This is a genomic window from Arthrobacter sp. Leaf337 (assembly GCF_001423745.1).
Classification (GTDB): Bacteria; Actinomycetota; Actinomycetes; order Actinomycetales; family Micrococcaceae; genus Arthrobacter.
Map to the genome: position 1 here is coordinate 1 of NZ_LMPC01000028.1, position 112,295 is coordinate 112,295.

The following is a 112,295-nucleotide window of genomic DNA, read 5'->3' on the forward strand; positions in this document are numbered from 1 at the left end:
AAGTGAGACACGCCGCACCAATGCCTTAAGTGTGGTGAGACAGAAACCGCCAATGCATCATCTGTAGTGAGATTGCCTCAACTTAGATGAGACAGGACAGCAACGCAAAGTTGGAAGTGAGACACGCCGCACCAATGCCTTAAGTGTGGTGAGACAGAAACCGCCAATGCATCATCTGTAGTGAGATTGCCTCAACTTAGATGAGACAGGACAGCAACGCAAAGTTGGAGTGATCCGCACCTCTGCCTGTCCGTCCATGTGCCATGGACTGCAAAAATCATTAAGTTTACAGAATCTCCATTATCGGCGATCAAACGGTGAGGGTAGAAGTAGCCGAGAGATACCAGATGTCCGTTGTCAGTTGAGTTGGCAGTTTTGTCAGAAGACGCGGCAGCTTACGGGCGGGCGGCGATTGTGTCAGTTAATGTGGCAGCGTGACTTTGCTTCCGAGCAGCGGCTCGGGTCGAAGACTCACTGCGCGAGCAGGCCCGCCGCGGGACTGAGTGGCCTGAGAACCGGACAGCCACAAACCATGCAACTACTCAGGATGCAGCTACGTACCTACGGAACCGCCAAATCGAATGACAATCAAAACGCAGGACCGCTGTCAGTAGAACTGGCATTTTCCCACGTCAGCACTGCCAGATTCACTGACAACGGACACCAGACAGGAAGGAACTGGACGCTTCATCACTGCGGGGGTTGCCTCGCCAGCATGACCTACTACTGACGCCCGGAATCTACAGCGCCGTTAGGCCGCCGTCCACGGTAAAGATACCTCCGGTGGCGTAGGCGGAGTCATCACTGGCGAGAAACACCATGATTCCTTCGACGTCCGCTGCCGTCCCTGGGCGGCCCAGCAGGGTGGAATTCACCAGTCCTGCACGGCTGACGGGGTCATCCGCTATCCTCTGCACCAATGGAGTTTCCGTGTAGCCCGGAACCACCGTGTTCACGCGGATCCCGGCGTGGGCGTAATCCGCCGCCACCACCCGCGCCAATCCGTGGACTCCTGCTTTGGAGCTGGTGTAGGCGGTAAATGTCTGGCCACACCCCACAACGGCCGTTGGGCTACCGGTGCAGATGATGGAGCCCCCGCCGGTTTCCAATGCCCGGACAGCGTATTTGAGAGTGAGGAATGCGCCGCGCTGATTGATACTGACAGTCTTTTCCCAGACTGAAAGGTCAAGGTCACCCACTTTGGCATCCTGGCCAAAGAGTTGGACGCCCGCGTTTGCCACGACTATATCGAGGCGGCCGTCCCCGGCGATGGTTGCATAGGCGGCAGCCACACTTTCCTCGTCCGAGATGTCCATAGTGAGGGCCCGCGCGCCCTCAGTGCCGGTGGCCGTAGCGGCCTTTTCGACGGCATCGGCATTTATGTCGGCGAAGTAGACGGTGGCCCCTTCGGAAATGAACCGCTGGGCAACGGCAAGGCCTATCCCGGAACCTGCCCCGGTGACCAGGGCAGTTTTACCTTTAAGACGCAGCCCCATCGGGTCTCCTTTCGCTAATGTGGCGCCGACCATCGAGTTTGATGACTAGTTTGTATCGTGGTCAGCTGCTCGCCCGGGAAATGCACATGGCCGGCCGAGCAAGCCCCGAGCGTCAGCTGGCCATCCGTTTAATAAACACGCCCCTTCGGCGGTTCGCTATCCGTATAGTTGCCCGCGGCCCTATTACCACAGCTGCAATTCGTCTCGATCTCTAGGCGTACTTGAACGGTTGATTGGTTTTCAGGGACGGTTATGACCAGCGTTCGTTCGTTTTGGGCTGAATTTGTGCTCATTATGGTTCCTGTCTTTGACTTACTCTGGCCAGAGGTCGCTTGGTCAGGTGGATTTTTTCGGGGGAATGACGACAGACTTGATGGAGTAGGGGTCTTCAGATCCAGTTAGCAGCGCTGCTTCGACCTCCTCGAGACTGAAGCGGTGCGTAACCATGGAGTCCAAGTCCACCTTGCCCGAGGCCACTAGCTCTATAGCGGTGGGCCATGTGTTGGTGTAGCGGAAAATTCCCGTCAGTTCTATCTCTCGGTTTTGTATAAGGGAAACTGGCAGCTCCACCTTTTCCGAGCCCATGCCCACAAGTATTGCTTTTCCACCCGGCTTTACCGCCTGAAGACCGGTACTGATGGCCGGCGGGGCACCGGAGGCGTCCACGAAAACGTCGAAAAGCGCACCACGTTGGGACGGATTATCGCTTTGGGGGTCCAGGACCTGGGTTGCACCCGCTTTGAGCACGAACTCGCGCCGGTGGGCTGCAGGGTCGGAGACGGTGATCTCTGTGGCTCCGAATATCCTGGCAACTTGCGCTACCAGGATGCCTATGGGCCCGGCTCCGGCAATAAGGACTGTGCTGCCAGGGGTAACGGCCGCCTTGCGGCAGGTGGCGATGGCAACGGAAAGCGGCTCCATCAGCGCCGCGGCTTCGTCACTCACGTGGTCGGGCACGGTGTATGCGTAATCAGATTCGATCGCTGCGTATTCTGCAAACGCACCGTGAACAGGGGGTGCTGCGAAGAACTCGATGTCCGGGCAGAGGTTGTAGCGACCGCTTTTGCAGTATTCGCAGGATCGGCACGACTTTTGCGGTTCAATGGAAACTCGCTCGCCAATCCGGTGTGTGGGCACGTTTCCTCCTACAGCGACAATCGTCCCCGCCGCTTCATGGCCTAGGATCAGCGGCTCGTGCACACGCATGTCGCCAATGTGGCCATCCTTGAAGAAATGCGTATCAGACCCACAGACGCCTACGGCAGAAACCTGAACCAGAACTTGGTTTTCCGTCAATGCAGGGACAGGAACATCCTGTACGTGGACCGTACCCGGTTTTAACAGGAGGCTCGCTCGCATGGTGGCTTGGGAGCTCGGTAAAAGGGTCTGAGGCAATTTAGCTACTTTCCTTGCTGAAATAGGAACCGAATCAGCCGACGCGGCAGCACAGCCGTGCTTACCCGTATGCGGAGTTCTGTTCTCGCCGCTGACGTGGGCTGCTGATCGGCGAAGGTGCCGGATGGGTCGAGTCATGGGTGGTGCCCTTTGAAGAAGAGGAAGAGCGGTTTTTGGAATAATCAGATTCGCCAGAGCGTGCATGGATCTCGGCGACGACCACACGGACGTTCTGAGACTTCAGCCGGCGGATGTCTTCAGATGCCGTCTGGGAGTCAACGATTACGACGTCGAATGCGGTTAAGGGCGCAAGCGAGTAGAGGGCGCGTTTCTCGAACTTAGTGTGGTCAACCAGGAGAATCCGTTTGGCTGAAGCATTGAACATCGCGCGCTTGATGTCCACTGTTGCCTCGCTTTGAAAGAAGCAGGTGTCGTCCGTTATCGCTGCAGTGGACATGATGAAGACGTCCGCCCTCAACTTGTTGATTGCCTCGATGGTCGTGCCGCCCATGAACGAACTGCACCAGTTGTAGTAGCTGCCGCCCAGAGCTACGAGGGAGAGGCCCCGGATGCCCTTGAGCTCGTTCATTAGCGTCAACACGTTGGTGATAACCGTCAAGGGCGTCCGTGACGAGATGTGGTAGGCCAACTCGTGCACCGTAGTGGAATCGTCGAGGAAAATTGCCTGCCCCGGTTCGATGAACTCAAGGGCAGCGCGCGCTAACGCCCGTTTTTCCGCGCGCTGTTGTCCGCTACGGAAAACATCGCTGGATTCGACGAGGCTGGATGACAATGCAGTGGCCACTCCCCTCGATTTTCGGAGGAGACCGCGAGCTTCGAGTTCATCCAGGTCGCGATGAACAGTCATTTGACTTGTTCCGAAACGCTGGGCCAGTTCATCGATGCGCACTGCCCCTTCGGCCATTACCGCCTCGGATATCGCTCTTTGTCTTTCTCCCTGACGGGAAAGACGTGATGTCTTGGCGTCTGCCTCAGATTCCATTCGAGCTCCTGAACTTATGGAGACGTACCGGCGATGCCCGGGACGGCCCCTCTACGCCGTCCTCGTAATTTTTGCGGGACGTGCTGCTTCTCCAATGATGCTTGACAGTGCATCGACGTCGTGTGCGAACCGGCCCAGGAACAAGCCGTCCACACCCGGTCCGAGTTGCGTCATTAGACCTGGCCCTGCGCTTCCTCCGTAGATGACGGACCAGTCATCAAACTGGTTTTGAATGCTAAGCCACTCGCGAATGAGCGCGCATACGCCGGTGATGTGCTCAGCTGACGCGGGATTGGAGGCGCCGATAGCCCAGACGGGCTCGTACGCAACAACGACCGCGCCGGTTGACTTTCCAGTTTCCAGTGAGAGGGCCGAGCGGAGTTGCCCGATGCAGGCGGCCGCGGCCGCCTCAACCGGCGCCTCTTCAATTTCCCCCACGCAAAGCACGGGGATTAGGCCGTTCTGCAGGGCAGCATGTGCTTTAGCGGCCACAACTGTGTCATCTTCACCGAAAATACGGCGCCGTTCCGCGTGCCCTACTTCCACATAACGGCAGCCGGTTTCCCGAAGAGCTGCGCCGCTTACCTCGCCTGTATAGGCACCTTTGTTCTGCCAGTGGAGATTCTGCGCGCCGATAAGCACGGGTGTATCGGCGAAAATTTGATTGGCCGGCACCAGGGCCTGGAAGCTGGGGAGCACAAAGAGCTTCACGTCGCCCTCCTGTAGGGCAGGGTGGCGTTTGGCCATGTCGGCTACCTCCCTGCACCACTGGAGTGTTTCATTATGACCGAAGTACAGTTTTAGGCTGACTCCAAGGAGGGCCGGTTTCGGTTCACCTTTCACGTGAACACCGTGCGCGTTGTCTGGCGAGAGTCATGCATTGCGGTCTGCCTCGTAATCGCTCATCAGTTGTACTTTTTCAGCCGAGGGTGAGTTCTCGTCGAACCGATACGTGAGCCACTCACGGGCCAGGCGCCGGGCAAGTTCCAGCCCTACGACCCGCTGTCCGAATGTGAGTACCTGGGCATTGTTACTGAGAACGGATCGTTCGACCGAATAGCTGTCGTGCGCCGTGACGGCACGAATCCCCTCGACCTTATTGGCGGCGATAGCTACCCCAAGGCCAGTGCCGCAAACCAGCAGGGCACGATCAGCGGTTCCGGCAGCTATCATTTCGGCGGCTGCCAGAGCAATGGTCGGGTAAGCGGTCTGGCCGTTCTCGTTGACGCCCACATCCTGAACCGATTCGACGCGCTCGTCCTTTTCGAGGTCCGCCTTCAACGCCTCTTTGTATGCGTATCCCGCATCGTCGCTGCCGATTACGATTCGAAACTTTTCATTCATTGCCTTCTCCTTTTGAATCCAGGGCGTGCTCAACCGCCCTGATGATCATGGCCATTGAAACGGCACCCGGGTCAGGACTTCCCATGCTTTTTTCTACATGGGGGCGTGCTCGACCAATTTTGGGAACTAGTGATGCCGTTGATTTAGCGGCGTGGTCAGCGGCATCTGCCGCTGCGTGCCACGTTTCGTCCAAGGACCGTCCGGAATCAAGCCCTTCAGTGAAGGCTTGGCCGAACGGAATCAGAACATCAATAAGGGTTTTGTCTCCAAGCTCAGCTTTACCGAAGTCCATGACCCGTCTTCCCGCCTGGGTGATACCCAGGGATATACGGGCGGCAGTCGGCGCGTCCTCATCGCCCAGAGATTCACCAATTGAATTGAGAATCATTCCCCATAGGGCCCCTGAGGTTCCACCCGCTCGGTCGGCCCACGCGTCACCGGCAAGGGTCAGCAAGGTGCCTGCTCCGGCACCATCAGCAAGGGCTTTTCGCCCTGCATCGGCTGCGGCCCTGACGCCGCGTTGCATGCCAATCCCGTGGTCTCCGTCTCCTGCGATGGCGTCCAGGGCACCGAGGTCGGCCACATTGTCGTCAATCACGGACTGGGCTGCATCTAGGAGGGATTGAACTGTTCCTGCTGCCTGCCGGGAAGCCGAGGAAGCGCTCGGGAGCTCTTTCTTTACTTCCTGATTTAGTTCATCAGCGGCGTAGCGAGGACCGGTATCAGTGACCGCGCCTCTGCGAAAGGCCGGAGTGCTCGCCGGGGCCGTCCAGTATTTTTCGAGTTCATAATCAAGCCAAAAGAGGCTCAGCGATACACCCGCCATTTCAAAGCTCGTCACGAGCTCGCCGATTTCGGGCTCCACGGGAGTCAGTCCAGCGAAGTCCAGAAGCTGTGCGATTTTTCTGTATACGACGAAAAGCTCTTCGGACTTCACGGCCCCGAGGCCATTGAGTATGAGCCCCACACGGTTCCCGTTCATTTCCTCCGGCGCTTCGGAGAGCAGAGAGCGAACCAAGAGCTCCGCAACTTCGTCGGCTGTCGGAAGATTCTGTTCGCTAATGCCCGGCTCACCGTGGATTCCCATGCCAACTGCCATTCTTCCCGCTGGCACAGTGAAAAGGGGAGTTGTTGAACCGGGTAGGGTGCATCCGGAAAACGCAACACCAAGCGATCTGGTGTTGCTGTTTGCGAGCGTCGCTATGCGGAAGACATCATCTAGGTTCAGTCCAGCATCGGCGGCGGCGCCGGCGACTTTGAAGACCGCGAGATCCCCGGCGATTCCTCGCCTTTTCGCCGTTTCGGCTGCAGATGCGCTGGCGATGTCGTCAGTCACCGCCACCATGCGGGTAGGAATTCCTTCTGCGTTCAGGCGGTCTTGGGCCTGGGTGAAGTTGAGGACGTCCCCGGCGTAGTTGCCGTAGGTCAGGAGGACTCCACCGCCGGCATGGGCTGCCTTCGCCACAGAATAGATCTGCTGAGCAGAGGGCGAGGCGAAGATGTTTCCCATTGCTGCACCATGAGCCAGCCCCGGCCCGACAAGGCCTGCAAAGGCGGGATAGTGACCGGACCCGCCGCCGGCTACCACAGCGACGTTTCCCGGGGCGGTGCCGTTGCTGCGAACCACGCCGCCAGGCACCTGGCGGATCCACTTGGGATAAGCCGCCGTGAGTCCCTCGGTTAGCTGCTCGGCGAAGTCGAGCGGATTGTTGAACAGATAAGCCATGAGTTCCTAGTGTCCTTGAGCAGGAGGGTGTAAATGTTTGAGCTGTCGGGCCGGCACCAAGTTATTGAGCTGCTGCCGGCCCGACGGCCATATCTACTCTGAAAGGGTGAATGCGGACGTGTACTTAGCCACGTTGTCCTTGGTGATCAGCGTGCAGTCAAACGCCTGCTTCTCCTCCGCGGCGTCGGTCTTACCCGTCTTGATGAATTGATCGGCCATTTGTACTGCCTTTTTGGAGAACTCGGCGACCGGCTGGAGGACTGTGTAGGTCAGGGACCCTGCTTTGACGGCCTCCGCAGCGTCAGGAGCGCCATCAAAACCGCCCACCGTGACTGTCTCCAGCTTTCCTGCTTCCTTGAGTGCGGCGATAGCGCCCAGTGCCATCTGGTCATTGCCGGCTAGGACACCCTGGAGGTCGGGATGGGCCTGCAGCATGGACTGCATCTTGTCGTGCCCTTCCTTCTGGTCCCAGTTGGCAACCTGCGCATCCAGGAGCTTCAGGTCTGGGTACTGGGAGAGGACGGTAGCGAACCCGTTGGAACGGGTTGCCGCGTTGTTATCAGACGGTGCGCCTTTCAGTTCAACGTAGCTTCCCTTGCCACCCATTGCCTTAACGAACTCCTGCGCGCCCAGGGCCGCTCCCTGAGCGTTATTTGAGACCAGCTGAGCTTTTGCCAGACCCTGTTCGTTAATTTCCGCGTTTACGAGGAACACCGGAATGTCAGCTGCGACAGCCTTTTGGACGGCTCCGATGGAACCGTCGGCGTTCGCGGGATCGATGATGATGGCAGCGGATTTATTCGTGATCGCTGCGTCAACGAGGTCACTTTCGGCCTTCGTGTCTCCCTTGTGGGATGTGACGTCAACCTTGTATCCCAGCTTCTCGCCCTCGGTCTTTGCTGCGTCGCCCTCCGTAGCCCAGTAAGGATTTGCGGGGTTGTTGACGATTACAGTGAGGAGATTGCTGCTACTCGCGCCTGCCGATTCCGAGGTACTTCCTGTTCCTGTTGACGCTCCACAGCTGGTTACAGCGAACAAGGTAGCGCATGCAGTAAGTAGGGCTGCAGCTTTGCGGTTCATGTGATCTTCCTTCTAAAGGTGTGTGATTGTTAGCGGGATAGTCTTAGGACACCGGCTGATTCGGGGTCCCCTGGAGCATCTTCTCCGGGGGCGCCGGCGCCGCTACGGTTTTAACCTCTTTGACCTTTTTGGACCGGTACTCGAGGCGGTTAAGCATGACGGCGACCACGATTACAGCGCCCTTGAAAACCATCTGCCAGTATTCGGACACGCCGATGATCACCAGGCCGTCGGAGAGGAAACCAATAACGAACGCACCCAGGAGGACTCCACGAATGTTGCCTCGGCCACCGGAAAGCGCAGCACCACCAATGACGACAGCTGCAATCGCGGTCAATTCAAAGGAGTTGCCTGTTGTGGGATTCGCCGATGTAAGTTCTGAGGCGATGATGACACCGGCAATCGCTGCGCATACACCGGAGATCACGTAGATGCTTACCTTGACCTTTTTCACGGGAATGCCGGACAGCTCTGCCGCACGTTCGTTTCCGCCGGAGGCGTAGAGCCACCTTCCGAAGGCAGTGCGGGTCAGTACCAGGCTCCCGATTAGGGCTATGACTACCATCACGAGCACACCCGTTGGAATGCCGAATATGCGGTTGAATCCGACCCAGTCGAAGCCGGTGTTACCAAGCTCGGGGTTGCCGCGGAGGTTGGAGTATGTGAGTCCGCCAGTGATCAGCAGCGCAGCGCCCCGGACCACATACAGTGTTCCCAGCGTCGCCACAAAGGGCGCAACCCCAAACCGTGATACGAGGGTTCCGTTGATCCAGCCGACGAAGGCGCCGACCCCGACTGCGACTAGCACAGCAACCCATACGGGCGGGTAAAGGGTGACACCCAGTGCCGGAATCGGCACCCCCTGCATGAGGAAACCTGCAACAACCCCAGCAAGTCCTACAGTGGAACCTACCGAAAGGTCGATTCCGCCGTTGAGGATAACCATGAGCATGCCGACGGCGAGAATCGCGAAGACCGCAACGTGTGCGGACATGGTCAGGAGGTTGTTGACGCTTAGGTAGTTTGGCGACAGCAGGGAAAAGATCACTGTGATGACGATCAGGGCGATGAAGGCGCGCCCTTCAAGGAGGAGCCGGGGGATGTCAAGGCCACCGGAGAGCCATCCTGGGCGTGCTCCTGGCAGCGTGCGTGCAGAACTCATGTCTAGTGTCCGTTCATGTTTGATGCTGTGGCGGATTCACCAGACGCCGCCATAATTTGCTCTTTGGTTGTAGTTGCTGCGTCGAACTCGGCTGAGATTCTGCCTTTGCTCATGACAATCACCCGATGGGCGATGCTTAGGCATTCCCCTACTTCAGATGTGGAGTAGAGGACTGCCAGGCCTTTCTCCGCCAATTCCGACAGCAGACCGAATACTTCTGCCTTAGCTCCGACGTCAATGCCGCGACTTGGCTCGTCCAAGAGGATCACTTTGGGATTGGTAGCAAGCATTTTCGCGATGACGACCTTTTGTTGGTTGCCGCCGCTGAGGGAACCGATGGCCGCCCCGGGTCCTGCCGTTTTGACTCGCACATCCCGTATTCCTTGCGAAACCAGAGTGTCCTCTGCCGTCCCGGAGAGCAGCCCGCGCTTGATAAAGGAGCCAAGGCTGGCAAGGGAAAGATTCCGGCCCACCGACATGGTCTGGACCAAGCCGTCCCGCTGCCGGTCCTCCGGTACCAGGCTCAACCCCTGCTGAATTCGCTCTGCGATGGAAAGGCCGTTCAGGTCTTTGCCTTGGACCTTTACCTGTCCTCGAAGGAGCGGCACTCGTCCCGCAGCAGCTTCAAGCATTTCGGTTCGTCCGGCTCCCATAAGGCCGTAGATACAAACAATCTCCCCTGAATGCACAGTCAGGGAGACGCCATCGACGGAGAGACGGCCTGGGTTGGATGGATCAGCTACCTGAATCTCATTGATTTCCAGAGCAACATCAGAGAATGCGATGCTCGCAGGCGGTTGTCCGAGGTCAAAGTTTCGCCCCACCATGTTGCCAACGATCCAGTCCAGGTCCACATTGTGGGTCTCTTCGTGGGCGACAATTGTCCCGTCTCGAAGGACTGTGGCGAAGTCCGAAATTTCGATCGCTTCTTCAAGATGATGTGAGATGTATACGATCGACACACCTGTAGCGGTGAGATCGCGCATGACCTTGAAAAGGACTTCAACCTCACTGGCGCTCAGCGCCGAGGTGGGCTCGTCCATGATAAGGATCCGCGCGTTGACAGAAAGTGCCCGGGCGATTTCTACGATTTGTTGTTGTCCGAGCCGAAGATCTGCCACGAGAGTGTCCGGGTCAATCGGCTCCTCGAGCCGGGCCATGAGTTCCTGGACGTTTTTTCTTTCCGCCGCGTAATCGACGCCTCCGGCAGGGCCGGTGATCTCCCGGCCCATGTAGATGTTGTCTCGCACGCTCAAGTTAGGGCACAGGCTTAGCTCTTGATGAATGATCGATATGCCTTGATCGCGGGCTTCCACCGTGTTGGCAAATCGAACGGGTTTTCCGCGCAGTTCAAGGTGGCCTGACGTTGGAGCTTCGATGCCGGAGAGGATTTTCATCAAGGTGGATTTCCCGGCACCATTTTCGCCGAAGAGGGCAGTAACCTTCCCCTCTGCAACTTCAAAGTCCACACCCTTCAGGGCATGCGTTCCGCCGTAGCGCTTTTCGACATTTACGGCCCGGAGGATAACGCCGGCGTTCACCCGGTCACCTCGAACTTGACCGGGGTGATGATATAGGCGGCCGGATTGATCGGCTGAAATGCGCCGGTTACCGAGACGGTCTTTCCCTCGAGATTAGACTTGTCCACGCTGTCCAGGACGACTTTCTTGACTTGGTTATTCAGCTCAGCGCCAACATTCTGGTATTCAATCTGGTTCTTGAACTGCGCAAAGTCGACCTTTCCGGTGGCGTCCCGGATGGCTGTTCCGTTGATCGCCGGGCCCATTTGGACGAGGACCTTGATATCCGCCGGGACCCCTTCAACCTGGACAGGAAGGAGTCCGTTGGCATCCATCTGGCCCGCGATACCCGTCAGATTCACTGAGTAGACCGCCGGGGATGACCCCGTCACCACCCCGTACTGCTCAGCCGCGCCTGCTGGATCCGCTTTTAGGGCGTTGCTCACGACAGCCAGGTCCTCGGCCCTATCAGAAATTTCCGGGGCAATTTCAGATTCGAATTTTTCTTGTGCAAATGACTGGGGGCTGAAGGTGCCAGATGCTGCGCCCGAGGCATCTGAGCCCGTAACGATTTTGGTGCTGGCGAACATCAGGACCAAAAGGATCAATGCTGCTGCGCCGACGACGAGTCGGACGGGCTTCTGGGTTAGGGAGTTACGTGTGCTCATACGTGGAGTCTTTGCTTTGTCGGCGTCAGGGGGAGGGTACTAGTCATACTCATTGGAGAATTTGGGACGTTACGTCATTGGGCCGGATCTGCAACTTGCGCCCGGTGCCCTTGCGGAACTTTTCCAGAGCCTCGTCGTAATCATCCAGAGTGAACGAGTGGCTGATCATGGGGGCGCTCTTGATGGCTCCAGCTTCGAACATCTCAACAGCACGGCCGAACGTGTTCAACACCGCCATCGTTCCCACAATGTTGATCTCGTCCCGATACACACGGAAAGGTGAGTATCCCGCTTTCGCTTCTACTGGAGCGACCCCGAAATGCTGGAAAGTTCCTCCTGCTTTCACACGCGGCAGGCCGTCTTCAATGGCGCGAATAACTCCGGTGCAGTCAATCACCACGTCCCACTGGTCCCGGTCGGCGTCATCAGCGCTCGAGAGAACGTTCTCGATGCCCACTTCGCGGGCTGCCTGGAGGCGGCTTTCGTTCAGGTCGACAATAGTTACGCTTGCGGCCCCGGCCCTTGGGGCAAGCTGTGCCATCAGCAGTCCCATGGTGCCTGCACCGTATACGAGGTAGTGCTCACCCATTTTGCGCGGCAGGATGTCATAGCCACGAATTGCACAAGCGAGCGGCTCGATCAAGGCTGCCTGGTACAGATCCGTCTCGGGCTTGAGCTTGAAAACGTTACTCACTGGAGCCTTGAGGTACTGGGATGCCGCACCGTCGCTGGCGACTACCCCGAGCCCATTCCAGTTCCGGCACAGGTTCCCGCGCCCTGTGAGGCAGTATTCACACTCACCGCAGGTTGTGCTCGGGTTCACCGCAACATGGTCTCCGATTTCGAGACTGGTGACAGCTTCGCCGACTGCGGTGACAATACCGGACGCTTCATGCCCTGGAATGAGTGGAAAGACCGTCCCTTCAAACTCTCCGTCCAGGACATGAGTGTCCGTACCGCAAATACCCACGGCGGCAACTTCGATAACTACTTCCTTGGGTCCGGGCACTGGGTCCGGAACTTCTCGGAGCCCAAGTTGTCCCGGGCCTTCGAAGACTATTGCTCGCATCTGCTTTGACGCTCCTGTTCCATAAGAACGCACCGCCTCTGCTCTGATTCGGTGCCGTTGTTGAGTCACCCGTTACTGACGTGTCGAGCGAACCGAGATGTTCAGCGTGTTAGAAGCATGTGATCTTGGTGCTGAACCGTGTTATAAATAAAACATAGCTGTGAGACATCTCACTGTCAAACATTGCTGGTTGCACAGGGAAACGACCCGCATTGCGGCGGTGGAGAAGGCGCAAACCAAGCCAGTGGCTGACTTGCTTGGCGCTGATGCGCTCATAGGGCGCGACCCTACAGAATGGCGCTGAAGTCGTCGTCCATGACGGGAAGCGATGGATTCTGCCAACATCATTCGCCGCTGTGGCGTCTCGTCCTGAGACATCTCACCCAATGCACATGAAACAACTTCGCGCTGTATGAGCGCTTTTAGAAAGGATTCATCTTGTCCCAGCTGAACAACTTAGAGATCGCGAAATCCACCGTAGGCTGCACCGACCTTTCTTGGAGCAGCCAGGATGAGCGCGCGGTGGACACTGTCCGTGTGTTGGCTGCAGATGCCGTTGAAAAGGTGGGGAACGGCCACCCGGGAACGGCGATGAGCCTGGCTCCGGCCGCGTATCTTCTCTTCCAGAAACTGATGCGGCACGATCCGCGGGATCCGGAGTGGCTGGGCCGTGACCGGTTCGTCCTGTCCCCGGGGCACACCTCCCTGACGCTGTATATCCAGCTGTTCCTTTCCGGGTACGGCCTGGAGCTGGAGGACCTCCAGGCGTTGAGGACGTGGGGTTCGCTGACTCCGGGGCACCCGGAGTACAAGCACACCGCAGGTGTTGAGATCACGACCGGCCCGCTGGGCCAGGGCCTGGCGTCCTCGGTCGGCTTCGCTTACTCCCAGCGCCGGATGCGCGGCCTGTTCGACGCCGACGCTCCCGCGGGCGAGTCCCCGTTCGACCACACCATCTGGGTCATTGCCTCCGACGGCGACCTCCAGGAAGGCGTGACGTCCGAAGCTTCGTCGCTGGCCGGCCACCAGGAACTCGGCAACCTTGTGGTTGTTTACGATGAGAACCACATCTCCATCGAAGATGACACCGACGTTGCGTTCACCGAGGATGTCCTCAAGCGGTACGAGGCCTACGGCTGGCACGTCCAGCGCGTGGACTGGACCAAGACCGGCGAATACAAGGAAGACGTCCAGGAACTGTACGCGGCCCTGGTCGCGGCGAAGGCCGAGACCACCAAGCCCTCGATCGTGTCGCTGCGCACCATCATCGGCTACCCGGCGCCGAAGAAGCAGAACACCGGCAAGATCCACGGTTCGGCCCTGGGCGCCGAAGAAGTATCGGCGCTGAAGGACGTCCTGGGCTTTGACCCGGCGAAGACCTTCGAGGTCGACGAGGAGGTCCTGGCGCACGCCCGTGCCGTCGTTGACCGCGGTGCCGCTGCCCGCAGCGAATGGCAGGACTCCTTCGAGGCATGGCAGGCCGCCAACCCGGAAGCCGCCGCGCTGCTCGAGCGTGTCGAGGCCCGCAAGCTCCCCGTCGAGCTCGACTCCGCCCTGCCGGTGTTCGAAGCAGGCAAGGATGTTTCCACCCGTGCCGCGTCCGGCAAAGTCCTGAACGCGATCGGCCCGGTCATGCCGGAACTGTGGGGCGGTTCGGCCGACCTCGCCGAGTCCAACAACACCACCATCGAGGGTTCGCCCTCGTTCATTCCCGCGTCCCGGTCCACCGGTGCTTGGAAGGGCAACCCGTACGGCCGCGTGCTGCACTTCGGCATCCGTGAACACGCCGCGGCGTCCATCGTGAACGGCATCGCCCTGCACGGGAAGACCCGGGCGTTCTCCGGCACGTTCCTGATCTTCTCCGATTACCAGCGCCCGGCCATCCGCCTTGGCGCACTGATGGGTGTCCCGTCCCTGTACGTCTGGACGCACGACTCCATCGGCCTCGGCGAAGACGGCCCCACCCACCAGCCGGTGGAGCAGCTGGCCTCCCTGCGTGCCATTCCGGGCCTGGACGTTGTCCGCCCCGGTGACGCGAACGAGGTCGCCGCTGCCTGGAAGGTCATGCTGGAAAACCACGAGAACCCGGCCGGAATCGTGCTGACCCGCCAGAACATCCCCACCTACGCCCGCGGCGAGGGCGACGCCGAGGGCGACACCTTCGGTTCGACCGCAGGTGTGGCGAAGGGCGGCTACGTCCTGGCCGAGGCCTCCAAGGACGGCAAGACCGCCGACGCCCAGGTCATCCTGATCGGCACCGGTTCCGAGGTCCAGCTGGCCGTGAATGCCCGCGAAGCGCTCCAGGCCGAAGGCATCCCCACCCGTGTGGTGTCGATGCCGTGCGTGGAGTGGTTCAACAAGCAGGACGCCGCCTACCGCGACGCCGTCCTGCCGCCGGCTGTGAAGGCACGCGTCTCCGTCGAAGCCGGCCTGGCTTTGGGCTGGCGCGAATTCGTCGGCGACGCCGGCCGCACCATCAGCCTCGAGCACTTCGGCGCCTCCGCTGACTACAAGCGCCTCTTCCAGGAGTTCGGCATCACCGCAGAAGCAGTCGCCGCCGCCGCCAAGGACTCCCTCGCAGGCCTGAAGGCCTAACCACCAAATTTTCAGGAGATAAAAATCATGACTACTCCCACCCAGCAGCTCTCCGACGCCGGAGTCTCCATCTGGCTCGATGACCTCTCCCGCGGACGCCTGGACACGGGCACGCTCGCGAAACTGATCGAGGAAAAGAACGTCGTCGGTGTGACCACCAACCCGTCCATCTTCCACGCCGCCATCACCGCAGGCACCGACTACGACGCCACCATCGCCGCCCAGGCTGCCGCCGGCGCCTCGGTTGAAGACACGATCTTCGAAATCACCACCACCGACGTCGCCGACGCCTGCGACCTGTTCGCGCCGGTAGCAGCAGCAACCAAGGGTGTTGACGGCCGGGTGTCCATCGAGGTTGATCCCCGCCTCGCCTGGGACACCGCCGGCACCATCGCCGAAGCGAAGCACCTGTACAAGAAGGTCGCCAAGGACAACGTCCTGATCAAGATCCCGGCAACCCTCGAAGGCCTCGAAGCCATCACGGCCACCCTGGCCGAGGGCATCAGCGTCAATGTGACCCTGATCTTTTCCCTGGAGCGCTACCGCGCCGTGATCAACGCCTTCCAGTCCGGCCTGGAGCAGGCCAAGGGCAACGGCCACGACCTCTCCAAGATCCACTCCGTGGCATCGTTCTTCGTCTCCCGGGTCGATGCCGAAATCGACAAGCGCCTCGACGCTATCGGCACCGACGAAGCCAAGGCGCTCAAGGGCAAGGCCGGCCTGGCCAACGCCCGCCTTGCCTACCAGGTCTACGAAGAGCTCTTCTCCACCGAACGCTGGGCACTGCTGGCCGAGGCCGGCGCACTGCCCCAGCGCCCGCTGTGGGCCTCCACCGGCGTGAAGGACCCGGCCTACCCTGACACCCTCTACGTCACCGAACTCGTCGCACCGGGCGTGGTGAACACCATGCCCGAGAAGACCCTCGACGCCGTCTTCGACCACGGCGTCATCACCGGGGACACCGTCACCGGCACCTACGCGGAAGCAAACAACACCCTCGACGCACTCGAAAAACTCGGCATCGCCTACAACGACGTCGTAGCAATCCTCGAATCCGAAGGCCTGGACAAGTTCGTGGCCAGCTGGAAGGAACTGCTCTCGGACGTCGAAGGTGCCCTCGCCTCAGCACGGAAAGCCTCCTAACCCACAAGTGGCCCGTGGGTGGGGGCCTTAGCCTCCGCCCACGGGGCCTGGCTACCTACGGAAAGGTAGAGAACCATGCCCGTTTCACCCCTGAAGTGCTGCATCAACCCCAGTATCCTCTCTGCCGACTTCGTCAACCTCGAAGCCGAACTTGCCCGTATCAGCAACGCCGATGCGGTGCACGTGGATGTGATGGACAACCACTTCGTGCCGAACCTGACCATTGGCTTGCCGGTCGTGACCCGTATCCAGAAAGTCAGCCCCGCGCCGCTGGATGCCCACCTGATGATCCGCAATGCCGATCACTGGGCGCCCCAGTTCGCCGACGCTGGCCTGGACTCGGTGACCTTTCATGTTGAGGCGTCCGACGCCCCCATCAAACTCGCCAGGGAACTTCGCGCGCGAGGATCAAAAGCAGGCATGGCTCTGCGTCCGGTAACGCCCGTGGAGCCGTACTTGGACATGCTGCCGGAACTGGACATGCTGTTGATCATGACGGTGGAGCCGGGCTTTGGCGGCCAGGCATTCTTGGACGTCATACTTCCCAAAATCCGACGGGCCCGTCGCGCGATCGATGGCTCGGGGGTGAACGTAGCCATCCAAGTTGATGGCGGCATCACCGAAGAGACCATCATCCGCGCCGCCGAGGCCGGCGCCAATGTTTTTGTGGCAGGTTCGGCTGTGTACGGCAAGCCTTCACCTGCCGACGCCATCGAGTCACTGCGAGCCAATGCCCAGCTAGCCTTCGCCCCCACAACAGTCCCATCCGCCGACTTCGGAGACTTGCCACACGACTCGTCCAGATGAGACAGTTTTACCCGCGCAGGAGCGCGCCTCCGGCGCGGCGCCAGTGCTTCTAGCCACTGATGTAACCAACGGTCCGATGTATCGCATGGTTAGTTGGCTGACAGCCGCCGTCATGATCGATTCGTAGCAGTCGTCTGCGGCGCTTTCACATCCTGGAGAGCCGGATGTGAATGCCAGACTAAGCAACACCCCGTTTGAATCAACAACTCATACGCAGCATTCTCAGTGCAGGGCATTGCACGGGCAGCAGCCGTCTTACCGGAGGACAGTAGTGAGCACACGCGTGGCAGTAATCGGATCCATCAACGCCGATCTTTCGGTCAACGTAGAACGCCACCCGCTACCTGGAGAAACTGTCCTGGGCAGCGGAGGGGAGCTCTCACCAGGCGGAAAAGGCGGCAACCAAGCACTGGCTTCAGCTCGCCAAGGCGCAGAAACCATCATGATCGGGGCAATCGGCACGGACCCCTACGCAGACGTAGCGACCCGCCTTCTTCGAGAAGCTGGCGTTGACCTCACCTACGTAACCACAAATCCCGGGCCAACAGGCCTGGCTATCGTTGCAGTTGATCCGGGCGGGGAAAACAACATCATCGTCGTTCCCGGAGCCAACGCCACCCTAACCCCCCAACACATCGCCGCCGCCGACGAAGCCCTCGCTACCTGCGCGGTGGCAGTCGTACAGGGAGAAATTCCTGTCGAAACCATCGAAACTGCATCACGGATCCTCGAGCCGCTCGGTGTCCGGCAGATCCTCAATCTGGCGCCGGTGCTGAATCTCTCATCGGAAGTCCTGCGGCGATCCGACCCCTTGGTCGTCAACGAACACGAAGCAGCGCAAATACTCCTGGAAACCCAAAATCGGGTCATCACCCCTGCCACGACAGAAGCAGAGTACGGGCAAAAGCTCGCAACCGCCCTAGTCGAAAGCGGCATCACATCAGTGGTCGTCACTTTGGGATCCGCAGGGGCAGCACTGGCCACAACTGAATACGCTATCCACATCAACTCACCCAAAGTTGAAGCCATCGACACCACCGGAGCGGGAGATGCATTCGTTGGCGCGCTGGCCGCATCCCTCGCTGCAGGCGACAACCTACAAATAGCCTGCCAACGGGCAGTACGCGTCGCCGCGCACTCCGTGACAGGCCACGGAGCGCAAACGTCCTACCCCTCAACCACCGAAACGCTCCCCCGCTGATTCACCCGCGGATGCAGCCACCCTGATCCCGTCGAAGGGCATTGCCGCACTACTGGTCGCGCCCGGGTTCGAAAAAAACCATGAGTATGACGTGCCGCAATGCGGAAAAGCGATGTTCCCCTTTTGGCACTTTGCGTACTGGCAAGCGTGCATGCTCGATTGCGACTACTCGGATCCGGCATAGCGGCTATTCGTCGGGTTTGGAGCACACCCCAACCTGACACACCGGCGCGCGATAGGTTGACGGAAGGACCGCGTCATGTGTCTGGTCGGGGCAATCGTGCTGATCGCGGGGCGCCGGCCAGGGGGTAAGAGCAGGCTGGGTCGCGGCCGATAACGTAAACCCCGGTGGCCGGAGCCACCACTTTCGGCGCGAATTGTCGGTCTTTCATGAGGAACCTCACTGATACGGCAACCAGCTGAAACTCCGTCAGCTGCCGTTTCCAGCGGTCATGATCGCTCGCGCTGTGCTCTCAGCGACTGGCAGCTGCGGTAGGAGAACCGCTTGAAGCGCGTGGTAGATGTCTGGCTTCCCGGACCACATTGTGTAGCTTGGGCGGTTGTTGGGGTCGAGAAGGGGGTGCCAGCTGCCGTGTTCGGTGTCGATGAAATGCATTTGGGCGAAGTTGGCCCATTGCTGCAGGTGGTTTGCGTAGCGTGGGGCGCCCGTCAGCCGTGTCCAGGTCGCTGCCGCGCAGATCGCTTCCGCTGTTACCCAGTGCGGCCGGTCACGAATGACGGGCCGGCCATTCCAGTCCACCGTGTACACGAAGCCCGCTTTGCTGTCTGCAGCCCAGCCGTGCGTCACGGCTGTTTCGTAGAGACTTGCGGCTGCTTCGCGCAGCCAGGCCGGCGGCTGCTCGAATGTTGACTCCAGTTGCAGCAGGAGGCGGCTCCATTCAAACAGGTGACCGGGCGTCATTCCGTAGGGGTGGAATTCGTGGCGGGGATTGTCTGCGTTGAACTCGGGCATCGGTGCCCAGTCCGGTCCGTAGTGTTCGTTAAGCCACCACTTCACAGACCGTGCCCGGGTGTTGATGAAAGTCTCGGCGATGCGCAGCCCGAGTTCCCGCCACTCGGTGTTTCGGGTGTACCCGTAGAGTGCGAGCAGTGCTTCAAGGCCGTGCATGTTGGCGTTGGCGCCCCAGTAGGGTTCCGGTTCGGCGAACTCCCGGTCCCAGGATTCGAAGAGGGCCCCGGCTTCACTCGACCAGAAGCGGGCCTGGAGCACGTCGGAGACGTGCTCCAGCAGTGACTCGCCGCCTAGAATGCCGGCGGTGGCGGCGCTGGATGCAGCCAGTGCGACAAAGCATGTGTCATATGCTCGCTTCCGTTGCGCGGCCGGTGTCCCGTCAAGGGAGTTCACATAGCCGCCAAAGGCTTCGTCCCGGAATGTGCCGAAAAGGCTGGCAACACCGTGGGTCGCGTAGCGTTCGACGTCCGGCATGCCGAGCAGGGAGGCAATGCTGAAGCAGTAGGTCATTCGGGCAGTGACAAAGCAAGCGGGTGATCGGTTCTTTTCCACGGCTCCGAAGCGGTCAAGGAATCCGAAGCCGCCAGGAACGGCTGACGGCTTGGCGAAGTCAATCAGGCGCGCCAGTTCGCGATGGCTGGTGACGGTCGTTGAGTGGGGATGGATGAGCAAGGGTCACCTCTCTGTGCTGGATCAAGCCGCTTGATGGAAGGGTCGTATCGGCCAGCGGATCATGCAACCCACCTCCCGGGCCCAACAAAACGCGATTGCCGCCACCTTGGCGGCCCAGCCGTCGGGTTTGCGGACGGGCCGGTCAGGGCAGCGAGACGGCCCAGTTAGCCAAGCGACATAAGGCTTGGCTCAGGGGAAGTCAGCGCCGGGCTGGACTGGCACGACTGCCGTTCGATCAGTTTGACGGGAAGAACGTTTTTGCGTCGGAACCTCTTGGTAGGGGCGGAAACCCGGGCAAGGATGCGTTCGGCCGCTACGCGTCCAACATGGCGGGGGTCCTGGTCGATGACGGTCACTGAAGGGCGGAGAACATCCGCCATCGTGAAGTCGCCATAACTGATGAGGGCAATATCGGTTCGGTTCATTGTCTGAAGGGCTGGAAAAACGCCGATCGAAAAGCGGGCGTTGGACGAGAAGATTGCGGTTGGGGGCTCGGGCAAGGCGAGCAACGTTTTGCAGGCCGAAGCGGCACAGTCCGCATCGTGGGAACCGAGCATGACCAGGTCCTTGTCGACCTTCAGGCCTGCGCCGTCAAGGGCAGCCAGGTATCCCTCCAGGCGAAGCTTTGTGGTGGGCACCTCGGTGGAATCTCCGACGATGGCGATCCGCGTGTGCCCGTGTGAGATGAGGTGCTGGGTGGCTTCGCAGGCTCCCCCGAAGTCGTCCTCCACGAAGTAGTCGGCGTTGAACTTCGAAGGCGTCCGGTCAATGAAAACGATGGGGAAGCTGTCCTGCCAACGCGCGAGGTAGGACTGATCTGCGGAGATCGGGGCGATAATGAGGCCGCCGATCTGGTGGCGGACAGTTGTTTCGATGATGCTCCGCTCCAGGGATGGATCATCCCCGAGGCTGGTCACAACTATTGCCATGTCCTGTTCACGTGCAGCCAGTTCGATTTCCTTCGTGACGGCCGCGAAGAAGGGATCCGCGACGTCGGGAACTGCGATGCCTATGACGGCTGACTTGCCTTCGCGGAAGGTCCGCGCCAGCATGTTCGGCACGTACCTGAGTTCCCGCATGGCCGACTGCACGCGTTCGCGGGTGTCTTCGGTGACATGTGGGTCGTCGTTGAAAACCCTGGAAACCGTTTTGGCGCTCACACCGGCGCGCGTGGCCACGTCCTGCATGGTAGTCACTGTTCGGCTCCTTCATCGTCCGCTTCGAACCGCCGCGTCACCCTACTGCCATGACGCGGGAAACATCTTCGCGAGCACCCCGATCATGTCACCGGTGACAACCGCCTGCGCCTCCATCCTGCCCCATGGCTGAAGGAACTTCAAGCAACCTATGTCATCGATGACATAGGTTTTCACTTTTTTCTTGACATCGATGACATGAGGAATCTAGATTGCTGTCAGGCAGGTCACAACGAGCCCTCCGCCAAGCAGGACGGAGCGCAGATTCCAGACTTTCCAGTTGATTGAGACAGCGCTTCAATGGTGTAGCAGCACAGCTTCTTCACCGTGGCATGACCATCGGAGGAGACAGTGATGACTACCGCTGAAGATCAGACGCATGCCCCGCACCAAAGGGGAGAACGACTGAACTGCACGCTGGAGGAGCTGGTGGAGCGCGCCCGGTCCCTGGCTGCCGGAGGAAACCGCTTCGTGCTGGGAATTACCGGGGCGCCCGGGGCAGGCAAATCCACGGCGGCACTGGCCATCGTCAAGGCACTGGGTGACCAGGCAGCACTGGTGGGCATGGACGCGTTCCATTTGGCCAACGGGGTCCTCGCCCGCCATGGTTCACGTGGCCGCAAGGGCGCACCGGACACCTTTGATTCCTGGGGTTACGCCCATTTGCTTCGGCGGCTGAAGTCCAACCGAGAGCCGGTGGTTTATGCCCCGGCATTCGACCGCAGCCTCGAGGAATCCATTGGCTGCGCCGTCCCGGTGGGCTGTGACGTTCCTCTGGTCATCACCGAAGGAAACTACCTTCTGCTGGATGCCGAGGGCTGGCGGGAGGGCAGGGAAGTCATAGACCAGGTCTGGTACCTGGACACAGGAAACGACGAGCGGCAGCGGCGACTCATACGGCGCCACGAAGCCTTCGGGAAGCCTGCCGCGGAGGCGGAGGCGTGGGCGCTGGGCAGCGACCAACGCAATGCCGACATTGTCGAAAGCACCCTGGAGCGGGCCGACCTGATCATCAACCTGACCGGCATCCACCGGCCGCAACCCAGCGCATGAGTGTGAAAAGAGGAAGGCAAGAGTGACAGCACAAAGAAGTGTCTCCGGCCAGCTGGCCGGGACTGAGACGACCGACCACCATCTGACAGGTACCAGATCATGACTACCATTCCGGTTCTTGAAGCACGCGGCCTGACCCGCAGTTTCGGCAACGTCCGGGCCCTCGACGGGGCCGACTTTGACGTCAACGCCGGTGAGGTCGTTGCCCTGATCGGCGACAACGGCGCTGGAAAATCGACGTTGGTGAAGGCACTTTCGGGCAATCTCGCCCTAGACTCAGGCCAGATCCTCTTTGCCGGCGGCGAAGTCGAACTCACATCCCCCAGTCACGCCAACAGCCTGGGCATCGAAACCGTCTATCAGGACCTTGCCCTGGCACCACACTTGAACGCGGCCCAGAACATGTTCCTCGGCCGCGAGATCCCCAAGCCTGGCCTTCAGGGCCGGCTCGGGTTCATGGACAACAAGGCCATGCGGCTGAAGTCCCGGGAGGCGTTTGACGAACTGGGCGCCACGGTGCGCAGCCTCTCGGACCCGGTCGGCAGCATGTCAGGCGGCCAGAAGCAGGCCATTGCCATTGCACGCGCCGTAGCCTGGGCCAAAGGCGTCATTTTCCTGGACGAACCGACGGCCGCCCTGGGCGTCGTGCAAACCAGGAACGTGCTCGACACCATCCGCCGTGTCCGCGACAAGGGTGTGGGCGTCGTCTTCATCAGCCACTCCATGCCACACGTCATCGACGTCGCCGATCGGGTCCAAGTCCTCCGCTTGGGGCGCCGAGTGGCCACCTACGAGGCAAAGAGAACGTCTGTGGAAGAACTAGTCGGCGCCATGACCGGCGCCCTTGATGGAGCACAATCATGACCACCACCGAAGTCACCCCCCGTTCAGCAGGGACCGCCAGCGCCCTCACACGCACCCATTCCCTTCGGCAGGTACTGCAGGTTCAGTCATTCCAGATCCTGCTCGTCCTGCTCGTCATCTTCCTGATCTTCGCAGCCATGGCACCGGAGGTGTTCCCGACCTGGGGCAATGTCCGCCAGATCATCCAGAATGTCTCCATCCTCGGCGTCCTGGGCATTGGCATGACGTTTGTCATCGTCACCTCGGGCATCGACCTGTCAGTCGGTTCCAACCTCGTCTTCTCCGGCGTCGTAGCTGCCAAAGTCATGCAGTCCATGGGCGATACAGGATGGGGAACGGCCTTCGTTGGCATCATCGTTTCCGTCAGCTGCGGACTCGGATGGGGCCTTCTCAACGGCGTCCTCATCGCAAAGGCTAAGGTGCCGCCCCTGATCGTCACGCTGGGCACCCTCGGCGGAGCGCTCGGGCTCGCCCAGGTCATCACCGGAGGCGTGGATATCCGGGAAGTTCCCGCGGTTCTGCAGGACACCATCGGCTACGGCAACGTCCCCGGGACCACGCTGCCGACCATTTCCCTCATCGCGATGGTGCTCATCGTGATCTTCGGAATCGTGCTGCACAGGACCCGGTTCGGCCTCTACACGTTCGCCATCGGCTCCAACGAAGAGTCGGCCCGCCGGGTGGGCGTGAAAGTGGACCGCCAACTGATTTCCATCTATGCACTCTCCGGGGCCCTGGCCGGCGTGGCGGGAATCCTCTCACTGGCCCAGTACGGCACTACGGCCATCGCCGGCCAATCCGCAACCAACCTGAACGTGATCGCCGCCGTCGTGATCGGCGGAACCTCACTTTTCGGCGGCGTCGGCACCATCTTCGGCACCGTCGTCGGACTCTTCATCCCCGCAGTCCTGCAAAACGGCTTCGTGATCGTCGGCGTCCAGCCGTTCTGGCAGCAGGTCGCCGTAGGCGCAGTCCTCGTCGCCGCCGTCTACGTCGACCAGCGACGCCGGGCCGCCGCGGCACGCGGCCATTCAGCCAAGGATGACGGCAGGACGAGGCTTTTCGGGCGCCGGTCCAACTGACGTACCGGTCCGACGGATTCACCTACACCCCCAACAGATCAAAGCAACTAGAGGAGCTAGACAATGAAGTTGACCCCTAAGATCACCCTGCTTGCCGCGGGCGTGCTCGCCGTATCGTCCCTTTCGGCCTGCGCCGGCGGCAACGCCTCCACGGGGACTTCCGGTTCGGCGCAGCCCAAGCTGGCGTTCATCCAGGGTGTCGCCGGCGATGAGTTCTACGTCAGCATGCAGTGCGGCATCGATGCTGCTGCCAAGTCGGCGGGGGCAACCATCAACACCCAGGGGCCGGCCAAATTCGACCCTACGCTGCAAAAGCCCATCGTTGATTCCGTTGTGGCCTCGAAGCCGGACGCCATTCTCATCGCACCCACGGACGTGGCGGCAATGCAGGCGCCACTGAAGGCAGCTGCCGCGGCCGGGATCAAGGTCGTGCTGGTTGACACGACGGTACAGGACCCGTCCTTCGCCGCGTCCTCAATCGCTTCGGACAACAAAGGCGGGGGCCTGGAAGCCTTCAAGGCAATCAAGAACCTCAACCCCAACGGCGGCAAAGTACTCGTGATCTCCACCGATCCCGGAGTCTCGACAGCCGATGCCCGAGTCGCAGGTTTCGAGGAGGGCGCGAAAGCTGACCCGGCATTCCAGTACCTGGGCGTGCAGTACAGCCACAACGACCCCGCCGAAGCAGCCAAGCTCGTTTCCGCCGCCTTGGCCAAAGACCCCGACATCGTGGGCGTCTTTGCTGCCAACACGTTCGCCGCCGAGGGAACAGCCACCGGCATCCGCCAAGCCGGCAAGCAGGACCAGGTGAAGATCGTTGGATTCGACGCCGGACCGGCACAGGTTCAGCAACTCAAGGACGGCGTCGTGCAGGCACTGATCGCCCAGGAACCGGCTTCCATCGGCACCCAGGGCGTGGAGCAGGCCCTCAAGGCGATCAAGGGCGAATCCACGCAGAAGGACATCCAGACCGGGTTCAAGCAGATCACCGCCGACAACATCAGCGGCGAGGGTGCGCAGTACGTCTACAAGTCCTCCTGCTAGCAGCCGGACGGCCGGTGCTGTTGCCCGCACTCCAAACGGGCAACAGCACCGCCCAACCCCCACTGAAGGAAAGAATGACATGACGTCCCTGAACGAGGCAGCCCTTCCAGGACTTGCCCGCAGACTGCCGGTTCCTACATACGACCGCTCGGCAGTCAAGACCGGCATCGTCCATTTCGGAGTCGGAGGATTCCACCGCTCCCACGAAGCCATGTTCATCGACAGGCTCCTGAACCGCGGCGCCTCGCAGGACTGGGGAATCTGCGGCGTGGGCGTCCTGCCCTCGGACGCACAGATGCGCGACACCCTCACACACCAGGACGGCCTCTACACCCTGGTGCTGAGGGCCCCCGACGGCACCGAAACCCCCCGCGTCATCGGTTCCATCACCCAATACCTGTTTGCCCCCAATGACCCCGGCGCGGTCATAGCCAAACTCGCTGATCCTGACACCCGCATCGTCTCCCTGACCGTTACAGAGGGTGGCTACAGCATCAATGACAGCACCGGGGAATTCGAGCCCCTGGCCCCGGACGTCGTCCACGACCTGCAGCCCGAGGCCGTCCCATGCTCGGTGTTCGGCCTCATCACCGCAGCCCTGGCCCGGCGGTGGGAGAAAGGCGCTCCCCCGTTCACCGTCATGTCCTGCGACAACATCCAGGGAAACGGCGAGACCGCCCGCAAAGCCCTGGTGTCCTTCGCCCGGCTCAAGGACGCAAACCTCGCCGACTGGATCAGCGAGAACGTCGCCTTTCCAAACTCCATGGTCGACCGCATCACCCCTGTAACAACGGACGCCGACCGTGAAGCCGTCTGCACCAACTACCAACTGACGGACGCGTGGCCAGTCGTGGCCGAACCTTTCGAACAGTGGGTCCTGGAAGACACCTTCACCAACGGCCGCCCGCCCCTGCAAGACGTGGGCGTGCAAATCGTCAACGACGTTGAACCCTACGAACTGATGAAGCTTCGGCTGCTCAACGCCAGCCACCAGGTCATGAGCTACCTCGGCTACCTCGCCGGCTACCGGTACGTCCACGAGGTCTGCTCCGATCCACACTTCGCCGAATTCATCCTCGGCTACATGGCAGAGGAAGCGACGCCAACGCTGCAGCCCGTACCCGGCATTGATCTGGACGCCTACCGGACAGAACTGCTCCGGCGCTTCTCCAACCCGGCCATCCAAGACACTCTCGCACGCCAAATGGTCGATGCCTCCGAACGGATTCCCAAGTTCCTTCTGCCCGTCATCCGTGAACAGCTCCAACTCGGTGGGCCCATCGACCGTGCGGTCCTCGTCATCGCCGCCTGGTCACGGTTCCTGGAAGCCGCCGATGAAAAGGGCGCGCCAATCGAAATCACCGATCGGCGGCTTCACCAGCTGCAGATGGCTGTCCATGCCGACCAGGCCGAACCGGGCGCATTCCTGAACCTGGCCGAAGTCTTCGGAGACCTGGGACAGAACGCACGCTTCACCGCCGCCTACCGACAGGCCCGCGCAGCCCTGCAATGCTCCGGCGCGCTCATCGCCGTCCAAGACCTCACCGACCGATCCGTATCAACAAGGAGAACTTCGTGAACCACCCGTCAACTACCAGCACCAGCCCCGAAGCACGTTCAGCAGCGATCGACTTCAACGGCCGCACCATCCTCGTCACGGGAGCAAGCGGCGGCATCGGGGCCGCGACGGTCAGGCAGCTGACCTCCGCCGGGGCAAAGGTCATCGCCAGCGCACGGACGCTCGACTCGGTCGCCGACCTCTGCGACGAAACAGGCGCCCAACCCCTGGCCTTCGACCTCACCGACGAGGAAGGCATCAGGGACGCCATCGAAGGCCTGGACCTGTGGGGCGTCGTGAACTGCGGCGGCTTCGGCGGCGAAATTGCTACCCCGCAGGACACCGATATCGACGTCTTCGATAAGGTCATCAGCATCAATGCCCGCGGCGCCCTCCTGGTCATCAAGTACGCCGTGCCTTCCATAATCCGACAGGGCAACGGGGGCGCCATCGTCAACGTCTCCAGCCAGGCCAGCCTCGTCGCCCTCCCCGGGCACATCTCCTACGGTTCCTCCAAAGCCGCCCTGGATAACATCACGCGTGTTTCCGCGCTGGAACTGGGCAAGCACAACATCCGCGTCAACAGCGTGAACCCCACCGTAGTCATGACCCCGATGTCCGCCTGGTACTGGGGAAGGCCCGATATTGAGGGCCCCTTCCTCGACCAGATGCCCCTGGGACGATGGGCAACCGTCGAGGAAATCGCCGCACCCATCGTCTTCCTGCTCAGTGACGCCGCCTCAATGATCACCGGCGTCTCCCTGCCCATCGACGGCGGATACTCCAACCGCTGACCCGCTTCGGCCGCTAACGCAAAGCCGCGACCTCGAACGGAAAACACTCACATGACAGAAGAAACCACTTCCGAAGCGATTATCGTCTGCGGAGTACCCGCCAGTGGCAAGACAACATTCGCCCAGGGACTCGCCCGCGAACTCCGCTGGACCTACCTCGACCTCGACACCCTGACCAATCCGTTGTTCGAATACATGGGCGGCGAGTTCCTGGTCGACGTACCAACGTCGGAACCCCCCACGCGCGCAAGCGTGAACGACATCCGCTACACCTGCCTCTTCGACACCACGCGGGAAAATCTCGGTCTGGGCAACAGCGTCGTAGTTGTCGCCCCGTTCACGTCCGAGCGCACCTTCCCGGCGGCCTGGGCGCGGCTTGTTGAACGCCTGGCAATTCCGGCCTCCCGCGTTCACCTCGCCTGGATGGACACCCCGGCGGACGAAGTTGTGGTCCGCATGCAGCTCCGCGGTGCCGCACGCGACCTCGAAAAGGTCAAAGAACCGGAACGCTTCCTCTCCCCCGACGTGACACGTCCTCCCGGTGTCCACCACACCCGAATTGATGGGCTGCTCGCCCCGCACGACCAGATCAACCACTTCCTGCAGGACTTCACCGTTCGCGAAGCCGTGCACTAGCCGCCCGTCGAAGCCGACCTACCTCTAACACCAGCAGAGAGTGATGCCTTAGCAAAGGCCACCCTGTCAGCCGGCGTGTCCGAACACCAGCGCTGCGGCCCGTCCTGTCGGGCCAGCCAGTGACCCACAAGACCATAACCACCAAATAGGAGAACCCAGTGAACGAACTTACGACCCTTGAACGCCGCGGTATGGCCGCGATCTCGACGCCGGGCGGAAAGATGCTCATCGTCGCTGCCGATCAGCGCAATGGCATGAAGGCCGTCATGAACGACGCCCCGGAAGGACCCGGCTCGATCACCGCCCAGCAGCTCTCCGACGCGAAGTCAGACCTTGTCCGCTACCTGGGCAACGCTGCCCCGGCAATTCTGCTCGATCCCGAAGTCGCACTCCCCCGCGTAGCAGACGAGGGAATTCTCTCCCGCGACACCGCGCTCGTCGTCGGCCTCGACGCTTCCGGCTTCGAGACAGTCGAGGGCCTGCGCTACACGAAGTACGTCCCCGGCATGACGCCGCGCAAAGTGCGCGAACTGGGCGGCGACGTCGCCAAAATGCTCTGGTACATGCGGCCCGACCTCCAGGACGCTACCTCGCGGGTCGCTGACGAGATCCGTGAACTCGTCACTGAATGCTCCGCCGAAGGCCTCCTTCTCATCGTCGAGGTCCTGGTCTACCGGCTCGATGGCGAAAGCGAGCAGGACTACGCCGCAGCCTTCCCCCGACTGGTGGCCGACGCGGCAAAACTGTCCGTAGAATGCGGCGCTAAGGTCCTCAAGCTCCAGTACCCGGGATCAGCCGAAGCCAGCGCATCCGTCACCGAAGCCGCCCAGGGCGTGCCGTGGGCCGTCCTCTCCGCCGGCGTTGACCACGAAACCTTCATCAAGCAGGTCGAGATCGCCGTCGCGAACGGGGCAGGCGGCGCCATGGCCGGCCGTTCACTGTGGAAGGACAGCCTGGCACTTTCGGCCGAGGTCCGGGAGCAGCTGCTAACCACACGGGCGCTGCCCCGCCTGCACGAACTCGAAGCCGTAGTGGACGGCACCCTCGTCAGCTCCTAAAGACCGATAGGTGCCGGCAGCTGCCTAAAAATAGAACAGCAGCTGCCGGCACCGGATTGCTTCCCAAAAATACGCCGACATGACCGCTATACACCTCAGCGAAGCTGAACTACACCCCAACCTGACGTCAGGTACCCCTGCCGATAATGGTCAGAGTAGGGTCCGCCTGACGGTTTCCAGACACGTCTCTTGGCAAGTCTTAGGCTTCAGCCTGACAGCTTATAGGCGGGATTGGCTTGGATCGCGTGACCACGCTTTCCCTTGTCACATAGAAACGAACGTCTGATCCGCGCATCTAAGCTGCCACATCGTCAGGAGCAATAGGGAAGAAACGGGAGTCGCCTACCGGCAGGCATAGCTTTTACGGAGGCTCACGGGCGGATCAAAAGTAGTTTCAGGCTCCAAACTGTTGCATAGAGGCAGACTTTGGACTCCACCGGGGTAGGAGCGCTGATAGGCGTGATTACGTCGGCCTACGGCCTAGAAGGGGCTGGGGTTCTCCTCGATTGGCGAAGCTCCGGTCAAATAGCGGTTGACCGGAGCTTCGGTTCATTATGCGCAGCCGAACCTTCGGTTTCGCTGGGAAAGCGGAGTCACTGCGAGGAAGCCCGGGAGGCTTGGGCCCTGCGCCAAACTTCGGCAAAGGCTGTAGCCGGATTTGGTGAAGCTGACACCCAGAAAGATCGGTTGAGCTCAGATGTTCGCTCGGGGCTATCGCTATTCCCCGCCGATTTCACGCTTGTCGACCTTCTGGAAACACTGAGAAGTGGTGACGACTGGCGCGGTTGGTTAGTGCACGAAGGCAGGAACGAAGGAGTCGCTGAAGGGCTCGAACCAGTCCTTGAGTTCCATGGGGGCGAGGCCGAGCTGCATGTTCAGTTCGACGTCGCCTTCGAAGCCGTCCATCGCGTTCTGGTAGAGCATTTCACTGTCGGTGTCTTCGAGCATGCGTTCCTCCAGCCGGCCCCGCCAGCCGTCTGCCAGGTCAAGGCCGTAGAGGTCCTGGATGACTTCCACCTGGTCCAGGAGGCACCGGACCGCCAGTTCCTGGGCCACGCAGGACGGATGGGTCCAGCCGCGGATCAGCGCACCGGCCATGTCGGTGGCGATGACCAGGAAGCGTTGGGCAAACCGGATATCGTATTTCTCGGCGTGCCTGGGTGGCAGCCCGGACAGCACCAAGCTGCCGGCAATGTCCTGCCGGGTGATGTGGACGAGGCTTCGCAGCTCGGCGATGTCCTCGAACAGCTGGTCAATCAGGACCGCCGACGCCTCCCAGAGCGCACCGGCAAGAAGCTTTGCCTGGACCAGGCTTTCGTCCCGCTGCTCCGGGGTCACCGACTCCATCCATTCCAGCTCCCAAGTCTCCAGAACGGCCCTTTCATCGGCGCTGAGATCTTCAGGACGCGGTTCGTACCCCAACTCCTCGCGACTGATACCGGTCAGCTCCTCACCGACGTGGATCAGGTACTCGACATAGTTCTCGTGCTCCGGACTCATGCGCCCGATGCTACAGGTCCACGCGAACGGCTGCTCCGGAGATTAGAACAGGGGTCGGCCGGGAAACCGCCGATCCGTCCAATTGCGCAGACAATGTCTACACAATTGGACGTGCTCATAAGAGGCGGCAGGGTCGACGAAGATGAAAGGTTCAGGGCGACACTCCCGGCTGAGCGGACACGCCGGTACTTTTCCGTGGACAACGGTGCGGGAGTTATTCGCGGGTCCTTAGCCGCGCCCGTCGTTGCCGGTGGACATGCTGTGCGCTACCGGCGGCAAGGCTCAGTTCGTCTCCCCGGTGTGTCGGCCCCGCACCCTACGATGGATCACCCCGGGGGAAAGGAACAGGTGATCTCAGGTGAACGAACAAGGCAGTGGCAAGACGACTCGGGTCCAAATCGCGGGACTGTGGATCGCGGCCTCCAGCCTGGCCCTGGCGCTACTTCGCACTGTTTTAGACGTGCTCGAACTGCTCGGACAATGAGCAGAGGCGTCGTCCGTGGGGCGGGGGCTGCCGCCGGGGGTTGATCCCGGTTCCCGTTCGTCCAGGTTTCCTGCTACTCCTACTCGGAGGCCGCTGTCGTTTGCCCGCAATTGTCCAGACAATGTCTGAACAATTGCGGGAGGTATCCACGGAGCTTCCAATTCCCTACCGCTGGGCTTCCCGACCCCACCGGTTTCCCGGGCAAAATCCCATCCGCAGCCCCGCAATCTGGCGGAACGAAAATCCGAAAGAGCCCGGGCACTCGGAGGCATCATCGCCAATTGTCCAAAGTTCTTTGGACAATTGGCGGACTCGTGAGGCATCCACCTCTGCGTCGTGCCCGACACGCGCAGCGCGTGCGCACCCGAACCGGACGGGCAGTGCCACCATCAATATATGAGCGCTCCCACTGTGGATGCAGCGATCAACGACCTCTTGGACTGGGCATGGCACGCAGTGTACGAACTGCTTGCGGGCAGGGGCCTGCTCGGCGAAGGCCTGGACGTCGGAGAATACACCGGGATGTCGTCCTGGGTGGAGGGCCCGACCAGGTACACGGTGGTGCACTCCATCGCAGTCGCCATCCTTTTCATCGACACCGATCCGGTCGACGCCATCACCTTCCACCGGGACCTTCTGGGCTCCGAGGATCCGAAAGCATTCTTCGAGACCGTGACGACCGCACGCCAGGGACTTTGATATCCCGCAACCCACGCACGAATCCCGTGCCGGTCAGGAAGAAGAACAGCCATGAACGACCTCTCGACGCTGAGCTTCTCCCTGACCTATGCGGGCACTCTCGGGGTGGCCCTGCTGATATTCCTCGGACAGGCCGTCGTCTTCGCCACCCTCCTGCTCCTCGCCGGGTCCCTCTGCCTCCTAGCCTGGACCGGCCGCATCATCACGGGACGACGTCGGACGTAGGAACACTCAACCCGCCGGCCAAACGAAAGTCGTGCCGCTCCTCACCCCCCCGGTTCAGCGTGTCTGCCCGGCTTTCCGTGGGCAATGTTCGTACTGTCAAGGCATGCCACGGGGACGATCGGGAATTGAGGCGGGAGCCATTCATCCCCTTGCCGGTCAGCTGTCGATCGACGACGTCCTCAGGGACAGGTACGACCTGACTCCCCAGCTCCCGCTGTATTGGACCCAGTACGAGACCACTCCCCAGGATCCCCATCCCGACGTGACGGCGAAGTGATCAGTCGGCCTCAGCTCCTGCGATCCGATAACGCCCGGAGACGGAAGGGTACTCACCTCGCCAAGCTTGGGTGCGACCGAGCAATTGTGTACTCGATCGTGACCGGTAATTTGTATACGGCCCCCGCCACCGCGGTGTACCTTCGATGCAGGAAACCTACTTCCCGACCCTAACCGTATGAATGAACCCCTCCCGGCTTTGTGCGCGGCCGGGCGGTTATGCTGCTGTTGCCTCGCGGCAGCCCTCCATGCACCTGAGGAAAGAGCCTGCCATGGCCACCTCGCATTTTCAGCAGTTCCTGAACGACGCTACCTCCCCAGCTCCGGACACGGACGTCCCGCTGGGGCCCGACTGCCTCTACGGGCTGTACACGAGCTGGTGCCTGCTCCACGGTATGGCGCCCAAAACCAGCGCATCCTTCCGGGTCGGCATGCGTCTCTGCCGGATCAATGTCCACCACAGCCGGCTGAGCATGAAAGGACGGGCAGCCGCGGACTACATCCTCGCCAGCTACCCGTACACAGGCTGATCATCATGTCACTGGACCTTTCAGCCTTGCGCCCGGATGGCGGCGACCTGCCCCCGCACGTGCTGCCGGTAAGGTGCACCGCCTGCAACACCGACCGCGACCTCACCATTACCGCGGTGACACACCCTCCGGAGCAACCGGCCGACGTCGTCATGGTGTCCCACACATGCAGCCGGTGCGGGCACTTCAGTGAGCATCCCGCCTGGGTGGCTGAACTGTCCATCGTCCTGGCCCGCCTGGGACAAACAGACGACGTGCTCATCCTCAGCGGCCACTACATGCACTGCGGGCAACCGATGGAACGGACGCACACGGAACTCCACCGGCTGGCTGCACCCATGTCCACCGAAGACACAGCCGAAGACGATCTGGAGATCTATCTCCCCACCCGGGTCCTCAGATGTGCCTGCGGATTCCAAATGGAACTGCCCGAATGACGGTCCTCGACCGGGCGGACGAATCGGATCACTATGAGGCGGGGTTCCGGCTCGCCTGCGGCCCCCTGGAACCTGTTCGGTGAAGCGCGGGTCTCGCTTTGGCGCACTCTGATCCCGGAATGTGCGTGGGCAACCCGAGGGCACGGAACGTATGTTCCGTGCCCTTCTTCGGCCCACCGCCCGGTCAGAGACTCGGGCCCCGGCGGCCTTGGTCGGGTGTGGCGCTGGGGCTACGGCGTTCTGCCCGTCGCTTTGCTTCCTGCGCGGCCTTTTCTTCCTGTGCCGCCCGGATCTCATCGCCGGCGTTTGGTGCAGCGGTGCGGGCTGCTTCGCGTTCCTGCCGCGCCTTTGCCAGACGTTCCTTCGGCGACTCCTGGGCTTGCCCGGCCGTGGTTTCCTCGGCCTGCCTGCGGGCGGCTATATCGTTCAGTGCCTCGCTGACAGCGTGCGGAGCCTGCTCAGGGGCTGGCGCACCCTGACGGGCTTCGCGGTTTTCACGGACCCGCCGGACCATGGCAGCGACACGTTCGGCCCGTTCCTGCTCCGGGGTCAGGGGCACGTCCTGGGAGCGTTCCTCCCGCAGCCGGTCCACGACATGTTCTGCCGGGGTAGGTTCGGTGGCCACCGTTGCTCCGACGTCGGCGGCGTCTGCCATGAGTGCCGCGTCGTCGGCGGATAGGGGTTCCTTCGCGGTTTGTGCGGAGTATTTGTGCATGGCGGTGACACGGGCGGCCAGCGCGGCACCGGTTCCCTTTTCGGTGTACTCGGCGGGCAGGACCGTCGCCTCGGTCTCCGGGATCCGGTAGGTGTCGCGGAAGGTTTTGACCTCCACGGCAAGGTCCCGCCATTGCTGCTGTTTGACGGTGTCGGAGGGCACGGGTCCGAGGGCTGCGGCCCAGGTCGGCGGGGCGGCGGCCAGTTGGGAGCCGAGTCGGTTGACTTCCTGGGCCATGACCTCGCGGCGTCCTTCGAGTTCCTTGCGCCACAGGGCCGGTGTGTCCCGGTGGGTGATGACATCAGCCGGTGCCATCCATGCCGCCAGACCATCCGGGGCCGGGGCCGTGGCCACGGGTTCGGGCAGGCGCCGACGGAGGATCTGTTCTGCTTCGATCCGGCGGAGGATCTGATCAGCTGCACGTACCCGGGGTGCGTTCTCGTCGCGGCGGTAGTTGGTGACGGCTCCGCGTTCGTAGGCTTCATCAGCAGGGACCGGTTCAGGCATCAGTTCACGCAACGCTTTCTCCTTCTCCAGGGCCCCGGCGAGCCAGCGGGCCTTGGCGGTCGCCGGGGCATCGTTGATTGTGGCATCGGTGCGCAGCTGTTCCTTGGCGCGGGCAATCCGTATGTCCAGGTCATCGTCCGTGAGGTGGCCGTGGAGCCGGGACTGCCAGGGGGTTTCCTTGGTTTCCTTCCGCCACTGTCGGGCGAGGTCCTTCGCACTGGGCGCGGCGGTGGCGGGGTTCTGTCCGGCGTTGGCCTGGGCGCGCATCAGTTCACTGACGGCCCGGCGCTGGAGGCGTCTCAGCGCTTCGTCGCTGACCGCTTCCAGTGGCCGGCGCACGGGTGCTTGGGCTCGGGTGCGCCAGTAGTCCAGCTTGTCTTCTACCCGCCAGGCCAGCACCGCTCCGATGTCCTGGGATTCCTCGAACGGGTCCTTTGCGGCGTCGGTCAGGAGGTTGGCGATGTTGAAGCCTTCGTTCTCGGCCTTGCGGAGGTGTGTGGCGATGGCACCCCAGGCGTCGGAGGCGATGAACGGCTGCGCTTGACCTTCGCCCAGGATGTTGCGGGCGGTGTTGGCCATGCGAAGTTCGTTGGCCTGGTCATCGATGTCTTTGTAGACGGTGACCATGTCCGGGAGCGCACGGGCTGCTGCCCGGGCGGCGTCGATCTGTTCGTGCGCGGTGAGGTTCCCGTCGTGGTTCCCTGCGACGGTGCGCAGCACGTCGGCAAGGGTTTCGCCTTCCTGGACTACCCCGTAGAGGTTGTTGGATTCCCGCCCGCGGGACGCGGCGACGTAGGCCAGGGAGCGGGAGAGACCCGAGCCGATCAGGGCGTGTGTGGTGTCGCAGGTCAGGCCCTGGGTGCGGTGGATGGTGGCGGCATAGCCGAGCATCGTGTTCTCCCGCACGTACTGCGCGGGCAGGGTGATCGTTCCGGCGTGACCGTCATGTTTGGCGGTCAGGGACCCGTCTGCGTGGACCTCGACGACGGTCCAGACGTCGTTGTTTTTCACGAAGTCTTTGCCGCGGTTCACGCTCAGGCGGCGGTTGTTCTGCCGGGTGACAATGACGTCCCCGGCCCGTGCGGCGAGTCCGTCACGCAACGCCGCGGCCGGGCCGTCGGCCAGGGCGCCGGTGCCGAGCCGATAGGCCTGGGCGCGGGCGTTGAGTTCGGTGACGGTCGCGTTATCGAACGCCATCATCACCGAGTGCTTACCGGCCGCGGTGTCTTTCTCCCATGCGGTGTAGACGTGGGATGTCATTGTTTCGGCGTCCCCGCCGACCACGCGGCGGTTGGCCCGGTAGAACTCCCACGGGTCATCTTCGCCAACGGCCGGGGGTTCGCGCAGCGCCAGCGTCGCGGCGGCTTCGGCGTCGTTGGGGGTCCCGTCCTCGTTCCGGAAACGGTGCAGGTCCTCCAGGTGCACAGCGCCGACGGTGTTCTTCAGATACCTCAGTGCGCCACCGGAACCGACAGCGGAAAGCTGGTTATCATCGCCCAGCGCGCGGACGACAGCGCCGTGCTGTTCAGCGATCGTGACGGCTGCCGCGAACAGCTGTGTGCCAACCATGCCGGCCTCATCAAGGAAGATCACGTCCCCCGGCAGGGGGATGACACGGTTCGGATTTTGCGTCTGGTGGCCGAGCACAAAGGAGTCAATGGTGGTGGCGTTGGCCCCGAGTTCCTTGCCCATGACTGCCGCTGCGGCGGCGGTGGGGGCAAGGCCTATGACGTTCCCGCTGGCGTGCCGGACCGTGTCAGCGGCAAGCTTCAACGCGGTGGTCTTACCGGCACCGGCGGGTCCGACACCGACCACCAGGAGCTTGTCGCTGCACGCGAACTCCCGGGCCATGCTCAGTTGGCCGGCATCGAAAGTCTTCTCCTGCGCCCCTGCAGCGAAGTCAAAGGACTCCTGCGTGGCGGCGGGGATGACGCTGCGCTGCGCTGCGGTCAGTAACCGGTCTTCACTGTGGAGGACACCGGAGGAGGTGTAGAGGGTGGAGTGGACTTTGCCGTACCGGCTGGCACCGTTCTTCAGCCGCAGCCCCTCAATCTCGGAGGCCGGGTTGGTAGCGGTGATGCGCAGGGAGAACTGGTCGATGGCGCGGGCCTTGACCTGTTCAATGAGGTCCTTGGGGATGGGCAGCTCACCGAACTTCGACCCCAGCCGGCGGCGCGTCTCGGCGTCGATGTGGTGTTCTCCCCATACGCCGCGGCTGCGCTCAAGTGTGTGGATGACACCGGCTGCCTCGATTTCAGGGTCCACTTCATCGGCGTGGGTCACCAACGGTTTGCCTACCCGTTCGGCGGCGTCACGGGCGTCGTGGCGGTGGGCCTGGGCCTTCTCGATCGCTGCGGGACCGACGACCATGCCGGGGACCTGGGAGAACTCTTCGGTCCATTCGGTCACCAGGTCCGAGAGTCTCCGTGCGGCCTTCTTCTCGGGCCGGGTGTCGAGGGTGGCCTGCTGGGCCAGGGCGATCATCTGCTTGGTGTTCGGGGCGTAGCCGTGGTCCTCGGTGAACTGCTGGACCAGGTTGTCCAGGGCCGGCTTGATGTCCCCTGAGCGCGAGGATCCCGCTTCGATGGCGGCGACGTCTACCCCCGCGATCTCGATCACGGGCCGGTCCCCGGCGACTTTGCGTTCGGTCACTCCGACGCCCAGGCGAGTGCAGACTTTCTCCATGACGGTCCGGTTGTAATGCTCGGATGCGGCGACGTTGAACTGGTAGAGCAGGCGTCCGTCGAGGCTGGACCACTTCCCGTCAGCACCCATGACCTTGTTGGAGACCACGACGTGATCGTGCAGCTGCGGGTCCCCGCAGCGGGAGTCGTAGTGCCGGAACGTTGTGTAGACGAGACCGCCCTTGACGTCCTCCTGGCGGACACCGTTGCGGCCGCGACGGGTGAACGTGGCTTCCTTTTCCAGGAAACCCATCGTCTCTTCAATGGCTTCGTGATGCGCAGCTTCGATCTGCTTCCGTGCATCATCCCCACCAACAGCCCAGAGGACAGAAACCGACTTAGCGGGTGCGAAGACCAGGTCATAGCCTGCGACGGTCTGTGATGCCGGCTTGGTCTGGGCGGTGATGAACCTGCCCAGTTCCTCCTTGTCCGAGGGGTTACGTCCGTTGAGCTCGCGGAAGTACAGGGCGCCTTCCTTGGTACGGATCAGACGACGGGCATCCGCGTCCGGCTCCTTATGGTTCATCCGCCGGTAGTCCCCTGTCGCGGTGTTGATGCGCGCCTGGAGCTCGTTATCCTTCTGCGTCGGCTTGCGGTAACGCTGCCCCAGGGCGACCTTCGCAGACGGGTCAGCGGCAAGCTTGGCAGCGGCGTCCGGGTGCAGCCCTTCACCGAACAGGGCCGCCATCTGGGCCTCTGATACCTCACCGGAAACGCCCAGGAGTGCAGCTCCGCCGCCGCCCCACTGACCCGGAGGGTTCCCGTCCACGGTGTAGTAATCGCCCAGGGAACGGTCCTTCGTGCGCAGCTCGTCACCGCTGGCGACTTCACGCGTGTAGTACGTGTATCCGTCGCCGGCACTGAGCTTGTGCACGGTCATCATCGCCCCAGCCTACCCGTCAAGGCACCTCACTCGTCGATGATGCATGAGGTGTGACAGATATTGTGTCTTTTGGATTTGTGGAATCGGTGACGGGAGGGACGAGCAAAACTCGATGAAACGAAGCGAAAAGGCGCAGGATCAGGCCATCAAGTCTTTGATGCGGTTCTGCACATGAGAATGGGCGGTGGGTAACACGCTTTTCCGTTATCCACGGTGCGTTCGATTGTGTGGAACCGCTAACGGAATGGTTTATCCACAGGTGGGCAGCGGAGAGACCGGATCTATCTCGGAGCTGTCCAGGTGTGGGGAAACATTCCACGGCCAGCCCGAGCATCGCGAGGTCCGATCCTGTAGGTTTGTCCGGGAGTGGACGAACCCGCTGGCTACATTCCGCGCGAGAGTGTGGGAAGGCCAGCGGCCATACCGGATGTGGGCCCGACCCGGCGCTAGCCGTTAGGTCCGGGCCACGGAAAAACCCAAGGGGAGGGACCCAAGAAGATGGCAGCACCACGGAAGTCCGCGCAGCAGTTGGCCGCACGGGAGAAGGCCCGGGCCAAAGCCCAGGAGCTCACCGCCCGCCACGAGAAACTGATCGACCTCGCCGCCGAGTTCTTCGAACAGCAGGAACAGGCCGACCAGGTACGCGCCGAGGCGCAAGCCAAGGCTGACGCCATTCTGGCGAAGGCAGAAGAGGACGCCGCAGCGGCCACGCGCGGCGCCGCCGGCACAGTGGCCGCCATGCTGGCAGCCGGCGAAGCGAAGTCCGCAGTCGCTGCCCGTCTGGGACTCTCCGGCGTGGAAGTAAAGAAGATGCTCGACCTCCACGCGGCCGAGCGCAGCGAGGCAACACCCGCAACCACCGGCGAAGAACAGGGCGAAGATCAGGCCGCTGCCGCGCACGCCGCCTAGGCACTCACCCAGCGGTCACAAGAATGGTCCCCGGCAACAATGCCGGGGACCATTCCCGTCTTTGGGGAAGCTGGCTAGAACAGCGTGGGCGCCTCCGGGTCTGCCCCGCTGATCAGGGCGCGAATGCGTTCCTCACGATCCCAGCCGTGAACGCGGACCTCGTCCCGCAGGAGGCGGGAGCGGTCTGCGAAGAGAGCGCGGGAGAACCCGCGCCAGCGGAACATGGAACCGTTGGCATCCCTTCCTTTGACGAGTCGGTCCGCCATGTTCTCCCGGTTCGTTCCCGGGTCCAGGTGCGTGTCAGTACCCGCAGTGACACGCACGCAGATCGGCACGTCGCATCGGTGCATCAAGGCCCCGAAGGATTCCATGGGAACGCCGTGAACCAGGTGGAACGCGAACCGGTGAGGACGGACTGCCTGCGTGCGTCCGTCGGCGTTCAGAGTGAACCGCCCGTACCCGTCATCAGATACGGCCGCGCCCCACAGCCAGCAGTCATCCGGGCGTGGCCCCTTGATGACCTTGGACCAGAACCGATCCTCCGGCGCAGGAGTCATCGCTCCGTCACCACCCGCGCCAACGGAGCTCGAGCTTGTTCGCCGCGAAAAAGAACCCGGCCATGAACAGGAAGCCCGGAATCGCCTGCAGAACGCCCTGGCCAATCCAGAAAACGACCGCGGCCAGCAGCGCGATCACGCCGGCAGCCTTGCAGAGGAAGATCAGGACGCCCTGGCCCGCCTGGATGGGATGGGTGAGTGCGTGGATGACCCAGCCCACCAGGGCCACAGCTGCGAAAGCTGCCAGGAAGAAAAATATGAACATGATCCCCTCCTATTGCTGCTCTGCGGTTCGTCTCCCGGGAAAGCCGGCGCCCGCCGTCATTGAGTGTCCTCTGCGGGAGTGTCGCCTTCTGTGATCAGGCCGGACGCGATGCGCTCAGCGGTCTTCGCGTAGGCGGCATTAATGTAGGCCGTCAGGTCGTCCTGCCGAACCCGCCAGATGCCCCTCCCGCCGAACTGAGCGGCCCTCAGTTCACCGCTTTTCACCAGCGCATAGACCAATGGTTTGCCGAGATTCAGGATTTCCTGGACCTCGTCCAGAGTGAGCATCCTCGGGAACGGCACGGCAGTGGGCGCGGTTGTTTTGTTCACTTCGCCACGTTACGTTTCCTCGTTTCGGTGCTGCATTTCATTCATGGTTCTCTGTCCGCGGCGCAATTCGCCGGCCTTCACCGGCGGCCACGGCTTGCCGCCGTTGTACTTGCGCTGCAGACGCTTCACCTCGCGCATGGTCGCCCGGACAATGAAGTCCGACACGCTCGCGTCGCCCTCCTGCAAACCCGCCGCCTTGAACGCGGCCCGGACCTGTCCGGCCTGGTCCTCGGTGTAGTACGGCGTGAACGCAGGAAATCTTTCCGGCTTCTTCGCCATCAGGAACCCAGCCTGTTGATGGACGGCACGGTCTGCCGCCGGCCACGGTTGTTATCGAGGGCGGGGATCTCGGCCATGGTCTCTCCTCTTCTGGTCGCAGGACCAGGGCGGTATGGGCGTGTGGGCCTGAGTGTGCCGGCAGCTCACCAGTATGCCGGTTCGCCGTTGGGGCCGGGTCGGTTGATCCGCCCCGTCGGGTTGGCTTCTTTGCCGAACCAGGGATCGTCTTCGGCGAACTGGGGGGCGGGTTCGCTGATGGGCCGGTAGGTGTCATCCCCGACGTCGCCGGTGTCGTTCTTACTGTTGTCCTGGCGGGCGTTGGGGGTGCGGCTGACCGCCACGTTTTGGAATCGCATGGACAGGCCGATCTCTTCGACTTCGAGTTCGATCACGGTCCGCTTCTCCCCCGTCTTCGTCTCGTAGGTCCGGGACTTCAGCAGCCCAGAGGCAATGACGCGCATGCCCTTGGTGAGGGATTCCGCGACGTGCTCCGCGGCGTCCCGCCAGACGCTGGCGGACAGGAACAGGGTTTCGCCGTCCGCCCATTCGTTCTTCTGCCGGTCGAAGGTCCTGGGTGTGGAGGCGATGGTGAAGTTCGCGACCGCGGATCCACCCTGGGTGAAACGCAGTTCGGGATCGTTGGTGAGGTTGCCGATTACGGTGATGCTGGTTTCGCCTGACATTGGATTCGTTCCTTCTCTGCTGGTTTCGTTCGGTGCGGCAAAGCGTTGCGTGCGGTGGGGCCGGGGGCGGCGCTGTCAGTCTTCGAGGTCCTCGAGGGCCGCCAAGCGCTGGGACAGCTGATCGGCGTAGATCTCCTTGAGCAGTACACGGTTTTCCATGAAGTACTCCCCGTCCTCGGGGGTGTCCCCCGACAGGAGGGAGGAGGCTGCGTGGAAGCGGGCTTCCGGTCCTTCGGCGGGGTTCTCAAGCCGGTGCAGGCTGTAGGCGATGGCCCGCAATTCGGGATCCTGGTCGAACCGGGCGGGCACGTCGTGCCGGGTAAGGACGGTGGTGATGGTGATGGTGCTGGCGGTCATGATGCTGCCTCGATTCGGGTGGGGGTGTGGTTCATGAGGGCCTGGACGAGCTTGTCGCGGCGGAGGCCGGACCAGTGGTCCTGGTCATCGGCGTTGTTCTGCACCACGGGCGCCTGGGAGTAGCCGAGCTCTTCGGTGATGTATTCCAGTGCGGCCGGCACTTCGGTGATGTCCACGGCGGTGTAGCTGATGCCTTTGGAGTCGAAGTACGCCTTGGTCTTATCGCACTGGGGGCAGTCGGGTTTGGTGTAGACCGTGTACTCGGTGGTGGAAGTCATTTCAGCACCTGGTTTCGTATCTCGATTAGTTTCGTTCGTCTGGCTGACTTGCTACATCTATTCTACCAATCATTCAACTGAATGAATAGACGTTTAGCCGCTAATTCTAGGCGTTTTTTGATTAATACTTTTACCGGATCGTGGTGGGCCCGTCAGCAGAGTGGCGTAAGCCGCCCCGTGCCTGGTCCTCGGAATAGAGCCGCCGTAGAAGCTGCCGCCCGCCGCCGCGAGCATCCGTGCCGGCCTCGTCTGATCGTTCACAGGTCATCGTCCATGGCTGATCTTTTGCGGCCGCCGGCCGCTTCTAATCTTTGAAGTTAATGGCGCCGCCCTGGAGGTGCATGTGTGTAGCGTGGCCGGGGTAAGTAGTCCGTGACAGCGAAAGGGATTTCAATGGCCCAGGGTGATATCGAGACGTACTACGAGGACGGCGCGTGGAAGAACAAGCGCGAAGGCACAGACCGCCCATTTTAGACCGGCGGCACCAAGGATGAAGCGGTCGCTGAAGGGCGGGAAGCTGCGAAGCGGGACAAGGTTGAGCACGTCATCAAGAACCAGGACGGGCAGATCGCCGGCAAGAACAGCTACGGAAACGATCCTCGCAACGTTCCGGGCTAGTTGTGGCTGAGGCTCTGCCGGCGGGACTTTCCCCGCCGGTGCCCTTGGTGCTGGCCAAGGTGGTGCCCCGGATCCCGGCCGCCGGCGCGCTACCGGGGGGCTGTCTCTATGAGCCCAAGTGGGATGGCTTCCGTCTCGGAATTTCTGTGGACGCCGGCGCAGCGTCATTGTGGTCCAGGCAGGAAACTGATTTGGCCCGCTTTTTCCCTGAACTCGTAGCCGCTGCAGAAGACCAGCTCCCATCCGGGGTCGTCCTGGACGGCGAGGCAATCATCTGGTCAAAAGGCCGGCTGGACTTTGATGCACTCCAGCGCCGGATGACGACATCGAAGACGCAGCTGGCCTCCCTGGTACGGGAGCTCCCGGCGTCGTTCGCGGCATTTGATCTGCTCGCAGTCGCCGGTCGCGACATTCGCGGCGTTCCGCTCTCTGGCAGGAGGGAACTGCTGGAGGCGCTGGCCGCGGATTGGCGCCCTCCATTGAACCTCTCCCCGGCGACGAGGGATCGGGAGCTGGCGACTCGCTGGTTTGAGGAGATGCCGGCGACGGGTATCGAGGGTCTGGTCATCAAAGGGACGGCGCAGACCTATGACGGTGGGCAGAGAATTTGGTCAAAGGTCAAACACAGAAACGTCTTGGACGTAGTGTGCGGCGCCGTGATCGGAAGCAGGACAGAGCCCACAGCGATCGTCGCGGGCCTGGTCTTTGACAATCAGCTCCGGATCGTTGGCCGGTCCTCGGTCCTCTCGTCAAAGGTGGGGCGTGAGGTGGCCCGCTACCTGAGGCCACCCGTATCGACTCATCCGTGGCCGGAAGAGATCAGTCAGGGCGCTCTGGACAGGTTCAGTAAGGACAAAGGACCTGTCCGGCTGACGCGGGTGGAACCTCTGGTGGTGGAGGTTTCGGCGGATGTTGCCTGGTCCGGCCAGTCTTTTCGCCACGCACTCAGGTTCTTACGGGTCCGTCCCGAGCTGGATCCGGGCGGGGTTGACCTGCCATCGACGCTCAAGGAAGGGCGTTAAAAGCGGCCGGGCCGGCGTGAGCCGGCCCTGCCTGGGGTTTCCCTCTGCAAAGGAAATCTGTGGGTTCAGCTTAGCTGAACTGTTTCTGGTGCTGCCGCTGGCCCGGGACTCCACATCACTTTGAGGCGTGCGGTGGGGTCGGCAGTGGTTCTCCACGGGGCGAGCTGTTGGAAGACCCGTTCAGGTGCCGCCAAGTCGCGCTCCGTCACTGAGCCGATACGTCGCACGGTAACCGTCCCTGGTTGCCACGGTTGCTGTTTGGGATTTGCGGTCGATTCTTGTTTTGCCGTTCCGGCCGAAGAGGTCCGCATGTGCGGCGACTTCCCCCGGCGTTAGGTTGGGCAGCGGCGGCCGGCTGTCTTCGAGCACACGAGCGAGTGCTCTCGTGAACCGCCCGGCGGGCGTCTGACCGGGGTGGTCATTGCCCCGGTTCGGTGCCTCGTCCTCCTCGTTGACGGGGCGGAGGGTGAGTCCGATGAAAATGGTCAGCCCGGAGAGGATGAGTCCGATGCTGACGAAGAAGAAGTCGACAGACCAGCCTTGCGATAACGGCAGTAGCACGGCGAGGAGGAGAATTTTCGCGTGTGTACCGGTCGGACGGAGTTTCGGCAGGGGGCCGGTGAAGTAGAGCCGGCACACCGCGAAAGTGATCAGGGCCAGCGTCGCCATCAGGCCCCAGCCTGCTAGCAGCAACACCAAGAGGGCCACACTTTCAGCCGGGTTGGTGATGATCCCCAGGATGCCGCCTGCTGCTCCAGCGTAGGCAAGGTATCGGAAGGTGGTCGTGCCGGCAGTGATCAGGTTCAGTCGGGCTTTCATGGTGGTCATCCTAAGTTTGAGGGCGGACATTGTTGGTAGGTGGCGGTGGTGCAGCGCGGCACCCGGTCGCCCGGGATGGGCCGCGAATGGCGGTCCGCCGCTGGTGAGTGGCTGCTGTGGTTCGCCGTGGGCGGCGGACCGCCCGGTTCTGGGAGGTTCCTGGCCCTATCGTGGTGAGTGAGCTGGGACTTTGCCGGGCGGTGGGGGTTCCGCCCGGCAAAGGTGTTTCAGATCAGGCGGCTTCGGTCTTTTGGTCGCTGTCGATGATGATCTGTTCGACTTCGCTTGCTGTGTATCCCCATGTGACCAGCTGGTTTAGGTAGTCCCGGTGGGTCTGGCTGGGTGAGCGCCACGAGTCCTTTTGGATGGTCTTTTCGTACCCGGCGCAGATCAGGGCGATCAGTGCGAACTCGGGGCGTGCGGTGGTCTTCGCGACGTGGTCCCTCAACGGGTTCCATGCCCACTGATTGGACTCTTCGAACTTCGCTCCTACCATTTCAGCGGCGACCTTGCCCTCGTATCCGCTGGCGGTTTCGGGGTGGTGGGTGATGGCGTGGACGGTGAAGTACTGCCAGCCCTTGGGGGCCTGCTTCCTGGCCAGCAGATTTTTGACCCATTCGCGCCGGACCGTGGTGGCTGACTGCATCAGTTTGTTGTTCTCGATCAGGGTCTTTCGTTCGGCTTTCTGTTCCTCGGTCATGGGGCCTTTTGGGGCCGATGACGTGCCGTAGCCGCTGTAATAGCGCAGGGTGTAGCCGAGTTCCTGCCAGCCGGTGACCACGGCGACGGCGGAGTGCTCGCCCCTGTAGTCCGTCTCGATGTAGACGGCATTTCCGTCTTCGTCGGTGGCCGCTTCCCCGTCTGCCCTTTTCAGCGATGTGACTCTGAGCGTTTCGCTGTCCTCTCCGTAGCCGCAGTCGGGAACAACGGTGGTTCCTGCCGCTTCCAGTTCGGCGGTCAGTGCGGCCAGTGCGGCGGCGCGGTCCCGCTTGTCGCGGAGCTGTTGGGTGACGTGCAGGAGCATGTCAGCTTCGTCCCGGATCACTGATTCCAGTTCGTCGGTCGCGTCCGCGTCGTCCTCGAACTCGGCCAGAATCAGGGCTTCCTCGACGGTGTAGCCCTTGCCTAGGGCGGCGGTTCCGGTGTTGGTGGACTTGGCTTTGAGGGCGCTTTCGACGGTGGTTTTGGTTCTGCCGGTCTTCTTGGCGATCGCGGCGGCGGATACGCCGATCAGGGACAGTTGGTGGTAGGCGTCGGCTTCGTCGGCTTCGGTCAGTTCGGTGCGCTGGATGTTCTCCACTACCTGTGTCACGATGCGTTCGGCTTCTTCGGGGCTGTTGATGATCATCACCGGGATGGTCTCGCGTGCGGCTTCGACGGCGGCGCGGGTGCGGCGCTGGCCCATCAGGACGTGCACGGTTCCGTCGTCTTTGCGGTGGGCGATCACAGGTTCCATGACGCCGTGTTCTTTGATGCTGGCAATGAATTCAACGGTCAGTGCGGCATCCTTGCGAACGTTGATATCAACGGTCAGTGTTGCCGGGTCGAGCATTTCAAGCGTGGGTGTTGCGTTCATGGTGTTGCTCCTTTTGCAGAGGATTGGGGTGGGTGGGGCGGCCAGGTGACCGGCCAGCTCCCTTCTCCCCGACGCTTCTATGTCTGTCAAGCGGCTGGAAAAGGGTGCGGGCGCGGACCAGTGGTGGGGCAGTTCAGGTGACCGGCCAGCTTCCCCTCTCCCCCGTTGTTTTGGCTGCTGGCGAAGCTTGCGGAGCTGTGGCCGACGGAGGCCTGTCTACCCGCAGGGCAAGGTGCGGGAAATTCCCGGAGGAAATCAGCGACGTAGGAGCGCCGCAGGGACATTTCGTGCGCCGCAGGCCCCGACAGAGGAGGGGCTAGACGGGCCGGAGCGGACACGTACAATCCGTCAGGACAGCAGCCAAAACAAGAAGAACGCTTCTACAGCCCGAGCGAAGCGAGGCCCTTTTCAGCGTTTAAAAGGGCTGAGGCCGGCCCCGTGGGGCCGGCCTCAGTTTTCCCTCAGCAAAAGGAAAATTAGGGCTGCAGCGTCATCGCTGCAGGAAACTTACAGGTCCAGCGGGGATTTCTCCCAGGAGATATCAACGATGGGGGCGCTCGGCTGCGGCATGGTCAACATCGAGAGCTCGAGGATGTCCTGGGCATGGGTGGCATCGGCAGGTGCTGCGTCTTCGTCCGTCAGGATGTACTCGTGGCTCATGTGCTGCCCCCAGGCTCTTAGTGGTCGTGTTCCTTTCCCACTTTAGCCCGGCGTCTGGCCGTTGCCCGCCGCTGGTGCTGCGCCCGCGGCAGCGTGATCGGCGGCCGGAGGAGCGCATGCGGGGGAGGCCGCCCGGCGCACCCAACGGGGCCGGACCGTTTCCCGGTCCGGCCCGACGCTTTTTAGTGGTGCCGCTTATAGGCGGTTGCCTGGTTCTTCGCGACCGGGGCGATGGTTCCCCGGCTCACCAGCTGGCCCATCAGTTCCGCGAGCCGGTAACCCGGTGTATCAGCCAAAGCAAGCCCAAAGTGGTCTCCGGCTACTGACGACTGGCCTTTGAGGTACGTCAGCCATCCGATCAGGGTCAGCAGGGGCGCCCGGTAGCCTTCGGGGGCGGCGTCGATGAGGTTCCGGGCGGTTTCCTGCGCCCGGTCCACGCGGTTCCAGTCCGGGGCGATCCCCTCCCCCACGAGCAGATTCCCGCTTTCCTCGGCGTCGGTCCGATCCGGGTCGATGACGTTGCAGAACATCACGTCGCGCAGGTCCGGGCGCTGGAAGCAGGCCAGCAGCTCCGCCGCTGTCTGCGGGTCCGTCCAGCTGTCCCGGGTCAGGGCCTCTGCCCACAGTTCCCGGCCCGGGTCCAGTTCCGCGCCGAGCACGCCCGGGAGCGCGTGGCGGATCTGTTCCTCCCTGTCTGCCGGGCCTGCGAACGGTGCGTAGCTGGTGCCGGGGTTCTTTTGGTAGCTGCTGCCACGGAACACCAGTTCCGCGTTCAGCTGCCCGTCGGTGATGGATTCCAACGGTTCGGGCGGGCAGCACCCGGCGTCGCTGTCGCACAGGAGGTTTTGCCAGTGCGACGGGGTGACCAGCCACGCGTCCTGCAGCGGGGTACCCGCGCTGTCCAGGGCCTCAATGACGGCCTCGACGTGGTCGTGGAAGGGGCGGGGCTGACCGGGCGCCGGGGTGCTGGCCGTGTAGATGGCCAGCAGCACCGCCGTGGCCTGAGTGTCCAGTGCGAGGTATTCCACCATGGAGCGGGCGAACGCGACGGGTTCGGCTGACGCGGGGGCGTCGACGCGCAGTGTCGCGCCCAGTGTCCTGCCCCGCATGGTCAAAAACACGAAGGATTCCTGCGGTACGAACCCGAGGGTGTGCGGGATGAAACCGAGGATGTCGGCGGGGCTGGAGATGCGGATTGCGTCGTTCATGTTCAAAGTCCTTTGCTGAGGATGATGGTGGGTGGGGCGGCTCGTGGTGACCGGCCAGCTTCCCTTCTCCCCCGTTGTTTTGGCTGCTGGCGAAGCTTGCGGAGCTGTGGCCGACGGAGGCCTGTCTACCCTTGGGCAAGGGGCGGGAAATTCCCGGAGGAAATAAGCGACGAAGGAGCGCCGCAGGGACATTTCGTGCGCCGCAGGCCCCGACGAAGGAGGGGCTAGACGGGCCGGAGCGGACACGTACAATCCGACAGGACAGCAGCCAAAAGGTCGTAGACAGACTGGGCCAGAGACGGCGGAGCCCTGCGGAGCCGGCACTGGACCCACAGCCGGCCGCGCCAGCGGACGCCCTTTTCCTGGTGAGCCCTGCGAACCCTTCATCAGCACCCCGGGTCTTCTTTCGGCGTCCCCGACTCCGGCGGCCGCGCGCCCTGGTCGCCGGCACTGAGTGTGCGATTGGCGGTCCGCCGCCGCCGACCCACAGCGTAGGCCGGCCACGACGGCGGACCGCCAGCGGTGACCGCCCCGGCAACGGGACGGCCACCTGAAGGGGCTAGTCTGCGAGGAGTTCGGCCAGTTCGGCTGCATCGGACACCAGCACCGCCGCGCCTTCTTTCAGGAGCCGGTGGCATCCTGCGGAGTTGGCGCTGTGCACGCTCCCGGGGACGGCCGCGACGTGCCGGGCAATGGTTTCGGCGTGGTGGGCGGTGTTCAGCGCCCCTGAACGCCACCGGGCTTCCACGACACAGGTCACCCCTGCGAGGGCGGCGATGATGCGGTTTCTCTGCAGGAACCTGTGCCGGGTCGGGGCGGAACCGGGCGGGAGCTCTGAGAGGGTCAGGCCGTTACCGCGGAGCGCGGCCGCGAGGTCAGCGTTACCGGACGGGTAGTCACGGTCAAGGCCTCCGGCCAGCACCGCGAGGGTCGCCGGTCCTTCTCCCTGGCTTCCGGCCAACGCGGCCCGGTGCGCGTGCGCATCGATGCCGTAGGCAAGGCCTGAGATCACGCAGATTCCACGTTGGGCCAACCCGTATGCCATATCCCCTGTAACGGAGGCGCCGTAGCTGGTCGAGTCCCGGGAACCGGTAAGGGCCACACACTTCGAAGGCGCCGGGATGCCGTTGTCGATGCTGCCCCGGTACCACAGCCCGTACGGGGCGTCGGGCAGATCGTCCAAGCCTTCAGGCCAGCGTTCATCCCCCGGGATCAGGAACCCGCCGCCCAGGCGTTCGATGGTTGCCAGGTCCTTCTCCGGGTCGACCTCCGGAACCCGCGGCGCCCACCGTCTCAACGCTTCTGAGAGTTCTTCGACCGTGGCCTCCGGAATGGCGTGTACGGTCTGCGCGCCGGTGGCAAGCCTCAACGCGGCGTACGCACCGAGCCTGCCCACGAGGGCCCGACCGACACGGTCGCCGGGTTCGAAGAGTCGGGTCAGGGCTGCGCGTGCAATGCGATCGTTCATGGTTTTTCTCGTCCTTTGCTGAGGATCCGGCGGGTGGGGCGGCCTTGGTGACCGGCCAGCTTTCCCTCTCCCCCGGTCGTTTTTGCCTGCTGGCGGAGCAGCGCGTAGCTGTGCCCGACGGAGCCGGGGCAACCCGAAGGGCAAGCAGTGGAGGGGTTGTGGGAGGAAATAAGCGAAGCGCCGACACAAGGCGTCGGTTGCGCGGCCGTCCGCAGGACGGTTGAGCCGGTGGAGCGGGCACGTACGATCCGGAGGACAGCAGCAAAAAACAGAAAACGCCTTAACAGCCCGAGCGCAGCGAGGTCCGAGGGCCTAACCCTGGCGCCACCCGGGCGAGGCTGGGGCACGATGGCGTCCGTCACCCGATGTTCAGGAGCGCCTATGTTGTGGTGCTCTCGCGTGCAGCGGGGGCTTGCTGGCGGCGGTAAAGCCTTGCGCGGCTCCGGCCGACGAGGCAGGCGGCGTCTTCCGCGGTACGTCCCTTCGCGCGCCGAGTCCCCGCAAGCCGGGCAGGAGTTTCTTTCTTCAGGAGGAAGGACTGGTCAGTGCGGGCGCGTCAGCCCCCGCACGAAGGGTGCTTTCGTCAAAGCGGTCCGTTCAGGGCGTTCAACAACGTGCGCATTCATCTGGGTGTCCCATTACCCCGTGCAAATCATCGAGGAAAACGGCCAAGGGACGAACCCCGTCACCTGGCGGGACGGGTGACCATACCCGCGTACGGTCGTGTGAAGGTCAGCGTGGCATTCAGGGACTTCCGCGGCCGCCCCGTTTGCCACTGCCACATCCTGTATCACGAGGACCTCGGCATGATGGGTGCCATCGAGGTCCTGTGAGACGTCTCATCGACGGACCTGATCAGAAGTCGGGTTAAGCGGTGCCCGGGCCGGTCGATCAAGCGAAGCCTGTACTGTCTCGAGTGCGGCCCAGACAGAGTCCGAAAGAATCTGGTCGTGCCATCACCTGCACCGGTTGCGTGAAGCCGGGGCAGGTCAGCCAGGAACAGGTACCACCATGACAAAAGAGACCACGACTGCCCGGAACAGCTCGGGTGCGGCTGCCGTTCAGGACAAGCCCGGGGCGATGCCGCTTGGTGCCCGTCGGCTGTTCATGATCGGCGGACTGTGCGTGCCCGTCGGTCTGGTGGCGGGACCGTATCTTCTGGGCGCCCAGCTGCTCGCCGTCGCCGGAGTCATCCTGGTCGCCGTGGCCCTTTCCTACCGAGTCGGGTGGCGGTGGTTCTCGCGCTTGTCCTGGGCGGCCGGCGTTGCGGGTGCACTCTGGCTGGTCTGCACGGCTGGTTACTGGGGGTCCATTATTGCCGCGGCGGATTCGTCCGTGCCGCCTCCCGGATTCGCTCCGGTGTTGTTCACCGCCGGAGTGGTGTCGTTTGTGGTCATGGCCGGCGCCGCCGTCACTGCCATGGCGTTGCGGATGGTGCTTTCCCGTCGCAGTCCCGTCCCGGTGGTCTGACGCCGAGGCCCGATCAGCCTGCCCGGAGCGGCTCCTGCCCGTGTCCCCCTGGGTGGGTGCCCAGGGGGACAGGGGCGTTTGAGCTACGGCGTGGGGTTGTTGCGCCTGTTGCGCAGGAGCAGCCCTGCACCGATGGCGGCGGCCAGGATGGCCGCTGCGATCCCGAGAACGAGCGGGGCGTTGTCGTTGTTGGGCGGCGGAACCTGGGTTGGTGCGGGAGCCGTGGCCGCGGTGGGGGCGGCCGACGGCGAGGCGGTCGACGGCGTGGCGGTGGGCGCCGCCGAAGACGTGGGGGCTCCGGCGCCGGCCGCGGTCTGGACGGTGAAGCTGTATTTTCCTTCGATGGGGTGTCCGTCAGATGACACGGTCCGCCACAGGACGGTGTAGGTTCCGGCCGTTCCCGGGTCGAGGGTGGTGGTGAGTGTCGGGCCGTAAACGGTGACTTTGCCGTCGCTGACGGTTTTCCCGGCGCCGTCGGTGACGGTGATGGTGCTGAAATTCAGGTTCTCGGAGTTCGCCGGCGGTTCCGAAAGTGTCAGGGTCACTGTTTCCGGGGCCGTAGTTGCAACGGAGCCCTGGGTCGGGCTCGTGGATGAGAGTGCGTCGTGCGCCAGGGCCGGCGAGGCTGTTGAGGCCGCGGGGATCATGATCACGGCGACGGCTGCCAGCCGGAGGCGTGTCTTGAGGGTCAGTCGTGCATTCATTGTCGGTTCTGTTCTTCCGTGGGAGACATGGGTCATCGCTGCTGATCTGCACCACGGCACAATGCGTAATTCTGGCGCGTTCGCTGAACGGACGTGCCGGGATCCGTAGGTCGTCACCGGCGGTGACGACAGGGTTGGGTCGAAGAGAAGTCGCTGTGCCGTTAGATGCAGGCGGCGGAAGGTGGTCCCCGCAAGGGGGGACGACGCAGAACCCTCCATCGGCGCAGCGTGACGGTCCGGGGAGCAGGCAGGGGCTGACGCGGCAGGAACAGAATCCGCACCACGGGAATGCCCGTCAGCGGGCGTAGCCATGCTGCCAGGGCCCAGAGCGCTGCTTCGCTTCTGGCCAGCAGGACCGCGGTGGCCAGTGTTGCGAACACGTGCAGCGTCAGCATGGGCGGATCAAGGTCCGCCGGCAAGTGCCGGTGCAGTTCCTGTCCGGCAGAGGCCGCCGGGACGCGGACGACCGTTTCATGGACGTGGAGCGCCGGGGCGTTCGACGGCGGGGCCGTGGCTCCCGAGAGGATGGAGAAGGCTTCGTGGAGCAGTGTTTGCCCGGCAGCCAGAACTGCGGCCAGGGAGAATGCCGTCATTTCCCATTTGGTCACGACGACCACACCGAGCGCAGTCAGGGCCGTCAAGGCGGCCATCACCGGTGCCGGTGGGAGCTGCCCGCCGGCCAGGATATGGGCTCCCGCGGCGAGTGAGATGACCGCGGCCGCCACGACGGCTGTGCGGAGCAGCCGGAACGGCGCACGCTGTTGTGTCATGGCACGCCGCTCCTCTCCGATGGGTACCTATTGACCACGGGGGCGCCCTCGCCGGGCTCACCCTGGGTCTGTTGCTGTTACTTGGCGGCGTCGGTCAGTTTCTGCCGGAAGTCTGCCTCGGTGCTCAGGACCAGCTTCTCACCGTTGAGGAAGAAGGTGGGCGTTCCGGTCACGCCAAGGGCCCTGCCATCGGCGACGTCCTTCCGGATCCGGTCAATGGTTTTCTCATCCGCCACGGCCGCGTCGTACTTGGCCAGGTCCAGCCCCAGTTCCTGCGCGAAGGTCCTGAACAGCGGCGCCTGGGAGTCCTGCTTTTCGCCCCACTGGGGTTGGGTTTCGAACATCTTGGCGTACATCTGCTCGTACTGGCCCTGCTGCGCGGCAGCTTCCACGGCCAGGGCCGAGGTGCCGGAGTTCCGGTGTCCCGGGAGCGGGAAGTACCGGTTCACGAACGTGATCCGGTCTCCGTACTCTTTCTTGAGTTCCTCGACGAGGGGATAGGCGGCGCGGCAGGACTCACATTCGAAGTCCAGGAACTCGACGAGCTGGGCTTTCTCCGTGGCGGGTGTGGTGACGCGGTGGCTGTCCTCGCGGACCAGTTCCGCGGCCGCCGCCGGTGGCGCCGGGGCCGGCGCGGGTTTCGTGGTGGTGAAGACGGCATACCAGATCACTCCGGCGGCGACGATGACGCCGAGCAGGATCCAGATGACGAGGCGGGCCTTCTTGGCCGGGTCTTTCGGAGCGGGAGCGGGTTTCGTGGGTGTCTGTGTCATTAGTGCGGGATGCTTTCCTGGTCGCGGTGGGCGGCGGGTTCGATTTGGAAGGTGGAGTGTTCGACGCTGACGTCGAAGTGTTCGGCCACGCAGCGCTGCAGCTCGGCGAGGATGGTGGCTGCATGACCGTCGGTCATGCAGCTGTCTTCGACGGTGACGTGGGCCGAGAGGACCGGGGTTCCGGAAGCTACGAGGGAGGCGTGCAGGTCATGGACGTCAATGACGTGGGGCAGCGCCAGGATGTGTTCGCGGACTTCTGCCATGTCCAGTCCCTGGGGTGCGTTTTCCATCAGGCCCGAGGCGCAAGGGGCTTAGTCCCGTCGGGCCGCCTGACGAGACCGGGACATCGACCTGTCGGCGGCCGAAGCGATCCGGGTCATCGCGGTGCAGCTGTGTCCGGGGAGCGATCCCGTCCGGCCGGAAGCATGCTCCTTGCGGAGGTGGCCGGTGAGGAGCGGGCGGCGGGGCGGCGGTCAGTCGCCGGTCCCTGCCCGAGGGGACAGGATGGTGCCCATGACGAGGAGCGCGACTCCAGTAGTGACGAACACGTCGGCGAGGTTGAAGGTTGGAAACCAGCCGCTGTGGAGGTAGTCGACGACGCCGTGCCCATCGAGCCTGTCGATGAAATTCCCGGTGGCGCCACCCAGCAGCAGGGCCGATCCTGCCCGCGACAGGCCGGTCATGGACGGGGCGGTGGAGACGGTGTACCAGGTCAGGGCCGCGATGATCAGCCCGGTGGCGGCGATGACGATCCAGGGTGCCAGGTCCGCGCCGAGGCTGAACGCGACACCGAGGTTGTAGAGCAGCCGGATGTTGATCGGGCCCAGGTCGGTCGTCGCGCCGGTGGAGAGCAGGGCCTCGGCCATGGCCTTGACGACCAGGTCGGATGCGGCCAGGACGGCCGCCCAGAGCAGCAGCACCATCCTGAACCGTCGTGCCCTCCGGGCAGGTACGCCCGGCCGGACGGTGGCTTCGGCCCTCACGCGGTCGGTTCCAGCGCGGGTACAGGAGCGGTAGCGTCCAACGCTGTCCTGCTGCGGAGCCGGCCTGCCCGAACGCCATTTGCGATCACGACGATTTCGGCCAGTTCGTGGATCAGCACTACGGCGGCCAGGCCGAGCATGCCGAGCAGGGCCAGTGGGATCAGCACAGCGATCAGCAGCAGGGACAGGCCAACGTTCTGGAGCATGATCTGCCGGGTCCTGCGCGCGTGGTCCAGCACCTGGGGCAGGTGCTTCAGGTCCTCTCCCATCAGGGCGATGTCGGCGGTTTCGATCGCGACGTCGGTGCCCATGGCCCCCATGGCGATACCGGTGTCGGCGGTCGCGAGTGCCGGGGCGTCGTTCACGCCGTCCCCGACCATGGCGGTTGGCTGCCGGGCCTTGAGCGTGCGGATGATCTCCGCTTTGTCCTCGGGACGAAGGTCGGCGTGGATTTCACTGATGCCCGCGGCCTTACCCAGCGCGGTGGCCGTGATGAGGTTGTCGCCGGTGAGCATGGCCGTGGTGTAACCGGAAGCGCTCAGCCGGGCGATGACCTCGCGAGCTTCGGGGCGCAGCTCGTCACGGACCGCGATCGCCCCGATGACCAGGCCGTCGTCCTCGATCAGGACAGCGGTGGCGCCGGCATGCTGCATCCGCTCGACCACGGCGGCCAGCGGACCGGCGTTGATCCAGCCCGGCCGGCCAAGGCGGACGGTCCTGCCCTCGAGCCGACCTTCCAGACCGGCGCCGGGGATGGTGTCAACATCGGTGACGACCGCCCGGTCCGTGGCCGCGGCGAGGATGGCGCGGGCGAGCGGATGTTCACTGCGGGCCTCCAGTCCGGCAGCGAGGGCCAGGACGTGTTCCCGGGTGGCTGCGCCGGTCGCAGCAACGTCGATCACGGCGGGCTTGTTGCGGGTGAGCGTTCCGGTCTTGTCCAGTGCGATGGTGCGGATTTTGCCGAGAGTCTCCAGGGCGCCGCCGCCCTTGATGAGCACGCCGATGCGGCTGGCCGCGCCCACGGAGGCTACGACCGTCACGGGCACGGAGATGGCCAGTGCGCAGGGCGAGGCGGCGACCAGGACCACGAGGGCCCGTTCGAACCACAGCAGCGGCTCCCCCACGATGAAGCCGAAGATAATGATCATGACAGCGGCGATCAGGATACCCGGGACGAGCTTGCTGGCGATGGAGTCGGCCAGGCGCTGGCCCGGTCCCTTGCGGGACTGCTCGGCCTCCACGATGTGCACGATCCTGGCCAGTGAGTTGTTCTCCGCCGTGCTGGTCACTTCAACCTCAAGCGGGCCGGTTCCGTTGATCGACCCGGCAAAGACCTCGCTTCCCGGCCCGGCCTCGACCGGCACGGATTCGCCGGTGAGCGCCGAGGTGTCCAGGGACGTGCGGCCGGTGATGATCCTGCCGTCAGTCGCCAGGCGCTCCCCCGGCCGGACAACCATCCGGTCTCCGCGGGTGAGTTCTGCTGGGGGGACGGTGGTTTCTATGCCCCCGCGCAGGACGGTCGCCTCGGCCGGGACAAGGTCCAGCAGGGCACGCAACCCCCGGCGGGTTTTAGCCATCGAGTACTCCTCGAGGCCTTCGGAGATGGCGTAAAGGAAGGCCAGCATGGCGGCCTCCTCGTACTGCCCGAGGGCGACCGCACCGGCTGCGGCGATCGTCATCAGCGTCCCGACCCCGATCTTGCCTTTTACCAGGCGCCGGAGGGTGGAGGGAACGAACGTCCAGGCGGCGACCAGCAGCGCGCCAATCTCCAGGGAAAGTGTCAGCCACTGCGGCCCTCCGGTCAGCGAAGCGACCCATGCGACCAGGAGCAGGACACCGGACACCGCTGCCGCCCGGACCTCGCTGACCTGCCAGAACCCAACGGTCTCCTCCGCCTCTTCGGACACTCCGGTCCCGGTCTTTTCGTCGCCGCAGCCGCAGGCGTCGCTCATCGTTCGCTCACTTTCATCATGGGCGCACCCGTACTGCCGGTGCCGTAGTTCGGGCACAGGCTGACCGCATTGCCGGTGGCAGCAAGCAGTACCTCGGCCTGGGCGAGCATGTCCATCAGCTCCGGACGGGACAGCGAGTAGTACACACTGCGGCCCTGCACCCGCCCCTCCACCAGGCCGCAGTCACGCAGGCACGCCACATGGGCAGATACGGTCGACTGGGCCAGACCCAGCTCGCCGGTGAGGTCACCAACACGCACCTCGCCGCCGGCCATCCGTTTCACAATGCTCAGCCGGGTCGGGTCACTGAGGGAATGGAACAGCGCCGCCGCGGGATCGAGCTGCCCGCAGGGATCGATGGGAACCACGGATTCAATCGTCATAAAACGATGATAGCGGCATTCGATGATGTCATTGTCGGACGCCGTAAGGCCGGACGTCCATAAGCCTGCCTCATCCGATAAAAGGCAAGCCGGTGCACATCGGACTTGAAAGGCGTCCGACAAGGGATCCCCACACCCGTGACTTTCGGCGTGCAGGCCGCTTCCTGGCACTAACCCACGAGCAAGCCGGCCGAGATATCGCGTCGCCCTAACCAGGGCAGGTACATCCGAAGCCCCTCTCACCACTCTCTACCGTGGAGAATATGCCGAGGCGCTCCGGGCCGGCAGTAGCGGTCAACACACTTCGGGAGCTGCCCCTGACCGAGGCGCAGTTCTGCAGGAGAGCTCGCCCGCAAACCGACGACGTTCCAATTTGCCCCTCTTCGACGCATCCCCGGATGCCGGTGGGGGTTGTCTTCAGGAGGACGGACGTGTCATCGCCTGCCCGGCAACCCTCGCACGAAGGGTGCTTTCCCTAAAGCGGTCCGTTCAACGCGTTCAACAACATGCACATCCACCGGGGTGTCGACTACACCGGCGTCCTCGAGCGCGCCGGCCACGGCTGTCCCAACCCCCTCGGTGGAGGCTCCGGGAGCGAGGCCGGCGAGGAGCACGCGAAGCCCGGAAGGCTTCTGGATGACCTGCCACCCCGCGCTCCCGGCTTCATCGAGGACGTGGTGGAACACGATCGGATGGACATTGACCGTGCCTGCCTTCCCGGGCAGCTGCAGGACATCTTCGATGCGCCCTTCGATGTCCTCCAGGACGGTGAAGGAGCGCCGGCAGGGGCAGCCCCGTCCGCCCAGGCTGACAGTGTCGGACATTTCGTAGCGGATCAGCGGAAGGGTGCGGGAGAACAGGACCGTGACGAGGAGCTTTGCCCCGGTGGTTCCCGGAGGCACGGGGTTTCCGGCCTGGTCCACGGGTTCAACGATGAGCAGGTCTTCGTAGACGTGGCGGTTCCGGTAGGTGCAGGGGGAGGCGATCCCGGCCGTTTCGGTGGCGGCGTAAACATCAAAGGGAGCGCTCCCCCACGCCTCCTCCAGCTCGGCGGCGGTGTGCGGGCTGAGCACTTCGGAGGCGGACATCACGCCCTCCGGTGAAATGCGCAGCCTCCCGGCGCGCTGCTCTGCCGCGAGGGGTTTCAGCGCTGAGGCATATCCGACGAGGATCCTGGGCTGGAACCGGTTGAGCGCGGCGACCGTCTCCTCCAGGGGTGCGGTGACGTCCAGGCGGAGCGTGGGGACGAGTCCGGAGCGCAGCGAGGCACCGACGACGGCGGACTGGTGTGTGGGCACGCGGGAACTCACCAATGCCATTTTCAGCGGCTTGGTGAGCCCGGCGGAGATCCCGGCCCAGTCGTTGGCGCGGGCATAGGAAGCCAGGACGGTCGCCCATTCGGAACGGTTCCAGACGAAGGTTCCGCGCCGGCCCGTGGTGCCGGCGGTCGCCGCAGCCCACCACCTGCCCTTCCACGGCACTCCCGGGTCTCCCCCGCTCTGCGTCAGGGATCGCAGGTGGTTCTCCAGATCCGCCAGCCTCAGGTCCGGTGTGGTGATGGCTTCGTCGAAGTGCTCCATGAGGTCCGCTTTCGTCACGGACGGCAGCTGGTGCAGGGGGGCGTCGTGCAGGCCGGCGTGATGGCGCCGGTAGAACTCCGAGCCGGCGTAGGTTGCGCGGCGCAGCTCCCGCAGGGCGTGGTCCTGGTGGGCAGTGATTTGGGCTGCGTCCCAGTGGTCCCGTCTCCGCCAGGCGGCCCGCAGGAACAGCACACGGGTGATGAGGCGGAGGTCCATGGCCGCGGCCGCCTAGCGGTTACCGGCCGGGGCCAGCGGCCGGTCAGCATGCGCGGTGGTGGCCTCGGGTGTTTCCGGCCGGGGCAGCCGGAGCCTCTTGAGCAGCAGGGCGTTGACGGCGACCAGGAAGCTGGACCCGGACATCGAGAGGGCCGCGATCTCGGGGCTGAGGACAAGGCCGGCGAAGGCGAAGACCCCTGCCGCGATGGGCAGGGCTATCGCGTTGTACCCTACTGCCCAGCCCAGGTTCTGGCGCATCTTGCGCAGGGTGCCTTTGCCGATCCGCAGGGCGATGGGCACATCCAGCGGGTCCGAGCGCATCAGGACGAGGTCGGCTGTTTCGATGGCCACGTCGGTGCCGGCGCCGATCGCGATGCCGAGGTCGGCCTGGGCCAGGGCCGGGGCGTCGTTGACGCCGTCGCCGACCATGGCGACTTTCTTCCCCGTCCGTTGAAGTTCGGCGATCTTCGCTGATTTGTCGCCGGGAAGCACCTCGGCGATGACGGTGTCGATGCCCAGCTGGCCGGCGATCCTCCGGGCGGTCGCTTCGTTGTCCCCGGTGAGCATGACGACCTCGATCCCGGCCTCGTGCAGGGCCGCGACGGCGGCGGCCGCAGTTTCCCTCGCGGCGTCCGCCAGCGCGATCACCGCCGCGGCCCTGCCGTCGACGGCGACGAGCACGGCGGTCCGTCCGGTGGCGGCAAGTTCATCGCGCACCGCGGCCAGCGGGCCCAAGTCGATGCCTTCGTTGGCCATGAGTCTGCGGTTGCCGACCAGCACCCGGTGCCCGTCCACGGTCGCGCCGGCGCCGTGACCGGGAACATTGAGGAAATCCGAGGCTGCCAGGACGGGTGCACCCTGTTCCCGGGCATGCCGGACCACGGCCGCAGCCAGCGGGTGTTCGGATTCCTGCTCCACCGCCCCGACCAGGGCCAGGAGTTCGCTTTCGTCTATTCCCTCGACGACGACGTCGGTCACTTCCGGTTCGCCCTTGGTCAGGGTTCCGGTCTTGTCCATCACGACGGTGTCGATCCGGGCGGAAACTTCAAGGGCGGTGGCGTTCTTGAACAGGACGCCGCGTTTGGCGCCGAGGCCGGTGCCCACCATGATGGCCGTCGGGGTGGCAAGCCCCAGCGCGTCGGGGCAGGTGATCACCACAACGGTGATCGCGAACAGCAGGGCCGTCTCGACGCCGGCGCCGAGGGCGAGCCAAACGGCGAACGTCAGGGTTCCGCCGATCAGGGCGACCAGGACCAGCCAGAACGCGGCCCGGTCGGCCAGCCGCTGGCCCGGTGCCTTGGAGTTCTGGGCCTCCTGGACGAGAGCCACAATCTGGGCCAGGGCGGTGTCGGCGCCGACCTTGGTGGCCCGGACCCGCATCGTGCCGGTGGTGTTGATGGACGCGCCGATGACTTCCGAGCCGGTGCTCTTGGTCACCGGAAGGCTTTCGCCCGTGACCATGGACTCGTCGACCTCTGACTGGCCGTCCTCGACCTCCCCGTCAACGGGGATTTTCGATCCCGGCCGGATCAGCAGCAGGTCCCCGGTCTGGACTTCGGAGGTGGGGATCTCGACCGTGTCGCCGTCACGGATGACGACCGCGACCGGCGGGGCAAGCTCGAGCAGCGTGCGGATGGCCTCGTTCGCCCCGCCGCGTGCGCGCATCTCGAACCAGTGGCCCAGCAGCACGAAGGAGGTCAGGACGGTGGCGGCTTCGTAGAACACTTCACCGCCGCCGGTGAAGGTGACCCAGACGCTGTAAAGCCACCCGGTGCCCACGGCGATCGCGACCAGGACCATCATGTCCAGGGTATGGGCCTTCAGCGCCCGGTAGGCGCCGTCGAAGAAGATCCAGGCCGAGTAGAAGATGACCGGCAGGGACAGGATCAGGGCCATGACATCGTCACGAAGCCCGAACGGGGCCGGCGCGGTGAAGCCGAGCATGTCCCGGCCCATCGGCGACCACAGCGTCACGCCCACCGACAGGATCGCCGCGACCAGGAACCGGTTGCGCATGTCCCTGACCATGTCATCCATCGACATTCCGCCGTGGTGTCCGCCGTGACCCATCATGTCCTGCGGGGTCCGGGTCGGCCCGGGGTGCGGACCCGGCCCGTGGCCGGCATGGCTGTCCGCCGGCGGCCGGGCATGGCCTGGGTGGGGTTCCGCGGTTTCCGGCGCATGACGCGCGTGCATGCCCTGGTGATCAGGCTCCGTGGGGTGCACATGGTCCATTGTGTGTGCGGCACCGGGGTGGACGTGTCCGGACGGCGGATGGGCGGCTTCGGACTTGCCGGCGGTGTCATGCTCCGTCCCGGGTGTGGGTCCTGTTTCGTCCATCGGGTAGCAGATGTGGTCGGGGACCGATTCGCCCCGGCAGTGGTATCCGCAGTCCCGGATCCACCCGGAGATCTGCTCCAAGGAGGTCACGGACGGGTCATAGCTCACGGTCGCGGTCTGGGCGACCGGGTTCGCGTCGACGGCGACGACTCCGGGCCGCTGCAGCAGGACATGTTCCACGACCACTTTGGAGGTGGCCCAGTTCAGGCCGCGGACCTCCACGACGGTGCGTTTCAGAAGCGTGCTCACTGCTCCTCCTTCGGCGCCGCTGCTGCCGGACGGGCCGTCCGGATCAGCAGGCAAGCTGGTGTTGGCCACTGGCGGTTGGTGATCGTGTGCGGGCTGGGGTGCGGCAGGCAAGGTGTGTCCTTTGGCAATGAGGGATCAGGGGAGGGCTGCGGGTTCGGTCCACCCGCTGCCGGACCTTCACTGCGTATGGGCCGTGGCCCGGGACGTCGTTTTCCGGTTAAGGCGAACATATACCCCCTAGGGGTATACGTCAATGCCCCTGCTCCGACATGACGACGGATGGCTCTCGGCGTCCCTGGCGCCCTATCAGGATGTATCCCAGGCGCCCATTGCTGCCTCCCGACGGCGCTCAGGGGCACGTCTGCCCTTGCGGTTCACTATCAACCCGCCAGGCCTGCCGCATCAGAGAGTCCTTCGTCCACCTGCCTTGGCCTCGCCGGCCGTGGGTCAGGTGGCCGCTTTCCCCGGGGAAACTGCGGGACCTAAACCAGATGAGGCACGAGGCTCGCCTAAGGGGTCAAGCAGGGCCCTCGGATCCTTGGAACCATGGCAGGAAACCATACGAGGAGAGGGGTAGCAGGATGGTGCTAATAACTCTTGCGGCTTATACCCCCAGGGGGTATCCTTGGAGGTGTTGTCAGTGACGTGGTTTGTCCGGCCCCAGGCCGCTACAGCCGTTCAACCACAACAGCTCTTTTATCCCACGCTTCGAAGGAAAACTGACATGTGCGGAACAACCGAAACACGAACCCAACTCCCCCTGGCCTCCACCGCGGAGCACGGCTGCAGCTGCTGCGCCCCCGCGGCCGAAACGCAGGCTGCGGCTCCGGCCGCCGGAACGTCGGAGGCTCAGGTGCCCGGTACGCAGTACGCCTTGGAAGGGCTGACCTGCGGGCACTGCGTCCAGACCGTCGAAAAGGCCGTGTCCGGTGTATCCGGAGTCCGCTCAGCGGCCGTGGACCTGGTCCCGGGCGGAACGTCGCGGCTCAGTGTCACCGGCACCGCCGACCAGGAGTCGCTGGCTGAGGCCGTGCGCTCCTCCGGCTACGCCCTGACCGGCGCGAAGTAGCGTCTCCACGCCCCCTTGGCCCCGGCGAAGGACCTCCCTACCGGGTGTTCAGCGATTTCCCGGTGTTCAGTGGCCTCCGGTGTGCTCGCTGGTGTGGCCCGGGGTGGGTACCGGCCCCGGGGGCACGTCGGCTCCGGTGCCACTGATTGCCGGGCCGATGACAAACGCTGACAGGGAAAACATGGCGGCGAAGACCAGTAGTCCCAGCGCCGGTGCGATCCAGCTGCCGAACCGGCGGTAGAGGCGGACCAGCATCGGAATGGATGCCAGAAGCCCGAGTGCCCCGAACAATGCGGTGCCGCCGGATCCGGCCACCAGCGCGGTTCCGGCGAGCAGCCCGATGTGGTGCAGGACGTGTGGAAGGAATCCCATGATCAGGCCCACTGCCCCGACCACCGTGTGCCACAGCGCGTGGAGCCTCCCGCGGACGGTCCGCACTGGAGCCGTCCCGCCGTCGGGGCCGCGGCGCGGACGCACGTGGGAGGAGTGGTCACCGGTCAGGGCCCGCTGCTTACGCTGGAGGGGGTCCCCTTGCGAATCAACGGATCCCTCACTCCTCGCCTACGGCCCGGGACCGGTTCCGGACCACGAGCACCGGGCAGGGGGCGTGATGGAGAACCTGGGTGGACACGGAGCCGAGCACCAATCCGGTAAATCCGCCGAGACCACGGGACCCCACGACCAGCAGGTCAGCGTTCCCGGCCGCCCGCAGGAGTACGGCGGCCGCGTTTCCCTGGACAACGTCCCCGGTCACCGTAACGCCCCCGGTGTCCACGCGTTTCAGGGCCTCGTTCTGGAGCTGGCGTGCGGCCTGAGGGAAGACGTCCGGGTCCCAGACCAGGCCTTCCATGCCGACCGTGACGGGCGGGAACTCCCACGCGGTCACGGCCCTGACCTGGCCGTTACGCAGTCGGGCCTCCGTAATTGCCCATTCCAGGGCGAGACGCGACGGGGCAGAACCGTCCACCCCGGCCACGATCCTGAAGACACCGTCGCCGGCCATGAGCCCGCCTTCCGCACGTCCTGCATCTGTTGCCCCCAGTGTGGTCCCCGCAGGGTTTGGCCCGCAAGGTTCCGAGCATCCCGGCCCTCACCTGCCCCGGTCGGCGGCAGAAACAAAGTCCCTTACAGGATCGTTGTACCGGTACGTGCCCTGCCACAGGGCCGGTAACCTTAAAACAGAAAGCCCGCACCAGAAGGGAGGACCGTCATGACCGCACCGGCACACGCCCCTGCGATCACGTTCCTTCGCCGTGCGGGCCTGTTTACCGCGATCCTGGCCCTGATCGCCGGGATCTTCGGTATGCATGTCATGACCGCCACCCATGCCATGCACTCCCCCGCCATGGCGGCAGCAACCGCCGGCGCCCATCACGACTCCTCCCCTGCCGGCCACGCGGTAGAAGCTCCTGCCGGACCATCCTCCGCCCCGGAGACGCCCGCAGCACAAGACGAAGCCGGTGCCCGGACCGTGCAGTGCACGGACTCGGGCAACTGCACCAGCATCCAGTCCATGACAGCGGCCTGCACCCCGTCAGCGAAAACCGGCTCCCTGGCCGCCCCGCTGCCCGGCACCGGAATCATCGTCCGGAACACCAACGCGGCGGTGCCGAGCGCGATCGGCCCGCGGTGGTCCTATCTTCCCGGCAGTCCCTCACCCGGCGAGCTCTGCATCAGCCGAACGTAAAACGGGGCTCTGCGCTGTGACCTGACCGGCGCCCGCCCCTTCCTGGCTCTCCCCTGAACCAGGCGCATCACTGATGCACACACTCCCTTGGCGCCCACGCGCCCACTGATGTCTTGAAGGACTTAAACAGCCATGATGAACACGAAATTTCTGCCCCTTTCCGCGACCGCCATCGCCGGTGCCCTGGCCCTTGCCGGCTGCTCAACCAGTTCCCCCGCACCGTCTGCCACGCCCAGCAGCCCTGCGTCCTCCGCAAGCTCAATGCCGGGCATGGGGCCCGGGATGATGTCCAGCAGTGCACCGGCCGCTGCTACCGAACACAATGAGGCCGACACCATGTTCGCCCAGGGAATGATTCCGCACCACGAACAGGCCGTGGAGATGAGCGAGATGATGCTTCAGAAGAAGGACATCCCCGCCTCGGTCACCGACCTGGCCACACGGATCAAGGCAGCCCAGGCACCGGAGATCGAAACGATGACCGGCTGGCTCAAGACCTGGAACGAATCCGCGACCATGGGTGCCGGCCACACCATGGACGGCATGATGGGCGCGGGCGACATGAAGCGGCTCGAGGCCGCCCAGGGCACCGAAGCGGCCAAGCTCTTCCTGACGCAGATGGTTGTCCACCACCAGGGCGCCGTCAGGATGGCCCAGACCGAAATGTCCCAGGGTAAGAACGCCGACGCGATTAAACTCAGCAAGGACATCGTGACGGCCCAGGAAGCCGAAATCAAGGAAATGCAGGAGCTGCTGGCCACCCTCTGACCGCTGCCCTAAGCGCCGGCCCCTCGCGGGCCGGCGCCAACCCCCTGACCTTCCACTCCCATCTGATTCCTTGGAGCCCCCATGCCCAATCCCTCCCGTTCCCGGGGCCGTGCGACAGCCATCCTGGCAGCTGGCGTCGGCCTCATCTTTGCCTTGTCCGCATGCAGCCCGTCCTCCGGCGCGGCCGGACCCGCCCCCGCAGGCAGCAGCGCCGCTAGCTCCCTGCCGGACGCCCACGTGCACGGGCTGAGCGTCAGCACAACCGGCCAGGTGCTCCTGGCTACCCACGATGGCCTGTTCGACGTCACGAAGCAGCCCGCTGCCAAGATCGGGGCCACCAACGACCTGATGGGTTTCACCGGCGGCACCGATCACGGCGTCCTCTACGCTTCCGGACACCCCGGGGAAGGCTCCGACATGGCCAACCCGCTCGGGCTGATCAGATCCACCGACGCCGGTAAGACCTGGAAAAAGCTCTCCCGTCAGGGTGAATCCGACTTCCATGCGCTCACCGCGACCAAATCCGGAATCGTCGGTTTCGACGGCGCACTGCGCACCAGCCCGGACGGGAAAAGCTGGACCACGGTGGCTGCGGATTTCGTCCCGGCCGTCCTAGCCGGGAACCCCACCAGCGACACGGTCCTGGCAACCACCCCACAAGGGATCCGCCGCTCAACGGACGGCGGTAAGACCTGGACCTCGGTGGACTCCGGACCAGTGGCCCAGTTCGCCGCTTTCGCCAGCCCCGCCGAGGCGGTCGGAATCGAACCCGACGGGACAGTCCACATCTCGGCAGACGCCGGCGCGACCTGGACCCGAAAGGGCAAAATCCAGGACACGGTCCAGGCCGTGGCGGCAGTGAAGGGTCCGGAGGCAAGCCCCACCATCTGGGCCGCCACTGCCAGCGGGATCGTCGTCTCCACCGACGGAGGAGTCACGTTCGGGCCCGCCGACGCCTCCTGACCGCACCACGCGTGGCGCGTACATGGTCCTGCCCATCATGTGCTCCGTCGTCCGTCCAAGGTTCTGCGGAGTCGCGGCGGTTCGTCTCGATAGGGCCTTCCAGGGCCGGCAGACCTTGCCCCTTCAAGCCGGCGAATACACCGCCAGGGTCCTCCTCCAGCGCATTCTGTTGTTCCTGACGGGCCCCGTCATCGTGCCGGGGCCCGTCAGCCCCTAGGAAGGGGCCCTTGGTCCCTTCCTAGGGGCTGACGGCGTGAGCATCGCGGGTTTAGGGTGGGCATGACGGCCGGGCAGGCCGGCCGCCCCATCACCGCGCGACAGGAGCTGCGTCATGACCCACCACATCGCTGCCATGCTCGACGTTCACCCCCAGGCGGCAGAAAGCGCCGAGAAAACAAAGCTGGCCGAATGCATCGCCGCGTGCTTTGAGTGCGCCCAGACCTGCACAGCCTGCGCTGACGCGTGCCTTGCCGAAGACATGGTCGCCGAACTTGCCTCGTGCATCCGCACGGATCTGGACTGCGCGGACATCTGCGCCGCCACCGGAGCCGTCATGACCCGCCAAACAGCGTCCAACGCGGGCATCAGCCGCGCAATTCTGGAGGCCTGCCGTACCGCCTGCGCCGCCTGCGCCGAGGAGTGCGAGAAGCACTCCGGTATGCACGAGCACTGCAGAATCTGCGCCGAAGCCTGCCGCCGGTGCGAAGCGGCCTGCGCTTCGCTCCTGGCTGCGCTGGCCTAAATATCAGCCGGCCATCCGCCGGCCCGTGCGGTTGCGTTGAAACCGGCCCGGGTGGACCGGGACCTCGGACTCTACCTGCCGGCTGACGCCGGGCCAAGACTCGGAGTATCCCTCTGAAGCGAAAGGCGCCGGTCATGATGTGGGGTTACGGACAAAGCATGGGTTGGATGTGGCTCTGGACTCTTCTGCTGTTCCTCGGGATCGCGCTGCTGGTGCTGCTGGCGGTGAGGGTCTTTACCGGCGGTGTCCGTAGTGGATACGGACCTCCAGGCCCCCAGGGGCCAGGAGCACCGCCGCCGGCAGGTGGCAGCCGGGCCCGTCAGATCCTCGACGAGCGCTTCGCGAGAGGAGAACTTACTGCGGACCAGTACCGCGAAAGTCTCAAAGTGCTCGGTGAGGGCCCGTAGTGCAGCCCATCAGCCGCCGCCAGGCGGTACTGCTGGGTGGGCTCGGCCTCGCGGGGACAATGGCCGGAAGTGCCGGGCTGATCTGGACCCTGACGTCGCGGGAGACTCCCGTTACCGGAAGCGAGCTGGCCCAGCCTCGGGAGGAACGGAGCGCAAAGGGCCAGCTGCAGGTACGGCTCGAGGCTGCACCCGGACAGATACTGCTGGCAGGCCGGCAGACCGCAGCCCTGGGTTACAACGGCGGGATCCCCGGCCCGACGCTGCGCGTACGCCCCGGCGACGTCCTGAAAATTGGCCTCGTCAACAAGCTGACCCAGGCCACCAACCTGCACGTGCACGGCCTCCACGTGTCCCCCGAAGGCAACGGGGACAACATCTTCATCGCGGTGGACCCCGGCGGCACCTTCGACTACGAATACAAACTGCCCGAGGACCACCCCCCGGGCGTGTACTGGTATCACCCCCACCACCACGGCATGGTCGCCGACCAGATCTTCGCCGGGCTCTTCGGAGCAATCATCGTCGAAGACCCTGAACCGATCGAGGCAAGTGCGGAACGGGTACTGGTCATTTCAGACACCACCCTGGACGGCCTGGGGAACATCCCGGAAGCCCCGGCGATGGAACGGATGATGGGCCGGGAAGGTGAACTGATCCTCGTCAACGGCCAAAGCAACCCGCAATTCAGCGCACGCCCAGGACAACGCGAACGGTGGCGCATCATTAACACCTGCGTGTCCCGCTACCTCCGGCTGCGACTCGACGGACAGCAGCTGCAGCTCCTGGGTATGGACTCCGGCCGCTTCCCGACACCCAAGACAGTCGACGAGCTGCTCCTCACGCCCGGAAACCGGGCGGACCTCCTCGTGACCACCACCACCGGGGAATCCGTGCTGCGCGCGCTCTACCAGAACCGGGGAAGCATGCCGGGAATGATGGGACCGGGGTCCGGAACACGCAACCCTGCACACCAGCCGGACGGCGCCGCGCTGGCCACCCTCCGGGTAGCCGGCGAACCGGTCGCAGCACTGACGGCCGTGCCGTCCCAACTGGGGCTGGGAGACCTGCGGTCCGACACCGTCGCCGCCAGCCGCCAGATTCTCCTGGCCGCCGGAATGGGCATGGGCATGGGCATGGGCATGATGCGCTTTACCATCGACGGCAGGGAATTCAACGAGGCCAGAACAGACACAACGGTAGCTGCCGGGACTGTGGAGGAATGGACGCTGACCAACACCAGCCCCATGGACCACCCGTTCCACCTGCACGTCTGGCCGATGCAAATCATCGAACAAAACGGTCAAGGCACGAACACCGCCATCTGGCAGGACGTGGTCAACGTCCCCGCAAACGGGCGTGTGAAAGTCAGGGTGGCATTCAAGGACTTCCGCGGACGATCCGCCTACCACTGCCACATCCTGGACCACGAAGACCTCGGCATGATGGGTGCCATCGAAGTCCGGTAAGAACGTAAAGACCGTTAGGCATTCCCGCCTTCCTGGTACGTGATCAAGACGACCGCAGACGCAACGTATTGGACCAATACTGGGCGGCCGGACTGCGAAGACGCAGCTGGAATGCCCGACGGCACTGAAGTCACAGCATGGGTACCCGAGTCAATAGACCAGAGTCTGCTGCCCTCCTCTTCCAGCAGACTCAAGGTACCGGCGAGTGATTCATCGAGCATTTTCTGGAGGGCCATCATCGCTTCGGAGATGGAATGGAAGCCATCGGTGGCGACAACGAGGGATTGCGTTTTGGTCATGACAAGAGACTTTCCGTAGACCCACGCGAACTCAGCGCGTGGCGTGCCTGATCTGAAAAGGGGGCTTGAAGCCGTGGATGCGGGCTCATCGGGCCGGAATAGGGTGGCTTCCAGTGCGCTGCGTTTACGTCCGGCTGATCGAAAGTTGAACGAGCGAGAGGCCAACGGGCACGGCATCTTGAACTCCGGTGATCCGACCCTGCACATTGCCATCGCGGACGAGCCCACCAGAGGTCACGGGCAGAATTAGCACGTCCGGGGCTGCGCTGCGGACAAGAGCTCCGTCCCGGGGATCGTAAATATCGTGCGCGCACCCTTCGTCACCGGCAGGTAAGGACTCCGCTGGCTCGACGTCGACATTTGAGGTGTCTACCCCGGGAGCAGCCAGCCCCTCGCCGCTCAGATGATCAGGAGCTGAGGTATCAAGAGCGTGTTCGTTGGGAGAGATGGTCGGCACTGGCTATTACGTGCGATTGACTTCCGGTGTCTGCTCCTGCGCCTGCGTACATCCCGGCCAGACAGGTCAATGCAGAGCAGGCAACCAGGAGAACCATCGTGATCACAGCGGCGACGACTGGCAGCGACAGCCCTGATTGACGCATGTTGGCGCCCCCAGCAAGTCCGCCCACGTGCGCCCTCTCTGCTCAATTGACGACATCATACTGGACTGCCGCCGTGCATCGATTCTCCCCCAACAACTGAGACCTGCCGCGTTAGCCCTCACCCCATGGCCGCTACCGCCCCGCAACTGCTGCCACCGGCGGGTGTTCACGTGTTTGGGCGCGGACGACCGGCTGCGGCCGGGGCCAAGAATAACCGTCATGCCGGGGCCGGCTTGGGTTGACATAGTCAGGGCACTGCGGTCGTCGTGGTCGTTCAGTCGATGAGACGCCTCATATCCCAAGGGTTGTGAGACATCGACAAGTGCAACAGGGAGATACAGGCGGCTGTCAGATGTAGCTGCAGATCTGTTCTTTATCGCAGTTAATGGGGTCTGCTGCATCGATCGTCCTGAAATGTTCCGCGACACTGGCTCGTAGCGCAGTTAATTCCGCGATTGTCTTGTCCAGATCGATGAGTTGCTGGCCGAGTATGTCTCTTACTCGGGTGCATGGGGTTGTGCCGCTATCCCGGATGTGGAGAATTTCTTGGATCTGCGCCAGAGTCAGTCCGGCGCTTTGGCAACGGCGGATGAACTCCAACCGGCTGATCGTGTCGGGACCATACTCGCGATAACCATTGGCGGAACGCGCAGCTGGCGGGAGCAGGCCTCGATCCTCATAGAATCTGATCGTCTTGCTTGTTAGGCCGACAGCAGAAGCGGCCTCTCCAATTCGCATCTGGGTCCTTAATCTCACTCCCAAAATTTCTATATCCTTCCACGCTACTGGAAGGTTGTGACCGATTGGCAGGATCCACTCACGAGCTGCGGCCCGGAATTGACCTTCCCGTGCAGGGGAAGGTGCAGACTGAGGACAGCACGCAACAAGGACGATTCGGGTGTTCACGCAAAAGTAGCTGGAGGACCAATGGCTGATGCAGCACCGCAGGATTTTGATTTGGCCGTAATTGGTTCGGGTGGCGGAGCCTTTGCCGCCGCGATCCGTGCCACCAATCTTGGCAAGCGGGTCGTGATGATCGAGCGGTCAACAGTGGGCGGGACCTGTGTGAACACCGGCTGCGTGCCCTCAAAGGCCCTGTTGGCCGCCGCTGAAGCCCGGCACGTTGCGTTGGACGGGACTGGACGATTCTCGGGGATCAGCACCTCGGCCGGCCCTGTGGACATGGGCGCGCTCATGGAAAGCAAGAGGGCCCTGGTTGAAGGTATGCGCTCGGATAAGTACGTGGATTTGGCCGCTGATTACGGGTGGGACCTGCGCCATGGCACTGCCGGGTTCGCCGGCACCCCGGAAGAACCGGCTTTGGAAATCACCGGAGCTGACGGCGCCCGCGACTCCCTGACCGCTGCCCATTATCTTGTCGCAACTGGCTCGGCCCCATGGGCACCGCCGGTGCCGGGACTGGATAAGGTGGAGTACCTGACCTCGACCACGGCGATGGAACTGAACGAGGTCCCTGAGTCTCTGATCGTCTTCGGAGGCGGGTACGTGGCTTTGGAACAGGCGCAGCTTTTTGCCCGCCTCGGATCAAAAGTGACCATATTGGCCCGCTCCCGGCTTGCCTCGCAGGAGGAACCGGAGGCCTCCCGCGCTCTGGTGAGTGTCTTCACCGACGAGGGCATCCGGGTGGTCCGCCGTGCAGCAGTGACATCGGTCCGCACGGACGCGGTCGGCTCAGAGGTCATTGTCACGGCCACAGTAGCCGGTGCCCAGCAGGAGTTCCGGGCAGAGAAGCTGCTGGTGGCCACCGGCCGCCGCGCCGTGACCGACGGACTGAACCTGGATGCAGTCGGCGTTAAGACGGGTGACACCGGCCAAATCCTGGTCGAGAAAACCCTGGTCAGCTCCAACCCCAGGATCTGGGCTGCCGGGGACGTGACCGGGCACCGGGAATTCGTCTACGTTGCGTCCGCGCACGGGACCTTGATGGCGGAGAACGCCTTCAGAAACGCCGGCCGCGAAGTCGACTACCGGCACCTGCCCCGCGTCACGTTCACCAGCCCCGCCTTGGCAGCGGTCGGTATGACCGACAGGGAAGCTAACGAGGCGGGCCTCCGATGCGAGTGCCGGGTGCTGCCGTTAGAGTACGTGCCACGGGCACTGGTGAACCGGGATACCCGCGGCTTCATCAAAATCGTCGCTGATACCAGCACCGGGCGCATCCTTGGAATCACAGCGGTCGGCAAGGAAGCCGGAGACCTCGCCGCCGCCGGAGTGTACATCCTCGAGGCCGGCATGACGGTAGACCAGGTAGCGAACCTTTGGTCTCCGTACCTGACCATGGCCGAAGGCATCAAAATCGCCGCGCAATCCTTCACGACCGACGTCTCCAAACTGTCCTGCTGCGCCTCATAAGGCGCGGTGCTCTTCGGATCGGGTACCGTGACCGGAGTAAACGAGCAAGGGGCGAACTGGGAAAATGGAACCGACCAAGGAAGACATCCTGGCCGAATACCGGCGGGTACGAGCCGACCTTGATGCGTTGCTGTCGGACGCCACTGCCGCCGAGCTTGACCGCAAGAGCAACGGCACCAAGTGGACAAATGAGGAACTACTCTTCCACATGGTCTTCGGCTACATGGTCGTCCGCGCACTGCTCCCGCTAGTCCACTTCATCAGTCGACTGCCAAGTGGCGTCGGCAGGGCCTTCGCTTCACTCTTAAACGCGGGCACCCGCCCCTTTGACATCGTGAATTACTGGGGCTCCCGCGCTGCAGCCCTGTACTTCAACAAGCGACGGATGTCCGGGAGACTGGACAGGACGCTCCGCGCCATCACCCGCAGGATGGACCGCGAGAGCCAGGAATCGCTCTCCAGGTCAATGCCGTTCCCAGATCGGTGGGACCCTTTTTTCGCCCCCACCATGACGCTCAGGGACGTCTACGCGTACCCCACAAAACACTTTGACTTTCACGCCAGGCAACTCAGTCTTAAGCGCTGAGGCACGCTGCATCATTTGCCTGCTTGAGAAGATCGCCCCCGTGCAGATCCATAACCGGCGGGTCCGCCCCGACACACATGATGTTTCGTAGGCAGTTGGAGCCCTCCTAATCCCTGATCAAGTGTCTCGAAACCTCCGCGACTCAAAACCCTAGCGATATGAGGCGAGCAATAGCTGGGGAGCCGAGTTTCGACAGGTCGCGCTGAGGGGTTCGAGTAAGCTCCCGATTGATGCGCCTTCCAAATTAGGGTCATGCGCCACGGCCAAGGGACTTAGCCGACCACCTCAAGAACCAGGATTGCTGAGGCTGTGCAGCTGACGATGTGCTCCTTCTTGGCAGGGGTCTGCCCCTTCTGGGTGGGATCGGGCCGGTTCCGCTGTGGCGTAAAGGGTGTTGAGTTGGCGGTAGAGGGTTCGGGCGATGTAGCGCTTGAGGGATCTGCGGATTTCGCGGTAGCTGCGGCCTTCTTGGGTGCGTTTGGTGACGTAGTCCCGTGTTCCGGGGTCGTGGGCCATCCGGGTCATGGTGATGGTGTGCAGGGCTCGGTTGAGGCGCCGATCACCGCCCCGGTTGAGCCTGTGCCGGACAGTGTTACCGCTTGAGGCGGGCAAGGGATTCACCCCTGCCAGTGAGGCGAAGGCAGCTTCGCTGCGGACTCTTCCTGGATGCGACCATGCTGTCAGGACGGTGGCGACTGTGACAGCCCCGGCACCCATCATCTCCAACAGCGGCGCAGCGGGGCTTTGTTGGATCAGTTCTGTCATGCGCTTGTGGTTCGCCGTCAGCTGTGTGGTTACTTCGAGAACGCGGCGCGCCAGCCGGGCTGCTTCCTCGCGTGCGATTGATAGTTCGATCGGTTCCTGTCGTTCCCGCCATCTGGTGATCGTGGCGATCTGGGCGGGAACCAATGGTTTACGAGCGTCGATTCCAAGGTCGTGTGCCCGGAGTAGGGCGATGAGTGCATTGACATTCATTGTTCGTTCCCGGGTCAACTGATCCCGTGCTGCGTTCAGGATCCTGAGTCCGGCACGGGTGCCTTCGCCCCGGCGCGGGACTCGAAGCTGGGACTCCTCTAAGGCCAGGACTGCGGTTCCGATGGCTGCGGCGTCCAGCGGGTCGGATTTGCCGATCCCCCGGCGTCCTCGGGCGTTCATTCGTGGAGCTTCGGCGACGTCGTAGCCGGCGTCGGCTACTGCCCTCGCCAAACCTGCCCCGTAGGAGCCGATACCCTCGACGGCCCATAGACAGGCCATATCGCCGTCTGTCCGTCGGCCCACCCAGGTGAGTGCGCGGGAGATCCCTGCCTGGGTGGTCGGGAACTGCTCGCACGCGACCTGTCGCTTGGTATTGGCGTCGATAATGGCGTAGGTGTGGGTGCGGGCGTGGCAGTCCACGCCGATGACGAATGGGCGGGTCTGCGCAACGATAGTCAACGCGGCCACCCTCCTTTCTTTCGAACGGGCAAGACTGGTCGCATCGCGACCGGCACTGACCTGGGAGGAGTCACTTCGAGGCAATACTGTGATGAGCCACAACCGCAGGGCTGGGCAAGCTTCTAATCAAGCCACCGTCGTGGGGACAGGTCAACGCCGGTCGCTCCACCTGGCGCGGACAAGTCGGGGGAAATGCACCCTCAAGGGGGCAATTGTTTTTTCGAGTCACGCGTCAGGCAGAACGGCCGGCATCAACACTGCCAGCTAGTCCCAGACCAGCCACTGAAAGACTCACAGTTGTTTTTTGGTTGCTGGCAAGCTTGCTTGCTCGTGGCCGACGGAGGCCCCCTCCACCCGCAGGGCCAGGCACCGGAAAATCTGCGGAGGAAATAAGCGACGAAGGAGCGTCGCAGCAGAATTTCCGGTGCCGCAGAACCCGACGAAGGAGGGTTTGGAGATCAGGGGCCGGAGCGGACATGGATAATCCGAAGGAATCTCAATGATCTTGTCAACGGATGTTGGCGGTGCCGCTCTCGTTCCCCCGGCCGCCTGGCCGGGGGAACTTGGGGAGCTTTTAGGCCATCCAGCCCGGGTAGGGCTTACGGTCCTGCACTGGCAGCCCGGCGGCCGTGACGGGGAGGTTGTCCGGACCGTCGGACTGCCCACAGGCCCAGTGGAAGAACACCTCAGCGGTGATCGCCTCGAAGCAGGCGTCTTGGGTGCGGAACCAGTGCGTGGAGGTATCGCCTTCGACGCAGGTGCCGTAGCCGAACAGTTCCCCGTAACCGTCCCGGGTGCGGGCGACGGCGAAGATGACATAGGGCCAGGATCCGGCGTCCCAGCCTTCGCTGCCCCAGTTCGGCAGCACGGACCAGGCGGTGCCCTCGAGGGTGTCCATCCAGTCGTACCCGTCTCCCGTCCTGTTGTCCGCGGGAAGGGCCGGGGCGGTCACCGGTTCGGCGGTGTCGGTCGTGGCCGTGCGGGTCATGGTTTGTGTGCTCATGAGGTGACGCTCCGTTTCACTCGGGCGGGGCGGGTGCCTGAACCATCGGCTATCCCTCTCCCCCACCATGTTTTTTGCCTGCTGGCGGAGCATCGCGTAGCTGTGCCCGACGGAACCGGGGCAACCCGAAGGGCAAGCAGCAGATGGATTGTGGGGAGGAAAGAAGCGCAGCGCCGACCACAAGGCATCGGCTGCGCTGCCGTCCGCAGGACGGTTGCGCCGGTGGAGCGGGCACGTATGATCCAACGGACAGCAGCAAAAAGAAAAAGAAAAATGCTTGTGCTGCCCGAGCGCAGCGAGGCCCGTATCGGCCCCTGGCTGTCTCCCGTAATGCCAGCTTCCGGCCATCCGGAAGAGAACACTGCCGTGCGCGGTGGCCCCGATGAAGAGACGGTGGCCGCTGCGCGGGCGCAGTTGTAGCCTTATGGCTAAACGCAGGAACGCCTCTCCTGCGATCAAGCAACGGGCTTGAAATCCCGTACTTCTGCGAAGTTCGGGACGTCAAAGAGTGTGGGTTCTGATGGATGAAAACCAGCAGGAATTGACTCATGTTGCGTTCCTGCTCACAGACCTCGAGCTAGCGTACTTCGCGTACGGGGGCAACCAGAGCCTATTGGTCGTCGATGCATATCTGAACGGACTGATTCCGCTATCGACCCACGACTGCAACCTGCTGGCGTTGGTCCTCAATGAGCGCCTGAGCGAACTCCACTTGCCTCACCTCGCCTCCTACAGTGGCTAAGGACGGCATCACGCAGCCTTCAGTTCCGCAGCAACAGGGGCGTAAGTGGTGCCGTCGCGGAACATGGCCCAGAGGACGTTGAGGCGGCGGGGAGAGCATGGCCTGGATGTGGGAGTTGCCTTCGCCGCGTTTACGGTCGTAATAGGGCCAGGAGGCCGGAGACGTAGACAACCCGGAGCAGCCCCCGGTCGTAGCGCCGGGGCCGGTGGTGATTGCCGGTGATCCTGCCGGAGCCCCGGGGTGCCGGGGCGAGCCCGGCAACGCCGGCGAACCCGTGAGCGGTTCAAAGACGGCGAGGACGGGTCCGAGGCCGGGCATGCTGGGTAGGGACCGGGTGTGGCGGTGTTCCACCACACGCTCAGAGATAAGGGCATCCAATTCGGCCCGTTCCTTTTGCAGGTCCAGGATCTCCCGTGCCAGCGGCCACGATCATCTTTCCTGCCCGCTGGGCGGGAACTGCTGCGGGCTGATCCCTCGGCGCGGCCATAGCGGTTTCGGCCACTGCCGCGCTGCTGCGGGCATCCCATCCTTCTCTGCCCCAGTTCGACAGCACGTAACCGTTCGGCAGCCGGGGACGACTTAGCGCCAGTTTTTCGCGAGATGGTCCCCGCCCCCGACCCCTAGCAGGCCCCTGGCGCTTTTAGTAGGAGCGTGGGTGAGGAGTACGCGACTACATCTGATTACAGTTTCTCCAGAAGTCACATAAATGGCTTGTGCAACGTCAATGCCTGCTATTGTTCGTTTTATAAGTGCCCGGGGCGTCCCGCTCATCAACAAGGGCCAACCGGGCATACGCCCGGTCCGCAGGTCCTTGGGGGAGGACGTGTCGTCCCCCGGGTATCGAAAAGCAAAGGTCTCAACCATGCTTCCCGTTTTCGCAATCCGCCCCACCCCCGCCCGCAAAACCGCAGCCAAGATGCTCGCCGTCACCGCGCTCACCGCCGGGGTCCTGCTCACCGCCCCGTCAGCCTTCGCGGCGGATTCGATCACCCAGACGGTGACCGGAGGATCCAGGACTGCGTCCGTCGCCGATCTTGCCTTGGCTGACGTCGCCACCTCGCACTCGGGAACCGCTCTCAACACCGGGGTAATGACCCTGTCCGTCGACGACTCCACCGGCACCGGTGCCGGCTGGAACGTCACCGAGCAGGTCAGCAGCTTTGCGTACACTGCTGGGGGAAACAGCGGCACTGCGATCCCGGCCGCTAACTTCTCCATCACCTCGGTCGGGGCTGTCACCTCCAGCGCCGGCCAGGCGATCGATGCCACCGGCACCGACGTGGCACCGACCGGGCCGCAGAGCGGAAACATCGACACTGGTGTGACTGGCACCCTGGATGGACCTGTGACGGTGCTGCGGGCCGGTGCCTCCTTCGGGCAGGGCACCTATTCGCAGGCAATCAATGTCAACCTGGCCGTTCCTGCCAATAGCCGCGCCGGCACCTACACGGGAACCCTGACCACCACGATCACCGCGGCTCCGTAGGCCAGAGGCTAAAGTAAGAGGCTGCAGGGCCGGGGCCTGATGACGCCCGTCCTCTGCAGCCTCTGCGTCCCGAAGAAAAACGGTGAAGGTTATGCGTGCCAAACGCCCACGCTTAGGGGCGGCCCCCGTTGCGCTGCCCATCGCGGTGCTGGCCGTGCTGGCCCTGGCCGTGCCGGCTTCCGCGGCGCTTACGGCGAGCGTGGAGAACCTGGAAATGCCGGCAGTACCGTACTCCCACTACCCGCAGACGACCTCCGGCCGCGCTGTCCTGACCGCAGAGGACAGCTCACTGTACGCACTAGGGCTAAACCTCCTCGGCGTCGGCTGGAATGTCACAGAGCAAACTTCCGCCCTGGTCTACAGCGGACCGAACCAGGGAACGAGCATTCCCGCTGCGAACCTGTCCGTCGCCTCCGTCGAGGCGCCGGTGGCCCGGACCGGCAGCCAGCCGATCCACCCGACCGGCGGCCCCAAGGCAGCCGCTTCTCCGGCCGGTTCTTTGGATACGCCGCGCAAGGTCCTGCAAGCAAATTCCGGATACGGGGCCGGGACCTACACCCAGGGAATCGCCCTGTCCCTGACCATCCCTGCGTACACCAGGGCCGGGACCTACACAGCGACCCTCACGACGACCATCAGCACCGGACCCTGACGTCAGGCGCGCGCCTGACGTCCGGCAGTACTCCTCGAATCTTCCGAAAGCAGCCCTCCATGCCCAAGCCATCCCGCCGGCGCTTCGCCCGAATCCTGCTGGCACTCGGATGCCTGATCGCTGCCCTGGGCGGCCCCGTCACGATCGCCGCGGCAGATGAGCAGCAGCCCGTCAAACTCAGCCTCAAACCCGTGGACCAGCCAGGTTCCTATTTCAATCTGACAATCAAGCCCGGCCAGAGCCAGCAGCTGAAAGCGGAGCTGGGCAACAACGGATCCGCAGCCATACCCGCCCGGACCTACGCCGCTGACGCATACTCCATCGTCAACGGCGGATTCGGTGCGAAAGACCGGGACAGCACCCCTACCGGGACCACGACGTGGCTGTCCTACCCCACTCAGGTCCTGCAACTGCCCGCCGGTCAGGCCAACATCCGCACCTTCATCGTGTCCGTGCCCGCGGGCACCGCACCCGGGGAATACATCAGCAGCCTTATCCTGGAAAACGACGTCCCGATTCAGGGTTCAGGAACCGTTGTCCTGAACCAGATCGTCCGCCAGGCCGTCGCCGTATCCATCCGCGTTCCCGGCCCGCTCGAGCCCGCATTCACCCTTGGAACCGCCAGCCACAAGATCACCGCTGAACGCTCCGTAATCGACGTCCAGATCACCAACACCGGCAACAGCAATCTCAAACCCGCCGGCAACCTGGTGATCCGCGACCACAACGGTAAAACCATCAGCCAGGCACCCGTGACCATGGACTCCCTCTACGCCCATGCCGGGACGTTGGTGGAAACCACTTTGGCCGGGAAGCTGAAACCCGGTGACTACACGGCCGGCATCACCCTGACCGACCCGACCACCAAGGTCAGCGCCACAGGCGCTGACCTGCCGTTCACGGTGGCCGAGGACGCCGCCTTGAGCTCCAGCGGGGCCCAGCAAGGACAGCTGCCCCAGATTATGCAGGACGCCGGCACCGGCATCAACCCCTACCTCATCGCCTTGGCCGCCTTGGGCGCTTTGGCCGCCCTCTATCTCCTCATCCGCAGGAGCCGACGACGCACTGCACGCAAAAGCAACCGCAGGGGGACTGCGTCCAGAGCTGACTCAGCGGACGGGACTGTCTGAATAACGGTGGATTCCGGGGTCGGGACCACCTCGCGGTAACTGGCGCGAAGCCGTCCCTTGTCGGCGAACGGTAACGTTTGTTCGTTTTACATGTCTGGGTGCTGAAAGTCTCCGCAGGTCAGCCGAGCTGGTCTTCCTGTCCCGCGCCGTAGAAGGCCCGGTGCAGTTCGCCTTTGCGCCCGTGGAAGAAGCGCCGGGCCCGGACCTGACGGCCCTCTTGAAGGTTCGGCTGCGACCGTCCTCCGCCTGACCTTAGGCCTCACGGACCATCTCGGCCGCACCCATCCCTCGAAGGGTTCACCCCCGGTCAAGCCATAGTCGTCGAGGCCCTGCCGACGCTGGGGCTGGTCAGCACGGTTCTGGGCGCCCGCTTCCGGGGCGCAGAACATAAGCCCGCTCTCGGCCCCAGGCGAGACGGTAGCCCGGCGCACGTGAATGGCATGAAATGGCAGGCGCTGGCCGCATCGCCACGGCAACAGCGCACTGGCTCGCGCGGCGCCGTCGTCCACGGACCTGCAGCGGCGCCCCGCGCCCTGCATGCTGCGCGCGGACCCGGCGGTAGGCTCAGTCAAGCAGACAGGGGGGCTGAGGTATGACAGAGAGAGAATCGAATACGCCGCGGGCTGGGGATATTTTAGTCTGCGTATTGACTGTCCAGGTGGTCTTCGTGCTGGCCGCCGGCGCCGTCGTGATCCTGGATCCGGCAGAGGTACTGGAACACCTCGGCGTCCGGGTGGTGGCAGGCTCGCTGGTCCTGATGCCGATCGTCATGGTCTGCCTCGTGGCCCTGCGTTTCCGCAGGAATCACCGCTCGGAGAGAATCCATACCGGGAATGTTTCCCGGTTATTGGACAGGGTGCTGAGCACCAGCCATGAATGGATATGGGCGGTCGATGACGAGTGGAAATTCACGTTCTCCAGCCAGACCAGCGCGGATCTTCTTGGTTATCTGCCTGCAGAACTCATCGGTGAGCCCTGCAGCGTGATCATCGACCCGGACGATCTCGCCAGGGCACGTGGGGCCGTGGCGATCTCCCTTGGCCGGGAAGGTTCCTCGTGGAACGGGCTCACCGTGCGCTGCCGACACCGCGACGGCAGCACAGTCTGGATGGAAGTATCCGGTGGTATCCGCCCGGCTGCTGACGGACAGCCTGGTGGCTTCGACGGGACCAGCCGGATGCTCCCCCGGGAGACCGCACAGGAAGCAGCCGCTTCGCGCAGCCAAAACCAGATCCGCGAGATCATCGACGGGAAGTTGCTGCTGACGGCCTTCCAGCCCATCCACAGTCTGGGCACCGGGCACCTCATCGGAGTGGAGGCGCTGTCGCGGTTTGTCAGCGATGACGGCGCAGGCGCGGAGTACTGGTTCCAGGAGGCCGCCGCCGTTGGCCTCTCCGCAGAGCTCGAATTCGCCGCCCTGACGACAGCGCTGGAGGCCGCACGGGAGCTGCCGCCGCTCATTTACGTAGCCCTGAACATTTCCCCGGCCACCTGTCTGGACCCGGGACTCCCCGGACTACTGGAGCGTTCGTCCCTGCCCCTGGACCGGATGGTACTGGAGCAGACCGAACGGCTCGAAGTGCCGGAATACGGTCCCCTCATCGCTGCCCTGGCGCCGCTGCGGGAGCGCGGGCTGCGCATTGCCGTCGACGACGCCGGCTCGGGCTTCGCCTCCATGCGCCACGTCCTCCACGTCCGGCCCGACATCATCAAGCTGGACCGCAGCCTCACCGCGGGGATCGACGATGATCAGGGCCAACGCGCCCTCGGCGCCGCCCTGGCCGAATTCGCCAGACGGATCGGCGCCACCCTCGTCGCGGAAGGCATCGAAACACAGGCAGAGCTCGCTGCAGTCACCGGGCTCGGGATGGCTGCCGGACAGGGCTACCTTCTCGGCCGGCCATCTGTCCACCCGCGGGAATGGGCAGCGTGGCATCAGGCCTCCACCCGGGAGTCAAGGCCACCCGATGAACGCGCGTCACCCGGTCCCGGACCATCGTGATGACGGATAGGCGTCGGGATTGTCCGCCCCCACAAGGGTGGACCTTTGTCGGGCCGGGCGCGCCTAACGCTGATCGCGCCTGAGGAGCCCGAACCACTCCGCCAGCCTTGGGATCCGGCCATTCGAAGAACAGATGTCACCGCCATCGCCCGCCGCGGCCGCACCTGAACCCACCGGACCGACTGGACGGCCCACCGCGTCCCCCCCCCCAGTACTGAGCAGAACGAAAGCGACACCAGATACATGGTTGGAGACTTCGTGAGTCCGACCATCGCGATCAGCGCATTCATTTCCATGTCGGAGGACCGCTGACCTGCTGCGGACCCGAAGTAGTACGCGCGCGCACCCTCCCGGCCGTTGCCGGCACCGGGCTAACCGGCGGTCAGCGGTCAGCGGTCAGGCGGCCACTGGTGGTGATGCCGCAGGGGCCGGGGTGTAGGTGGTGCCGTCGCGGAGCATGGCCCAGAGGACGTTCAACCTTCGCCGGGCCAGGGAGAGCATGGCCTGGACGTGGGTTTTGCCTTCGGCACGTTTACGGTCGTAGTACCTCCGGGATGCGGAACAGCTCTTCAGGGCCGAGAGCCCTGAGAGGTAGAAGACGCGCAGCAGCCTCCGGTCGTAGCGCCGGGGCCGGTGGTGGTTTCCGCTGATCCGTCCGGAGTCCCTGGGGGCCGGTGCCAGCCCGACGACGCCTGCGAACCGGTCGGCGGATTGGAAGACGGTGAGGTCGCCGCCGGTGGCGCCCAGGAACTCGGCGGCGAGAACTGGGCCGAACCCTGGCATGCTCAGCAGGGTCCGGGCGTGCCGGTGCTCGGTGACCTTCTCGCTGATCAGCGCGTCCAGCTCGGCCAGTTCCTTGTCCAGGGTCATGATTTCCCGGGCGAGGGCGGCGACAATCTGTTCTCCGAGGTGCTGGGCCGGGACGGTGGTGTGCTGGGACTTCGCGGCATCAACGGCGGCCTGGGCGACCGCGGCGCTGGACCGTGCGCCGTGTTTCTTCAGCCAGGCGTGGAGTCTGGCCTGCCCGGTGCGGCGGATCCCGTCCGGGGTCCGGTATCTGGTCAGCAGGAACAACGCGGCTTTGGAGCGGCTGTAGTCAAAGGCCCGTTCCAGGGCCGGGAAGTATTCCAGCAGCTGGGCCTGCAGGCGGTTGATCGCCCGGACCCGGTCCGCGGATTTATCGGCCCGCCGGGCGGTGAGGATCCGCAGCCCGGTGCTGGTCTCGTCCCCGGCCCGCAGGGGTTGCAGGTCACGGCGCATCCGGGCCTGGTCCGCTATCACGGCGGCATCTTTCGCATCGGTTTTGCCCTCGCCGCGGTAAAGGCGGGAGGCGTGGTGGACGATCCGGCCCGGGATGTAGAGGATGTTCTGGCCGTGGGCGACGAGCAGGGCGATCAGCAGCGCCGGTCCGCCGTGGTTCAGGTCGGTGGCCCAGAGCACCTCGTCCCCGCCGGCCAGTTTCAGGACGTTGGCGATGAGCTCGAGCAGGGCCGGTTCGTCGTTGGGGATTTTCTGCGAGAGCAGCCGGGTTCCGTCGGCGTCGATTACGACGCAGTGATGATGGGCTTTGCCGGCGTCGATACCGGCCCACAGTTTCACCAAAACAGCCTCCATTCCCTTGATTACAGGTGCCCGGCAGATAACCGCGCCGTCGTGTCCTTATCCGGCGATCATGTCGCGTCTCTCAATCAGCGGTCGGGTCATCGCGGGGTGGCGGGCGGCCAATCCTACGAAGCCGTCACGCACGAGTCGTCCGGCCACAGCAACAAAGCCATACCCGCCTCCCCTGGGTAGCCACGACCCTACAATGGCCGCGGAACTTCACCCGGTAACAACATAAGGACAGCAGCAAAAAGAGAAAAAAGAGCTTTACAGCCCGAGCGCAGCGAGGTCCGAGGGCCCAACTCGGGCGCTACGTGGGCGAGGCTGGAAAATGAAGGCCTCCGTCACCGGCCGTTCAGTCGCACTTATTTTGTGGTGCTCTCGCGTGCAGCGAGGGCTTGCTGGTGGCGATAGAGCGTTGCGCGGCTCCAGCCCACGAGCCGGGCGGCGTCTTCCGCGGTGCGTCCCTTCGCTCGGGCGTCCTGGGCGATCGCCAGCTTGTCCGCGATGACGGCCGGGTCAGACACGGGCCGGCCGAAGCGGGTTCCGTTCTGTCTTGCGGCGGCGATGCCTGCGTTGACTCTCTCGACGATCAGTTCGCGTTCATACTCGGCGAGGGTGGCGAGCATGTTGAGCATCAGCCGGCCCGTCGAGGTCGCGGGGTCAATGCCGTCCGAGATGGATCGGACGTGAATGCCGCGGTCGCGCAGCAGGGTCACGGTGTTGAGCACGTCGATCAGCGATCGGCCCAACCGGTCGACTCGCCACACGACCACGGTGTCGCCCTCCTCGGCGTACTCGAGGAGTCTTTTCATGCCGGGCCGCTCGATTGCCGCCTTGCTTCCCGAGGTGACGTCGGCGAAGACGTCGCGTTTCTGCACGCCGGCGGCGACCAGCGCGTCCAGCTGCAGCTGGGCATCCTGACCGGAAGTACTGACGCGCGTATAACCCAGTTGCCTCACAAAGCCATTCTGACTCGGAAAGTCTCGGGAGCACCCTCGCTGAGACGATTCTTGGTGAGACGCGTTAGCGAGACATCAGTGGGCCCTACTTTCTCAGCTCCTCGGCCGGCGTATAGGGCCGCGGGTCGATGTCTTGGAAAGCTGTTGTTTTTCAAGACGCTAGGCAGCCGAACTAAGAAATTTGTTTTCTTCCGCGCCTCGCGCCCTAATCAGCTCCCGGCCGGCGCCCGTTCAGCTGTCTCATAACTAAGGATGAGTACTCGATTTTCGCCAAGGGGTTATGAGACATAGATACGAGAATCGCCCTTGCCATCGCGCGTCCAAAGTTCCGCAGAAAATCTGTGACTGTGCAGGTCAGACGACTATCCGCTCGTCGAGATGTCTCGTTTCCCAGGGGTTGTGAGACGCACGTAATGCTCAAGTTTGGGGACCTTCACAGGGTGATAAATCGGACAGTTCATTTGGGCACTCCGAGACCGCCTCCGGTGTCCTGGCCGGTTCGATGCGGGTGTCCGCGCGTCCGCGTCGGTGCAGGTCATCGACTATGACCTTGGGCGGAATCGGGAGCGCGCCTTACGCCGCGTACCAAGCACCGACGCAGGTCACTGTCACACGAGCAGCGCCTCGAGCTCCGGAAGTCGGCCGAACAGGTCGGGGAGGCCGCGCACCCCGTTGCGCACGGACTCGTGCGACAGCGCGAGGTCAGGGCCGGTGCTTGCCTCGACACCGGCGAGGCACCGGAGGATGTTCCACCTCGTGTGCCCCAGCCAGGCGCCGATCATGAACACAAACCAGCTTGAACCTGACGGCGGCAGCGCTCCGCCCCCCGCGACATAGCCGTCGAGAACCGAGCCGAAAATGGCGGGCTTGATGTCGTCGAAGCCAGGTCCCTTCGCGAGGCTCAGCGCGGTCGAGCCGAGCTCACTGGACAGGTCGAGCATCCCCGAGAGCTCCCAGTCGAGCACCACCGGCCGACCCTCTCGAGCGAGCAGATTCCACGGTTGGATGTCCCTGTGGGTCAGCACGACGGGGCCTGGCCGTTCGCAGGTGTCGACGAAGTGGGCAATCGCGAGGAACGTCTCGACGTGAGAGGCGAGCTCGTCGGCCCACGGCTGTCCGGTCGCCGCCGCCCTCGCGGCGAGCTCGGACCAGTCCCGTGACGTCGGGTCCTCGATCGACACATGGGTCCACGCGACGTCGAGCGCGTGGACGCGCGCGAGGATCTCACCGATCTCAAACGCGTACACAGCCGACACTGGCGCTTCGGGCACCTTCTCGCCTTCGACCCATCGGTGAACGAGCGTGTAGTGGCTGGCCGAGATCGGCTCTGGCATCGGAATGCCAGCAGCGAACGCCGCCCGCTCAAACCTGAACACGTCCTCGACGCGATAGGTCCAGCGGCGGTCGACGAGGTTCAACTCCTTCACCGCGAACGACCCCTGGTCGGTGTCGAGCCGGTACATCCGGTTGGCGAACCCGCCGTGGACACGAATCATCGGCCCGATCGGCGCGCCGAGATGCGAAAGGTTCACCCACTCATTCTATGAGCTGGCAGTTCATCGATGCACCGAACTTTCCCGCAATGCATGCTCACTGTCACCGCCACGCCGACGAACGGCCACAGCCCGACCACTTACCAAACACGCCTGAGCCCGATTCGGTGTCTCGAATCCTCTGCGCCTCGAAACCCAAGGGTTTCGAGACAACCTCCTGGAGGTAGCGTTAAGGGCACCCTCTCCGTACATGGCATCGTGCGCCGGAAAACGTGCGCATCGAGGCAGGGCTACTGGATCCGTGCAGAAAGCATGCCTGGCTGCACACCGGACGACCGGCTTGCGGGCGCTGGCGAGCCGCCTAATAACGCCTGCCATTCCGGTGGTTCGAGGTGCTCAGATTGAGACCTAGAAGGCCTGATATTTTGCTGCCCCGTGTGTAAGGTCGGTTCATGGACGCAACTGCAGCGTATCGATCACCGCGGTGGTGGCCTTGGGCGCTAGCGATCCTGGGCGTAATCGTTTTAAACGCCTTCTTCATCGGATCACGGGGAGGTGAGTGCTTTGACTACGTGATTGAGTCGGGCGCCGCCGGTACCTGCACTAGTGGTCCGATGCTCGGGATCGAAGGGACGTGGATCTTGGGCGTCGTAAGCGCGGCGGCCGTCGTTTACTTCGCTCGTCGCGTCGTGCGCGTAATTAGCGCCGGAGGGACTACGGAAGAACATCGCTAGCAATCACATGTGGGACATCGTTCAGCGAGCCGGCTGTTGGCGCCACAAATGGACCCCATGCGCATCTGTCCTGCGTATTCGCGGTGGACGATCCGGTTACGGGAGATCTGAATTCCTGTGCCTCATAACTTCAGCGACCCGAATCCCTAGGGTCTGAGACGGTTGGACAATGGTTCCATGACTGATCAGCCTTTCGAGTCCAAGTTCTCTTCCGAGGACCCCCCTTGGAAGGCTCCGGATGCCGAATTGATTGCGGTTGCTAGAGAAAACGGTGTTTCTCTGCAAGCCCTTCTCCTGGCCGCTCAAGACCATGCCCGCAAACTAGATGCGGCTCTGCGAGACCTGGGTGCCGCAGGCATATCTCCACTCGCAATCGCGGCTGAGGCCGGCTTAGGTGAAGCTCATGTTTCGGCTGTACTGGCTGGCCAAACCACCCTGGACTTCCTTTTGGAGCTCTCAAGAACCGACTAGCCAACCGACATGGGCCAAGCCTGAATTACGTTCTATTTCGCTGTGCCTCAAGACCGAGCGTCGTGGTGTCCGGTGAAGGATTCCCCTTGCGGGACAGCTGAATTCCTGCGTCTCGAAACCTCACTGCCTCGAAACCCTAGGGTTTCGAGACAATTTTTAGCTGGCCCATGGGAGCGCGACAAATAGCGCGGCCAAAACGCCGCCATTTACTGCTGAAAATCAACGCACGGTCGGGCACCCATTTGCTCGCCCGAACCTCTGAAGGTGCTCCTACACGCCCCTCCTACAAGCCTGCAGTTGCGGACCGCGCGGCAGAGATCTTGACGTGACACTTGCATTTTGCAAGTATTATGCGCATGAGCCTCTTCATCACCTGCCCGGTCGAGAGCGTCGAGCGCGCGACCGCCTTCTACACCGCCCTGGGCTGGAGCCTCAGCCCAGAAATGTCCGATCACAACGTGTCATGCTTCGCGATCGCGCCCGAGCAGTACGTCATGCTCGGCAGCCGCGAGATGTACGCGAGCGTCGGCGGCGCCGAGGAGCTGGTCGGCGGACCCGACACGCCATCGAAGGTCACGGTCTCGTTCGACCTCGGCAGCCGCGAGGCGGTCGACGAGCTAGTCGAACGCGCCGGCGCCGCCGGAGGGCGGATCGGTGACACCGACGACTACCCCTTCATGTACCAGCGCCAGTTCGACGACCCTGACGGCTACCACTACTCGCCGTTTTGGATGAAACCGGACGCCGATCCGCCCGAGTGAGCGACCTCGCCGCGGCCCTCGATATCGTTGGAGCACGGTGGGCCTTGCTCATCGTGGAGCGGCTGCTCGACGGGCCGCAGCGCTACGGCGATCTGCAGCGCGACCTCGGAGTGCCGACGAACATTCTCGCGACCCGCCTGCGCGAGCTCGAAGCCGCCGGGATACTGTCCCGTCTGCCCCTCCGGCACAACACCCGGGCCTATGCGCTGACCGATCGCGGGCTTGCCTTGCGTGAGGCGATCATCGCGCTAGGACGCTGGGGCAGCGATGAGGCCTAGGCGTGGCGCGGAATCGCGACGCGCTTCGATGAGTTGGCTGGGCTCTGCCCCTGCAACACGTGGGCTGGCTGGATCCGTAGAGGCTAAAGGGTGTTGAGCTGACGAGAGCTGACTTCCGCGTCGAAGCGTAGCGGAATGCCTTGCTGGCCTTCCCGAGCGGGAAGGCCAGCAGGTCAATCGCTTATCACCAACGCCTAGCCTAGCTAGAGGCCATTGCCCCCGTCCTTGCCGTGAAAACAAGCAACGCAAGTTTTTAGCGGGCAAGCCAAAGCGAGCACTTCGGCGAACATCCGGCTGCTCGGCCCCTGAAGGCCCGGGGCTCAGCTGGTGAATTCGTTGGCGCCGAGGGGGAAGTCCCAGTGGCCGATCCCGTTGCCGGCGAGGCCCACGGTGATCAGACCCATTCCTTCGAGCCAGTGCGCCATTTTCAGGCCGCCGACATCCAGCGGCCACCTATCGCGGGGACGGCAAGACCGACGCTCTGGTGGAATACTTCCCTTCGCTCGAGTGGGCGTTCGATCACTCCAGAAAAGCGCCCCTCATCCTTCTCGGGCGGCTACTGATCCGGTTATCTTTCAGTGGGCGCGCGCGGTATCGGCTGTTACTGCGAACCGGTGTGCCGTGTTTCGGCTTGGAGGGCTTTGGGCGGGTTGGATTCGGGGCTGAACGGGTTCGCCGTGATGGTTTCGGCTCCGGTCGCGTATGAGGCCCGTTCCGATTTCTCTGGTGGCCGTGATCCCGGCTACTGCGGCCTGTTTCGTGGGAAATATCGTCGATACCGCTACGGTGTGGCCCGATTTGTCGACGAGCCGGAAGCGGTATCCGCCGTTGGGTGCGTCAAGTAGTTCAAAGTGTCCGGACATGGGGATTACCTTCCCTTCTCCCTTCCTCGCGAGAATGATTTAAGGGTACTCCTGGACGTATCGTGCTGGCTCGCTGTCTTCGGCGGGCAGCTTAGCCCGTTTCCTGCTCGCCAGGGCGGTGTTCGCCGTTGGCTCCCTCGGTGGGCGCGGAGCCGGAGGTGTCCTATTCCTCGTTGTCCGGGCGGGCATCGGGGGTTTCGGTCAGGTCATCTGAGTAGGGTGCCCGGAGCCGGGGCACGGCGTCGATGAGTTCGTTGGCGGCCATGGCCAGCAGATCCCGCTGCACCCTGGGAAGGGACAGCAGGCCCTGGAGGTAGGCTTCGACTTCGTATTCGCCGGCCGCGCCGCCGATGCTGAAGTAGTTCAGCCAGAGTTCCCCGACGGTGATATCCACCGCTTGCAGTGCCGCCCGCAGCTGACTGCGCTGTTCGGGTTCGGTGGGATCGAAGCCCATCGTGTTGCCCTAGTTCCGGTCGGCCGGCGTTCCGGCGGTGAGTTCGGCGCTGAGCTGGACCAGGGTGGTGTCCCTTTCGCGGGCCTGCTGCATCAGGTGTTGCAGGGCCGCCTCGTGGTTGAGGCCGTGGCGTTCCATCAGGATTCCGCAGGCCCGGTTGATGGTGTCGCGGCGGTGCAGTGCGGTTTGCAGGTTTTCGCTGATGCGGTGCGGGGCTTCGCTGGTTTGGATGTGGGAGAGCAGGGTGGCCGCGGGGGCGGCGAACAGCTCCAGTAACTGGCCTGTGCCTGGATCGTATGCGGCGGGCAGTGCCGCGTAGATTTTCAGCGCCCCGATGCATTCCTTCCCAGTCACGAGCGCGGCGCTTACGACCGAGCGGATGGGCAGTGATGAAACTGCCGCGCTCCACTGCGGCCAGCGCGGGTCAGTCCGGACGTCGTCGACGAGCACGGTTTCTTCGGCTGCCCAGGCTGTCAGGCATGGGCCTTGCCCGAGCTCGTATTGGAGGGCGTCGGCCCGTTGGACGACACGGTCGGTGAATCCGGCGCTGGTCCGGCGGCCATGGGTATCCATGAGGGACACCCCGGCCCCGATCGTGCCCGGAATGGCGTCCTTGATGGCCCGGGCCAGGATCTGCACAGCACGGTCGACTTTTTCTTCGGTGAGGAGGAGGCCCTTGATACGGCCGACGGCAGTGGAGAGTTCATCAAGGGGAAGATTCTGTTCCATTAGCATTCCCTCCGGTCAGTTCCGGGCGGACCAGCCTCGGAACGGTGCGGAAGTAAGCCACCGCGCACAAAACCATGCGCCATCTTCAGCATAGACCCTTACAGCGTGGTGCCTCCCTTCCCAACCGGAGGGAACCGCGTTCATAGTCAGGGCGCAAGAGCTGTGCCGCCGAAGACACCGATGATGACGGCAGACCGTGACTGTTCCCGGCATGATGAGCGAACCTTCCGAGACCGCGTTCGGCCGCGGCCGCCGTCGGCGCTGTCGGACACGCCGGGTGGATCAGCAGGGATTTCGGAGCTCAGAAGTTCTTGCGAGCTTGAATTCGTAGTGCTATTAAATCTGTATCAGCGGATATACATCCGGTCTATCAATTGGGTGATAGGAGGTATGTGATGTTGATGATCAACGACCCGTTCCGCCAGTTCGACCGTCTGGCCCAGCAGGTCCTGGGCACGGCTGAACGCCCCGCCGCGATGCCTATGGACGCCTGGCGCGAAGGGAATGAATTTGTGGTTGCGATGGATCTGCCCGGTGTCGACGTCGAGTCTGTGGACCTGGACGTCGAGCAGAATGTCCTGACGATCAAGGCCGAGCGGAAGAATCCAGTCGGCGAGGACACCGAGATGTTCGCTTCCGAACGTCCTCGCGGTGTGTTCAGCCGGCAACTGGTGCTAGGTGAGGCCCTGGAGACCGAGAACGTCAAGGCCAGCTACGACGGAGGTGTCCTGATCGTGCGGATCCCTGTTGCCGAGCAGGCGAAGCCCCGCAGGATTGAAATCGATACCGGAGACCAGCAGCAGCAGATCAGCGCCGCTTAATGGACCGGACGGGACGCCTCGGGCAAGAGCTGCATCTTGGGCGGCTGACCTTTCTGGCGGACGCCGACGCCTTGTAGAGAAGCAGTGGGGATCCCGCCCGTACCGTGGTCCCCGGCCAACACAGCCGGGGACCACGTCACCCGCCCTGCAGAGCATCACCCAGCTGCCTTTCCCGATTGCGCGGCTCGATCGCGGGTCTTGATCGCCTGTCGTGAGGTCCTCTTCCTCTGCCTGATCCGTCGACGTCGGTGAAATGGTCCGCTTCGAAGCCTGGGCGGGTGACCGGCACCTGTAGCTCAGCTGGCAGAGCAGTGGACTTTTAATCCTCGGGTCGTGGGTTCGAATCCCACCGGGTGCACCATTGGTTGGTATCGTCCCTTCCCCTCGCCCGGAAGCGGTGCTGGCCGGCAGAGATAGCACTGGGCACGGAATGAAGTGTTCCCCTCAGTTCCTTCCGGGGATCCGGTTCTTTCCTCCGGATGCGGGGATGGGCCCTCTGATTGCCGAGGGTTAGGTATGGGGCGTGTTTCCGATGAACGTCCCGGGCGGCATCCGGGCGCCGAACACGGGACCTGGTTCCGGCCTCTTGGCCTGCCGGTCTTCGACGGAGATCCGTTGTTTGATCCGCTGCAGGACCCAGGGGACCAGATGGTCGCGTGCCCAGACCAGGTCATCTGCCCTGGCTTCGCGCCAGCTGCGCTCGGGCAGGTCTTTGGGTGTCATCGGCCGCAGGGTGTGGGGGATATTCAGGGTGTCCAGGACCATCATGGCTATGGTGTGCTGGCCCAGCGGGGAGAAGTGCAGCCGGTCAGGGTCCCACATCAGCGCGTTCGTCAGCTGACGCAACGCCCAGAGGTCCGCGATCACGGCGTCATGGCGGGCAGCGATGGTCCGCAGATTCTCGTTGAAGACGGCCACCCTCCCGCGGACCTGTCCGAAGACCGGTGTCGCGCCCCAGTCCGGGCCCGTGAACAGCACCACCGTTGCCCCTGTGGAGGCCAGCAGTTCCACGCCGGCATCCATCCGTACCGCGAGTTTATCGGGATCGCTCCTGTGGAAAATCAGGTCGTTGCCCCCGGCATTGAGCGTGATCAGATCCGGCTGCAGGGCCAGCGCTGGGCCCACCTGCTCATCCAGGATCTGCTGGAGCAGCAGTCCCCGGACAGCCAGGTTCGCATAGGCGAAATCCTCGTGCCCGATGCTCAGTTCTTCGGCGACCCGGTCAGCCCAGCCCCGCAGGCCTCCCGGGCTGCGCGGTTCCGGATCCCCGACACCTTCCGTGAACGAATCACCCAGGGCCACATAACGGCTCCACGGATGCAGGCGGGCCCGCGAATCAACGGAACCACCCTGCGGACTGTCGGCGCCAGGGGCGTTCATTCCCTCATACTGCCCCCAAGACACGGCGGGCGCCATGCCCGCCGCGGCCCGGAACACGAAGCCGCATGAGGTCGACTCCGGCATCGTCGGCGCACTGACCAGGGGGACGAGCTGCCCATGACCACCTACTTCGACGAATGAGCCGGACACGGTCGCTGCTGAAACCGCGTGGCAGACGGACAAAGCGAACCGACCGTGGGCATTTTCGCCCACCCCGGCGGGGCCGGATCCGGCACTCCTTCAACGCCGCTGGTAACGGGCGCGGGTCAGCACCGACCGGGCCGGGCGCGGCAGTTTGGCAGCAGCGCCGCCACCGAGCAATGCACCACCGGGACTGGCACGTGCACCACGCCTGGCCCGGACCCGGAACCCCTTGACCAACGTCGGGCCGGGACAGGAGAGTTCTGACAAATTCCTGATCCGCGTCAGGCGGCAAACTCTAGCTACGGAGAGTTTTCAGTGCAGTAGACCAGGAGATGAGCTGTTCCAGGAGCGGTTCCAGCGCCTCTTCAGCGACCTGACTGGGGGTGAATGTGGTCGCGTTCTCGAAATCCGTAGCAAAGGGGAGCGCCACCTGGGCACGGACGTCGGCAATCTGGAGCTCCCCGGCGATCAGACGCAGGTTTTCGACGGCGCGAACACCGCCGGCACTTCCGTAGGAGACGAAGCCTGCGGCCTTGTTGTTCCACTCGGCGTAGAGGAAATCCAAAGCGTTCTTCAATGCCCCGGGAACGGAGTGATTGTATTCAGCCGTGACAAAGACAAAGCCGTCAAACCCGGAGATCGTCTCAGCCCAGATCCTGGTGTGCTCGTGCCGGTAATCCCCCATGGAGGGAGGCAGCGGCTCATCCAGCAGCGGCAGCCTGAAGTCAGCGAGGTCCAGCAGCTCGAAGTCTGCACCGCCTCGGGATATGGCTCTGGTCAGTACCCAGTCCGCCACCTGCTTGCTGCGCCGGCCCGGCCTGGTGCTCCCGACCACCACGGCGATCTTCACCATGTGAACCACTCCCTTTCGGTATCAGCCCTTTTGGGCCCACACTACGCGCACGGCGTGGAACGGTCCGCGCCACGGGCCCTCCACCCCGCGCGGCCCTCCGCTGCGGAAGCTGGGCCACCTCCAAACTCAGCAGACGGGACCAACACCGGATGCGGTGTGCCCAGGTAGGTGCGCAGCCGGTCGACCTGACCACCCGATCTTTTCGCTGTGGGCGCATTGGGTCGAAAGAGTCAGCCTTCACACTCGGTGCAGTACTTCCTTCCGTCTTTCTCCACGGCCAACTGGCTGCGATGGTGGACAAGGAAGCAGGACATGCAGGTGAATTCGTCCGACTGAACAGGCACGATCCGGACCAGCAGTTCCTCGTTGGAGAGGTCCGCGCCGGGCAGTTCAAAACTGTCGGCGAGGTCAGCCTCATCCAGATCAATGACAGCGGCACCCGAAGCGCCCTTTTCGGATTTCAACTCCTCGAGCGGCTCCCTGACGTCGCCCTCGTGCGCCGATCTGGGCGCGTCGTAGTCGATGGACACCCTGATTCTCCTTCGATTCTTCGCGGACAAATTCCCGACAACCACGATGAAACCCAAAAGGAAACATCAATATTCCCGCGGACAATAATGACCGAACATGGTGCTGCCAGGCGCGCTTTGGAGCAATCCATGTTCGTCAGCCCGGTTTCGATCCTCTTCGGCCGGCGGGACCCTCGGTATGGACCGGGCGAACGCGACGTGCCCACGAGGGCGTCCCATAGTCCCGTGATCCAGCGCTCATCGGGGTCCGACGAGACAGCACGGATCCCTGCAAGTAAGACAGCCACGGGGGGGGAAACAGGTAGTTGACACTTAGGTCCGTGAGGCATTTTTCTGAGTCCTGGAGGTCACTCTCGGCGGTAGCGATGCGAATGCCCGGCACAATGGTGACACCGGCATTGGCATGCTTCTCCCGACTGTCGGGTCCGTGCCCGTACGACCGTCTGAACCGGGGCTGGCGCGGCGATTTCCTGCCGAGACCATTGCGCATCCCAGGTCGCGGGCGTCCCTCATAAAGAATTTAGCAGCTGAAAAGGTCTCTTGGCTCTATCGAGAAGCGCGGACGCTGGGGACCATCGGATTATGAACAACGAGCATGACCATGACCCGGCACATCCCATGCCACGGGAGTCGAGGGACGGGCACGTCCCGGGCGCCGGAAGCCCTACAACCAGACAACTGCGTACCGTGGGCCAGCGCCGCCGGGACGCGGAACTGAAACTGGAGCAGCATCTGATGGAAGCCCGGCACCAGAAAGAACCGCACAACAAGGTCCTCTAAGCCGGTGCCTTCAAGCGCGCATTGACCTTGCACGGTGGGCACGCCACCGCGTCTCAGCAAGATGTTCGCCACTGAACCTCGCGTTCAACTGCGACCAGCGATGCGCAAGTCGGGCAGGTGAGGGTAGGTGACCGCCATCAGGAGGACGACAGTACACGGGACTGGGACAGTGAAGGCCTCAGACGCTATTGGACCGAGGGTTTCGAACTATATAGTGCCGGAACGCCTGGAGGATCTGCGGGGGGACTGGGCGGAACTCACTGAGGCAGCAAGAGGCTCGGAGGTGATCGACTTTCATGCCTGCACCCGGTCTGGCCAGCCATGGGTGGAAGACTCAGCTGCTGTTAGGGCAGCCGGGGCGACGCTCCGCGAGTTCCCGGCCGTGGACGAGCCATAGGCAACTTAGCGCCCCGCCGGGCACACGGAAAGCGGGTAGTGTCTGCTGATGGCAGGATTGCTTCTGTGACGAGCAGACGCCAGCGCCGCGCCCCTGATGCTGAGTGGGTGCTGATGTACCGGAAGGGGCTCACGCCGGCCCGGATCGCCGGTCTGGTGAAGGCGTCGCCTGCCCTGGTCACCTATCACCTTTCTATCGCGAGGGAACAGGACCCGGAGCTGCGGGTAGTCCACGAGGCGGCCGCCGGTGAACGGCCCGCCCGGGTCACCGGCCGGACCATGCAGCAGATGAATGATCTCCTCGCGATGGTCCAGGCCGAGGGCAGATACCCCTCCTCCAGAGCCGGTGGAGCGGCGGAGCGGGCGTTGGCCTCGTGGCTGCAGCGCCGCCGCCGGGACGCCGCTGAAGGACGCCTCGCCCCTGCGGTCCGGGACGGGCTGGCGTGCCTGCCCGGCTGGCAGGACGGCCACCGCGCGGCCATCAACGAGGAACGCTGGCAGCAACGGCTGGCCGAGCTCACCGCATACCGGGCGGCGGGGCAGGACTGGCCGCGCCACAAGAAAACCGTCACTGATACGGAACATGATCTGGGCGTGTGGCTGCACACCCAGCGGTACAAGCTACGCCGCGGCGAGCTCGACCCGGCGAAGGAGACGGCCCTGAATGCGGCGGTGCCTGGCTGGTCCGCGGGTCGTACCCGCGGCAGGAAAGCCCGGCCCTCGCCGGACAGCGGTGGCGGGCCGGGTTTAGATTGGTCCTGTGAGTGATGAACTGGTGATCAGGAAGGTCTGGCCGGCCCCGCGTGGCCGCTCTGTGGTCTCACCGTTTGAGGCATCGGAGGAGTTCACGCAGGCATGCTGGCAGGCCAACGAAGTCATCGCCGCCTCCCCCTCGGACCTGTTCTACAGCTCCACCATCGCCGGTGAGGAAGTCGTGCGCCTGATTGTCGTGGACCAGCCCGAGGTTGATCCCGGCTACGGGGTCCCCGAAGCCGGCGACGGACTCGAGATCGACTTCATGGAAGTCGCCGAGAGCCGCCGCCGCCAGGGTTTCGGCACACAGGCCATTGAACTGCTGCGCCGACAGCATCCCGGACGGACCGTGTTCGCCAGGCCGCCCGAAACCGAAGAAGCCTTCTGGCAGTCCCTCGGCTGGGACCACGTCCGCCATTCCCGGAACGCCGACTATCCCCCGCTGTTCCTGAAACGCTGACCACAACAGGCCCGCCCTTTAAGTCGCGGTGTCCGGGTTATGCCCACTGGGGCCAGGTGGAGCCCTCCGCACAGCTCAAAGCTGTCCCCATCGTGCATGACCCGCCCGTTTCTGGCTGCGCCCGAAACGTGGATGGTTCTTTTGTCGCACCCCTCCGGGTAGGATGAATGAATCGAACATATATTCGAATAAAGGTGTGTTGTGGGCGTTATTGTCGGTCCCCGCGTGATAGAGGCGGGTGTGTCGTTGTTGTCGGTGCTGGTCTCTCCGGTGCCGGTTGCGGCGGGGTTCCCCTCGCCGGCGCAGGACTACTTTGATGGCCGGATCGACCTGAACGAACATCTGATCAAGGACATCACCAGCACCTATGTGGTGCGGGTGTCCGGGGAGTCGATGGAAGGCGCTGGGATCAGCGACGGCGATGAGCTGATCGTCAACCGGGCCCTGGAACCGGTGGACGGGTCCGTGGTCGTCGCGGTTCTGGACGGGGAGCTGACGATCAAGCGGCTTCGGATCACGCCGGCCGGGGTGATGCTGCAGGCGGAGAACCCGGCCTATCCGGACATCCGGGTCCCGGCGTTATCGGACCTGGTCATTTGGGGTGTGGCCACCCGATGCCTTCATTACGTTTAGGGCAGGGGCCATGTCTAAAGCCGGCTGTGATGCGGCGGATGCCGCAGATCGCGCATGTGGACGTGAACTGCTTCTACGCCTCGGCCGAGCGGGCCTTCGACCCGTCGCTGGAGGGCCGGCCTGTCATTGTGCTGTCCAACAATGACGGCTGCGCCGTCACCCGCTCCCCCGAGGCCAAGGCCCTGGGCATCCCGATGGGTGAGCCGTGGTTCAAGCTCGCCCCCAGGGCGAAGGAATGGGGACTCATCGCGCTGTCCAGCAATTATGAGCTGTATGGGGACATCAGTGCCCGGGTGATGGAGCTGCTGGGCCGGTACTCGGCCTGGCTGGAGGTCTACAGCATCGACGAGGCCTTCCTCGGCGTCAAAGGCACCCCGGCAGAGCTCCTGGCTCTTGGCCGGTCGATGAAGGCTGCCGTGCGGCGGAACGTCGGGGTGCCAGTCTGTGTCGGGATCGCCGCCACGAAGACCCTGGCGAAGCTGGCGAACAAATGGGCGAAGAACAACCCGGCGTTCGGCGGGGTCTGCCACTGGGACTCCGTCCCGTTGCCCGAACGGGAGGGGCTGATGGGGCGCCTGTCCGTGGTGGAGATCTGGGGTGTCGCGACCCGGCTGACCAGGCGGCTGAACGTGATGGGCATCTTTTCGATCCTTGACCTGTCCCGGGCCGATCCGGTGATGATCCGGGACCGGTTCTCCGTGGTCATGATGCGTACCGTCCTGGAACTGCAGGGCACTCCCTGCATTCCGATGGAGGAGGAACGGATCGGGCGGGATCAGCTGATCTTTTCCCGTTCCTTCGCCGTCCCCATCACCACCGCGGCAGGCATGCGCCAGGTGCTGTCCGTGTACGGGCAGCAGGCCTCGGCGCGGCTGGCCAAACATGATCTGCAGGCCAAAGTCCTCACCGCGTTCGCCGGCACCTCACACTTCAATCCCAAAGACACGTCCTACCCCTCGGTGTGTGTTCCGCTGCCGATGCCGACAGCGGATCCGGTGATCCTGACCAAGGCAGCCCACGCGCTCCTGCCCCTGATCAATGAGGGAATCCGGTACGCCAGGGCCGGGATCATGGTCACGGACCTGCGCCCGACCGGGAACCAGGCGCCGCTGGCCCTGTTCGAAAACCCGCATGAGGAACGCCGCGTCGGAACACTGCTCGAAGACGTCACACGCCGGTACGGCCGCGGTTCCATCGGCCTGGGCTACGGCGGGATCAGGGGCGGGCCGGACTGGACCATGAAACGGGACATGCTCTCTCCCCGCTACACCACCCACTGGGACGAACTCCCCCTCGTCAAAGCCGCCTAAATCAGCACACCGCACGAACCACGAAAGACTGCGCTCCTCATGACCATCAGCTCCGAAGCCCCGGCAAGAAACCACATCGTCCAGGTCAGGCTTGGCCCGGCAGGGAACCCTCTGGCCATCCGTCACGACGGAAGGATCTGGCTCGTGGACCCCGACACGGATTCCCAGCACTGGTTCGCCCGGGATTCCTGGTGGGACACCAGACGCAACGCCGCCGTCGGCAGCGGGGACCTGGTCAGCGTGGAGTACTGGCGCGTCCAGGTCCTCGGCTCCCACTCGGCGCTGCGGACCTTCACGCTGCGCCGGGAACCGCTTGCTACGCAGTGGCTCCTGGAATCCATCGATGACGGCTCCTGAATGCCGGCCCCGGTGAGACCCGGATCGGTCAGTGATCAGACGTGGGAGGCAATCAGGACGGAATTCGGCCTGCCTGCCCTGGAGCAGGTCCGTCGCCGGCTCTCCGAGCTCGTCGAGGACCCGGAACCGGTGATGCGCCAGCTCGTCCGGGTCTTCATTGACGAGGGCACCTACTGCCCGGGATTCCAGTTCCTCGCCGGCGGGCGTCTCCACCCGACCGTCACGGCGTTGTTCCAGCGGGCGATGGAACTGAAAATCCCGCACAACTACTTCACCATCTGGATGATCACGCCGTCCAGGGAACTCGGTGGATCCCGCCCCGTGGACGTCCACAAGGACCGCCGCGCCCCCTTGCAGCGATCCCTGGAGGCCCTGGGCCGGAGGTAGGCGCCAAAACTATGGGTCTATGGCAACGGACCCTCTAGTTACGGTTCCGGTGGGCCACCGGACGCGTAGCGTTAGGACATGGGACTCATCTACGACGATCCGCGGCTGGCGGCGCTAACGCTCACGCGCATTGCAGCTGAGGAGTCCGAAGGCCCCAACGAACTGACCGGTCGCATGCATGCGGTCCTGATTGACCTTGTGCAGCGCAACGGGCCGGCCTTCCTGGCAGAGCTCATCGTCGCCTTGGCCCGTGCCGGGTTCGTCGCACTCGATGAGTTGGCCAAGGTCACCGGGGCCAGCACAGGTGAGTTGCTGGATGCGGTGGAACTCCAGGTGCTGGAAGGCCTCGATGACGGCTGCTAGATCGTCGGCCGGAACCGGGCTGCCGGCGGGACTGGTACCCCCAGTGCAGGTCGCCCTGGCCCGGGCTGTCACGAAGATGCCCCGGGCCAGCGGCCGCCCCGGGACTCTGCTCTATGAACCCAAATGGGACGGCTATAGGGCCATCGGAATCCGTGACGATAACGGGGCCACGTTGTGGTCCCGGCAAGGCAAGGACCTCACCCGGTATTCTGTTGGCGTGAAGCGTCGCCGTGCTGACGTTTGGCCTGGTGAGAGCGCAGTTATCAGTGCGCGACAGGTGTCGTTCACTTGGTCTGAGTATGTACTTCATTCAGGACCACCAGGATGCCTGACTCAGCACCAACGCCACGCTCGTCATGCCCCAGTTTCGAGCCTTCGTGAAAGTTTGTCCGCGGCCTGCCCATTCTCGTATCGGCCGAATCTAGACGGCCGACACCCCGGAACCTTTAGCGTCCGCTGAGGAACCCTCAACCGCGCCATGACCGCGATGCTTTGTTAGGTTCCGGCTTGCCGGGGCGTCCGTGGTTGGGAGCGCGGGGATGATTCCGAGCGAATACCCAATGGGATTCCAGAAAGCCTCCCAAAGGCAGCATCCGCGTGATGACTTACCTGGACAGGCACTTGATCCTCAACGAGAGTTATAGCGTGCTTGGCAAGCCGTTCCCCGCCCGTTCGCGTCAGTCTTCAACACGGCTATCGCGGGGCACCGAGGGGCGCGTCCGGGCACGAATTGTGCAGGCTTCCACAACGGTGAGGAGTGGAAGTCTGCGCACCTTCCCGCTGCCTAACACTCCCGTTGGTAATTCTGCTGGCGAAGCTTTTCGGAGCTGTGACCGACAGAGGCCTGTCCGTCCTTGGGCACGGGATGAAATTCCGGTGGAATTAAGCGACGCGGGTTCGCCGGAGGCTTAGAAACGGCCGCTGCAGAGGCCCAGGGCACCCTGTCCACAGATATCACGGCGCGCGTCGAACCGGAGGTGGATACTCACTGCAATGGCCCGGGCTGTTCGGTTGGTCCCGGTCTCGGCGCGGTCGGCGGCTGGCCGGGCCGGTGGCGGGATTGGCTTCTGAGCTGGAGGATCCTCGCGGCTCCGGCAACGGCCACCAGAATCCCGCCTGCCACGGCGGCGATGAACAGCGCCATGCCCAGGGAAAGCTCTCCGGCCACCCCAAGATAGTGCACGGTCACGCGATCCTGGTTCTGCAGGATGAAGATGATGAGCAAGATCAGGAGGATCAGCCCGGTGCTGACGGCAACCCAAATCATCCCGGCTCGAGTCACGGCCGCGTCCCCGTCCGCGCTCCGGGCCCGCGACGGTCTCCGGGGAGGCCGTTTCGGCATGGAAGGAACGGACTTATTGACCGGGCGCGGGAAGTGGCTTGGCCCGGTTGAAGGATTCGACGCTGGGTTGACAGCCACGTTAAGCCCCTTACATCAGGAGTTGCCTGTCCGTACCTGACGGCTATTTCACAGCGTACTCCTCCCGCAAGCCAGCGTCCCCCTACGTTGCCGCGCAGATAGCCGGTCTGCAGAAACGGGGTCGGCCGGGGCCATTTGGCGCTGTTTAGGGTGGGTGCCGGCCCCACCTGGGTCCGGGTGCCGCTGGATGCCGGTCAGGGCCTAGTGTGCGCCCAGGACCGTTACCGTTACCAGGAATCCGGCACCGCCTACGATCGGCAGATGAGTGATGATAACCGCGATGACCACCATCAGGCCGGCAAGAACGGTCAGGACACCATAGACAGCGCGGGCGGCCTCATCTCGGAAGGGCCCGGCCCGCAATTTCAGGTTCAGGTCCGGATCCGCTGCGGCCAGGTCCTGCTCCAGTTTCTCGAGACGCCTTCAATCATCAACCGACAGCGGCATCGCAGCATCCTCCTCCCGGCCTAGCCATGCGGGCCCTGTACCTTTGGCCAACCGTTTCCTTAAATTGTCCGCCCGGAGCGCCGCGGGTTCCCATAACCCACCCGGCCCCGTTGCCACCGGGAGCGGCCGTGGTGCTCTGTGTTCGACAGGCCTGCGCCGCTAGAATGAGAACCTCTCAGGAGGGTCAGCAATGGCACATCCAGGAATCCGCGGGATCGTAGTGATCACCGTTCTTAGCCTCTGTGCCTGCACGCCCGGCGGGAACAACACAACGCCAACACAAACGGGAACAACGTCGGCCGGCCCGGGCGGGATGACAGAAACACCGTCGCCGGACACGGAAACGACTGCCCCCGCGCCCCCGCCTTCCCCAACCTCCCTGCCGCAGGGCCCGGGAAGGGGCAGCGCCGAACTGGCCATCATGGTCAAACCGTCCGCTTCGGAACCTGCCGTCAACTACACCCTGGTCTGCGTTGATGGCGCTCCGGCAGCGGAAAGCCAGCACCCGGACGCAGCCGGGGCGTGCGAACTGGTGAAGAACAATCCTGCAGCGCTGACTCCACAACCGCGCGGCAAGGACGAGGTATGCACCCTGCAATACGGCGGTCCTGCGACGGCCGTTGTCACCGGAATTGCCGATAATGTGCCAGTGGACAGCTCATTCGCCCTGCGTGACGGCTGCGAGATCAGCCGGTGGAATGCAGCCAGAAGCGTTCTCGGATCCGCCGGAACCCTTTAGCTGATACAGCACACGGTTCAGGATGTCCAGGCACGTTCCGCAACCATGTCCTACAGAACGCGACGGCATGCGGGCCACACCGATCAGAGCTGCGGTAGGTCAAATCGGCGGTCGGTCACGGTAGCGGGTTCAGGGCTGAGCGAGATGGGAAAGACCGTCGCGTATCGCTGCCCGGACAGCCGCCAGGAGACAACGATCCCCACAACTTCGCGCGTGAGCGGCGCGTCTGCCCACTGCATTTCCCGCAAGGTGATGGGCGCCGGATGCCGGGCGCAGTCTATTTGGCGACCCTGCCCACGATCTGGCGGGCGATCAGCCGGTCGATTCCGGGAAGATGGCTGGTCCGTATGATCCACCGGCGCAGGAGGCGCTGGGTCCGGTTGGCGGGGAGGAACGACGATGCGGCGCGCCTCCCGGCGGCTTGGGCCTCCTCGACCACGGGTCGCCAGCGTCGCTCGAATTCGGCCAGGGCCGAACTGATCTCCTCAAGTGCGGTCACGGGTCCCAGGACATCCCCCAGGAGGGCGGCACCTGCGATGGCGAGGGAGCCGCCCTGCCCTGCCAGGAGCGACACGGCCCCGCAGGCGTCCCCCACGAGAACGGTCCGCCCCCTCTGCCAGCCCGGCATAACAATCTGCGCGACGACGTCGTCGTACGGATGCTCAGGGCAGAGCTCCAGCAGCCGGTCTACCGCGTTTCCGAGTCCGGCGAACTCGCGGCGCAGCCGCTCCCGCGGACTCCCGGACGACAGGCGGCCTGTCGCGCCTGCGGCCTCCCGGTAGACCATGAATGCCGCCACCTCGTCCGAGCGGAGGCTGTAGAGCCCGGCCATCCGGTCGATGCTGTCGGTCAGGACGAACCGGTTCCGGAAGCGGGCATTGAGGAGCGGCTCGGTCACGATGAAGGCGGCAGCACGCATTCCCAGCGGGCGCAGGTACTCCACTTCGGGACCGAACACCTGGGCCCGCACTCCGGAATGGATGCCATCGGCACCCACCAGTACGTCCGCGGCGAACATCACGTCCGGCGAACCATCGACGGCGACCCGCACCTCGTCGTCCTCACTCCAGACCCGGGAAACCGGCGCCCCGTAGCGGACCCGCACCCGGGCGGAGGCCACGTCGTCGAGCGCAGCGAGGGCGGCCCGCTCCATATCGGGGCGCAGCAGGCTCAGGACCTTCCCGCCGGCAAGCCGCGCGAACTGATCATAATCCAGGCTGGACGTCGGGTGTCCCGTTGCATCGACATACTCGGCTGCCTCGACATGGTAGGCGACCGCGGCGAGCCGGGGGTAGAGACCAATCCGCTCCGACGCTTCCACTCCCGGGCCGAAGAAGTCCATCATGTAGCCATCCGGTCGCGGAGCTGCCGACTTCTCAAGGACCTCGACGTCCCAGCCGGCCGAACCGAGCTGGCGGGCCGTCACAAGGCCCGCGATGCCTGCCCCGACAACCACAGCCTTCATGACCTGCCTCCCACGATCGGATCAGCCTGGCCCGAATTGATCCTGCCGTGAGCGCAGGATTCCGCCGGGCACTGCTGGCTCATTCTTGACTCGATCCTTGCAGGCTGTCCAGCGCTCACAATTTCCTGCTGCCGCAGCTCCTGCGCAGCACGGGCGGGCGACGGCAGCGAACCCCTAGTCGGTGGTTCACCGGCGTGGCCAGGGGTAGCTGGCGCCCCGAGGGCAAGGCCGCTTGCCGGTGCGGCCCGGCCTGTTGCCCGCACGCAGCACGCCGGGGCGCTTCCTAGCTCATATCTAGCCTTCACATTCCCGGCAGTACTGGTGGCCGTCGTGTTCCCTGGCCATTTGGGAGCGATGACGGACCAGGAAGCAGGAATGGCACGTAAACTCATCCGCGGCCTGCGGGACGACATTGATGATAAGTTCCTGAGCGACGATTTCGCCGCCGGGAACGCCGAGCACGTCAGCATCATCGGGTGCGTCGAGTTCCCGCACCACGCTCAGGGCATCAGGGGCGTTGGCGGACCTTAAGGCCTCCAAGGACTTATCCTGCGTTTCCTTCACGTCGGAACGCAGTGCATCGTAATCAGCAGACATGATCTGTTCCTCGTTCTCTTGTGATCGCGCGAGTGCGATGAACCCGCGGTGGCCCTTGTTCCCCGAATTTACAGGTCAGCTTGATGATCATCTCTTCACTAAGGCAGGCGTCGCAGCGCTTCTCCTTTAGCGTGCCGGGGCTGAACCGTCGCCAATTGTTGGTTGTCGTGCAGGTAGTGCGGGAATGGATATCCCAGGAGGCCGGGATTTGTTTGCATTTTGCCATCGTCCTTTCAGGTTTATGGTGCCCTCCAGTGCCGGTCTTGAAGGCCGTAGCCGTTGAGGAACCAATGCGCTCCGGCAATCATCAGCAGGAAACCGGCGACGCCGACAACGATGATCTCTGTCGCAACGCCCACGATGACGAGCGCGAATCCGGCTAACAGCATCAGAACCCCACGAACCATCGTGGCCCTGTGGTGCTTTCCGGGCGCGCCGGCCTGCAGCCTCTGGTACAGATCCGGATCGCTGAACGCCAGCTCCTGTTCAAGCTTTTCAAGGCGTCTGCGCTCTTCTTCCGACAATGCCATTTGAAGCACCTCTTCAACTTTTCAATTCAGGCGTGGCTTTTGACCCGCAGGTCGGGCACTTCCTCCGCCGGGCGAGAGGCTTCGACAACCCAACGCAGCACACTGTCCGGCACACAGCCTCTCCTGCGGTCGCCTCTGGCACTGCCAAGCCGGTACCCGACGCCCGCTTCAACGGGGATGGTAGGGGTATGCGGGGTAGGAGTTTCCCGGGCTCCAGTAGGGCGAAAAGCCGTAATGGCGGTACACCCCCTCGTAGTACGATCCGGCTTCTGCGAGGTCCGGGTCGTAGTCCGGGGCGCCGACAACCTCGTCCCGGGTAGGGCCGATGAGAACTTCTGCATCACTTTCATTGATGCTCCTCACGGCATCGACCGGGAGGAACGTCTTGTCCTTGCCGATCCCCAGGAATCCTCCGGAAGCAACGATCAGGAACCGGACCTTTTCCTCCGCTGCATCAACCAGTGATTGTTCTTCCTTTCAAACATCGCCGGCAGCCGGACTCAACTCACCGGTCACCGGCAGGTATGCTTCCGGCCGGCGGGCCCTGAGGCCGATCAACCAGTGATGGGCAACGGGGTTTCCAGCCCTGGCTACCTTCCTGGTCTTGGCCGCGGATCACCCCATGGGGTGAAACTCAGGGTCGGTAGTCCGCCCGTTGATCGAAGCTGAACCCGCACGCACACCGGTAAGTGAGCAGGCTGGCTCCGTTATTTGCTGCGGTCGGTTCCCCCGGAAGGGCCGGGTCGGTGCCGACCAGCTGCATCTCCTGGCCGCAGTGGATGTGTGAGGTGAGCATCCGGCGCAGTTGCGGATCCTCCAAGGGCAACCCGCGTGCGGTGCCCCTTAGCAGTTCCCTCTGGCGCGCACGACGAGCTACCCGGGACACCTGTGGATGTGTCATTTTGACTGCCTCCCTCCTCAGCCCAGTGAGGAGAGCAGTTCGGCGCAGGCGCGTTCACACCGCCGGCAGGCTTCGGCGCACAACTCACAGTGCCGGTGCATCGAGGCATGCTGACCGCACTCATCGGCACACGCCCGGCAAGCGGTACGGCACGCTTCGAGAACTGACCGGGTGATACCGGCGTCATCGTCCCTATCGCGGGAAAGGATCTTCCCGGTCGCGGCGCAGATGTCGACGCAGTCAAGATTGGTGCGGATGCACTTGGTGAGCTCAGATACCCCATCTTCATTCAGGCACGCGTCAGCGCACGCAGTGCAGGTTTGTGCGCATTCAAAGCATGCCTGGATGCATTCAGCGAGCTTGGTCCTGTCGATGCTTCCGTAGTCCTTGGGGTGGGCGTGCAGCATGGACTGTACATGTGTCATTGGTTTCTCTTTCCAGGTCTAAACGGCAGGGTCAATAACGTGAAACGCGGCGAACCGTGTCTACGTCCTGCTGATGGAAAGCCTGATCACTGTCAGCGCCGGCAAGTCCGGTTCCGGAGGCACGGCACCGGAAATTACCCGGTCTCCGTGCTGCTGACTCGTCACGGACGGCGGGTCCACAGCGCCGGTCCGGATCGGGGCCGGTTCACTGCGGGGGGCCTGGCGCCGTTCGCAGCTCAGGCTACTGCGCTCAACCGAGGTAAAGCCGGCCGCGACAATGGCACTGCGCAAGCGGCCGTGCGGAAAATCGCTGTTCAGGACGTTGGGCCCAAGATGTACCAGAAGTTGAGTGTGTGAATCCATTTTTTTGGCCCCGGAATGTTGGTCATACTCGGCTCCAATGAAGTGTGCTTGCCCGGGGTCCTCCGTCAGTCAGGGGTGATGTGGGGACCGATAGACTGGCTGGAGGTGAGCCGGGAAGTCTGGTCGGCACGTGATTTGTCGACCCATTGTTTAGGACACCTTTCATGAATGAAAATCCGTCTGTTCCTCCGCGTTCCTCCGTTTTGGAACGGGGAAGCTACGGCGAAGTGCTGCGGGTCGGCGAGATCCTGCGGAAGGAGACCGTTGGCGGCATTCTGCTGGTTGGGGCAGCGGTCATTGCCCTGATTTGGGCGAACTCCCCCGTTTCTGATAGTTACTTCGCGTTGCGCGACTTCCGTATCGGGTATGAGCCGTGGCATCTCGAGCTCAGCTTGGGGGCGTGGGCTGCTGACGGGTTGCTGGCGATCTTCTTCTTCCTCGTGGGGCTGGAACTTAAACGTGAGTTCGTGGCCGGGGATCTCCGCGAATTCAGCAGGTCCGTGGTGCCTATTGCGGCGGCGGTCGGAGGTGTGGTGGTCCCGGCTGTTACTTATGCGCTGATCAATTCCACCAGTCCTGAGACGCTGCGGGGATGGGCTATCCCTACGGCCACGGATATCGCTTTTGCCGTGGCTGTGTTGGCTATTATCGGTTCGCACCTGCCCAGTGCGCTGCGGATCTTCCTGCTGACGCTGGCCGTTGTCGATGACCTGATCGCAATCAGCATCATTGCGGTGTTCTACTCCAGCGACATCCAGGCCGGGCCGCTGCTGCTGGCACTGATCCCGCTGGCGGTTTATACCTTCCTGGCCCAGAAGTACCGCCGTTTCTTCGGCACCAGGCCCGCTGCGGCATGGCTGATCCTTCTTCCCCTGGGCGTGACCACCTGGGCGTTGGTGCATGCCTCCGGTATACATGCCACGGTCGCCGGCGTCCTGCTGGGGTTCGCCGTCCCGGTGATCCGGTCCCGGGCCGGCGGAGGCCCCTCCGCGGGGCCTGGCCTCTCCGAGATTTTCGAGCACCGGTTCCGGCCGATTTCCGCGGGCATCGCCGTGCCGGTCTTTGCGTTCTTTTCCGCCGGTGTCGCCGTGGGCGGCTGGGACGGCCTGGTCTCAGCCCTGACGGACCCCGTGGCCATCGGCATCATCGTGGCCTTGGTACTGGGCAAACCGGCCGGGATCCTGGGCACCACCTGGCTCCTCACAAAGGCCACCAAAGCCTCCCTGGACCGGTCCCTCAAATGGATTGACGTGTTCGGGATGTCCCTTTTGGCCGGGATCGGCTTCACGGTTTCGCTCCTCGTGGCGGAGCTGAGCTTCGGACCGGGTAGCGCCCATGATGACCACTCCAAGGTGGGGATCCTCGCCGCGTCGCTGCTGGCGGCCCTCCTGGCAGCGGCAGTGCTCGGAACCCGGAACCGCCAATACCGTGCCGTAGAAGCGGAAGAGTCCATCGATACTGACCGGGACGGCATCCCTGACGTATACGACAAAGACCGCCGCCCATGACCTGACCCGACCCAAAAACGGAGGGGCCCTTCACCGGCTCTACGGCAGGGGACCCTCCGTTGGGTTTGGGCGGACCACGGATCAGTGGCCGGCGCCGAGTTTCCCGCCAAGTCGTTCGCGCATCAGGGTGCTGGCATCGTTCAGACCGATGATTTTCACGTCCGTGCCGTGGCGGCGGTACTTCTCGGTGATCGCGTCCAAGGCCGCAATAGTGGAGGCGTCCCAGAGGTGCGAGGCGTACATGTCGATCACCACCTGCTCAGGGTCCATCGCGTATTCGAACTGGGTGTAGAGGTCGTTGGAGGAGGCGAAGAACAGCTCCCCGTCCACCACGTAGGTGGCGGTCTCGTGCCCGTCGACGTTTCTCACGGTCCGCTCGACGGTGACGAAGTGCGCCACGCGGCGGGCGAAGAGGACCATCGCGACCAGGACGCCGACGCCGACGCCGATGGCTAGGTTGTGCGTGGCGACCACCACGATGACCGTGGCGATCATGACCAGGGTTTCGCTCTTGGGCATCATTCGCAGGGTGCGGGGGTGGATGCTGTGCCAGTCGAACGTGGCCCAGGAAACGAAGATCATTACCGCGACCAGGGCGGCCATCGGGATCACGGAGACGACGTCCCCGAGCGCCACGACGAGGATGAGCAGGAAGACGCCGGCCAGGAAGGTGGAGATCCGGGTGCGGGCGCCGGATGCTTTGACGTTGATCATGGTCTGGCCGATCATGGCGCAGCCGCCCATGCCGCCGGTGAACCCGGTGACAATGTTTGCCACGCCCTGGCCCCAGGCCTCGCGTGACTTGTGGGAGCGGGTGTCGGTGACGTCGTCCACGAGCTTGGCGGTCATCAGGGATTCGAGCAGGCCTACGAACGCCATGGCGAGGGCGAACGGGAAGATGATCTGGAAGGTTTCCAGGCTGAACGGGACGTTCGGGATGAACAGGGTGGGCAGGGATTCGGGCAGGTCGCCCTTGTCGCCCACGGTGGGGACAGCCACGGAGGCGAGGACCGTGATGAGTGTCAGGACGACGATGGCGATCAGCGGGGCCGGCACTGCCCGGGTCAGCTTCGGCAGTCCGAAGACGATTACAAGCCCCAATGCCACCAACGGATAGACCAGCCACGGTACATTGATCAGTTCGGGGACCTGGGACATGAAAATCAGGATGGCCAGGGCGTTGACGAAGCCCACCATCACCGAGCGCGGGATGAAGCGCATTAGCTTCGCCACCCCGGACAGTCCCAGGATGATCTGGAAGACGCCGGCGAGGATGACGGCGGCGATGAAGTAATCCACGCCGTGGGACTTCACCAGCGGCGCGATGACCAGGGCGATCGCACCGGTGGCAGCCGAGATCATGGCCGGACGGCCGCCGACGAAGGCGATCGTCACGGCCATGGTGAAGGAGGCGAACAGGCCGAGCCGCGGGTCGACGCCGGCGATGATCGAGAAGGCGATCGCTTCCGGGATCAGGGCCAGGGCGACGACCAGTCCGGCGAGGATTTCGGTCTTGAGTCGGCGCGGGGACTTGAGTGTTTCCCGGACAGACTGCAGCTGTTCAGGGGTATAGGAGGCGGGGGTATCCCCGGCGGTTTTGACGGCCATCGCTGGCTCCGTTCATGGTCAGGAAGACGCAGGGCATGCGGCTTCTCTTTTCGAAGAATGAAGGGGGCGCAGCTCCGCGCCGGGAAAGCGGGAACTACCCTTGAAGGTCTCACCGCTCACCAAAAACTCTACCCTAACGTGATGGTAGAGTTTGAACCTAAGCAGCACGGAGGCCCCCTGATGACAGCAAAGACGACCATGCACATTGGTGACCTGGCACAACGGACGGGCCTGTCACTGCGGACCATCCGGCACTACGACGACGTCGGGCTCCTCCCGGCCACGGCACGCACTGACGGGGGCTTCCGTGTCTATTCAGAAGACGACTTCGAACGCCTCATGGTCATCAAACAGATGAAACCGCTGGGATTCTCGCTGGAGGAAATGGCCGAAATCCTCAGCATCCTGGCCTCAAGCGAGGCCACGGGCACCCCGGCAGAAGCGGGCGCCAGACTCTCCGGGTTCCTGGAGAAAGCGGTCCATCAACGGGCCAAGATGGCCCGTAACCTGGCCCAGGCAGACGAGTTCATCCAGAGGCTCAACGCACAGCCCTGAGATGCCATTGCCTCCAGCCCACCGATTTCGCGGAACAGTGGCGTCCGCTGGGTGCTGGCGCCGCACCGGACCGTTGCCGAAGGGCGCGACCAGACTGGGACCCCTAAGCTACGACGGCTACCGGCCAGTCGCCGCATCCGGTCCCGGCCGCACCCGTGTGCGGTCCACCGGTGCCATCGAAACCTTTCACAGCCAACGAACACCCGGTTTATGGAAGAGCAGCTCTGGTCGGAGCTGCCGGGCCGCCCTCGCCGTAGGCTTGGACAGTGAGCGAGACTCGAGTGGTCCAAACACGCCTGGGTCCTGTGGAAGTCATGTACAGGTCCGGGGACAAGCCGGCTGTGTTGTTCTTCCCGGGAGGTCATTGCTCTGCGGCCAGCGATTGCGGTTGGAGTCTGTACACGTCAGAAGGGCACGGGATGCTGGCGTTCTCGCGCCCTGGCTATGGGAACACGGACGTGGGACCCCTGAATGCCGCCGAGTTTGTTCCCGCGGTGGCTGAGTGTTGCCAGGAACTGGGCATCGACCAGACCGTAGCGGCCGTTGGGGTCTCCTTCGGTGGCATGCAGGCCCTTCACGCCGCATTGTCCCTACCGGAATTGGTGCCTCGACTGGTCCTGCACAGCTGCGCCCCTTCGACGCTCCCGTACCCGGAGACCCGCCTCGAGTCAGTCTTCGGCCCATTGGCTTTCTCTCCGGCCCTGGAGGGCCTCACCTGGGCGATGGTGGCATGTTCCATCAGGTCCGATGCCGGGCTACGTCGGATGGTCGGCGCACTGTCCAAGACACCGGTGGCCGAGTGGTGGGACACCTGGTCCGTGGAGGACAAGGGTCGGGCGCGGGCGCTGTTCCGGACGATGCGCTCCGGGACCGGGTTCGTGAATGACCTCCAGCAGGCCCGGCCGGACCGCGCGGCGTACCGCCGGCTGGTCCAAACCCGGACCACCTGTCCGACGTTGGTGACCGCCTCGCGCCGGGATGCCGGTGTTGCTTTCGCCCACGCGCAGGATTATGCGGACACTATCCCCGGGGCCGTGCTCGTCGAACTGTCAGCGCCCAGCCATCTGTTCTGGCTCGGACCGGCCCGGGAAGAAGCCCAGGCAGCCGTCACCGACTTCATGGCATCCAGGTGCCTGACCAACTCCTTGCCCATGCACAGCCCATTAGGCAGTCAAGTCACGCCGTCGAAGGGAATAGGCGGCCAGGCCTGCCAGGGCGGCCGCAATGGCCGCCAGTGCCAGCGCCCCGCCGGGGTCGAAAGGTTCCACGGGCATGGCCGGGGAGTGCCGGAACGGACTCACGTCCTGCAGCCACACCGGCAGGCCGAAGAGCTCCCCGAATTCGCCCAGTACAAGTCCTGTGGCCAGCATTCCCCAACCCAGTAAGACACTGAGGCGCGGTGCGGCGGCGAAGACCACAGCGGCGGCGGCGAGGAAAACGAGGGCGGCCGGGATGTGGGCCATCGCTGCCGGCACCAGAGACATGGCAGGTCCGCTGGACGTGCCGGAGAGTCCCAGTCCGATCGCGGCCGTGACCCCTGCCGTTCCGGAGACACCAACCGCTGAGGCGGCGGCGATCAACAGGTTCGCGCCGAGCCACCGGGCCCGGGTTGCCGGCGCGGCGAGCAGGGCTTCTGCCCTGCCTTCGGTCTCTTCTGCGCGCATCCGCAGCACCGCCTGAATGCCTGCAGCGGCCGCGAACACCCCGGCCACGCCGAGCAGGGCCGTGACGAACACATCAATGAGTCCGGCCTGGCCGCCCGGCACGAGCCGGGAAATGAGTTCCTTCAACGGCGCCACACTGGACACCGTTTCGGAAACCAAGGGGCCGAGAGCGCCAGCCACCGCGCCCAGGACCGCGGCCCCGACGCACCATCCGGCCAGGGTGGAACGCTGCAGGCGCCAGGCCAAACCCACGAACGATGTGCCCCCGGCCCCGGCCCGTTCCCTGCCGTCACGCTGGGGCAGCAGGCTGGCGCCCACATCCCGCCGTCGCCGGATCAGCACTGCAGCGGCTGCCAGGACCAGCGCAGCAGCGAGAAGGACCAGTAGCGCGGACAGGTCCGGACTGGTGAACGGCCGTACCCGCTGGCCCCAGCCGATGGGCGACAGGAGCGAGGGCCAAGCACTGCCCACGTGCAGCAGGTCCGCCGCCGGTGCCCCCAGCGCGTCCCCGACACCCCGGAGCAGATACGCGGCCCCGACCAGGCCGGCAGCAGCACCGTTCGCGCTCCTTCCCGAGGGCAGGACCTGGGCGACGGCCGCGGCCAAGCCGACAAAGAAGACACCGACGGCACCGACAGCGGCACCGGCCCCCACTGCGCCGGGAACCGGAAGCCCGGCGGCGACGAAACCGGCGGCGAGAAACATGGCCAGGAGCATGTTCGCGGCCGCGCCCAGCAGAAGCGTCGCTGCCAGGGACGCTGCCCGCGGGAGCGGGACCGAGCCGAGGAGTTCGGCCCGGCCAAGCTCTTCGTCGGTGCGGGTGTGCCGTACCACCAGGAAAGTGCTCATCAGTCCGGCCAGGACGGCAGTGAACGCAAAGCCCTGGAAGAACACGACCGCCCCGACACCGGTGCCGTCGGGCAGTCCGCGGAGGAAAAGAAACGCCGGGTTCGATGCGGCCAGGGTCAGGATCGCTGCCTGCGAGGGCTCGTCACCGAATTGCGTGACAACGGCGCTGGAGGTCGCAAAGCCGAGTAGGGCGATGCCCAGGATCCAGACCGGCAGCGTCACCCGGTCCCTGCGGGCCTGGAACAAAAACAGCCGCAGCACGCCGGACATCACCGCGCCTCGCTTTCGGTGCGGTCACTGTAGTGGCGCAGGAACAAGGACTCCAGCGAAGGCGGTGCGACGCTGAGTCCGCTGATCCCCGGCTCGGCGATGCCGGCCAGGACAGCACCGAGATCCGCGGCATCGGCGTCAAACTCGGCAACGGCGCCGTCAATGCTGATCTCGTGCATACCGGGCAGCGCCGCCAGGCGCGCCGGCTCGGACAGTCCGATGACCCGGAAATGCGTGCGTTTCAGGTGCCGGAGTTCACCCAGGGTCCCGGTCTCGACCGCGGTACCGGACCGGATGATGGTGATCCGGTCACAGAGCTGTTCGACTTCGCTAAGAATGTGGCTGGAAAGCAGGACGGTCGCCCCGCCCCTGCTGACACGTTCAATGTGGCGGCGGAACACGGCATCCATCACCGGGTCCAGGCCGGCGCTGGGCTCATCCAGCAAGTACAACCGGGCAGGGCGGGCGAACGCGGCGATCAGGGCGACCTTCTGCCGGTTGCCTTTCGAGTAGGTCCGGGCCTTCTTCCGCGGGTCGAACTCAAACTCCTCGATGAGCTCCCGGCGCAGATTCCCGTCGGCGCCGCCGCGCAGGCCGGTGAGCAGATCGATGACTTCCCCGCCGGAAAGGTTCGGCCACAGACTCACATCCCCCGGGACGTAGGCAATGTCCCGGTGCGTGGCGACAGGATCAGCCCAGGGATCCAGACCGAACACCCGTGCCGTGCCGGCGGTGGGGCGGATCAGGCCCAGAAGAACCCTCAGGGTGGTGGATTTCCCCGCACCGTTGGGGCCAAGAAAACCGTGGATTTCACCGGCGGCGACGCTCAGATTCAGGCCGTCCAAGGCCCGCGTCCTGCCGAAATTCTTAACAAGACCCAGGGTCTCGATGACAGGTTGTGTTGCTGCACTCATGAGCCGGCCGCTCCTCAGGTCATCACGCGAACACCCGAGGCGGTCGCCGAGGGCGTTCCGCAGGCATTGCCCACGGGCCGACCAGGCTTCCCGGCTCTCCGATCCACAGCATACAAGCACCCGAACCGACGAGGAAGACCTTCACACCCCCTCCGGCCCGGAGGTGTGCGCAACACGCGGGCCGCACCCCGACAGGGTCCAGTGCCCGCCGAAACCGGAGGTGTTAAGGATTCGTAAAGACTGCCCCTTAGCCGGCGGTGCGCCGGATTTCCGGTGTTACGCTCCGTGATGTTCTCGGCAGTCCGTCCGGGTCCCGGACCAGGGCGCGCAGCGCTGTCCGACGAGCGGAAAGGACCATCCGATGCCGGCACCTGAAAGGCTAGCGCCCGGGCGCGGCCTCGCCGGAGCGCTGCGTTCCCGGACGGCCTTACTGCTGGCATTCTCTTTTGCCGTGATGGCCGACCCCGTGTCTTCAGTCGCGTACGCCATTGAAGCAGCCCTCCGGGCGCTGAACGGCGACCTGGGCCTGCTCGTACCCACAATGGGTCTCGTCGTTGCCATCATCGCCTTGGTGATCCTCAATTACCG

At 63.8% G+C, this 112,295-nt stretch carries 111 protein-coding genes, 1 tRNA gene and 4 pseudogenes (1 of these 116 running past the window's edge); 55 read left to right on the forward strand and 61 right to left on the reverse strand.

Translation table 11 applies throughout. The features are described from left to right. Positions 1–740 precede the first annotated feature (740 nt). The 11 genes from ASF98_RS18770 to ASF98_RS18820 all read right to left on the reverse strand — a co-directional run bounded on the left by ASF98_RS18770 (position 741) and on the right by ASF98_RS18820 (position 12,403). Entirely contained in the window at positions 741–1,496 is a 756-nt protein-coding gene (locus tag ASF98_RS18770; protein ID WP_055805153.1) for an SDR family NAD(P)-dependent oxidoreductase, read from the reverse strand. Positions 1,497–1,832: 336 nt separating this feature from the next. Beyond that, a complete protein-coding gene (locus ASF98_RS18775; RefSeq protein ID WP_055805598.1) occupies positions 1,833–2,855 on the reverse strand; it encodes an NAD(P)-dependent alcohol dehydrogenase in 1,023 nt (340 codons plus the stop codon). A 97-nt stretch (positions 2,856–2,952) separates the two neighbouring features. After that, a complete protein-coding gene (locus ASF98_RS18780; protein ID WP_082506938.1) occupies positions 2,953–3,894 on the reverse strand; it encodes a DeoR/GlpR family DNA-binding transcription regulator in 942 nt (313 codons plus the stop codon). A gap of 51 nt (positions 3,895–3,945) precedes the next feature. Beyond that, the gene (locus ASF98_RS18785) at positions 3,946–4,737 is read right to left on the reverse strand and encodes a triose-phosphate isomerase family protein (RefSeq protein ID WP_055805156.1); all 792 of its coding nucleotides are present in this window, start codon (positions 4,735–4,737) and stop codon (positions 3,946–3,948) included. Positions 4,738–4,767: 30 nt separating this feature from the next. Next, complete coding sequence (locus tag ASF98_RS18790) at positions 4,768–5,238, reverse strand: ribose-5-phosphate isomerase (protein WP_055805160.1); 471 nt, start codon at positions 5,236–5,238, stop codon at positions 4,768–4,770. Continuing rightward, positions 5,231–6,964: a dihydroxyacetone kinase family protein gene (locus tag ASF98_RS18795; protein WP_055805163.1), complete on the reverse strand. Its 1,734-nt coding sequence runs from the start codon at positions 6,962–6,964 to the stop codon at positions 5,231–5,233. The genes ASF98_RS18790 and ASF98_RS18795 overlap by 8 nt, the downstream gene beginning before the upstream one ends. A 93-nt stretch (positions 6,965–7,057) precedes the next feature. Then, entirely contained in the window at positions 7,058–8,044 is a 987-nt protein-coding gene (locus ASF98_RS18800) for a D-ribose ABC transporter substrate-binding protein (protein WP_082506939.1), read from the reverse strand. 43 nt (positions 8,045–8,087) lie between these two features. After that, the gene (locus tag ASF98_RS18805; RefSeq protein WP_055805166.1) at positions 8,088–9,206 is read right to left on the reverse strand and encodes an ABC transporter permease; all 1,119 of its coding nucleotides are present in this window, start codon (positions 9,204–9,206) and stop codon (positions 8,088–8,090) included. 2 nt (positions 9,207–9,208) lie between these two features. Further along, on the reverse strand, positions 9,209–10,747 hold the full coding sequence (locus ASF98_RS18810; RefSeq protein WP_055805169.1) for a sugar ABC transporter ATP-binding protein: 1,539 nt from the start codon (positions 10,745–10,747) through the stop codon (positions 9,209–9,211). Next, a complete protein-coding gene (locus tag ASF98_RS18815; RefSeq protein ID WP_082506940.1) occupies positions 10,744–11,394 on the reverse strand; it encodes a DUF2291 family protein in 651 nt (216 codons plus the stop codon). Before ASF98_RS18815 ends, ASF98_RS18810 begins: the two co-directional genes overlap by 4 nt. 49 nt (positions 11,395–11,443) lie before the next feature. Beyond that, positions 11,444–12,403 carry a zinc-dependent alcohol dehydrogenase family protein gene (locus tag ASF98_RS18820; RefSeq protein ID WP_235506078.1) on the reverse strand — a complete coding sequence of 320 codons (960 nt, stop codon included), beginning with the start codon at positions 12,401–12,403 and terminating at the stop codon, positions 11,444–11,446. Positions 12,404–12,925: 522 nt separating this feature from the next. Between ASF98_RS18820 and tkt the strand changes: the two genes are divergently transcribed. The 4 genes from tkt (at position 12,926) to ASF98_RS18840 (ending at position 18,209) form a co-directional block, all read left to right on the forward strand. Then, positions 12,926–15,058 carry a transketolase gene (gene tkt, locus ASF98_RS18825; RefSeq protein ID WP_055805602.1) on the forward strand — a complete coding sequence of 711 codons (2,133 nt, stop codon included), beginning with the start codon at positions 12,926–12,928 and terminating at the stop codon, positions 15,056–15,058. Between the two features lie 27 nt (positions 15,059–15,085). Continuing rightward, positions 15,086–16,201, forward strand: coding sequence for a transaldolase (gene tal, locus ASF98_RS18830; protein WP_055805177.1), 1,116 nt, complete (start codon positions 15,086–15,088; stop codon positions 16,199–16,201). A 75-nt stretch (positions 16,202–16,276) separates the two neighbouring features. Then, complete coding sequence (rpe, locus tag ASF98_RS18835; protein WP_055805180.1) at positions 16,277–17,008, forward strand: ribulose-phosphate 3-epimerase; 732 nt, start codon at positions 16,277–16,279, stop codon at positions 17,006–17,008. Between the two features lie 271 nt (positions 17,009–17,279). Continuing rightward, complete coding sequence (locus tag ASF98_RS18840) at positions 17,280–18,209, forward strand: ribokinase (RefSeq protein WP_055805182.1); 930 nt, start codon at positions 17,280–17,282, stop codon at positions 18,207–18,209. Positions 18,210–18,639: 430 nt separating this feature from the next. Here ASF98_RS18840 and ASF98_RS18845 read toward each other — a convergent pair whose 3' ends face one another. Both ASF98_RS18845 and ASF98_RS18850 read right to left on the reverse strand, forming a co-directional pair. Beyond that, complete coding sequence (locus ASF98_RS18845) at positions 18,640–19,854, reverse strand: AGE family epimerase/isomerase (RefSeq protein WP_055805185.1); 1,215 nt, start codon at positions 19,852–19,854, stop codon at positions 18,640–18,642. A 164-nt stretch (positions 19,855–20,018) separates the two neighbouring features. Beyond that, positions 20,019–21,041 (reverse strand): LacI family DNA-binding transcriptional regulator, encoded by a 1,023-nt coding sequence (locus tag ASF98_RS18850; protein WP_235506090.1) that lies wholly within the window; start codon positions 21,039–21,041, stop codon positions 20,019–20,021. A gap of 363 nt (positions 21,042–21,404) precedes the next feature. On the opposite strand from ASF98_RS18850, the gene ASF98_RS18855 reads away from it, so the two are divergent. From ASF98_RS18855 to ASF98_RS18890, 8 genes are all read left to right on the forward strand, one after another. Then, positions 21,405–22,103, forward strand: a complete 699-nt coding sequence (locus ASF98_RS18855) for a nucleoside/nucleotide kinase family protein (RefSeq protein ID WP_055805190.1) — start codon at positions 21,405–21,407, stop codon at positions 22,101–22,103. Between the two features lie 99 nt (positions 22,104–22,202). After that, entirely contained in the window at positions 22,203–22,967 is a 765-nt protein-coding gene (locus ASF98_RS18860; RefSeq protein WP_055805193.1) for an ATP-binding cassette domain-containing protein, read from the forward strand. Beyond that, entirely contained in the window at positions 22,964–24,049 is a 1,086-nt protein-coding gene (locus ASF98_RS18865) for an ABC transporter permease (protein ID WP_055805196.1), read from the forward strand. Before ASF98_RS18860 ends, ASF98_RS18865 begins: the two co-directional genes overlap by 4 nt. 63 nt (positions 24,050–24,112) lie before the next feature. Next, positions 24,113–25,093 carry an ABC transporter substrate-binding protein gene (locus ASF98_RS18870; RefSeq protein ID WP_055805199.1) on the forward strand — a complete coding sequence of 327 codons (981 nt, stop codon included), beginning with the start codon at positions 24,113–24,115 and terminating at the stop codon, positions 25,091–25,093. 79 nt (positions 25,094–25,172) lie between these two features. After that, positions 25,173–26,672 (forward strand): mannitol dehydrogenase family protein, encoded by a 1,500-nt coding sequence (locus ASF98_RS18875; protein ID WP_055805202.1) that lies wholly within the window; start codon positions 25,173–25,175, stop codon positions 26,670–26,672. Then, complete coding sequence (locus ASF98_RS18880) at positions 26,669–27,445, forward strand: SDR family oxidoreductase (protein ID WP_200939404.1); 777 nt, start codon at positions 26,669–26,671, stop codon at positions 27,443–27,445. Before ASF98_RS18875 ends, ASF98_RS18880 begins: the two co-directional genes overlap by 4 nt. Positions 27,446–27,496: 51 nt before the next feature. Next, positions 27,497–28,081, forward strand: coding sequence for an AAA family ATPase (locus ASF98_RS18885; RefSeq protein WP_055805205.1), 585 nt, complete (start codon positions 27,497–27,499; stop codon positions 28,079–28,081). A 158-nt stretch (positions 28,082–28,239) separates the two neighbouring features. After that, positions 28,240–29,139, forward strand: a complete 900-nt coding sequence (locus ASF98_RS18890; protein WP_082506942.1) for a tagatose-bisphosphate aldolase — start codon at positions 28,240–28,242, stop codon at positions 29,137–29,139. A 789-nt stretch (positions 29,140–29,928) separates the two neighbouring features. Here the strand turns inward: ASF98_RS18890 and ASF98_RS18895 are convergent. Next, complete coding sequence (locus tag ASF98_RS18895; RefSeq protein ID WP_055805208.1) at positions 29,929–30,639, reverse strand: hypothetical protein; 711 nt, start codon at positions 30,637–30,639, stop codon at positions 29,929–29,931. 880 nt (positions 30,640–31,519) lie between these two features. Here ASF98_RS18895 and ASF98_RS18900 point away from each other — a divergent pair. From ASF98_RS18900 to ASF98_RS18915, 5 genes are all read left to right on the forward strand, one after another. Beyond that, positions 31,520–31,822, forward strand: coding sequence for a hypothetical protein (locus ASF98_RS18900; RefSeq protein ID WP_055805211.1), 303 nt, complete (start codon positions 31,520–31,522; stop codon positions 31,820–31,822). Between the two features lie 51 nt (positions 31,823–31,873). Beyond that, the gene (locus tag ASF98_RS24270; protein ID WP_156372469.1) at positions 31,874–32,047 is read left to right on the forward strand and encodes a hypothetical protein; all 174 of its coding nucleotides are present in this window, start codon (positions 31,874–31,876) and stop codon (positions 32,045–32,047) included. Between the two features lie 103 nt (positions 32,048–32,150). Beyond that, complete coding sequence (locus tag ASF98_RS18905; protein WP_156372470.1) at positions 32,151–32,324, forward strand: hypothetical protein; 174 nt, start codon at positions 32,151–32,153, stop codon at positions 32,322–32,324. Positions 32,325–32,595: 271 nt separating this feature from the next. Further along, the gene (locus ASF98_RS18910) at positions 32,596–32,853 is read left to right on the forward strand and encodes a hypothetical protein (RefSeq protein WP_055805217.1); all 258 of its coding nucleotides are present in this window, start codon (positions 32,596–32,598) and stop codon (positions 32,851–32,853) included. Between the two features lie 5 nt (positions 32,854–32,858). Further along, positions 32,859–33,290 carry a hypothetical protein gene (locus ASF98_RS18915; protein ID WP_055805220.1) on the forward strand — a complete coding sequence of 144 codons (432 nt, stop codon included), beginning with the start codon at positions 32,859–32,861 and terminating at the stop codon, positions 33,288–33,290. A 184-nt stretch (positions 33,291–33,474) separates the two neighbouring features. On the opposite strand, the gene mobF is transcribed toward ASF98_RS18915, so the two are convergent. After that, complete coding sequence (gene mobF, locus ASF98_RS18920) at positions 33,475–38,079, reverse strand: MobF family relaxase (RefSeq protein WP_055805223.1); 4,605 nt, start codon at positions 38,077–38,079, stop codon at positions 33,475–33,477. 498 nt (positions 38,080–38,577) lie between these two features. Between mobF and ASF98_RS18925 the strand changes: the two genes are divergently transcribed. Beyond that, the gene (locus tag ASF98_RS18925; RefSeq protein WP_055805225.1) at positions 38,578–38,988 is read left to right on the forward strand and encodes a hypothetical protein; all 411 of its coding nucleotides are present in this window, start codon (positions 38,578–38,580) and stop codon (positions 38,986–38,988) included. Between the two features lie 74 nt (positions 38,989–39,062). Here the strand turns inward: ASF98_RS18925 and ASF98_RS18930 are convergent, their stop codons facing one another. The 7 genes from ASF98_RS18930 to ASF98_RS18960 form a co-directional block, all read right to left on the reverse strand. Next, positions 39,063–39,545 carry a hypothetical protein gene (locus ASF98_RS18930; RefSeq protein WP_055805228.1) on the reverse strand — a complete coding sequence of 161 codons (483 nt, stop codon included), beginning with the start codon at positions 39,543–39,545 and terminating at the stop codon, positions 39,063–39,065. Positions 39,546–39,552: 7 nt separating this feature from the next. Then, entirely contained in the window at positions 39,553–39,810 is a 258-nt protein-coding gene (locus tag ASF98_RS18935; protein WP_055805231.1) for a hypothetical protein, read from the reverse strand. Between the two features lie 56 nt (positions 39,811–39,866). Continuing rightward, positions 39,867–40,139 (reverse strand): helix-turn-helix domain-containing protein, encoded by a 273-nt coding sequence (locus tag ASF98_RS18940; RefSeq protein ID WP_055805234.1) that lies wholly within the window; start codon positions 40,137–40,139, stop codon positions 39,867–39,869. Positions 40,140–40,148: 9 nt separating this feature from the next. Then, positions 40,149–40,418 (reverse strand): ParB family protein, encoded by a 270-nt coding sequence (locus tag ASF98_RS18945; RefSeq protein WP_055805238.1) that lies wholly within the window; start codon positions 40,416–40,418, stop codon positions 40,149–40,151. Positions 40,419–40,561: 143 nt separating this feature from the next. Next, complete coding sequence (locus tag ASF98_RS18950; RefSeq protein WP_055805241.1) at positions 40,562–41,101, reverse strand: single-stranded DNA-binding protein; 540 nt, start codon at positions 41,099–41,101, stop codon at positions 40,562–40,564. 75 nt (positions 41,102–41,176) lie between these two features. Then, positions 41,177–41,458, reverse strand: a complete 282-nt coding sequence (locus ASF98_RS18955; RefSeq protein WP_055805244.1) for a hypothetical protein — start codon at positions 41,456–41,458, stop codon at positions 41,177–41,179. Beyond that, positions 41,455–41,736: a glutaredoxin family protein gene (locus ASF98_RS18960; RefSeq protein WP_055805247.1), complete on the reverse strand. Its 282-nt coding sequence runs from the start codon at positions 41,734–41,736 to the stop codon at positions 41,455–41,457. Before ASF98_RS18960 ends, ASF98_RS18955 begins: the two co-directional genes overlap by 4 nt. A 489-nt stretch (positions 41,737–42,225) precedes the next feature. On the opposite strand from ASF98_RS18960, the pseudogene ASF98_RS24905 reads away from it, so the two are divergent. Continuing rightward, positions 42,226–42,354: pseudogene (locus ASF98_RS24905) on the forward strand (DUF2188 domain-containing protein); the annotation flags it as partial. Between the two features lie 62 nt (positions 42,355–42,416). Next, complete coding sequence (locus ASF98_RS18970; protein WP_326950776.1) at positions 42,417–43,376, forward strand: ATP-dependent DNA ligase; 960 nt, start codon at positions 42,417–42,419, stop codon at positions 43,374–43,376. 180 nt (positions 43,377–43,556) lie between these two features. Here the strand turns inward: ASF98_RS18970 and ASF98_RS18975 are convergent, their stop codons facing one another. The 5 genes from ASF98_RS18975 to dprA all read right to left on the reverse strand — a co-directional run bounded on the left by ASF98_RS18975 (position 43,557) and on the right by dprA (position 49,107). Continuing rightward, on the reverse strand, positions 43,557–44,195 hold the full coding sequence (locus tag ASF98_RS18975) for a hypothetical protein (RefSeq protein WP_055805253.1): 639 nt from the start codon (positions 44,193–44,195) through the stop codon (positions 43,557–43,559). Between the two features lie 232 nt (positions 44,196–44,427). Further along, on the reverse strand, positions 44,428–45,771 hold the full coding sequence (locus tag ASF98_RS18980) for a ParB/RepB/Spo0J family partition protein (RefSeq protein ID WP_055805255.1): 1,344 nt from the start codon (positions 45,769–45,771) through the stop codon (positions 44,428–44,430). A 507-nt stretch (positions 45,772–46,278) separates the two neighbouring features. Next, complete coding sequence (locus tag ASF98_RS24275) at positions 46,279–46,431, reverse strand: hypothetical protein (protein WP_156372471.1); 153 nt, start codon at positions 46,429–46,431, stop codon at positions 46,279–46,281. 182 nt (positions 46,432–46,613) lie between these two features. Then, positions 46,614–47,639 (reverse strand): DUF4192 domain-containing protein, encoded by a 1,026-nt coding sequence (locus ASF98_RS18985; protein WP_055805258.1) that lies wholly within the window; start codon positions 47,637–47,639, stop codon positions 46,614–46,616. Between the two features lie 559 nt (positions 47,640–48,198). After that, entirely contained in the window at positions 48,199–49,107 is a 909-nt protein-coding gene (gene dprA / locus ASF98_RS18990) for a DNA-processing protein DprA (protein WP_055805261.1), read from the reverse strand. Positions 49,108–49,808: 701 nt separating this feature from the next. On the opposite strand from dprA, the gene ASF98_RS24915 reads away from it, so the two are divergent. Both ASF98_RS24915 and ASF98_RS18995 read left to right on the forward strand, forming a co-directional pair. Next, complete coding sequence (locus tag ASF98_RS24915; protein WP_235506080.1) at positions 49,809–49,940, forward strand: multicopper oxidase domain-containing protein; 132 nt, start codon at positions 49,809–49,811, stop codon at positions 49,938–49,940. 178 nt (positions 49,941–50,118) lie between these two features. Continuing rightward, the gene (locus tag ASF98_RS18995) at positions 50,119–50,577 is read left to right on the forward strand and encodes a hypothetical protein (protein WP_055805264.1); all 459 of its coding nucleotides are present in this window, start codon (positions 50,119–50,121) and stop codon (positions 50,575–50,577) included. 83 nt (positions 50,578–50,660) lie between these two features. Here the strand turns inward: ASF98_RS18995 and ASF98_RS19000 are convergent, their stop codons facing one another. The 9 genes and pseudogenes from ASF98_RS19000 to ASF98_RS19040 all read right to left on the reverse strand — a co-directional run bounded on the left by ASF98_RS19000 (position 50,661) and on the right by ASF98_RS19040 (position 60,527). Next, the gene (locus ASF98_RS19000) at positions 50,661–51,281 is read right to left on the reverse strand and encodes a copper resistance CopC family protein (RefSeq protein WP_055805266.1); all 621 of its coding nucleotides are present in this window, start codon (positions 51,279–51,281) and stop codon (positions 50,661–50,663) included. 161 nt (positions 51,282–51,442) lie between these two features. Further along, complete coding sequence (locus ASF98_RS19005; RefSeq protein WP_055805269.1) at positions 51,443–52,051, reverse strand: hypothetical protein; 609 nt, start codon at positions 52,049–52,051, stop codon at positions 51,443–51,445. 77 nt (positions 52,052–52,128) lie between these two features. Then, the gene (locus ASF98_RS19010; protein WP_055805272.1) at positions 52,129–52,824 is read right to left on the reverse strand and encodes a DsbA family protein; all 696 of its coding nucleotides are present in this window, start codon (positions 52,822–52,824) and stop codon (positions 52,129–52,131) included. Further along, positions 52,824–53,123 (reverse strand): annotated as a pseudogene (locus tag ASF98_RS19015) (cation transporter dimerization domain-containing protein); the annotation flags it as partial. The gene ASF98_RS19010 and the pseudogene ASF98_RS19015, both read right to left, overlap by 1 nt. Positions 53,124–53,297: 174 nt before the next feature. Next, on the reverse strand, positions 53,298–53,807 hold the full coding sequence (lspA, locus tag ASF98_RS19020; RefSeq protein ID WP_082506944.1) for a signal peptidase II: 510 nt from the start codon (positions 53,805–53,807) through the stop codon (positions 53,298–53,300). Next, positions 53,804–55,759 (reverse strand): heavy metal translocating P-type ATPase, encoded by a 1,956-nt coding sequence (locus ASF98_RS19025; protein ID WP_055805280.1) that lies wholly within the window; start codon positions 55,757–55,759, stop codon positions 53,804–53,806. Before ASF98_RS19025 ends, lspA begins: the two co-directional genes overlap by 4 nt. Beyond that, positions 55,756–56,142 carry an ArsR/SmtB family transcription factor gene (locus ASF98_RS19030; protein ID WP_055805282.1) on the reverse strand — a complete coding sequence of 129 codons (387 nt, stop codon included), beginning with the start codon at positions 56,140–56,142 and terminating at the stop codon, positions 55,756–55,758. Before ASF98_RS19030 ends, ASF98_RS19025 begins: the two co-directional genes overlap by 4 nt. A gap of 434 nt (positions 56,143–56,576) precedes the next feature. Continuing rightward, on the reverse strand, positions 56,577–57,938 hold the full coding sequence (locus ASF98_RS19035) for a phenylacetate--CoA ligase family protein (protein ID WP_055805285.1): 1,362 nt from the start codon (positions 57,936–57,938) through the stop codon (positions 56,577–56,579). 12 nt (positions 57,939–57,950) lie between these two features. Next, complete coding sequence (locus ASF98_RS19040; protein ID WP_055805297.1) at positions 57,951–60,527, reverse strand: heavy metal translocating P-type ATPase; 2,577 nt, start codon at positions 60,525–60,527, stop codon at positions 57,951–57,953. Between the two features lie 724 nt (positions 60,528–61,251). Between ASF98_RS19040 and ASF98_RS19045 the strand changes: the two genes are divergently transcribed. Further along, a complete protein-coding gene (locus ASF98_RS19045) occupies positions 61,252–61,596 on the forward strand; it encodes a heavy-metal-associated domain-containing protein (protein ID WP_055805301.1) in 345 nt (114 codons plus the stop codon). A 66-nt stretch (positions 61,597–61,662) separates the two neighbouring features. Here ASF98_RS19045 and ASF98_RS19050 read toward each other — a convergent pair whose 3' ends face one another. Both ASF98_RS19050 and ASF98_RS19055 read right to left on the reverse strand, forming a co-directional pair. Beyond that, positions 61,663–62,073, reverse strand: a complete 411-nt coding sequence (locus ASF98_RS19050) for a hypothetical protein (RefSeq protein WP_055805304.1) — start codon at positions 62,071–62,073, stop codon at positions 61,663–61,665. Positions 62,074–62,146: 73 nt separating this feature from the next. Then, on the reverse strand, positions 62,147–62,599 hold the full coding sequence (locus ASF98_RS19055) for a universal stress protein (protein ID WP_055805306.1): 453 nt from the start codon (positions 62,597–62,599) through the stop codon (positions 62,147–62,149). Positions 62,600–62,806: 207 nt separating this feature from the next. Here ASF98_RS19055 and ASF98_RS19060 point away from each other — a divergent pair, with 207 nt between their 5' ends. The 6 genes from ASF98_RS19060 to ASF98_RS19090 all read left to right on the forward strand — a co-directional run bounded on the left by ASF98_RS19060 (position 62,807) and on the right by ASF98_RS19090 (position 67,629). Then, positions 62,807–63,283, forward strand: a complete 477-nt coding sequence (locus tag ASF98_RS19060; protein WP_055805310.1) for a hypothetical protein — start codon at positions 62,807–62,809, stop codon at positions 63,281–63,283. A 132-nt stretch (positions 63,284–63,415) separates the two neighbouring features. Beyond that, positions 63,416–64,051: a DUF305 domain-containing protein gene (locus tag ASF98_RS19065; protein WP_055805312.1), complete on the forward strand. Its 636-nt coding sequence runs from the start codon at positions 63,416–63,418 to the stop codon at positions 64,049–64,051. Between the two features lie 81 nt (positions 64,052–64,132). Next, on the forward strand, positions 64,133–65,014 hold the full coding sequence (locus ASF98_RS19070; RefSeq protein WP_055805317.1) for a F510_1955 family glycosylhydrolase: 882 nt from the start codon (positions 64,133–64,135) through the stop codon (positions 65,012–65,014). A gap of 331 nt (positions 65,015–65,345) precedes the next feature. After that, positions 65,346–65,756, forward strand: a complete 411-nt coding sequence (locus ASF98_RS19080; RefSeq protein ID WP_055805323.1) for a hypothetical protein — start codon at positions 65,346–65,348, stop codon at positions 65,754–65,756. A gap of 134 nt (positions 65,757–65,890) precedes the next feature. Further along, positions 65,891–66,163 carry an SHOCT domain-containing protein gene (locus ASF98_RS19085; RefSeq protein ID WP_055805326.1) on the forward strand — a complete coding sequence of 91 codons (273 nt, stop codon included), beginning with the start codon at positions 65,891–65,893 and terminating at the stop codon, positions 66,161–66,163. Further along, positions 66,163–67,629, forward strand: a complete 1,467-nt coding sequence (locus ASF98_RS19090) for a multicopper oxidase family protein (RefSeq protein ID WP_055805329.1) — start codon at positions 66,163–66,165, stop codon at positions 67,627–67,629. The genes ASF98_RS19085 and ASF98_RS19090 overlap by 1 nt, the downstream gene beginning before the upstream one ends. A 14-nt stretch (positions 67,630–67,643) precedes the next feature. Here the strand turns inward: ASF98_RS19090 and ASF98_RS19095 are convergent, their stop codons facing one another. Both ASF98_RS19095 and ASF98_RS19100 read right to left on the reverse strand, forming a co-directional pair. Then, positions 67,644–67,928, reverse strand: coding sequence for a hypothetical protein (locus ASF98_RS19095; protein WP_055805330.1), 285 nt, complete (start codon positions 67,926–67,928; stop codon positions 67,644–67,646). A 950-nt stretch (positions 67,929–68,878) separates the two neighbouring features. Then, the gene (locus tag ASF98_RS19100; RefSeq protein ID WP_055805331.1) at positions 68,879–69,268 is read right to left on the reverse strand and encodes a heavy metal-responsive transcriptional regulator; all 390 of its coding nucleotides are present in this window, start codon (positions 69,266–69,268) and stop codon (positions 68,879–68,881) included. A 189-nt stretch (positions 69,269–69,457) separates the two neighbouring features. Between ASF98_RS19100 and merA the strand changes: the two genes are divergently transcribed. Continuing rightward, the gene (gene merA, locus ASF98_RS19105; protein ID WP_055805334.1) at positions 69,458–70,903 is read left to right on the forward strand and encodes a mercury(II) reductase; all 1,446 of its coding nucleotides are present in this window, start codon (positions 69,458–69,460) and stop codon (positions 70,901–70,903) included. A 64-nt stretch (positions 70,904–70,967) separates the two neighbouring features. Further along, entirely contained in the window at positions 70,968–71,489 is a 522-nt protein-coding gene (locus ASF98_RS19110; RefSeq protein WP_055805337.1) for a DinB family protein, read from the forward strand. 390 nt (positions 71,490–71,879) lie between these two features. Here ASF98_RS19110 and ASF98_RS19115 read toward each other — a convergent pair. Both ASF98_RS19115 and ASF98_RS19120 read right to left on the reverse strand, forming a co-directional pair. Beyond that, a pseudogene (locus ASF98_RS19115) lies at positions 71,880–72,923 on the reverse strand (IS110 family transposase); the annotation flags it as partial. A gap of 574 nt (positions 72,924–73,497) precedes the next feature. After that, positions 73,498–73,926, reverse strand: a complete 429-nt coding sequence (locus ASF98_RS19120; protein ID WP_156372472.1) for a hypothetical protein — start codon at positions 73,924–73,926, stop codon at positions 73,498–73,500. A gap of 520 nt (positions 73,927–74,446) precedes the next feature. Between ASF98_RS19120 and ASF98_RS19125 the strand changes: the two genes are divergently transcribed. The 5 genes from ASF98_RS19125 (at position 74,447) to ASF98_RS24460 (ending at position 79,938) form a co-directional block, all read left to right on the forward strand. After that, complete coding sequence (locus tag ASF98_RS19125) at positions 74,447–74,668, forward strand: hypothetical protein (RefSeq protein ID WP_055805342.1); 222 nt, start codon at positions 74,447–74,449, stop codon at positions 74,666–74,668. A gap of 862 nt (positions 74,669–75,530) precedes the next feature. Further along, positions 75,531–76,154, forward strand: a complete 624-nt coding sequence (locus ASF98_RS19130) for a WxL domain-containing protein (protein WP_055805345.1) — start codon at positions 75,531–75,533, stop codon at positions 76,152–76,154. A 91-nt stretch (positions 76,155–76,245) separates the two neighbouring features. After that, a complete protein-coding gene (locus ASF98_RS24450) occupies positions 76,246–76,806 on the forward strand; it encodes a hypothetical protein (protein WP_055805347.1) in 561 nt (186 codons plus the stop codon). Between the two features lie 59 nt (positions 76,807–76,865). Next, a complete protein-coding gene (locus tag ASF98_RS24455; RefSeq protein WP_055805350.1) occupies positions 76,866–77,936 on the forward strand; it encodes a WxL protein peptidoglycan domain-containing protein in 1,071 nt (356 codons plus the stop codon). A 646-nt stretch (positions 77,937–78,582) separates the two neighbouring features. Further along, a complete protein-coding gene (locus tag ASF98_RS24460; protein WP_235506081.1) occupies positions 78,583–79,938 on the forward strand; it encodes a sensor domain-containing phosphodiesterase in 1,356 nt (451 codons plus the stop codon). 396 nt (positions 79,939–80,334) lie between these two features. Here ASF98_RS24460 and ASF98_RS19150 read toward each other — a convergent pair whose 3' ends face one another. From ASF98_RS19150 to ASF98_RS19160, 3 genes are all read right to left on the reverse strand, one after another. Further along, complete coding sequence (locus ASF98_RS19150; protein WP_442854052.1) at positions 80,335–81,540, reverse strand: IS110 family transposase; 1,206 nt, start codon at positions 81,538–81,540, stop codon at positions 80,335–80,337. A gap of 365 nt (positions 81,541–81,905) precedes the next feature. Further along, positions 81,906–82,502, reverse strand: a complete 597-nt coding sequence (locus tag ASF98_RS19155) for a recombinase family protein (protein WP_055805359.1) — start codon at positions 82,500–82,502, stop codon at positions 81,906–81,908. Positions 82,503–83,110: 608 nt separating this feature from the next. Continuing rightward, entirely contained in the window at positions 83,111–84,034 is a 924-nt protein-coding gene (locus ASF98_RS19160) for a phosphotransferase family protein (RefSeq protein ID WP_055805361.1), read from the reverse strand. 872 nt (positions 84,035–84,906) lie between these two features. Between ASF98_RS19160 and ASF98_RS24290 the strand changes: the two genes are divergently transcribed. The 3 genes from ASF98_RS24290 to ASF98_RS19170 all read left to right on the forward strand — a co-directional run bounded on the left by ASF98_RS24290 (position 84,907) and on the right by ASF98_RS19170 (position 86,239). Beyond that, entirely contained in the window at positions 84,907–85,200 is a 294-nt protein-coding gene (locus tag ASF98_RS24290) for a hypothetical protein (RefSeq protein ID WP_156372475.1), read from the forward strand. 356 nt (positions 85,201–85,556) lie between these two features. After that, on the forward strand, positions 85,557–85,961 hold the full coding sequence (locus ASF98_RS19165; RefSeq protein WP_055805613.1) for a VOC family protein: 405 nt from the start codon (positions 85,557–85,559) through the stop codon (positions 85,959–85,961). Next, a complete protein-coding gene (locus ASF98_RS19170) occupies positions 85,958–86,239 on the forward strand; it encodes a winged helix-turn-helix transcriptional regulator (protein WP_055805363.1) in 282 nt (93 codons plus the stop codon). Before ASF98_RS19165 ends, ASF98_RS19170 begins: the two co-directional genes overlap by 4 nt. Before the next feature lie 575 nt (positions 86,240–86,814). Here ASF98_RS19170 and ASF98_RS23845 read toward each other — a convergent pair. The 3 genes from ASF98_RS23845 to ASF98_RS19180 all read right to left on the reverse strand — a co-directional run bounded on the left by ASF98_RS23845 (position 86,815) and on the right by ASF98_RS19180 (position 88,285). After that, positions 86,815–87,102, reverse strand: coding sequence for a YegP family protein (locus tag ASF98_RS23845; protein WP_082506948.1), 288 nt, complete (start codon positions 87,100–87,102; stop codon positions 86,815–86,817). A 163-nt stretch (positions 87,103–87,265) separates the two neighbouring features. Further along, positions 87,266–87,556 (reverse strand): hypothetical protein, encoded by a 291-nt coding sequence (locus ASF98_RS19175; RefSeq protein ID WP_055805366.1) that lies wholly within the window; start codon positions 87,554–87,556, stop codon positions 87,266–87,268. Between the two features lie 9 nt (positions 87,557–87,565). Continuing rightward, on the reverse strand, positions 87,566–88,285 hold the full coding sequence (locus tag ASF98_RS19180) for a GAF and ANTAR domain-containing protein (RefSeq protein ID WP_082506949.1): 720 nt from the start codon (positions 88,283–88,285) through the stop codon (positions 87,566–87,568). Positions 88,286–88,680: 395 nt separating this feature from the next. Between ASF98_RS19180 and ASF98_RS19185 the strand changes: the two genes are divergently transcribed. Together ASF98_RS19185 and ASF98_RS19190 are read left to right on the forward strand one after the other, a co-directional pair. Next, the gene (locus ASF98_RS19185) at positions 88,681–89,106 is read left to right on the forward strand and encodes an Hsp20/alpha crystallin family protein (RefSeq protein ID WP_055805371.1); all 426 of its coding nucleotides are present in this window, start codon (positions 88,681–88,683) and stop codon (positions 89,104–89,106) included. 285 nt (positions 89,107–89,391) lie between these two features. Beyond that, positions 89,392–89,467, forward strand: a tRNA-Lys gene (locus ASF98_RS19190). A gap of 149 nt (positions 89,468–89,616) precedes the next feature. On the opposite strand, the gene ASF98_RS19195 is transcribed toward ASF98_RS19190, so the two are convergent. From ASF98_RS19195 to ASF98_RS19205, 3 genes are all read right to left on the reverse strand, one after another. Then, positions 89,617–90,486 (reverse strand): SGNH/GDSL hydrolase family protein, encoded by an 870-nt coding sequence (locus ASF98_RS19195; protein ID WP_055805374.1) that lies wholly within the window; start codon positions 90,484–90,486, stop codon positions 89,617–89,619. Between the two features lie 439 nt (positions 90,487–90,925). Further along, positions 90,926–91,483 carry an NADPH-dependent FMN reductase gene (locus tag ASF98_RS19200; protein WP_055805375.1) on the reverse strand — a complete coding sequence of 186 codons (558 nt, stop codon included), beginning with the start codon at positions 91,481–91,483 and terminating at the stop codon, positions 90,926–90,928. A 230-nt stretch (positions 91,484–91,713) separates the two neighbouring features. Then, positions 91,714–92,013 carry a DUF4193 domain-containing protein gene (locus tag ASF98_RS19205; RefSeq protein ID WP_055805378.1) on the reverse strand — a complete coding sequence of 100 codons (300 nt, stop codon included), beginning with the start codon at positions 92,011–92,013 and terminating at the stop codon, positions 91,714–91,716. A 582-nt stretch (positions 92,014–92,595) separates the two neighbouring features. Here ASF98_RS19205 and ASF98_RS19210 point away from each other — a divergent pair. The 8 genes from ASF98_RS19210 to ASF98_RS19245 all read left to right on the forward strand — a co-directional run bounded on the left by ASF98_RS19210 (position 92,596) and on the right by ASF98_RS19245 (position 97,452). Continuing rightward, positions 92,596–92,793 (forward strand): hypothetical protein, encoded by a 198-nt coding sequence (locus ASF98_RS19210; RefSeq protein WP_055805381.1) that lies wholly within the window; start codon positions 92,596–92,598, stop codon positions 92,791–92,793. A 462-nt stretch (positions 92,794–93,255) separates the two neighbouring features. Further along, positions 93,256–93,957, forward strand: a complete 702-nt coding sequence (locus tag ASF98_RS19215; protein ID WP_235506082.1) for a helicase associated domain-containing protein — start codon at positions 93,256–93,258, stop codon at positions 93,955–93,957. Next, positions 93,950–94,402, forward strand: coding sequence for an N-acetyltransferase (locus ASF98_RS19220; protein WP_055805383.1), 453 nt, complete (start codon positions 93,950–93,952; stop codon positions 94,400–94,402). Before ASF98_RS19215 ends, ASF98_RS19220 begins: the two co-directional genes overlap by 8 nt. Positions 94,403–94,603: 201 nt before the next feature. Further along, complete coding sequence (locus tag ASF98_RS19225) at positions 94,604–95,035, forward strand: LexA family protein (protein ID WP_055805387.1); 432 nt, start codon at positions 94,604–94,606, stop codon at positions 95,033–95,035. Between the two features lie 29 nt (positions 95,036–95,064). Continuing rightward, positions 95,065–96,345 carry a Y-family DNA polymerase gene (locus tag ASF98_RS19230; RefSeq protein WP_200939405.1) on the forward strand — a complete coding sequence of 427 codons (1,281 nt, stop codon included), beginning with the start codon at positions 95,065–95,067 and terminating at the stop codon, positions 96,343–96,345. 39 nt (positions 96,346–96,384) lie between these two features. Continuing rightward, positions 96,385–96,702, forward strand: coding sequence for a hypothetical protein (locus tag ASF98_RS19235; RefSeq protein WP_055805388.1), 318 nt, complete (start codon positions 96,385–96,387; stop codon positions 96,700–96,702). A gap of 12 nt (positions 96,703–96,714) precedes the next feature. Beyond that, complete coding sequence (locus ASF98_RS19240; protein ID WP_235506083.1) at positions 96,715–97,089, forward strand: hypothetical protein; 375 nt, start codon at positions 96,715–96,717, stop codon at positions 97,087–97,089. Positions 97,090–97,167: 78 nt separating this feature from the next. Then, positions 97,168–97,452, forward strand: coding sequence for a hypothetical protein (locus ASF98_RS19245; protein ID WP_055805401.1), 285 nt, complete (start codon positions 97,168–97,170; stop codon positions 97,450–97,452). Positions 97,453–98,437: 985 nt separating this feature from the next. On the opposite strand, the gene ASF98_RS19250 is transcribed toward ASF98_RS19245, so the two are convergent. Together ASF98_RS19250 and ASF98_RS25210 are read right to left on the reverse strand one after the other, a co-directional pair. Then, positions 98,438–98,719, reverse strand: coding sequence for a LapA family protein (locus ASF98_RS19250; RefSeq protein ID WP_326950720.1), 282 nt, complete (start codon positions 98,717–98,719; stop codon positions 98,438–98,440). A gap of 354 nt (positions 98,720–99,073) precedes the next feature. Next, entirely contained in the window at positions 99,074–99,235 is a 162-nt protein-coding gene (locus ASF98_RS25210; protein WP_442854053.1) for a hypothetical protein, read from the reverse strand. Positions 99,236–99,509: 274 nt separating this feature from the next. On the opposite strand from ASF98_RS25210, the gene ASF98_RS19260 reads away from it, so the two are divergent. Continuing rightward, entirely contained in the window at positions 99,510–100,058 is a 549-nt protein-coding gene (locus ASF98_RS19260) for a hypothetical protein (RefSeq protein ID WP_055805407.1), read from the forward strand. Positions 100,059–100,141: 83 nt separating this feature from the next. Here ASF98_RS19260 and ASF98_RS24295 read toward each other — a convergent pair whose 3' ends face one another. From ASF98_RS24295 to ASF98_RS19275, 4 genes are all read right to left on the reverse strand, one after another. Further along, complete coding sequence (locus ASF98_RS24295) at positions 100,142–100,297, reverse strand: hypothetical protein (protein WP_156372476.1); 156 nt, start codon at positions 100,295–100,297, stop codon at positions 100,142–100,144. A gap of 38 nt (positions 100,298–100,335) precedes the next feature. Then, positions 100,336–101,523 (reverse strand): FAD-dependent monooxygenase, encoded by a 1,188-nt coding sequence (locus tag ASF98_RS19265; RefSeq protein WP_055805409.1) that lies wholly within the window; start codon positions 101,521–101,523, stop codon positions 100,336–100,338. A 294-nt stretch (positions 101,524–101,817) separates the two neighbouring features. Beyond that, positions 101,818–102,120, reverse strand: coding sequence for a DUF4193 domain-containing protein (locus ASF98_RS19270; protein WP_055805412.1), 303 nt, complete (start codon positions 102,118–102,120; stop codon positions 101,818–101,820). A gap of 239 nt (positions 102,121–102,359) precedes the next feature. Beyond that, the gene (locus ASF98_RS19275) at positions 102,360–102,650 is read right to left on the reverse strand and encodes a DUF3040 domain-containing protein (protein WP_055805625.1); all 291 of its coding nucleotides are present in this window, start codon (positions 102,648–102,650) and stop codon (positions 102,360–102,362) included. Between the two features lie 234 nt (positions 102,651–102,884). Here ASF98_RS19275 and ASF98_RS24930 point away from each other — a divergent pair, with 234 nt between their 5' ends. Then, the gene (locus tag ASF98_RS24930; RefSeq protein WP_055805414.1) at positions 102,885–103,115 is read left to right on the forward strand and encodes a hypothetical protein; all 231 of its coding nucleotides are present in this window, start codon (positions 102,885–102,887) and stop codon (positions 103,113–103,115) included. A 453-nt stretch (positions 103,116–103,568) separates the two neighbouring features. Here ASF98_RS24930 and ASF98_RS19285 read toward each other — a convergent pair whose 3' ends face one another. Beyond that, a complete protein-coding gene (locus ASF98_RS19285) occupies positions 103,569–103,976 on the reverse strand; it encodes a four-helix bundle copper-binding protein (protein ID WP_055805417.1) in 408 nt (135 codons plus the stop codon). Positions 103,977–104,503: 527 nt separating this feature from the next. Between ASF98_RS19285 and nhaA the strand changes: the two genes are divergently transcribed. Further along, a complete protein-coding gene (gene nhaA, locus ASF98_RS19295; RefSeq protein WP_055805423.1) occupies positions 104,504–105,847 on the forward strand; it encodes a Na+/H+ antiporter NhaA in 1,344 nt (447 codons plus the stop codon). A gap of 81 nt (positions 105,848–105,928) precedes the next feature. Here nhaA and ASF98_RS19300 read toward each other — a convergent pair whose 3' ends face one another. Then, positions 105,929–107,455, reverse strand: a complete 1,527-nt coding sequence (locus tag ASF98_RS19300; protein WP_055805426.1) for a SulP family inorganic anion transporter — start codon at positions 107,453–107,455, stop codon at positions 105,929–105,931. Positions 107,456–107,635: 180 nt separating this feature from the next. Between ASF98_RS19300 and ASF98_RS19305 the strand changes: the two genes are divergently transcribed. Both ASF98_RS19305 and ASF98_RS25215 read left to right on the forward strand, forming a co-directional pair. Next, entirely contained in the window at positions 107,636–108,010 is a 375-nt protein-coding gene (locus tag ASF98_RS19305; protein ID WP_055805429.1) for a MerR family transcriptional regulator, read from the forward strand. A gap of 314 nt (positions 108,011–108,324) precedes the next feature. Then, a pseudogene (locus tag ASF98_RS25215) lies at positions 108,325–109,038 on the forward strand (alpha/beta fold hydrolase); the annotation flags it as partial. 135 nt (positions 109,039–109,173) lie between these two features. Here ASF98_RS25215 and ASF98_RS19310 read toward each other — a convergent pair. Further along, positions 109,174–110,793 carry an ABC transporter permease gene (locus ASF98_RS19310; protein WP_055805432.1) on the reverse strand — a complete coding sequence of 540 codons (1,620 nt, stop codon included), beginning with the start codon at positions 110,791–110,793 and terminating at the stop codon, positions 109,174–109,176. Next, a complete protein-coding gene (locus ASF98_RS19315; protein ID WP_055805434.1) occupies positions 110,793–111,707 on the reverse strand; it encodes an ABC transporter ATP-binding protein in 915 nt (304 codons plus the stop codon). Before ASF98_RS19315 ends, ASF98_RS19310 begins: the two co-directional genes overlap by 1 nt. Before the next feature lie 361 nt (positions 111,708–112,068). Between ASF98_RS19315 and ASF98_RS19320 the strand changes: the two genes are divergently transcribed. Beyond that, on the forward strand, positions 112,069–112,295 hold the 5' end (the start) of the coding sequence (locus tag ASF98_RS19320) for an APC family permease (protein WP_200939406.1). Its footprint extends 1,171 nt past the window's final position; only the first 227 of its 1,398 coding nucleotides appear in the window; its start codon is at positions 112,069–112,071; its stop codon lies off the right edge, out of view.

Excerpts from the sequence above, each read along its gene's own strand:
- ASF98_RS19180 (WP_082506949.1), bottom strand. The coding sequence starts at position 88,285 with ATGGAACAGAATCTTCCCCTTGATGAACTCTCCACTGCCGTCGGCCGT.
- ASF98_RS18950 (WP_055805241.1), bottom strand. The coding sequence starts at position 41,101 with ATGTCAGGCGAAACCAGCATCACCGTAATCGGCAACCTCACCAACGAT.
- ASF98_RS18960 (WP_055805247.1), bottom strand. The coding sequence starts at position 41,736 with ATGACTTCCACCACCGAGTACACGGTCTACACCAAACCCGACTGCCCC.
- ASF98_RS19175 (WP_055805366.1), bottom strand. The coding sequence starts at position 87,556 with ATGGGCTTCGATCCCACCGAACCCGAACAGCGCAGTCAGCTGCGGGCG.
- ASF98_RS19310 (WP_055805432.1), bottom strand. The coding sequence starts at position 110,793 with ATGTCCGGCGTGCTGCGGCTGTTTTTGTTCCAGGCCCGCAGGGACCGG.
- dprA (WP_055805261.1), bottom strand. The coding sequence starts at position 49,107 with ATGAACGATCGCATTGCACGCGCAGCCCTGACCCGACTCTTCGAACCC.
- ASF98_RS24930 (WP_055805414.1), top strand. The coding sequence starts at position 102,885 with ATGGCGGTACACCCCCTCGTAGTACGATCCGGCTTCTGCGAGGTCCGG.
- ASF98_RS19270 (WP_055805412.1), bottom strand. The coding sequence starts at position 102,120 with ATGTCTGCTGATTACGATGCACTGCGTTCCGACGTGAAGGAAACGCAG.
- ASF98_RS19030 (WP_055805282.1), bottom strand. The coding sequence starts at position 56,142 with ATGACGATTGAATCCGTGGTTCCCATCGATCCCTGCGGGCAGCTCGAT.
- ASF98_RS19065 (WP_055805312.1), top strand. The coding sequence starts at position 63,416 with ATGATGAACACGAAATTTCTGCCCCTTTCCGCGACCGCCATCGCCGGT.
- ASF98_RS18905 (WP_156372470.1), top strand. The coding sequence starts at position 32,151 with ATGCCACGGGGACGATCGGGAATTGAGGCGGGAGCCATTCATCCCCTT.
- ASF98_RS18910 (WP_055805217.1), top strand. The coding sequence starts at position 32,596 with ATGGCCACCTCGCATTTTCAGCAGTTCCTGAACGACGCTACCTCCCCA.
- ASF98_RS19285 (WP_055805417.1), bottom strand. The coding sequence starts at position 103,976 with ATGACACATGTACAGTCCATGCTGCACGCCCACCCCAAGGACTACGGA.
- ASF98_RS19010 (WP_055805272.1), bottom strand. The coding sequence starts at position 52,824 with ATGACACAGACACCCACGAAACCCGCTCCCGCTCCGAAAGACCCGGCC.
- ASF98_RS19260 (WP_055805407.1), top strand. The coding sequence starts at position 99,510 with ATGGCACATCCAGGAATCCGCGGGATCGTAGTGATCACCGTTCTTAGC.
- ASF98_RS19070 (WP_055805317.1), top strand. The coding sequence starts at position 64,133 with ATGCCCAATCCCTCCCGTTCCCGGGGCCGTGCGACAGCCATCCTGGCA.
- ASF98_RS19055 (WP_055805306.1), bottom strand. The coding sequence starts at position 62,599 with ATGGCCGGCGACGGTGTCTTCAGGATCGTGGCCGGGGTGGACGGTTCT.
- ASF98_RS18945 (WP_055805238.1), bottom strand. The coding sequence starts at position 40,418 with ATGGCGAAGAAGCCGGAAAGATTTCCTGCGTTCACGCCGTACTACACC.
- ASF98_RS24270 (WP_156372469.1), top strand. The coding sequence starts at position 31,874 with ATGAACGACCTCTCGACGCTGAGCTTCTCCCTGACCTATGCGGGCACT.
- ASF98_RS19200 (WP_055805375.1), bottom strand. The coding sequence starts at position 91,483 with ATGGTGAAGATCGCCGTGGTGGTCGGGAGCACCAGGCCGGGCCGGCGC.
- ASF98_RS24295 (WP_156372476.1), bottom strand. The coding sequence starts at position 100,297 with ATGCAGTGGGCAGACGCGCCGCTCACGCGCGAAGTTGTGGGGATCGTT.
- ASF98_RS18915 (WP_055805220.1), top strand. The coding sequence starts at position 32,859 with ATGTCACTGGACCTTTCAGCCTTGCGCCCGGATGGCGGCGACCTGCCC.
- mobF (WP_055805223.1), bottom strand. The coding sequence starts at position 38,079 with ATGATGACCGTGCACAAGCTCAGTGCCGGCGACGGATACACGTACTAC.
- ASF98_RS19305 (WP_055805429.1), top strand. The coding sequence starts at position 107,636 with ATGACAGCAAAGACGACCATGCACATTGGTGACCTGGCACAACGGACG.
- ASF98_RS18935 (WP_055805231.1), bottom strand. The coding sequence starts at position 39,810 with ATGTTCATATTTTTCTTCCTGGCAGCTTTCGCAGCTGTGGCCCTGGTG.
- ASF98_RS19000 (WP_055805266.1), bottom strand. The coding sequence starts at position 51,281 with ATGAATGCACGACTGACCCTCAAGACACGCCTCCGGCTGGCAGCCGTC.
- ASF98_RS18775 (WP_055805598.1), bottom strand. The coding sequence starts at position 2,855 with ATGCGAGCGAGCCTCCTGTTAAAACCGGGTACGGTCCACGTACAGGAT.
- ASF98_RS18925 (WP_055805225.1), top strand. The coding sequence starts at position 38,578 with ATGGCAGCACCACGGAAGTCCGCGCAGCAGTTGGCCGCACGGGAGAAG.
- ASF98_RS18870 (WP_055805199.1), top strand. The coding sequence starts at position 24,113 with ATGAAGTTGACCCCTAAGATCACCCTGCTTGCCGCGGGCGTGCTCGCC.
- ASF98_RS19185 (WP_055805371.1), top strand. The coding sequence starts at position 88,681 with ATGTTGATGATCAACGACCCGTTCCGCCAGTTCGACCGTCTGGCCCAG.
- ASF98_RS19110 (WP_055805337.1), top strand. The coding sequence starts at position 70,968 with ATGGAACCGACCAAGGAAGACATCCTGGCCGAATACCGGCGGGTACGA.
- ASF98_RS18780 (WP_082506938.1), bottom strand. The coding sequence starts at position 3,894 with ATGGAATCTGAGGCAGACGCCAAGACATCACGTCTTTCCCGTCAGGGA.
- ASF98_RS19100 (WP_055805331.1), bottom strand. The coding sequence starts at position 69,268 with ATGCGAATTGGAGAGGCCGCTTCTGCTGTCGGCCTAACAAGCAAGACG.
- ASF98_RS19120 (WP_156372472.1), bottom strand. The coding sequence starts at position 73,926 with ATGAGCACACAAACCATGACCCGCACGGCCACGACCGACACCGCCGAA.
- ASF98_RS19045 (WP_055805301.1), top strand. The coding sequence starts at position 61,252 with ATGTGCGGAACAACCGAAACACGAACCCAACTCCCCCTGGCCTCCACC.
- ASF98_RS19125 (WP_055805342.1), top strand. The coding sequence starts at position 74,447 with ATGGATGAAAACCAGCAGGAATTGACTCATGTTGCGTTCCTGCTCACA.
- ASF98_RS18790 (WP_055805160.1), bottom strand. The coding sequence starts at position 5,238 with ATGAATGAAAAGTTTCGAATCGTAATCGGCAGCGACGATGCGGGATAC.
- ASF98_RS19250 (WP_326950720.1), bottom strand. The coding sequence starts at position 98,719 with ATGATTTGGGTTGCCGTCAGCACCGGGCTGATCCTCCTGATCTTGCTC.
- ASF98_RS19035 (WP_055805285.1), bottom strand. The coding sequence starts at position 57,938 with ATGGACCTCCGCCTCATCACCCGTGTGCTGTTCCTGCGGGCCGCCTGG.
- ASF98_RS18815 (WP_082506940.1), bottom strand. The coding sequence starts at position 11,394 with ATGAGCACACGTAACTCCCTAACCCAGAAGCCCGTCCGACTCGTCGTC.
- ASF98_RS18770 (WP_055805153.1), bottom strand. The coding sequence starts at position 1,496 with ATGGGGCTGCGTCTTAAAGGTAAAACTGCCCTGGTCACCGGGGCAGGT.
- ASF98_RS24450 (WP_055805347.1), top strand. The coding sequence starts at position 76,246 with ATGCGTGCCAAACGCCCACGCTTAGGGGCGGCCCCCGTTGCGCTGCCC.
- ASF98_RS18855 (WP_055805190.1), top strand. The coding sequence starts at position 21,405 with ATGACTACCGCTGAAGATCAGACGCATGCCCCGCACCAAAGGGGAGAA.
- ASF98_RS18985 (WP_055805258.1), bottom strand. The coding sequence starts at position 47,639 with ATGAACGACGCAATCCGCATCTCCAGCCCCGCCGACATCCTCGGTTTC.
- ASF98_RS19245 (WP_055805401.1), top strand. The coding sequence starts at position 97,168 with ATGGGACTCATCTACGACGATCCGCGGCTGGCGGCGCTAACGCTCACG.
- ASF98_RS19085 (WP_055805326.1), top strand. The coding sequence starts at position 65,891 with ATGATGTGGGGTTACGGACAAAGCATGGGTTGGATGTGGCTCTGGACT.
- ASF98_RS18980 (WP_055805255.1), bottom strand. The coding sequence starts at position 45,771 with ATGAACGCAACACCCACGCTTGAAATGCTCGACCCGGCAACACTGACC.
- ASF98_RS18800 (WP_082506939.1), bottom strand. The coding sequence starts at position 8,044 with ATGAACCGCAAAGCTGCAGCCCTACTTACTGCATGCGCTACCTTGTTC.
- ASF98_RS18865 (WP_055805196.1), top strand. The coding sequence starts at position 22,964 with ATGACCACCACCGAAGTCACCCCCCGTTCAGCAGGGACCGCCAGCGCC.
- ASF98_RS19300 (WP_055805426.1), bottom strand. The coding sequence starts at position 107,455 with ATGGCCGTCAAAACCGCCGGGGATACCCCCGCCTCCTATACCCCTGAA.
- ASF98_RS24275 (WP_156372471.1), bottom strand. The coding sequence starts at position 46,431 with ATGAGCCACGAGTACATCCTGACGGACGAAGACGCAGCACCTGCCGAT.
- ASF98_RS18805 (WP_055805166.1), bottom strand. The coding sequence starts at position 9,206 with ATGAGTTCTGCACGCACGCTGCCAGGAGCACGCCCAGGATGGCTCTCC.
- ASF98_RS18860 (WP_055805193.1), top strand. The coding sequence starts at position 22,203 with ATGACTACCATTCCGGTTCTTGAAGCACGCGGCCTGACCCGCAGTTTC.
- ASF98_RS18885 (WP_055805205.1), top strand. The coding sequence starts at position 27,497 with ATGACAGAAGAAACCACTTCCGAAGCGATTATCGTCTGCGGAGTACCC.
- tal (WP_055805177.1), top strand. The coding sequence starts at position 15,086 with ATGACTACTCCCACCCAGCAGCTCTCCGACGCCGGAGTCTCCATCTGG.
- ASF98_RS19130 (WP_055805345.1), top strand. The coding sequence starts at position 75,531 with ATGCTTCCCGTTTTCGCAATCCGCCCCACCCCCGCCCGCAAAACCGCA.
- ASF98_RS19005 (WP_055805269.1), bottom strand. The coding sequence starts at position 52,051 with ATGACACAACAGCGTGCGCCGTTCCGGCTGCTCCGCACAGCCGTCGTG.
- ASF98_RS19095 (WP_055805330.1), bottom strand. The coding sequence starts at position 67,928 with ATGACCAAAACGCAATCCCTCGTTGTCGCCACCGATGGCTTCCATTCC.
- ASF98_RS19275 (WP_055805625.1), bottom strand. The coding sequence starts at position 102,650 with ATGGCATTGTCGGAAGAAGAGCGCAGACGCCTTGAAAAGCTTGAACAG.
- ASF98_RS19195 (WP_055805374.1), bottom strand. The coding sequence starts at position 90,486 with ATGAACGCCCCTGGCGCCGACAGTCCGCAGGGTGGTTCCGTTGATTCG.
- ASF98_RS24290 (WP_156372475.1), top strand. The coding sequence starts at position 84,907 with ATGACTGATCAGCCTTTCGAGTCCAAGTTCTCTTCCGAGGACCCCCCT.
- rpe (WP_055805180.1), top strand. The coding sequence starts at position 16,277 with ATGCCCGTTTCACCCCTGAAGTGCTGCATCAACCCCAGTATCCTCTCT.
- ASF98_RS19025 (WP_055805280.1), bottom strand. The coding sequence starts at position 55,759 with ATGAGCGACGCCTGCGGCTGCGGCGACGAAAAGACCGGGACCGGAGTG.
- ASF98_RS19080 (WP_055805323.1), top strand. The coding sequence starts at position 65,346 with ATGACCCACCACATCGCTGCCATGCTCGACGTTCACCCCCAGGCGGCA.
- ASF98_RS19265 (WP_055805409.1), bottom strand. The coding sequence starts at position 101,523 with ATGAAGGCTGTGGTTGTCGGGGCAGGCATCGCGGGCCTTGTGACGGCC.
- ASF98_RS18850 (WP_235506090.1), bottom strand. The coding sequence starts at position 21,041 with ATGCAGGACGTGGCCACGCGCGCCGGTGTGAGCGCCAAAACGGTTTCC.
- ASF98_RS18955 (WP_055805244.1), bottom strand. The coding sequence starts at position 41,458 with ATGACCGCCAGCACCATCACCATCACCACCGTCCTTACCCGGCACGAC.
- ASF98_RS24455 (WP_055805350.1), top strand. The coding sequence starts at position 76,866 with ATGCCCAAGCCATCCCGCCGGCGCTTCGCCCGAATCCTGCTGGCACTC.
- merA (WP_055805334.1), top strand. The coding sequence starts at position 69,458 with ATGGCTGATGCAGCACCGCAGGATTTTGATTTGGCCGTAATTGGTTCG.
- ASF98_RS19315 (WP_055805434.1), bottom strand. The coding sequence starts at position 111,707 with ATGAGTGCAGCAACACAACCTGTCATCGAGACCCTGGGTCTTGTTAAG.
- ASF98_RS18995 (WP_055805264.1), top strand. The coding sequence starts at position 50,119 with ATGACAAAAGAGACCACGACTGCCCGGAACAGCTCGGGTGCGGCTGCC.
- ASF98_RS19230 (WP_200939405.1), top strand. The coding sequence starts at position 95,065 with ATGCGGCGGATGCCGCAGATCGCGCATGTGGACGTGAACTGCTTCTAC.
- ASF98_RS19165 (WP_055805613.1), top strand. The coding sequence starts at position 85,557 with ATGAGCCTCTTCATCACCTGCCCGGTCGAGAGCGTCGAGCGCGCGACC.
- ASF98_RS18875 (WP_055805202.1), top strand. The coding sequence starts at position 25,173 with ATGACGTCCCTGAACGAGGCAGCCCTTCCAGGACTTGCCCGCAGACTG.
- ASF98_RS18895 (WP_055805208.1), bottom strand. The coding sequence starts at position 30,639 with ATGAGTCCGGAGCACGAGAACTATGTCGAGTACCTGATCCACGTCGGT.
- ASF98_RS19210 (WP_055805381.1), top strand. The coding sequence starts at position 92,596 with ATGAACAACGAGCATGACCATGACCCGGCACATCCCATGCCACGGGAG.
- ASF98_RS19235 (WP_055805388.1), top strand. The coding sequence starts at position 96,385 with ATGACCATCAGCTCCGAAGCCCCGGCAAGAAACCACATCGTCCAGGTC.
- ASF98_RS18930 (WP_055805228.1), bottom strand. The coding sequence starts at position 39,545 with ATGACTCCTGCGCCGGAGGATCGGTTCTGGTCCAAGGTCATCAAGGGG.
- ASF98_RS18795 (WP_055805163.1), bottom strand. The coding sequence starts at position 6,964 with ATGGCTTATCTGTTCAACAATCCGCTCGACTTCGCCGAGCAGCTAACC.
- ASF98_RS19060 (WP_055805310.1), top strand. The coding sequence starts at position 62,807 with ATGACCGCACCGGCACACGCCCCTGCGATCACGTTCCTTCGCCGTGCG.
- ASF98_RS18900 (WP_055805211.1), top strand. The coding sequence starts at position 31,520 with ATGAGCGCTCCCACTGTGGATGCAGCGATCAACGACCTCTTGGACTGG.
- ASF98_RS23845 (WP_082506948.1), bottom strand. The coding sequence starts at position 87,102 with ATGTCCGGACACTTTGAACTACTTGACGCACCCAACGGCGGATACCGC.
- ASF98_RS18975 (WP_055805253.1), bottom strand. The coding sequence starts at position 44,195 with ATGAAAGCCCGACTGAACCTGATCACTGCCGGCACGACCACCTTCCGA.
- nhaA (WP_055805423.1), top strand. The coding sequence starts at position 104,504 with ATGAATGAAAATCCGTCTGTTCCTCCGCGTTCCTCCGTTTTGGAACGG.